This is a genomic window from Streptomyces sp. NPDC057438, assembly GCF_042802995.1.
In the GTDB taxonomy this organism is placed as follows: domain Bacteria; phylum Actinomycetota; class Actinomycetes; order Streptomycetales; family Streptomycetaceae; genus Streptomyces.
This window is the reverse complement of record NZ_JBHVDD010000016.1, coordinates 1-115,343: the sequence shown is the minus strand read 5'-3', so window position 1 is coordinate 115,343 and position 115,343 is coordinate 1. Positions and strand designations below refer to the sequence as shown.

At 71.5% G+C, this 115,343-nt stretch carries 93 protein-coding genes, 1 pseudogene and 1 riboswitch (1 of these 95 running past the window's edge); of the genes and pseudogenes, 62 read left to right on the top strand and 32 right to left on the bottom strand.

All coding sequences use genetic code 11. The annotated features are described in order from the left end of the window. The 3 genes from ACFU5F_RS12540 to ACFU5F_RS12530 form a co-directional block, all read left to right on the top strand. Positions 1 to 1,838, top strand: partial view of an IucA/IucC family protein gene (locus ACFU5F_RS12540; RefSeq protein WP_383885821.1) — the 3' portion only. The gene continues 334 nt to the left of window position 1, outside the view; only the last 1,838 of its 2,172 coding nucleotides appear in the window; the start codon falls outside the window, past its left edge; the stop codon is at positions 1,836 to 1,838. A gap of 97 nt (positions 1,839 to 1,935) precedes the next feature. Next, on the top strand, positions 1,936 to 2,676 hold the full coding sequence (locus ACFU5F_RS12535) for a GNAT family N-acetyltransferase (RefSeq protein WP_383885809.1): 741 nt from the start codon (positions 1,936 to 1,938) through the stop codon (positions 2,674 to 2,676). Between the two features lie 246 nt (positions 2,677 to 2,922). Further along, positions 2,923 to 4,935, top strand: a complete 2,013-nt coding sequence (locus ACFU5F_RS12530; RefSeq protein ID WP_383885806.1) for an ATP-dependent DNA helicase — start codon at positions 2,923 to 2,925, stop codon at positions 4,933 to 4,935. 182 nt (positions 4,936 to 5,117) lie between these two features. On the opposite strand, the gene lexA is transcribed toward ACFU5F_RS12530, so the two are convergent. Continuing rightward, positions 5,118 to 5,894 carry a transcriptional repressor LexA gene (gene lexA, locus ACFU5F_RS12525; protein WP_059081483.1) on the bottom strand — a complete coding sequence of 259 codons (777 nt, stop codon included), beginning with the start codon at positions 5,892 to 5,894 and terminating at the stop codon, positions 5,118 to 5,120. A gap of 539 nt (positions 5,895 to 6,433) precedes the next feature. Between lexA and nrdR the strand changes: the two genes are divergently transcribed. Together nrdR and ACFU5F_RS12515 are read left to right on the top strand one after the other, a co-directional pair. Beyond that, positions 6,434 to 6,997: a transcriptional regulator NrdR gene (gene nrdR, locus ACFU5F_RS12520; RefSeq protein ID WP_383885802.1), complete on the top strand. Its 564-nt coding sequence runs from the start codon at positions 6,434 to 6,436 to the stop codon at positions 6,995 to 6,997. A gap of 158 nt (positions 6,998 to 7,155) precedes the next feature. Then, entirely contained in the window at positions 7,156 to 10,053 is a 2,898-nt protein-coding gene (locus ACFU5F_RS12515; RefSeq protein ID WP_383885799.1) for a vitamin B12-dependent ribonucleotide reductase, read from the top strand. Between the two features lie 96 nt (positions 10,054 to 10,149). On the opposite strand, the gene ACFU5F_RS12510 is transcribed toward ACFU5F_RS12515, so the two are convergent. Beyond that, positions 10,150 to 10,683, bottom strand: a complete 534-nt coding sequence (locus ACFU5F_RS12510) for a TerD family protein (RefSeq protein ID WP_383885796.1) — start codon at positions 10,681 to 10,683, stop codon at positions 10,150 to 10,152. A gap of 154 nt (positions 10,684 to 10,837) precedes the next feature. Here ACFU5F_RS12510 and ACFU5F_RS12505 point away from each other — a divergent pair, with 154 nt between their 5' ends. After that, positions 10,838 to 11,443, top strand: coding sequence for a YdbC family protein (locus tag ACFU5F_RS12505; RefSeq protein ID WP_383885793.1), 606 nt, complete (start codon positions 10,838 to 10,840; stop codon positions 11,441 to 11,443). A 124-nt stretch (positions 11,444 to 11,567) separates the two neighbouring features. Further along, positions 11,568 to 12,227 carry a histidine phosphatase family protein gene (locus ACFU5F_RS12500; RefSeq protein ID WP_383885790.1) on the top strand — a complete coding sequence of 220 codons (660 nt, stop codon included), beginning with the start codon at positions 11,568 to 11,570 and terminating at the stop codon, positions 12,225 to 12,227. Between the two features lie 95 nt (positions 12,228 to 12,322). Here ACFU5F_RS12500 and ACFU5F_RS12495 read toward each other — a convergent pair whose 3' ends face one another. Continuing rightward, on the bottom strand, positions 12,323 to 12,859 hold the full coding sequence (locus ACFU5F_RS12495) for a DUF4240 domain-containing protein (RefSeq protein ID WP_319369603.1): 537 nt from the start codon (positions 12,857 to 12,859) through the stop codon (positions 12,323 to 12,325). A 45-nt stretch (positions 12,860 to 12,904) separates the two neighbouring features. Further along, positions 12,905 to 14,146: an IS110 family transposase gene (locus tag ACFU5F_RS12490; protein ID WP_383885787.1), complete on the bottom strand. Its 1,242-nt coding sequence runs from the start codon at positions 14,144 to 14,146 to the stop codon at positions 12,905 to 12,907. Positions 14,147 to 14,755: 609 nt separating this feature from the next. On the opposite strand from ACFU5F_RS12490, the gene ACFU5F_RS12485 reads away from it, so the two are divergent. Next, on the top strand, positions 14,756 to 15,658 hold the full coding sequence (locus ACFU5F_RS12485) for an ADP-ribosylglycohydrolase family protein (RefSeq protein WP_383885785.1): 903 nt from the start codon (positions 14,756 to 14,758) through the stop codon (positions 15,656 to 15,658). Between the two features lie 255 nt (positions 15,659 to 15,913). Next, a complete protein-coding gene (locus tag ACFU5F_RS12480) occupies positions 15,914 to 17,563 on the top strand; it encodes a DUF4153 domain-containing protein (RefSeq protein WP_383885782.1) in 1,650 nt (549 codons plus the stop codon). An 88-nt stretch (positions 17,564 to 17,651) separates the two neighbouring features. Here the strand turns inward: ACFU5F_RS12480 and ACFU5F_RS12475 are convergent, their stop codons facing one another. Further along, the gene (locus ACFU5F_RS12475; RefSeq protein ID WP_383885779.1) at positions 17,652 to 19,199 is read right to left on the bottom strand and encodes an MFS transporter; all 1,548 of its coding nucleotides are present in this window, start codon (positions 19,197 to 19,199) and stop codon (positions 17,652 to 17,654) included. A 171-nt stretch (positions 19,200 to 19,370) separates the two neighbouring features. On the opposite strand from ACFU5F_RS12475, the gene ACFU5F_RS12470 reads away from it, so the two are divergent. The 3 genes from ACFU5F_RS12470 (at position 19,371) to ACFU5F_RS12460 (ending at position 21,446) form a co-directional block, all read left to right on the top strand. After that, on the top strand, positions 19,371 to 19,994 hold the full coding sequence (locus ACFU5F_RS12470; RefSeq protein ID WP_383885777.1) for a TetR/AcrR family transcriptional regulator: 624 nt from the start codon (positions 19,371 to 19,373) through the stop codon (positions 19,992 to 19,994). 82 nt (positions 19,995 to 20,076) lie between these two features. Beyond that, on the top strand, positions 20,077 to 20,778 hold the full coding sequence (locus ACFU5F_RS12465; RefSeq protein WP_383885775.1) for a ribonuclease HII: 702 nt from the start codon (positions 20,077 to 20,079) through the stop codon (positions 20,776 to 20,778). Positions 20,779 to 20,846: 68 nt separating this feature from the next. Then, positions 20,847 to 21,446 carry a hypothetical protein gene (locus tag ACFU5F_RS12460; RefSeq protein ID WP_383885773.1) on the top strand — a complete coding sequence of 200 codons (600 nt, stop codon included), beginning with the start codon at positions 20,847 to 20,849 and terminating at the stop codon, positions 21,444 to 21,446. Between the two features lie 411 nt (positions 21,447 to 21,857). Here ACFU5F_RS12460 and ACFU5F_RS12455 read toward each other — a convergent pair whose 3' ends face one another. Continuing rightward, the gene (locus tag ACFU5F_RS12455) at positions 21,858 to 22,484 is read right to left on the bottom strand and encodes a hypothetical protein (RefSeq protein WP_383885770.1); all 627 of its coding nucleotides are present in this window, start codon (positions 22,482 to 22,484) and stop codon (positions 21,858 to 21,860) included. A 256-nt stretch (positions 22,485 to 22,740) separates the two neighbouring features. After that, positions 22,741 to 24,921 (bottom strand): RecQ family ATP-dependent DNA helicase, encoded by a 2,181-nt coding sequence (locus ACFU5F_RS12450; protein WP_383885767.1) that lies wholly within the window; start codon positions 24,919 to 24,921, stop codon positions 22,741 to 22,743. A gap of 132 nt (positions 24,922 to 25,053) precedes the next feature. Between ACFU5F_RS12450 and ACFU5F_RS12445 the strand changes: the two genes are divergently transcribed. The 7 genes from ACFU5F_RS12445 (at position 25,054) to ACFU5F_RS12415 (ending at position 37,129) form a co-directional block, all read left to right on the top strand. Then, positions 25,054 to 26,595 (top strand): DUF4192 domain-containing protein, encoded by a 1,542-nt coding sequence (locus ACFU5F_RS12445; RefSeq protein WP_383885764.1) that lies wholly within the window; start codon positions 25,054 to 25,056, stop codon positions 26,593 to 26,595. A 571-nt stretch (positions 26,596 to 27,166) separates the two neighbouring features. Continuing rightward, positions 27,167 to 29,413, top strand: coding sequence for a glycogen debranching N-terminal domain-containing protein (locus tag ACFU5F_RS12440; protein WP_383885761.1), 2,247 nt, complete (start codon positions 27,167 to 27,169; stop codon positions 29,411 to 29,413). 151 nt (positions 29,414 to 29,564) lie between these two features. After that, positions 29,565 to 30,323: an NUDIX domain-containing protein gene (locus tag ACFU5F_RS12435; protein ID WP_383885758.1), complete on the top strand. Its 759-nt coding sequence runs from the start codon at positions 29,565 to 29,567 to the stop codon at positions 30,321 to 30,323. A 197-nt stretch (positions 30,324 to 30,520) separates the two neighbouring features. Beyond that, the gene (locus ACFU5F_RS12430) at positions 30,521 to 32,662 is read left to right on the top strand and encodes an ATP-binding cassette domain-containing protein (protein ID WP_383885755.1); all 2,142 of its coding nucleotides are present in this window, start codon (positions 30,521 to 30,523) and stop codon (positions 32,660 to 32,662) included. A 185-nt stretch (positions 32,663 to 32,847) separates the two neighbouring features. After that, positions 32,848 to 33,735: a FadR/GntR family transcriptional regulator gene (locus tag ACFU5F_RS12425; RefSeq protein WP_383885752.1), complete on the top strand. Its 888-nt coding sequence runs from the start codon at positions 32,848 to 32,850 to the stop codon at positions 33,733 to 33,735. 884 nt (positions 33,736 to 34,619) lie between these two features. After that, entirely contained in the window at positions 34,620 to 36,170 is a 1,551-nt protein-coding gene (locus tag ACFU5F_RS12420; protein ID WP_383885750.1) for an RNA polymerase sigma factor, read from the top strand. Positions 36,171 to 36,313: 143 nt separating this feature from the next. After that, complete coding sequence (locus ACFU5F_RS12415) at positions 36,314 to 37,129, top strand: S1 family peptidase (RefSeq protein WP_383885747.1); 816 nt, start codon at positions 36,314 to 36,316, stop codon at positions 37,127 to 37,129. A 126-nt stretch (positions 37,130 to 37,255) separates the two neighbouring features. Here the strand turns inward: ACFU5F_RS12415 and ACFU5F_RS12410 are convergent, their stop codons facing one another. Next, positions 37,256 to 37,486: a hypothetical protein gene (locus ACFU5F_RS12410; RefSeq protein ID WP_184900160.1), complete on the bottom strand. Its 231-nt coding sequence runs from the start codon at positions 37,484 to 37,486 to the stop codon at positions 37,256 to 37,258. 469 nt (positions 37,487 to 37,955) lie between these two features. Here ACFU5F_RS12410 and ACFU5F_RS12405 point away from each other — a divergent pair, with 469 nt between their 5' ends. The 3 genes from ACFU5F_RS12405 to ACFU5F_RS12395 all read left to right on the top strand — a co-directional run bounded on the left by ACFU5F_RS12405 (position 37,956) and on the right by ACFU5F_RS12395 (position 42,422). After that, the gene (locus tag ACFU5F_RS12405; RefSeq protein ID WP_383885744.1) at positions 37,956 to 40,076 is read left to right on the top strand and encodes a type IIA DNA topoisomerase subunit B; all 2,121 of its coding nucleotides are present in this window, start codon (positions 37,956 to 37,958) and stop codon (positions 40,074 to 40,076) included. A 217-nt stretch (positions 40,077 to 40,293) separates the two neighbouring features. Further along, on the top strand, positions 40,294 to 40,833 hold the full coding sequence (locus ACFU5F_RS12400; protein ID WP_383885741.1) for a DUF485 domain-containing protein: 540 nt from the start codon (positions 40,294 to 40,296) through the stop codon (positions 40,831 to 40,833). Beyond that, a complete protein-coding gene (locus ACFU5F_RS12395) occupies positions 40,830 to 42,422 on the top strand; it encodes a cation acetate symporter (protein ID WP_383885739.1) in 1,593 nt (530 codons plus the stop codon). The genes ACFU5F_RS12400 and ACFU5F_RS12395 overlap by 4 nt, the downstream gene beginning before the upstream one ends. A gap of 63 nt (positions 42,423 to 42,485) precedes the next feature. Here the strand turns inward: ACFU5F_RS12395 and ACFU5F_RS12390 are convergent, their stop codons facing one another. From ACFU5F_RS12390 to ACFU5F_RS12370, 5 genes are all read right to left on the bottom strand, one after another. Then, positions 42,486 to 43,166, bottom strand: a complete 681-nt coding sequence (locus ACFU5F_RS12390) for a response regulator (protein WP_383885736.1) — start codon at positions 43,164 to 43,166, stop codon at positions 42,486 to 42,488. Continuing rightward, a complete protein-coding gene (locus ACFU5F_RS12385) occupies positions 43,163 to 44,947 on the bottom strand; it encodes an ATP-binding protein (RefSeq protein WP_383885734.1) in 1,785 nt (594 codons plus the stop codon). Before ACFU5F_RS12385 ends, ACFU5F_RS12390 begins: the two co-directional genes overlap by 4 nt. A gap of 120 nt (positions 44,948 to 45,067) precedes the next feature. Beyond that, positions 45,068 to 46,006, bottom strand: coding sequence for a sucrase ferredoxin (locus ACFU5F_RS12380; RefSeq protein ID WP_383885732.1), 939 nt, complete (start codon positions 46,004 to 46,006; stop codon positions 45,068 to 45,070). A gap of 189 nt (positions 46,007 to 46,195) precedes the next feature. After that, a complete protein-coding gene (locus ACFU5F_RS12375) occupies positions 46,196 to 46,432 on the bottom strand; it encodes a hypothetical protein (protein ID WP_037724008.1) in 237 nt (78 codons plus the stop codon). 158 nt (positions 46,433 to 46,590) lie between these two features. Further along, positions 46,591 to 47,148, bottom strand: a complete 558-nt coding sequence (locus ACFU5F_RS12370) for a DUF6082 family protein (protein ID WP_383885728.1) — start codon at positions 47,146 to 47,148, stop codon at positions 46,591 to 46,593. Between the two features lie 741 nt (positions 47,149 to 47,889). On the opposite strand from ACFU5F_RS12370, the gene ACFU5F_RS12365 reads away from it, so the two are divergent. After that, positions 47,890 to 49,080: a CobW family GTP-binding protein gene (locus ACFU5F_RS12365; protein ID WP_383885818.1), complete on the top strand. Its 1,191-nt coding sequence runs from the start codon at positions 47,890 to 47,892 to the stop codon at positions 49,078 to 49,080. A gap of 10 nt (positions 49,081 to 49,090) precedes the next feature. On the opposite strand, the gene ACFU5F_RS12360 is transcribed toward ACFU5F_RS12365, so the two are convergent. Then, on the bottom strand, positions 49,091 to 51,547 hold the full coding sequence (locus tag ACFU5F_RS12360) for a DNA topoisomerase (ATP-hydrolyzing) subunit A (protein ID WP_383885725.1): 2,457 nt from the start codon (positions 51,545 to 51,547) through the stop codon (positions 49,091 to 49,093). A gap of 382 nt (positions 51,548 to 51,929) precedes the next feature. Between ACFU5F_RS12360 and ACFU5F_RS12355 the strand changes: the two genes are divergently transcribed. From ACFU5F_RS12355 to ACFU5F_RS12340, 4 genes are all read left to right on the top strand, one after another. Further along, positions 51,930 to 53,306 carry a M16 family metallopeptidase gene (locus ACFU5F_RS12355; RefSeq protein WP_383885722.1) on the top strand — a complete coding sequence of 459 codons (1,377 nt, stop codon included), beginning with the start codon at positions 51,930 to 51,932 and terminating at the stop codon, positions 53,304 to 53,306. Further along, on the top strand, positions 53,303 to 54,691 hold the full coding sequence (locus ACFU5F_RS12350) for a M16 family metallopeptidase (RefSeq protein WP_383885719.1): 1,389 nt from the start codon (positions 53,303 to 53,305) through the stop codon (positions 54,689 to 54,691). Before ACFU5F_RS12355 ends, ACFU5F_RS12350 begins: the two co-directional genes overlap by 4 nt. Before the next feature lie 202 nt (positions 54,692 to 54,893). Next, positions 54,894 to 55,063: riboswitch (cyclic di-AMP (ydaO/yuaA leader) on the top strand. 13 nt (positions 55,064 to 55,076) lie between these two features. Next, the gene (locus ACFU5F_RS12345) at positions 55,077 to 55,865 is read left to right on the top strand and encodes a M23 family metallopeptidase (RefSeq protein WP_383885716.1); all 789 of its coding nucleotides are present in this window, start codon (positions 55,077 to 55,079) and stop codon (positions 55,863 to 55,865) included. Between the two features lie 202 nt (positions 55,866 to 56,067). Then, positions 56,068 to 56,772, top strand: a complete 705-nt coding sequence (locus tag ACFU5F_RS12340) for a GntR family transcriptional regulator (protein WP_383885713.1) — start codon at positions 56,068 to 56,070, stop codon at positions 56,770 to 56,772. Positions 56,773 to 56,949: 177 nt separating this feature from the next. Here ACFU5F_RS12340 and ACFU5F_RS12335 read toward each other — a convergent pair whose 3' ends face one another. Next, a complete protein-coding gene (locus ACFU5F_RS12335) occupies positions 56,950 to 57,231 on the bottom strand; it encodes an HPr family phosphocarrier protein (RefSeq protein WP_019061039.1) in 282 nt (93 codons plus the stop codon). Positions 57,232 to 57,422: 191 nt separating this feature from the next. Here ACFU5F_RS12335 and ACFU5F_RS12330 point away from each other — a divergent pair, with 191 nt between their 5' ends. The 4 genes from ACFU5F_RS12330 to ACFU5F_RS12315 all read left to right on the top strand — a co-directional run bounded on the left by ACFU5F_RS12330 (position 57,423) and on the right by ACFU5F_RS12315 (position 62,972). Then, on the top strand, positions 57,423 to 60,323 hold the full coding sequence (locus ACFU5F_RS12330) for a GNAT family N-acetyltransferase (protein WP_383885711.1): 2,901 nt from the start codon (positions 57,423 to 57,425) through the stop codon (positions 60,321 to 60,323). A gap of 140 nt (positions 60,324 to 60,463) precedes the next feature. Continuing rightward, positions 60,464 to 61,051 (top strand): DUF5998 family protein, encoded by a 588-nt coding sequence (locus tag ACFU5F_RS12325; RefSeq protein ID WP_013000227.1) that lies wholly within the window; start codon positions 60,464 to 60,466, stop codon positions 61,049 to 61,051. Continuing rightward, complete coding sequence (locus ACFU5F_RS12320) at positions 61,051 to 62,238, top strand: alkaline phosphatase family protein (protein ID WP_383885709.1); 1,188 nt, start codon at positions 61,051 to 61,053, stop codon at positions 62,236 to 62,238. Before ACFU5F_RS12325 ends, ACFU5F_RS12320 begins: the two co-directional genes overlap by 1 nt. Positions 62,239 to 62,324: 86 nt before the next feature. Then, complete coding sequence (locus ACFU5F_RS12315; protein WP_383885707.1) at positions 62,325 to 62,972, top strand: thymidine kinase; 648 nt, start codon at positions 62,325 to 62,327, stop codon at positions 62,970 to 62,972. Positions 62,973 to 63,031: 59 nt separating this feature from the next. Here ACFU5F_RS12315 and ACFU5F_RS12310 read toward each other — a convergent pair whose 3' ends face one another. Next, positions 63,032 to 63,826, bottom strand: coding sequence for a VOC family protein (locus ACFU5F_RS12310; protein WP_383885705.1), 795 nt, complete (start codon positions 63,824 to 63,826; stop codon positions 63,032 to 63,034). A gap of 320 nt (positions 63,827 to 64,146) precedes the next feature. Here ACFU5F_RS12310 and ACFU5F_RS12305 point away from each other — a divergent pair, with 320 nt between their 5' ends. Next, positions 64,147 to 64,974 (top strand): sulfurtransferase, encoded by an 828-nt coding sequence (locus ACFU5F_RS12305; RefSeq protein WP_383885703.1) that lies wholly within the window; start codon positions 64,147 to 64,149, stop codon positions 64,972 to 64,974. A gap of 197 nt (positions 64,975 to 65,171) precedes the next feature. Here ACFU5F_RS12305 and sepH read toward each other — a convergent pair whose 3' ends face one another. The 3 genes from sepH to ACFU5F_RS12290 form a co-directional block, all read right to left on the bottom strand. Beyond that, entirely contained in the window at positions 65,172 to 66,206 is a 1,035-nt protein-coding gene (gene sepH, locus ACFU5F_RS12300) for a septation protein SepH (protein WP_383885701.1), read from the bottom strand. A gap of 417 nt (positions 66,207 to 66,623) precedes the next feature. Further along, entirely contained in the window at positions 66,624 to 67,943 is a 1,320-nt protein-coding gene (locus tag ACFU5F_RS12295) for a D-arabinono-1,4-lactone oxidase (protein WP_383885698.1), read from the bottom strand. After that, on the bottom strand, positions 67,903 to 69,144 hold the full coding sequence (locus ACFU5F_RS12290) for an MFS transporter (RefSeq protein ID WP_383885695.1): 1,242 nt from the start codon (positions 69,142 to 69,144) through the stop codon (positions 67,903 to 67,905). Before ACFU5F_RS12290 ends, ACFU5F_RS12295 begins: the two co-directional genes overlap by 41 nt. A 149-nt stretch (positions 69,145 to 69,293) precedes the next feature. On the opposite strand from ACFU5F_RS12290, the gene ACFU5F_RS12285 reads away from it, so the two are divergent. Both ACFU5F_RS12285 and ACFU5F_RS12280 read left to right on the top strand, forming a co-directional pair. Continuing rightward, positions 69,294 to 70,424 carry a ferrochelatase gene (locus ACFU5F_RS12285; protein WP_383885692.1) on the top strand — a complete coding sequence of 377 codons (1,131 nt, stop codon included), beginning with the start codon at positions 69,294 to 69,296 and terminating at the stop codon, positions 70,422 to 70,424. Continuing rightward, a complete protein-coding gene (locus ACFU5F_RS12280; RefSeq protein ID WP_383885690.1) occupies positions 70,421 to 71,251 on the top strand; it encodes an inositol monophosphatase family protein in 831 nt (276 codons plus the stop codon). Before ACFU5F_RS12285 ends, ACFU5F_RS12280 begins: the two co-directional genes overlap by 4 nt. 93 nt (positions 71,252 to 71,344) lie before the next feature. Here ACFU5F_RS12280 and ACFU5F_RS12275 read toward each other — a convergent pair whose 3' ends face one another. Beyond that, positions 71,345 to 71,509 carry a hypothetical protein gene (locus tag ACFU5F_RS12275; protein WP_005481595.1) on the bottom strand — a complete coding sequence of 55 codons (165 nt, stop codon included), beginning with the start codon at positions 71,507 to 71,509 and terminating at the stop codon, positions 71,345 to 71,347. 415 nt (positions 71,510 to 71,924) lie between these two features. Between ACFU5F_RS12275 and ACFU5F_RS12270 the strand changes: the two genes are divergently transcribed. From ACFU5F_RS12270 to ACFU5F_RS12255, 4 genes are all read left to right on the top strand, one after another. Next, a complete protein-coding gene (locus tag ACFU5F_RS12270) occupies positions 71,925 to 72,578 on the top strand; it encodes a response regulator transcription factor (RefSeq protein WP_013000218.1) in 654 nt (217 codons plus the stop codon). Between the two features lie 6 nt (positions 72,579 to 72,584). Next, entirely contained in the window at positions 72,585 to 73,850 is a 1,266-nt protein-coding gene (locus tag ACFU5F_RS12265) for a sensor histidine kinase (protein ID WP_383885686.1), read from the top strand. Between the two features lie 404 nt (positions 73,851 to 74,254). Then, complete coding sequence (locus tag ACFU5F_RS12260) at positions 74,255 to 74,551, top strand: DUF4193 domain-containing protein (protein ID WP_005481602.1); 297 nt, start codon at positions 74,255 to 74,257, stop codon at positions 74,549 to 74,551. A gap of 13 nt (positions 74,552 to 74,564) precedes the next feature. Continuing rightward, on the top strand, positions 74,565 to 75,515 hold the full coding sequence (locus tag ACFU5F_RS12255) for a hypothetical protein (RefSeq protein WP_383885683.1): 951 nt from the start codon (positions 74,565 to 74,567) through the stop codon (positions 75,513 to 75,515). Between the two features lie 134 nt (positions 75,516 to 75,649). Here the strand turns inward: ACFU5F_RS12255 and ACFU5F_RS12250 are convergent, their stop codons facing one another. Further along, positions 75,650 to 76,111 carry a DUF3093 domain-containing protein gene (locus ACFU5F_RS12250; RefSeq protein WP_383885681.1) on the bottom strand — a complete coding sequence of 154 codons (462 nt, stop codon included), beginning with the start codon at positions 76,109 to 76,111 and terminating at the stop codon, positions 75,650 to 75,652. Positions 76,112 to 76,224: 113 nt separating this feature from the next. Between ACFU5F_RS12250 and ACFU5F_RS12245 the strand changes: the two genes are divergently transcribed. From ACFU5F_RS12245 to ACFU5F_RS12215, 7 genes are all read left to right on the top strand, one after another. Continuing rightward, the gene (locus ACFU5F_RS12245; RefSeq protein WP_383885678.1) at positions 76,225 to 76,809 is read left to right on the top strand and encodes a PaaI family thioesterase; all 585 of its coding nucleotides are present in this window, start codon (positions 76,225 to 76,227) and stop codon (positions 76,807 to 76,809) included. Then, positions 76,806 to 77,339 (top strand): dUTP diphosphatase, encoded by a 534-nt coding sequence (gene dut, locus ACFU5F_RS12240; protein WP_383885677.1) that lies wholly within the window; start codon positions 76,806 to 76,808, stop codon positions 77,337 to 77,339. Before ACFU5F_RS12245 ends, dut begins: the two co-directional genes overlap by 4 nt. A gap of 1 nt (position 77,340) precedes the next feature. Next, positions 77,341 to 78,120 (top strand): DUF3710 domain-containing protein, encoded by a 780-nt coding sequence (locus ACFU5F_RS12235; RefSeq protein WP_383885674.1) that lies wholly within the window; start codon positions 77,341 to 77,343, stop codon positions 78,118 to 78,120. Positions 78,121 to 78,332: 212 nt separating this feature from the next. Next, a complete protein-coding gene (locus ACFU5F_RS12230) occupies positions 78,333 to 80,975 on the top strand; it encodes an ATP-binding protein (protein WP_383885671.1) in 2,643 nt (880 codons plus the stop codon). Beyond that, complete coding sequence (locus ACFU5F_RS12225) at positions 80,972 to 81,655, top strand: response regulator (RefSeq protein ID WP_383885669.1); 684 nt, start codon at positions 80,972 to 80,974, stop codon at positions 81,653 to 81,655. Before ACFU5F_RS12230 ends, ACFU5F_RS12225 begins: the two co-directional genes overlap by 4 nt. A gap of 43 nt (positions 81,656 to 81,698) precedes the next feature. Next, positions 81,699 to 82,097, top strand: coding sequence for an OB-fold nucleic acid binding domain-containing protein (locus ACFU5F_RS12220; protein ID WP_383885667.1), 399 nt, complete (start codon positions 81,699 to 81,701; stop codon positions 82,095 to 82,097). 3 nt (positions 82,098 to 82,100) lie between these two features. Continuing rightward, positions 82,101 to 82,856 carry a DUF3159 domain-containing protein gene (locus tag ACFU5F_RS12215; RefSeq protein ID WP_383885666.1) on the top strand — a complete coding sequence of 252 codons (756 nt, stop codon included), beginning with the start codon at positions 82,101 to 82,103 and terminating at the stop codon, positions 82,854 to 82,856. A gap of 193 nt (positions 82,857 to 83,049) precedes the next feature. Here ACFU5F_RS12215 and ACFU5F_RS12210 read toward each other — a convergent pair whose 3' ends face one another. Beyond that, on the bottom strand, positions 83,050 to 83,727 hold the full coding sequence (locus ACFU5F_RS12210) for a TrkA family potassium uptake protein (RefSeq protein WP_037700769.1): 678 nt from the start codon (positions 83,725 to 83,727) through the stop codon (positions 83,050 to 83,052). Further along, positions 83,727 to 84,398 carry a TrkA family potassium uptake protein gene (locus ACFU5F_RS12205; protein ID WP_013000206.1) on the bottom strand — a complete coding sequence of 224 codons (672 nt, stop codon included), beginning with the start codon at positions 84,396 to 84,398 and terminating at the stop codon, positions 83,727 to 83,729. Before ACFU5F_RS12205 ends, ACFU5F_RS12210 begins: the two co-directional genes overlap by 1 nt. Before the next feature lie 492 nt (positions 84,399 to 84,890). On the opposite strand from ACFU5F_RS12205, the gene ACFU5F_RS12200 reads away from it, so the two are divergent. The 3 genes and pseudogenes from ACFU5F_RS12200 to ACFU5F_RS12190 form a co-directional block, all read left to right on the top strand. Beyond that, positions 84,891 to 86,984: an APC family permease gene (locus tag ACFU5F_RS12200; protein ID WP_383885661.1), complete on the top strand. Its 2,094-nt coding sequence runs from the start codon at positions 84,891 to 84,893 to the stop codon at positions 86,982 to 86,984. Positions 86,985 to 87,093: 109 nt separating this feature from the next. Then, positions 87,094 to 88,422 carry a class I SAM-dependent RNA methyltransferase gene (locus ACFU5F_RS12195; RefSeq protein ID WP_383885658.1) on the top strand — a complete coding sequence of 443 codons (1,329 nt, stop codon included), beginning with the start codon at positions 87,094 to 87,096 and terminating at the stop codon, positions 88,420 to 88,422. Between the two features lie 171 nt (positions 88,423 to 88,593). Further along, a pseudogene (locus tag ACFU5F_RS12190) lies at positions 88,594 to 89,210 on the top strand (ISAzo13 family transposase); the annotation flags it as partial. A gap of 387 nt (positions 89,211 to 89,597) precedes the next feature. Here the strand turns inward: ACFU5F_RS12190 and ACFU5F_RS12185 are convergent. From ACFU5F_RS12185 to ACFU5F_RS12160, 6 genes are all read right to left on the bottom strand, one after another. Beyond that, complete coding sequence (locus ACFU5F_RS12185) at positions 89,598 to 90,806, bottom strand: amidohydrolase family protein (protein WP_383885656.1); 1,209 nt, start codon at positions 90,804 to 90,806, stop codon at positions 89,598 to 89,600. Positions 90,807 to 90,944: 138 nt separating this feature from the next. Then, positions 90,945 to 91,766: an SDR family NAD(P)-dependent oxidoreductase gene (locus ACFU5F_RS12180; protein ID WP_383885653.1), complete on the bottom strand. Its 822-nt coding sequence runs from the start codon at positions 91,764 to 91,766 to the stop codon at positions 90,945 to 90,947. 60 nt (positions 91,767 to 91,826) lie between these two features. Further along, a complete protein-coding gene (locus ACFU5F_RS12175; protein ID WP_383885650.1) occupies positions 91,827 to 93,503 on the bottom strand; it encodes an FAD-dependent monooxygenase in 1,677 nt (558 codons plus the stop codon). 21 nt (positions 93,504 to 93,524) lie between these two features. Next, positions 93,525 to 94,502, bottom strand: a complete 978-nt coding sequence (locus ACFU5F_RS12170) for a zinc-binding alcohol dehydrogenase family protein (RefSeq protein WP_383885647.1) — start codon at positions 94,500 to 94,502, stop codon at positions 93,525 to 93,527. Between the two features lie 65 nt (positions 94,503 to 94,567). Further along, positions 94,568 to 95,488, bottom strand: a complete 921-nt coding sequence (locus tag ACFU5F_RS12165) for a zinc-binding dehydrogenase (protein ID WP_383885645.1) — start codon at positions 95,486 to 95,488, stop codon at positions 94,568 to 94,570. A 185-nt stretch (positions 95,489 to 95,673) separates the two neighbouring features. Further along, positions 95,674 to 97,212 (bottom strand): DHA2 family efflux MFS transporter permease subunit, encoded by a 1,539-nt coding sequence (locus ACFU5F_RS12160; RefSeq protein ID WP_383885643.1) that lies wholly within the window; start codon positions 97,210 to 97,212, stop codon positions 95,674 to 95,676. Between the two features lie 247 nt (positions 97,213 to 97,459). Between ACFU5F_RS12160 and ACFU5F_RS12155 the strand changes: the two genes are divergently transcribed. From ACFU5F_RS12155 to ACFU5F_RS12125, 7 genes are all read left to right on the top strand, one after another. Beyond that, entirely contained in the window at positions 97,460 to 97,921 is a 462-nt protein-coding gene (locus ACFU5F_RS12155) for a MarR family winged helix-turn-helix transcriptional regulator (RefSeq protein ID WP_383885641.1), read from the top strand. Positions 97,922 to 97,966: 45 nt separating this feature from the next. Further along, positions 97,967 to 98,995 (top strand): LLM class flavin-dependent oxidoreductase, encoded by a 1,029-nt coding sequence (locus ACFU5F_RS12150; protein ID WP_383885638.1) that lies wholly within the window; start codon positions 97,967 to 97,969, stop codon positions 98,993 to 98,995. A gap of 165 nt (positions 98,996 to 99,160) precedes the next feature. After that, a complete protein-coding gene (locus tag ACFU5F_RS12145) occupies positions 99,161 to 102,397 on the top strand; it encodes a BTAD domain-containing putative transcriptional regulator (protein WP_383885636.1) in 3,237 nt (1,078 codons plus the stop codon). 220 nt (positions 102,398 to 102,617) lie between these two features. Continuing rightward, entirely contained in the window at positions 102,618 to 103,442 is an 825-nt protein-coding gene (locus ACFU5F_RS12140) for a BTAD domain-containing putative transcriptional regulator (RefSeq protein WP_383885634.1), read from the top strand. Positions 103,443 to 103,558: 116 nt separating this feature from the next. Next, positions 103,559 to 104,044, top strand: coding sequence for a nuclear transport factor 2 family protein (locus ACFU5F_RS12135; RefSeq protein ID WP_383885632.1), 486 nt, complete (start codon positions 103,559 to 103,561; stop codon positions 104,042 to 104,044). After that, positions 104,041 to 105,129 carry an alkene reductase gene (locus ACFU5F_RS12130; RefSeq protein ID WP_383885630.1) on the top strand — a complete coding sequence of 363 codons (1,089 nt, stop codon included), beginning with the start codon at positions 104,041 to 104,043 and terminating at the stop codon, positions 105,127 to 105,129. The genes ACFU5F_RS12135 and ACFU5F_RS12130 overlap by 4 nt, the downstream gene beginning before the upstream one ends. A gap of 80 nt (positions 105,130 to 105,209) precedes the next feature. Continuing rightward, positions 105,210 to 105,512: an antibiotic biosynthesis monooxygenase family protein gene (locus tag ACFU5F_RS12125; RefSeq protein ID WP_383885627.1), complete on the top strand. Its 303-nt coding sequence runs from the start codon at positions 105,210 to 105,212 to the stop codon at positions 105,510 to 105,512. Positions 105,513 to 105,578: 66 nt separating this feature from the next. Here the strand turns inward: ACFU5F_RS12125 and ACFU5F_RS12120 are convergent, their stop codons facing one another. Further along, positions 105,579 to 106,295, bottom strand: coding sequence for an SDR family NAD(P)-dependent oxidoreductase (locus ACFU5F_RS12120; RefSeq protein ID WP_383885624.1), 717 nt, complete (start codon positions 106,293 to 106,295; stop codon positions 105,579 to 105,581). A gap of 205 nt (positions 106,296 to 106,500) precedes the next feature. Next, entirely contained in the window at positions 106,501 to 107,406 is a 906-nt protein-coding gene (locus ACFU5F_RS12115) for an MBL fold metallo-hydrolase (protein ID WP_383885622.1), read from the bottom strand. A gap of 130 nt (positions 107,407 to 107,536) precedes the next feature. Between ACFU5F_RS12115 and ACFU5F_RS12110 the strand changes: the two genes are divergently transcribed. The 7 genes from ACFU5F_RS12110 (at position 107,537) to ACFU5F_RS12080 (ending at position 114,013) form a co-directional block, all read left to right on the top strand. Then, complete coding sequence (locus ACFU5F_RS12110) at positions 107,537 to 108,349, top strand: BTAD domain-containing putative transcriptional regulator (RefSeq protein WP_383885619.1); 813 nt, start codon at positions 107,537 to 107,539, stop codon at positions 108,347 to 108,349. Between the two features lie 12 nt (positions 108,350 to 108,361). Next, a complete protein-coding gene (locus ACFU5F_RS12105) occupies positions 108,362 to 109,489 on the top strand; it encodes a phosphotransferase family protein (protein ID WP_383885617.1) in 1,128 nt (375 codons plus the stop codon). Between the two features lie 26 nt (positions 109,490 to 109,515). Further along, on the top strand, positions 109,516 to 110,034 hold the full coding sequence (locus tag ACFU5F_RS12100) for a flavin reductase family protein (protein ID WP_383885616.1): 519 nt from the start codon (positions 109,516 to 109,518) through the stop codon (positions 110,032 to 110,034). 67 nt (positions 110,035 to 110,101) lie between these two features. Then, positions 110,102 to 111,166, top strand: coding sequence for an LLM class flavin-dependent oxidoreductase (locus ACFU5F_RS12095; RefSeq protein ID WP_383885614.1), 1,065 nt, complete (start codon positions 110,102 to 110,104; stop codon positions 111,164 to 111,166). Positions 111,167 to 111,179: 13 nt separating this feature from the next. Continuing rightward, complete coding sequence (locus ACFU5F_RS12090; protein ID WP_383885611.1) at positions 111,180 to 112,139, top strand: amino acid ABC transporter permease; 960 nt, start codon at positions 111,180 to 111,182, stop codon at positions 112,137 to 112,139. Next, on the top strand, positions 112,136 to 112,885 hold the full coding sequence (locus ACFU5F_RS12085; protein ID WP_383885609.1) for an amino acid ABC transporter ATP-binding protein: 750 nt from the start codon (positions 112,136 to 112,138) through the stop codon (positions 112,883 to 112,885). The genes ACFU5F_RS12090 and ACFU5F_RS12085 overlap by 4 nt, the downstream gene beginning before the upstream one ends. A gap of 162 nt (positions 112,886 to 113,047) precedes the next feature. Beyond that, the gene (locus tag ACFU5F_RS12080; RefSeq protein WP_383885607.1) at positions 113,048 to 114,013 is read left to right on the top strand and encodes an ABC transporter substrate-binding protein; all 966 of its coding nucleotides are present in this window, start codon (positions 113,048 to 113,050) and stop codon (positions 114,011 to 114,013) included. A gap of 213 nt (positions 114,014 to 114,226) precedes the next feature. Here the strand turns inward: ACFU5F_RS12080 and ACFU5F_RS12075 are convergent, their stop codons facing one another. Continuing rightward, entirely contained in the window at positions 114,227 to 115,270 is a 1,044-nt protein-coding gene (locus ACFU5F_RS12075) for a ketoacyl-ACP synthase III family protein (protein WP_383885604.1), read from the bottom strand. Positions 115,271 to 115,343: the final 73 nt, after the last annotated feature.

Below are 115,343 nucleotides of genomic sequence, written 5' to 3'. Positions count from 1 at the left end.
CGACGCTCCTCGCCCCGGTGCGCTACTGGTCCCTCACCGGCTGGCACCGCTTCGGCCCGCCGTACCTCACCGGTACTCCCGAGAACACACCTCCTCTCGACGCGGCCGAAGTGGCGGCCCTGCTGGTGGGCGGGACGACCACACGAGGTCCACGCGGGACGGACACCGATGAGCGCCGGCCCACCGCAGCGCACGCCCACATCGATCAGTTCGATCAGTTCGATCAGTTCGATCAGTTCGATCAGTTCGATCAGTTCAATCGGTTCGATCGGTTCGACCCGTGCGATCTCGTCGGACAGGTCGTCGACTCCGCCCGTCGCGTCGCCATGTTCATCGCCGAGCGTCGGGCCGCGCCCGCCGACGGTCCGGACCGGTTCCGCGCTGCCGAGCAGGCACTCGTCCTCGGTCACCCCCTGCACCCGGCCCCCAAAAACCGGGACGGCCTCTCGGAAGTCGAAGCGCGGCTCTACTCACCGGAGTCACGTGGCTCCTTTCCTCTGAACTGGCTGGCGATCGCCCCCTCCGTCCTGGCGTTCGACTCGGCATGGACCGAGCGCGGTCGTGTCGTCCCCGCCGAACAGCTGACTGCCCGGCTGGCCGGTCCGGGGCTTCCGCTGCCGGAGGGCTATGGCGCCCTGCCCGTGCACCCCTGGCAACTCCGCGAGGTCCGGCGTCGCCCGGCCGTCGCCGCGCTGTTCGACGCCGGCCTGATCCGGGACCTGGGTCCGCACGGCGACCCGTGGCACCCCACCTCCTCCGTTCGCACCGTTCACCGGACCGACACCCCCGCGATGCTGAAGCTCTCGCTGGGCCTGCGCATCACCAACTCCCGTCGCGAGAACCTCCGCAAGGAACTCCACCGCGGTGTCGAGGTCCACCGCCTCCTCCGCTCCGGCCTGACCGCGCAGTGGCATGCGGCCCACCCCCGGTTCGACATCGTCCGCGACCCGGCCTGGCTGGGGGTCACCACACCCGAGGGCGGCCCCCTGCCAGGTCTGGACGTCATGGTCCGGCACAACCCCTTCGGCGCGGCGGACGACGTGTCCTGCGTCGCGGGACTCGTCTCACCGAGGCCGTACGCCGCGGCCGAGCGGCGAACGGATCACCGCGCAGCCCACCGCGGCGAGCGGCAGGAGGGTCCGGGCGGTCATCAGCCGCAGCACGGCGACAGCGCCCTCCTGCCGGCCGACGACGCCCTTGCTGATGCGGACCTCCTCATGCGGTCGCGACTCACCGATGTCATCACCCGTCTGACCGGACGGACGGGCCGTCCCCGAGACACCGTCGCCGTCGAGTGGTTCCTGCGCTATCTGGAACAGGTCGTGCGGCCCGTGCTGTGGCTGGACAGCGAGGCCGGGATCGCCCTCGAAGCGCACCAGCAGAACACGCTCGTCCTCCTGGATTCCGACGGCTGGCCCATCGGTGGCCGGTACCGCGACAACCAGGGCTACTACTTCCGTGAGTCCCGCCGCGCGGATCTCGCAGCCCGACTGCCAGGCATCGGCGAGCACAGCGACACGTTCGTCTCCGACGAGGTCGCCGACGAACGGTTCGCCTACTACCTCGGTATCAACAACGTGCTCGGTCTGATCGGGGCGTTCGGCTCGCAGCGCCTCGGGGACGAGCGACTCCTGCTTGCCGCCTTCCGCCGCTTCCTCACGCACATGGCCACCGGCCCCGCCCGGCTGAACACCACCCTGCCGGCCCGGCTGCTCGACTCACCTGTCCTGCGCTGCAAGGCCAACCTCCTGACCCGTCTCCACGGCCTCGACGAACTCGTCGGTCCTGTCGACACCCAGTCCGTCTACGTCACGATCGCCAACCCCCTCCATCGCTGACCGGCCCGGCCGCTGTGCGGCCCGCTCGTCCGCGTCGATTCGCCCCCTTCAGTCCCGAGGAACATGACCCACCCGATCTCCTGAGAGGAACGTCGCCGTGGTTCCCACCGACGCGAGCACCGACACCGGCCCCGCCTCGACCCCGACGTGCAATGAGGACACGCTGGAACTGCGCCTGACCGACGACTTCCTCGCACTGCTGTCCGAGGACGGCCTCCCGCGCGTCGGTGAGACCGAGGCGGACCAGGAGAGCCCTCCGGCCAACGGCGAACTGCTCGACCACCTCGCCGACTGGGGGCCGGTCGTCACCCCGGCAGGCACCCTGAGCCTGGTCCCGGTCCGCCTCGAACGGGAGCTACCGCTGATCTCCCGCTGGATGAACGACTCGACCGTGGCCTCCTACTGGAAGCTCGCCGGATCCGAGGACGTGACCGCGGACCACCTCCGGACCCAGCTCGGTGGGGACGGCCGCAGCATGCCCTGCCTAGGGGTACTGGACGGCACCCCGATGAGCTACTGGGAGATCTACCGGGCCGACCTCGACCCCATCGCCCGCCACTATCCCGCCCGTCCGCACGACACCGGAATCCACCTCCTCATCGGCCCGGTGGCCGACCGGGGGCGCGGTCTCGGTGCCATCCTGCTCCGCGCCGTCGCCGATCTCATCCTCGACAGAAGACCTTCCTGTGCCCGCGTCGTGGCGGAACCCGACCTGCGCAACTTTCCCTCCGTCTCCGCTTTCCTGAGCGCGGGCTTCCGGTTCTCCGCAGAGGTCGACCTGCCCGACAAGCGGGCCGCCCTCATGATCAGAGACCGCCTGCTGCGCGATCTGATGTAGCTCCGACGCGTATCCGATGCCTATGCGACCTGGACCCTTCGTGGTCCGTCGTGGATCCGTGCGGCGCCGTCATTGTTGGTACACCGCTCGCGCCGCTCCGGTTCCCGATCACGCCGACGCGATGTCCGGCCCCTTGGAATCCGCCCGTCTCGACGAAGAGAAAACGGTCTTGATCCCGCCCCTCACGCCCCGTGACTCCGCCTTGATAACCCGTTTGTCAGTGGTGACCCGTAGGGTGGTCGCGCTATGACGAAGCCCTCACTCCACGAACTCCTGCACGCCGCCGTCGCCGCTGTCGGCGGTATGGAGCGCCCCGGCCAGGTGACCATGGCCGAAGCCGTCGCGGAGGCGATCGACGACGGCTCCCATCTGCTGGTCCAGGCGGGCACCGGCACCGGAAAGTCGCTCGGCTATCTGGTGCCCGCGCTGGCACAGGGGGAGCGCGTCGTCGTCGCGACGGCGACTCTGGCCCTGCAGCGCCAACTCGTGGAGCGGGACCTGCCGAGAACGGTCGACGCGCTGCACCCGCTGCTGCGCCGCCGCCCCGAGTTCGCCATGCTCAAGGGCCGGTCGAACTACCTGTGCCTGCACCGCCTGCACGAAGGCGTGCCGCAGGACGAGGAGGAGGGTCTCTTCGACCAGTTCGAGGCGGCCGCGCCCTCCAGCAAGCTGGGCCAGGACCTGTTGCGGCTGCGGGACTGGTCGCAGGAGACCGAGACCGGCGATCGGGACGACCTCACCCCAGGAGTCTCCGACCGGGCGTGGTCGCAGATCTCCGTGTCGTCCCGGGAGTGCCTGGGCGCAACGAAGTGCGCGTACGGTGCCGAGTGTTTCGCCGAGATGGCCCGGGAGCGGGCCAAGCTCGCCGAAGTGGTCGTCACCAATCACGCACTGCTCGCGATCGACGCCATCGAGGGCGCGCCGGTACTCCCGCAGCACGAGGTGCTGATCGTGGACGAGGCACACGAACTCGTGTCACGCGTGACCGGTGTGGCGACCGGCGAGCTCACCCCGGGCCAGGTCAACCGCGCGGTGAAGCGGGCGGCGAAGCTGGTGAACGAGAAGGCCGCCGACCAGCTCCAGACCGCTGCCGAGGGCTTCGAGCGGGTCATGGAGCTGGCTCTGCCGGGCCGTCTGGAGGAGATCCCCGAGGATCTGGCCTACGTCCTCATGGCGCTGCGGGACGCCGCCCGCACGGTGATCTCGGCGATCGGCAGCACGCGCGACAAGTCCGTCCAGGACGAGGACGCCGTGCGCAAGCAGGCGCTGGCGGCCGTGGAGAGCGTGCACGACGTGGCGGAGCGGATCAGCAACGGCTCCGAGTGGGACGTCGTCTGGTACGAGCGCCATGACCGGTTCGGCGCGTCCCTGCGTGTCGCCCCGATGTCCGTGTCGGGGCTCCTGCGGGAGAAGCTCTTCGCGGACCGGTCGGTCACCCTGACCTCGGCCACGCTCAAACTGGGCGGCGACTTCAACGGCGTGGGCGCGTCCCTGGGCCTGGCACCGGAGGGCACCGAGGGGGACGACCTTCCGCAGTGGAAGGGCGTGGACGTCGGATCGCCGTTCGACTACCCGAGGCAGGGCATCCTCTACGTCGCCAAGCATCTGTCGCGGCCCGCGCGGGACGGCGACCGTGCGGACATGCTGGACGAACTGACGGAACTGATCCAGGCGGCCGGCGGCCGGACCCTCGGTCTGTTCTCGTCGATGCGGGCCGCCCAGCTGGCCGCGGAGGAACTGCGGGTCCGGATTCCGGAGTACCCGATCCTGCTCCAGGGCGAGGAGACGCTCGGCGAGCTGATCAAGGGCTTCGCGGCCGACCCGAAGACCTGTCTCTTCGGCACACTGTCGCTCTGGCAGGGCGTGGACGTGCCCGGTCCCAGCTGTCAGCTGGTCGTCATGGACAAGATCCCGTTCCCGCGTCCCGACGACCCCTTGATGAGCGCCCGGCAGAAGGCCGTCGAGGAGGCGGGCGGCAACGGCTTCATGGCCGTCGCCGCCACCCACGCGGCCCTGCTGATGGCGCAGGGCGCCGGCCGCCTCGTACGGGCGCAGGGAGACCGAGGTGTGGTCGCCGTACTGGATCAGAGGCTCGCGACCGCGCGGTACGGCAGCTATCTGAAGGCGTCCCTGCCCGACTTCTGGTACACGACCGACCGTAACCAGGTCCGCAGGTCGCTCGCCGCGATCGACAGCGCGGCGAAGGACAGGGACGTGGACGAAGAAGAGGGAGCGGAAGCCGAGACGGCGGAGGCGTGACCAACGGCCGACGGCCTGTCCCGAACCATCGGGACAGGCCGCCGGCCGCTTCGCGCACGGTGTCAGGCCCGCAGGAGTTTCTCGGCGGGTCCTGGACAGCCCAGGACCCCGGAACCGGCGCAGTGGATTCCGGGGCCCGGATCAGGGGCGGGGACGGGCACGGGCCGTCCGCCGCAGAGGGGTCAGACGCGGCGCAGGACGGCCACCACCTTGCCGAGGATGGTCGCGTCGTCACCCGGGATGGGCTCGTAGGCGGCGTTGTGCGGGAGCAGCCAGACGTGGCCGTCCTCGCGCTTGAAGCGCTTGACCGTGGCCTCGCCGTCCAGCATGGCGGCCACGATGTCGCCGTTCTCGGCGACGGGCTGACGGCGGACCGTCACCCAGTCCCCGTCACAGATGGCGGCCTCGATCATGGAGTCGCCCACGACCTTGAGGACGAAGAGCTCGCCGTCACCCACCAGCTGGCGGGGGAGCGGGAACACGTCCTCGACGGACTCCTCGGCGAGGATCGGGCCACCGGCGGCGATCCGGCCCACGAGCGGCACGTACGAAGCGGCCGGCTTGCCCGCGGTGTCCGTCGGCTGGGCCGAGGACTGGTCGGAACCGCGGACCTCGTAAGCGCGCGGGCGGTGCGGGTCGCGGCGCAGGAAGCCCTTGCGCTCCAGCGCCATCAGCTGGTGCGCCACGGAGGACGTGCTGGACAGGCCTACCGCCTGGCCGATCTCGCGCATCGACGGCGGATATCCACGCCGCTGCACCGAGTCCCTGATCACCTCGATGACCCGGCGCTGCCGATCGGTGAGCCCGGAGCTGTCCGCCCTGATGCCTGGAGGTCGGCCGGGCAGGGCTCGCTTGGGCCCTTCATGGTTCGTGGATTCGTTCATCGCATGCACCGGCTCGAGTCGGCTCTGGGAGCGGTCCTGGGCAGTGATGGTGGCACTGTCAGCGGTGGTGGTCACGTCGGCCCCTCTCGATGGTCTCCCGTGCAGCACAACGGTAGTTGCTTTCGAAAGGTTGCGCCAAACACACGTTCGAGTGAAAAACCGTGGATTACCGGACGTGGCCATCTGTCTGGGTGTAGGGCCTGCGGCTCTGGCGGACAAAAGCGCTGATTGCTGTACTCTTCACCGCCGGGACGACGGGCCTTGTGGGCCGCTGTCGCCGCGTGGCCCAGTCTGCCACCCGGTGCTCCACCGGCCGAGTACCGACCCCTTTTTCCGTGCCGCACCTCCGCGGCCCCCGTCCGCTCCGCGACGGTGTGGCTGCGCTCCGCGACGGTACGTCCGTCCGGCACCCGTCCCTCTGTGGGCGACACGCGCGCCGTAGGTGGATTTACGTGCCTAGCCCTACATGTAGTGCTTGGATTGCTGTAACAGCCCAGAAGTTGTGGTCCCCCGGGTCCTAGGGCTCTTGGTCATCCCCTATGCTGGGTCTGCTTCCGCGGGGCCCAAGAGGTCTGTGGGGGCTATCGAGTCGTGCTGTGAGGAGGGTTGGAGTTATGCACTGTCCCTTCTGCAGGCACCCCGACAGCCGTGTCGTCGACAGTCGTACGACGGACGACGGCACGTCGATCCGCAGGCGCCGCCAGTGTCCCGACTGTTCCCGTCGTTTCACGACGGTGGAGACGTGTTCGCTGATGGTGGTCAAGCGGTCCGGCGTGACCGAGCCCTTCAGTCGCACGAAGGTCATCAACGGTGTCCGCAAGGCATGCCAGGGACGGCCCGTCACCGAGGACGCGCTCGCCCAGCTCGGCCAGCGGGTCGAGGAGGCGGTGCGCGCGACCGGGAGTGCCGAACTGACCACCCACGACGTGGGGCTGGCCATACTCGGCCCGTTGCAGGAGCTGGACCTCGTCGCCTACCTGCGGTTCGCCTCGGTCTACCGGGCGTTCGACTCGCTGGAGGACTTCGAGGCCGCCATCGGGGAACTCAGGAACCAGCAGCACAGGCACCCCGGCGCGGACGACGAGGACGTCGAAGGCGCGGCCGAGGAGTGCCCGAAGACCGACCGCGGGTCCGGAGGGACTGCGCAGGTCCCCGTGCCCGCCCACGCCGCCGACTGACGGCGGGCCGCACCGCCGGACCGAGGAGTCCGGACGATCGGCGGCGATCCAGGCCTGTCGTGAGCGGCTTTCCAGCCGGGTCGCGACACAAGACAGAACACCGTGTCACGGGAACAACGCGACACTTCAGGGCGTTTTCGCCCGTACAGGGAGGCGGCATGACAGAGACGGCGAGCGGTCCGGCACGGAGTTCCCGCGCCAAGGGCACCAAGGCGAACAGGGGCCTGCGTATCGAGCGCATCCACACCACCCCCGGCGTGCACCCGTACGACGAGGTGGTCTGGGAGCGCCGTGACGTCGTCATGACCAACTGGCGCGACGGCTCGATCAACTTCGAGCAGCGTGGCGTCGAGTTCCCCGACTTCTGGTCGGTGAACGCGGTCAACATCGTCACCAGCAAGTACTTCCGCGGCGCCGTGGGCACCGCTCAGCGTGAGACCGGCCTCAAGCAGCTGATCGACCGCATCGTGAAGACGTACACGAAGGCCGGTGAGGACAACAAGTACTTCGCCTCGCCCGCCGACGCCGAGATCTTCGAGCACGAACTGGCGTACGCCCTCCTGCACCAGGTCTTCAGCTTCAACAGCCCCGTCTGGTTCAACGTGGGCACCCCGCAGCCCCAGCAGGTCTCCGCCTGCTTCATCCTGTCCGTCGACGACTCCATGGAGTCGATCCTCGACTGGTACAAGGAAGAGGGCATGATCTTCAAGGGCGGCTCCGGTGCCGGCCTGAACCTGTCCCGCATCCGCTCCTCCAAGGAGCTGCTCTCCTCCGGCGGCAACGCCTCGGGCCCGGTCTCCTTCATGCGGGGTGCTGACGCCTCCGCCGGAACGATCAAGTCGGGCGGTGCCACCCGCCGCGCCGCCAAGATGGTCGTCCTGGACGTGGACCACCCGGACGTCGAGGACTTCATCGCCACCAAGGTGAAGGAAGAGGAGAAGATCCGCGCCCTGCGCGACGCGGGCTTCGACATGGACCTGGGCGGCGACGACATCACGTCCGTCCAGTACCAGAACGCCAACAACTCGGTCCGCGTGAACGACGAGTTCATGACGGCCGTGGAGAACGGCACCGAGTTCGGTCTGCGCGCCCGGATGACCGGTGAGGTCATCGAGAAGGTCGACGCCAAGGCGCTGTTCCGCAAGCTGGCCGAGGCCGCGTGGGCGTGTGCCGACCCGGGCATCCAGTACGACGGTGTGATCAACAACTGGCACACCTGCCCCGAGTCCGGCCGCATCACCGCGTCCAACCCGTGCAGCGAGTACATGCACCTGGACAACACGTCCTGCAACCTCGCCTCGCTGAACCTGATGAAGTTCCTCAAGGACGACGGCCTCGGCCGCCAGTCCTTCGAGGTCGAGCGCTTCGCCAAGGTGGTCGAGCTCGTCATCACCGCGATGGACATCTCCATCTGCTTCGCCGACTTCCCCACCCAGAAGATCGGCGAGAACACCCGCGCCTTCCGTCAGCTCGGCATCGGCTACGCCAACCTCGGCGCCCTGCTGATGGCGACGGGGCACGCGTACGACTCCGACGGCGGCCGCTCCCTCGCCGGTGCCATCACCTCCCTGATGACCGGCACCGCGTACAAGCGTTCCGCGGAACTCGCCGCGGTCGTCGGCCCGTACGACGGCTACGCCCGCAACGCCGACGCCCACAACCGCGTCATGAAGCAGCACTCCGACGCCAACGGCACGGCCGTCCGCATGGACGACCTGGACACCCCGGTGTGGGCCGCCGCCACCGAGGCCTGGCAGGACGTGCTGCGTCTCGGCGAGAAGAACGGCTTCCGCAACTCGCAGGCCTCCGTGCTCGCCCCCACCGGCACCATCGGCCTCGCGATGTCCTGCGACACCACCGGTGTCGAGCCGGACCTCGCGCTGGTCAAGTTCAAGAAGCTGGTAGGCGGCGGCTCGATGCAGATCGTCAACGGGACGGTCCCGCAGGCCCTGCGCCGCCTGGGCTACCAGGAGGAGCAGATCGAGGCGATCGTCGCCCACATCGCCGACCACGGCAATGTGATCGACGCCCCCGGCCTCAAGCAGGAGCACTACGAGGTCTTCGACTGCGCCATGGGCGAGCGCGCCATCTCCCCGATGGGTCACGTCCGCATGATGGCCGCGATCCAGCCGTGGATCTCCGGCGCCATCTCCAAGACGGTCAACATGCCGGAGACGGCGACCGTCGAGGAGGTCGAGGAGATCTACTTCGAGGCCTGGAAGCTCGGCGTCAAGGCGCTCGCGATCTACCGCGACAACTGCAAGGTCGGTCAGCCGCTCTCCGCCAAGACCAAGGAGACGGAGAAGGCGGAGATCACCGAGAAGGCCGAGGAGACGATCCGGGCCACGGTCGAGAAGATCGTCGAGTACCGCCCGGTCCGCAAGCGCCTTCCGAAGGGCCGCCCCGGCATCACCACGTCCTTCACCGTCGGCGGCGCCGAGGGTTACATGATCGCCAACTCCTACCCGGACGACGGCCTGGGCGAGGTCTTCCTGAAGATGTCCAAGCAGGGCTCGACCCTCGCGGGCATGATGGACGCCTTCTCGATCGCCGTCTCGGTGGGTCTGCAGTACGGCGTACCGCTGGAGACGTACGTCTCGAAGTTCACGAACATGCGCTTCGAGCCGGCCGGTATGACGGACGACCCGGACGTGCGGATGGCGGCGTCGATCGTCGACTACATCTTCCGCCGCCTGGCGCTGGACTTCCTGCCCTTCGAGACGCGCTCCGCGCTCGGCATCCACTCCGCCGAGGAGCGTCAGCGTCACCTGGAGACCGGTTCGTACGAGCCGATCCTCGACGACGTGGAGGTGGACGTCGAGGGCCTGTCCCAGTCGGCGCCGCGGCAGTCCCTGAAGGCCGTCTCCGCTCCGAAGGCCGACGAGGAGGGCGCCAAGCCCGCCCCGAAGCAGGCCCACACCAGCGCCGAGCTGGTGGAGATGCAGCTGGGCATCCAGGCCGACGCCCCGCTGTGCTTCTCCTGCGGTACGAAGATGCAGCGAGCCGGCTCCTGCTACATCTGCGAGGGCTGCGGCTCGACGAGCGGCTGCAGCTGATCTGAGTGCCTCCGGGCGCGAACCGGCACGTCAGGGCGGTGGAGCCGAAGTCCGGCTCCACCGCCCTCGGCGTGCTCGCGTCCCTGGGGGCGTGGGTCAGGCCCGGGGCGGACGGCCCATGACGCGGGCGAAGGTCGCCGGGTCCTCGTCGTATCCGGTGATACCCGGATGGAAGGTCCACTCGCCGGACGTGTCGCGGACGAATGCGGCGACGGTCGCCGCGGTGGAGCCGAGGACGGTGCCGAAGTCGTCCTCCGCGAGGACCGTGTAACCCTCGCGGATGCGCAGGCCGGGGTTCTGGACACCGGCGAAGGTCTTCGTGCCGGATCCCTGCTGTATGGCGACACCGATGACGACCCGCCCGTAGCGGCCGTCGAGGCGGTTCAGTTCCACCGTCATCATCTCGTCCCAGCCGAAGCCCTGACCGTTCTTGCTGTCGCGGTTCAGGGTGATGGTGCCGTCGGGCGAGCGGCTGTCGAAGTGGACGACGTAGGCGGGATCGCCGCTCGGATCGGCCGCGGGATAGGTCGCCGCGACGATGTCGAGGTCCGTCGGCGGCTGTCCGGTGGGGCTCGGATCCCACTTCAGCGACACCTCGACCTTGCGGATGCCCTTGTTGAGGCCGTTCAACAGAACTCTCCTCCCCGTCCTTCTGTGCGTGCGGGCCGAACTGCCTGGCGGTCCAGGCCAGTTGTCCATCCTTGCACGCGCGTCGGGGCGCTCGCCCGGGTGCAACCGGCCGGAGAGTGACCGCCGCCACGTTCCGTGGCCTTACCATGGCGCGGTGCTGGTCAAGTGGATTCGCTGCACCGTGGTGGACCGCCGTGGGTTCGAGCGGGGGCAGCGAAAGTGGGCGGGGCTTCCGGGGGAGCCGGGTTTCCGGGGACAGGGTGGGGGTTGGAGCCGGGCTCGGCCCGGCGTGGCGCACATCTTCTCCTTCTGGGAGAGCCGCGCCTTCTACGACTCCTTCATGGCACGCTCCCACGACCGGCTCGCCGCGTCACAGTCCGGCACGTTCAAGGACGCGCAGGTCAAACTCTTCGACCACCGCTTCGACGTGAAGACCGGTTTCGAGCCCCGCTTCACCGACGCCGATCTGGTGCGGGTGGCGCACTGCCGTGTCCACGAGGAGCGCGCCGAGCATTTCGCGCTGATGCAGGAGAAGGTCTGGAACCCGGCGATGGCCGGCTCTCCGGGGATGCTGCGTGGGCTGTTCGGTGAGGCGCCGGGGCACGAGTTCGTGATCCTCTCCATGTGGCAGTCGGCCGCCGAGCACGGCAAGTACCGCGCCGAACGTATCGAGCGCCTCGCCCTGCGGGCCCAGCTGGAGGCCGACGTCGCGGCCCTGGCGGGCGACATCGTGGAACTGGAGCCGAGCTGGACGGTCTGACATCCGAACTCGCGTCGGTGCGGATAGCAAACCTGTGCGATCCATGGGTGGGACCTGTGTGACCTACGCCGTATGGCACCCGGAGAAGTGCTCGATCCGCCCTCGTCCCCTTTAGGGTCTTGGCATGGCACGACCACGGCGCATCATCCTTGTCCGACACGGCGAATCAACGGGCAATGTTGATGACACCGTGTACGAGCGCGAGCCCGACCATGCTCTCGCGCTCACCGATCTGGGCTGGCAGCAGGCGGAGGAGACGGGAAAGCGCATCCGCGACGTCCTCGGCCGCGAGCGCGTCAGCGTCTATGTCTCCCCCTACCGCCGCACCCACGAGACGTTCCAGGCGTTCCATCTGAACCCCGAACAGGTGCGGGTGCGCGAGGAGCCCCGGCTGCGCGAACAGGACTGGGGCAACTGGCAGGACCCCGACGAGGTCCGGCTCCAGAAGGCGTACCGGGACGCGTACGGACACTTTTTCTACCGCTTCGCGCAGGGCGAGTCCGGCGCCGACGTGTACGACCGGGTCGGCGGCTTCCTGGAGAGTCTGTTCCGCAGTTTCGAGGATCCCGACCACCCGCCGAACGTCCTGCTGGTCACCCACGGGCTCGCCATGCGGCTGTTCTGCATGCGCTGGTTCCACTGGACGGTGGCGGAGTTCGAGTCGCTGTCGAATCCCGGGAACGCGGAGATGAGGATGCTCGTTCTCGGAGAGGACGGCAAGTACACGCTCGACCGGCCGTTCGACCGCTGGCGGAACCCGGAATCGTACGGGGCCACCGGATAGACACCTCATGGTGCTAACTCGTCAAGGCGCTGGCTGCGGTGTTCGAACAGCGATTGCCCGTAGAGCTTCCCGATGGGTCCGGCTCCGGCTGTGACCTACTGCAGGTAGAGGGCAGCTAGACGCGGCAGGCGGCGAGTCATCTCGTCTGAGTCGTCGAAGTTGAAGGCCCAGGCAGGGTCCAGCTGCGGGTAGCGGATGGTGGGTGAGTCCGCGGGAAGCTGATCGCCGGTCGCCATGATGTGTGCGTTCCAGGCGATGCCCAGCATGTCCTCACCCTCCAGGTCGATGCCGTCGGCCGCAGAGGCTTGAACGATGGGCAGTTCCGCGAGGGCATCCGGGTCAGCGACTGCGCGCTCGAAGACCTCGCGGCCTTGGGCGATCAGCCAGCCGCGGAAGTAGTCGAAGCCGTCGTCAGAGCACCCGCCGTTGGCGGTGTAAGCAGCGGCCCACAGAGGATTGGTGTAGGACTCAGCCATCAGGTCCCACAGCACCTGTTCAGCGGCGACGATCTCCTCGACTGGCCGGTCGGCCAGCAGCGAGGTCGCTTCGCGAGCGACCGCTTCGCTTTCGTGTGGGGCGATCGCCCGGTCGCGGGCCGCCGCGATGAGCTCCCAGAACTGCTGCTTGTTCATGGTGGCAGAGCTTGCCACCTCGTACTGACAGAGGGGTTCTTGACGTCACGCCGCTGCCTTCTCCGCCTCCAAGCTCGGCGTCGGAAAGGCGACCAACTCATCGAAGAGTGTGTGCTCCTGGAGGCAGCGATAGAGCTGGCCGAGCATCCGGTTGAAGAGGTTGCGCAGGGCGGCCGCGTGCCAGTCTCCATGGACGTCGCGTCGGCGCCGGTAGTGGGCCCTGGCCCCGGGTGATCCGTTAGGAGCCGCGAAGGCCCACAGGTAGCCCGCATGGTTGAGCCGGTCGTTCTTCACCCTCCGCCGGATGATGCTCGATTTCTTGCCGGAGGCCCTGGTGATCGGCGAGGCGCCGGCATAAGCCTTCAGGCCGCGGGCGTCGGCGAAACGGCTTCGGTCGTCGCCGATCTCGGCCAGCACCCGGGCGCCGAGCTGGACGCCGAGGCCGGGGAAGCTGAGGATGACCTCGGCGTCCGGGTGCTGGGGGAAAGCCTCCTCCACCGCCTTCGCGAGGTCGTCAGCGGCCGTGCAGGCGGCTTCCAGCTGGATCAGGAGGGCGAGCGTCTGCTTGCCGAGCGCGTCCTCGACCAGCGGCGGCTGGTGGGCCCACTCAGCGCGGAAGACCTCGCGGATCCGGTCGGCCTCGGCCTCGATACCGCGTTTGCGGCCGGCTCGCTTGAGCGCGGCCCGGATCTGCGTGCGGCTCAGTCGCGCGGCCTGGGAGGGCGTGGGGGCGAGTCTGAGCAGTTCTCGTGCTTCGGGACGGCAGAGGCCGTTCTGCCAGGTGGCGAAGGCGTCCAGGGCGGACGGGTAGTACTCGCGCAGCAGAGACCGGAGCTGGTTGGAGTTCTGCTGCCGGTTCCAGGTGGCGTCCTGCTGAGCTCGTGCGAGGACCGCGATGGCGCGGGCCAGGTCGCTGTCTTGTGGCAGGGGCCGGTGGGCGTGCATGTCGGTGCGGAGGATGTTCGCCAGGACCAGGGCGTCGCCTGGATCGGACTTCTTGCGGGAGACGGAGTGGCGGTCGCGGTAGCGGGCGGCGGCCATCGGGTTGATCGCGAAGACCTGGCGCTGGCCGGTCCGCAGCACGGCGACCAGCAGGCCGCGGGAGGTCTCGATCGCGATCGGGATGGGGGCGTCCTCCGTGTCGCCGTACTCGGCGAGCAGATCTAACAGCAGCTGGTAGCCGACAGCGTCGTCGGTGATGCGGCGCTTGGCGATCAGCTCGCCGGTGTCGTCGACCAGAGCGACGTCGTGGTGGCGTTCGGCCCAGTCGATTCCGCAGTAGATCAAGTTGTTCCCTCCCCATGGCGCGAGTGTTTGCGCTGGTCACGAGCGCATGCGGGCCACGCAGCGACCTAATTCCAGGACTTAGCCACCGGGGCTGGTCCGACACCTCATCAGCCGTGTTCGTGGCACCAGCTCACCCCACGGGCCTCGGTCTACTCGGGAGCTCGAACCGGCTCGGGTGTATCAAGAGGTCACCGTGCGGAGGGCTCGCACCACCAACTCCAACGAGTGATCAAGCCGACGGTTGTTGACGGGGTGGGGGCGATCGCCGCCACTCTGGTAGGAGGCGTCGAGGCCAGGCCCTTTATGGGCGTCCGATCGACCCTCGCGAGCCCGTCAACTTCCGCCTCGGTGGTGGCGGCCGCGAGGACGTCGAGCGCCGCCGTTCTCTGGGTAGGTCTCGCATGGACCAAGTCGCGTGAAGACATCCGCTCGACGCCCACGCGACCGCCACCACCACAAGCACAGGCCCGTGCACCGGTCTATCCGGAGGCTTTCATCAGCCGGAGTGGCAACAGATGTCACGGTCCTCGTGCTCGAACAGACCCAGCAGAACCACCTGGGTGGTGGGGGGTGCTGGATCCGTCAGCAACGAATTAGAGTGGCAGGGCGATGACCGCTGACTCCTCTTCCGACGGCCGCCTGGAGCGTGCCCTGTCCAGCCTGCGCGGACTTGCGGTGGGGGACGCGCTGGGCTCGCAGTACTTCGTGCCGGTGAACTATCCGCTGCTCAAGCGCCGTGAGGTCCCGTCCGGCCCCTGGCAGTGGACCGACGACACCGAGATGGCCTGCTCCGTGGTGGCCGTGCTGGCCGCACACCGCCGGATCGACCAGGACCGGCTGGCCCACTCCTTCGCCGTGCACCACGACTTCGACCGGGGCTACGGGCCCGCGGTCAACCGCCTGCTGCGCCTGGTGCGGGAAGGCGGCGACTGGCGTGAACTGGCCTCCGCTCTCTTCAACGGCCAGGGCTCCTGGGGCAACGGCGCGGCCATGCGGATCGCCCCCCTGGGCGCCTGGTACGCGGACGACCCCGAGCAGGCCACCCACCAGGCGGAGATCTCGGCCTACCCCACGCACCAGCACCGCGAGGCCGTCGTCGGCGCCATGGCCGTGGCCGCTGCCGCCGCCCTCGCGGCCGACCCGGCCGGACCGCCGAGCGCGGGCGCATTGCTCGACGGCGTCATCGCGCTCGTCCCGAAGAGCGCGGTCGGCGCGGGGCTGCGCCGGGCCCGGGACATGCTCGACTACGCCGACGCGGACACCGTGGCCGCCGTACTGGGCTGTGGGCGGCGTACGACCGCGCACGACACCGTGCCGTTCGCGCTCTGGTCGGCGGCACGCGCCCTCGGTGACTACGAGCTGGGTTTCTGGACGACGGCCCAGGTGGGCGGCGATGTCGACACGACCTGCGCCATCGTCGGCGGAGTGGTCGCCTCCGGGAAGGCAGGGACGCCCCCCGAGGCCTGGGTGGAGCAGACCGAGGCGTTCCCGGACTGGCTGCGGGTGGGGTAGCCGGCCTCATGAGGCCCGTGCTGTCCGGGCCTCATCGGTCGGTTCGGGACCCATCGGTCTCAACCGCCCCGACTGTCACAGGAGTGCCACAGTGCATTCCTCGGTCGGTCATGGCCGCGCCCTTGCGACATAGCCTGTCCGCCACGCCGCCTGTTGATCATGACAGGACGCGGCGACGAGGTACCGGCCGCGCGGCTGCTGCCGTAGCCATGCGCTGCGTACGGGCGCGACGGGGCCGGTCGGGGGAGGGGGCCCATGTCCGAGACACCGTCCGTACCAGCCGCGCCGGAGCCCGAAGGCCCGGCGTCCAGGGCGCGCGCCGCGAGCGGGGAGAGCCGCTCCGCGCCGACGGGCACCGCAGCCGCCGCACCGGAGGACAGGACGGGCAGGCCCGCGCGGATCCAGCTGCCTGAACCGCCGCAGGTGCCCAAGGCCCTCGACGTCAGGCCCGGGGAACCCGCGCCCGTCCGCACCACGACCCTGTGGGCCGCCCTGGCCACCGGCGTCCTCAGCATGCTGCTGCTGGGCGAGGGTCTGGCGGTGAACATACTCGTCGTCGCCGTGCCCGCCACGATCGCCGTGTACGCCGCCGGACGGCGAGCGGGCCGGCGGCCCCGGCCGTGGGCGCTCGTCTGGGGCGCGGCCGGGGCCGCCCTGCTGACCGTGCCCGCGCTGCGCGCCGCCGAATGGCCGTCGTTCCTCGCCGTCGTCACCGCGCTCGCGGTGGGCTCGATCGCCCTGCACGGGGGCCGTACCTGGCCCGCGGTCCTGCTCGGCCCGATCGGCGTGTTCACCTCGCTGGTCACCGGCCCTGCCTGGGGCTGGCGGGGGCTGCGCGAGCGGGTGGGAGGCGACCGCGGCCGTCTGGCACCCCTGTTCCGGGCGGTCGTCGTGGCCGTGGTCCTGCTGTTCGTCTTCGGCGCCCTGTTCGCCGGGGCCGACGCGGCCTTCGCGGATCTGCTCGGCGCCCTGGTGCCCGACGTCACGGTGTCCGACGGGCCCTGGCGGGTCCTGCTCCTCGCGCTGGGCCTGTTCGGGACTCTCGCGGCGGCCCGTACGGCGGCGGCGCCGACCCGCTGGGACCGCGTGCAGGTGCCCGCGGGACGCGCGCGCGGGCGCGCCGAATGGGCGCTGCCGCTGATCGGGCTCATCGCGCTCTTCGCCGTCTTCAACGCCGTCCAGCTCGCCGTGCTCTTCGGCGGCTACGACGCCGTCCTGAAGGAGACCGGTCAGACGTACGCCGAGTACGCGCGCCAGGGATTCTGGCAGCTGCTCATGGCCACGCTGCTCACCCTGCTGGTCATCGTGATCGCCCTGCGCTGGGCGCCCCGCACTCGTCCGGGTGACCGCAGGCTCGTGCACGGTGTGCTGGGAACCCTGTGCGCGCTGGCGCTCGTTGTCGTGGCGTCCGCGGTGCGACGTATGGACATGTATGTGGACGCCTATGGGCTCACTCGGCTGAGGATCTCGGTGCTGACCATGGAGATCTTCCTCGGTCTGGTGATCGTGCTCATCATGGCCGCGGGTGTGTGGGGCGCCCGCTGGCTGCCGCGCGCCGTCGCGGCCTGCGCGGCCGCCGCGGTGCTCGCGTTCGGGCTCGTGTCGCCCGACGCGCTCATCGCGGAGCGCAACGTCGAACGGTACGAGACGACCGGGCGCTTCGACCTCCCCTACGCCAGAGGGCTGTCCGCCGACGCGGTGCCCGCCCTGGACCGGCTGGCGGAGCCCATGAGGTCGTGCGCGCTGTGGGACATCAAGGAGGAGCTGGAAGAGCGGCGGCACCTTCCCTGGTACGCCACGAGCTGGGGCGAGGCCGAGGCCAGGCGTGTCCTTCAGGAGCGCCCGCCGGTGCCGGGGGCGAGCGGTCCGGCGTGTGGTGAGCCGGAGCCGGAGCTGTATCGCTGACAAGGCCGGGCTCGGGAGCGCCCGGCCGGGCCACGCCCCCTGTCGTCGGCCTGCGGGGGCGAGGTCCGGTCGTTCACGCGGCCGCCGGTCAGCCTCCGGCGGGTCCGGCAGTGCCGGAGAGGGCTTCCAGGTCGCTCTTGCGGACCCTGATCACGAGGGTGGCGGTGGCCAGGGCCAGGACGGCCATCGCGACAGCCGGGACGAACGCTGTCGAGATGCCCTGTGCGAGCACTTCGTGCCCCCAGGGCGCGGGCAGCTGCTGGGTCCTGGCGAACTCGGCCTTCTGCTCGGCGGTGGCCTGTGTCATGAAGAGCTGCACCTGCTTGTCCGCCTCGTCACGGCTGGCCGTACCGAAGACCGTGGTGAGGATGGACAGACCGAGCGAACCGCCCACCTGCTGGGTGACGTTGAGCAGGCCGGAGGCCGCGCCCGCCTCGTGCGGGGCGACCCCGGAGACCGCGGTCAGGGTGAGCGTCACGAAGTTCAGTCCCATGCCGAAGCCGAACATCACCATCGGTCCGAGCACCCCGCCGAGGTACGAGCTGTCGGGGCTGATCAGGGTCTGCCAGCTCAGACCGAGAACGACCATCGTCGAACCGACCACCATGAACGGCTTGGGCCCGAGGACGGGCAGGAACCGCTGGGACAGTCCTGCGCCCGTGACGATCGCGACGGTCACCGGCAGGAAGGCCAGGCCGGCCTCGATCGGCGTGTACCGCAGCACGTTCTGCACGAACAGCACGATGAAGAAGAACATTCCGAACATCGCGGCCGCGAGGCTCAGCATGATCACGTAGGTGCCCGAGCGATTGCGGTCGGTGAACATCTTCAGCGGGGTGATCGGTTCCTTGGCGCGCCGCTCGATGAGGCCGAACACCAGCAGCAGGACCGCGGCCGCCGTGAAGGACCCGATGGTCAGGCCGTCGCGCCAGCCTTCCTCCGCCGCGCGGATGAACCCGTAGACCAGCGAGGCCATACCGGCCGTGGAGGTGAGCGCCCCCGCGACGTCGAACCGTCCCGGGTGCCGCTCGGACTCGCTGATGTACATCGGCGCGAGGACGGCGATCAGCACGCCGATGGGCACGTTGACGAACAGCACCCATCGCCAGTCGAGCCACTCGGTGAGCATGCCGCCCGCGAGCAGGCCGATGGCCCCGCCACCGGCGGAGACGGCGGCGAAGACGCCGAACGCCCTGTTCCGCTCGGGCCCTTCGGGGAACGTCGTGGTGATGAGCGCCAGCGCGGTCGGTGACGCGATCGCCCCGCCGACGCCCTGGAGGGCGCGCGCCGCCAGCAGCTGCCAGGGCTCCTGGGCGAGTCCGCCGAGCAGCGAGGCGAGCGTGAAGACGAGGATTCCGGTCATGAACACACGGCGACGGCCGAGGATGTCACCGGCCCGGCCGCCGAGGAGCAGCAGACCACCGAAGGTCAGCGTGTAGGCGCTGACCACCCATGTCAGGTCGGTGGTGCTGAACTTGAGCGCGTCTTGAATGTGCGGGAGGGCGATGTTCACAATCGTCGCGTCGAGTACCACCATGAGTTGGCAGGCCGCGATGACGGCGAGCGCGATGCCGGGATGCCCCTCCCGGCGGGCGGCTCCCGGCTTCTGATCCTGAATCAACGGAGAGGTCGTCACTATGGGTCCCCCACAAGTGCCTTAGTGAACGCTTGCGTTCACTGACGCATCCACGGTAGTGAGTCCCCCTTAGTGAACGCAAGCGTTCATTGAAGTCGCCGTCGTGGAAGGTGCCGCTCCACCGTTTCCGCTCCCCGCACCCCACCCCCTCGGCTCAACGGAGAAACACAGATGGTCACTTCGCGTTGGACGGCCGCTCCCGCTCGGACGGCCTCCCCGCGTCGGCGCGGCGCCGTACTGGAGCGCGCGATCCTCGATGCCGCGCTCGAACAGCTCAGTACCGTCGGCTGGAGCGGCCTCACGATGGAGGGGGTGGCCGCGGGCGCCCAGACGGGCAAGGCGGCGGTCTACCGGCGCTGGCCCTCCAAGGAGGACCTCGTGGCCGACGCGCTCCAGGCCGGGCTGCCCCGCTTCGAGGAGTCGCCGGACCTCGGGAGCGTGCGCGAGGATCTGCTGGAGCTGTGCCGTCAGGCGCGCGCGGCCATGTTCTCCCGGCCCGGGTTCGCGCTGCGCTCGGTGATTCACGAATGCGACACCCTTCAGGCCGAACGCTTCCATGACGTCATCATCGGAGGCGTCGTGGAGCCGATGGTCAGGTTGCTGAGGGAGGTCGTCGAGCGGGGAATCCGGCGTGGTGAGGTGCGTCCCGATGCGGCCAACAGCTACGTCTTCGACGCGATCCCCGCCATGATGATGTACCGCTCGAAGATGTGCGGCAGCGAATGGAGTGAGCGAGACATCGAGGAGCTGATCGACCAGTTGATGGTGCCGCTGCTGCGGCGAGGGGGTGCTTGAGCGGGGTCGCCGGGAAGGGGGAGACGGCCCCGGGAAACCTGGGTGTCGAGGAGGGGTGCGGGCGGCGTAGGCTAAGGGCGCCATGCCGTACGAACCACCTACCCACACCGTCGAGCGCTCTCTGCGCGCCACGACCGGAGCGAAGATCGTCGCCGGTGTCGACGAGGTGGGGCGCGGAGCGTGGGCCGGCCCCGTCACCGTCTGCGCGGCGGTCACCGGACTGCGCCGACCGCCCGAGGGCCTCACCGACTCCAAGCTCCTGACGATCAAGCGGCGCGAGTCGCTCTCCGAGGAACTGCTGAAGTGGGTGACGTCGCACGCTCTCGGTCACGCCTCTCCGGAGGAGATCGACGACCTGGGCATGACGGCTGCCCTGCGGCTGGCGGCGGTTCGGGCACTGGAGGCCCTTCCCGTCCGGCCCGATGCGGTCATCCTGGACGGCAAGCACGACTACCTGGGCGCTCCCTGGCGGGTCCGCACGGTGATCAAGGGCGACCAGTCCTGCGTCGCCGTTGCGGCCGCCTCGGTGATCGCCAAGGTTCAGCGCGACAAAATGATGGCCGAACTGGGTGTCGACCATGCAGACTTCGGTTTCGCGGCCAACGCCGGGTATCCGTCGCCTGTCCACAAGGCCGCGCTGGCGGAGCGGGGCCCCACCCCGTACCACCGGTTGTCGTGGGCGTATCTTGATGCGCTGCCCCAGTGGCGGCACCTCAAGAAGGCCCGCTACTGGGCGGACGGAAACGTTCCGGAGATCGAGGGCCAGCTCGGCTTCGATTTCTGACAGATCCGTTCGCACTCATGTGCCACCCGCCGACGCGAGTCGCACCGGCGTTTGATAAAAATCAGCTCATGCCTCTCCTTCCCGAGGAGCCTCAGATTCACGAGAGTGCCCAGGGCCCGCGTGCCACTCCGGCCAGCGGCCGGGTCGCACCGACCCCCCGTCCCGTACCCGGTCCCCGTCCCGCGGCTCCGCCGCGTCCCGGTCGTCCGGGTCCTGCCCGGCCGGTGCCGGCCCAGCGTGCGGCGCATGCCGCGCCCAGGCCCGGACCGTCCGCCCCTGCCGCCACCCCGCAGATCCAGCTGATCCCGGCCTCGGCCGAGGGGGCGCTGGACGCCGCCGAAGAAGCCGTCGACCTGCTGTTGGATTCGGGCCGTGCTCCCGGCGACGTGCTGGTGATCACCACCGGCGAGCCGCACCCGTGGGCCGCCCACGAGCTCTCCTTCGGCGAGGCCGCCTACTGGGCGCAGCACGACGCCGGCGACGATGTCTTCTACGCCGATGCCTCGGCCGCCGAGCGGGCCGCGTCGCGTCCCGTGGTCGTGGTCGCCGTCAACGGCGGGACCGATGCCGTCGCCGCGCTGCCCAAGGCCCTCGGCCGGGCCCGGACCCTGTTGATCGTGTGCGGCGACCCGCAGACGATCAACTCGGTACTGGGCGCCGGAGTCTGAGCGACTGCGGAACCTGCCCCGGTCGGCCCTCAGGGGTCGCCGGGGAGCCGTTTCGCGCCCGGACGACAGCCCGGGTCCCGCGACGGCCACACCCCGTGACGGGGCGCTTCGGCGTGCCTGCGGGGTGTTTCGGCGTGTCCGGGGACGCCTCGCGCGAGATCCCGTAGGGCGGAGGTTGCGTCGTCATCCTTGGTCGGTGCGGTGCGGTGCGGTGCGGTGCGGTGCGTGCGGTGGCGCCGTCCGGCCTGGTGGGCGGACCGACCCTGGTGCCGTCCGGCCCGGGGTCGGTGGACGGCACCCCTATGAGGGTGCGAAGGGCGATGGCCGGGGATCTTGCCCCCATTCCGCAGGCTCCAGCCTGGGCGTGGTCGGCCCGCCCTCCGTCCCGTCCGTGGCCGAAGCCTCAGCCGCTCACCGTGCCGCGACCCGGCGGAGTACCTCCGAGGCGACGCCGCCTGTGCGTGGCATGGGCGGGGGTGCCATGGCCGTGGCGAAGGGCTCGGCCGGCGAGTCCGCGTGGGGACGGCGACCGCCCCGGCCCTCACCGAGAACCTGCCAGCCGTCACGTGTCAGCGTGATGTACGCACCACAGCGCAGCCCGTGCAGCGTGCATGCGTCCCGCAGGCCCCACATCCACGCCCCGTCCTCCTCCGTCCAACGCGCGTCACCGTCACGGCAGTAGAGCAGCACGGCCGTCCGTACCGGGGTCCGTCGGCGCAGGTCGTGCGGAATCACCCGTCTCAGCTGGGCGAGGAGCGCGTTGCGGAACATCCAGCCGTCGGCCGGCGCCGGACGCCGGATGAACGAGGCGCTCGCCCGCAACCGCTCGTCCGGATCCAGGACGGCGATGACCGCCGTCGCTGGCCGGGGTTGATGTCGCGCGTGCAGCCCGTTGACGACCTCCCGGGGATTACGCAGCAGCGGAATCCCGGCGGCGGCCCATTCCGCGGGCTCGAGCATCCGGTTGGCGGAAGCGGCGGACAGGTCGGCAGACGTCGACACGGAGGCCGCCGAGGACGGAGCGAATCCGAAGGTCACGATCCTCCCTTCGGCTACGCGCCCACTCTGCGGGCGAGGGTCGGACTTGGGGGAGCGCACGCCGCGGCAGAAGCCCTACCGATTCACGGTGAGGCCGTGCGGGGAGCGGACTCCAATTCTTCCTGGCGAACTTGGTTGCGGCAACGAGCAATTGGGGCCACTGGCAGTTTTGTGGTGATTCACTGCTTATATCCCTGCACAGAGGACTCGACCGCACCGCTCGGGCAGCACGACCTGCCGCCGGGCGCCCCGTCGGTCACGCCCGGACGGCCAGAACGAGGGGCAACACCCCCTGTGCACCCGCGCGCCGGAGCACGCGCGCGGCGACCGCGAGTGTCCAGCCGGTCTCCGTGGCGTCGTCGATCAGGAGCACCGGCCCGCCCGCCTCCTGAAGGGCGGCGGCCAGCTCGGGCGGCACGGTCAGCGCCCCGTCGAGCGCCTTGAGCCGTTGCGCGCTGTTGCTACGGGTGACCTGGGAGACCGCGCCGGTGTACGCCACCGACCCCAGCAGCGGCAGACGGCCGACCTCGGCGATCCGGGCGCCCAGGGAAGCGATCAACTGAGGCCGGGAACGGGAGGCCATGGTCACGACACCCACGGGACGGGGTGGCGCGTCGCTCTGCCCGGAGGCCCAACCGCCGGGGCCCTTCGCCCAGTCGGCCAGCACGGCGACCACGGCCTTGGTCACATCGTCCGGTACCGGCCCGTCAGGGGACTGGGGAGCGAGCATCGGCCGCAGTCGGTTGCCCCAGCCGATGTCCGACAGCCGCCCGAGCGCCCGCCCGGGAGCCGCCTGCTCACCGGCCGGAATGCGCCCCTTCAGATTGACCCCCACGGCAGGCAGCCCCGTCGGCCACATCTTGCGGGGCTCGACCTCGACACCCGCGCGCCCCAGCTCGCCGCGCGCCGCGTCCAGGGCTGCTGGGGAGACGGAGTCCGTGAACCTGGGCTTGGTGCAGGTGTCACACCGGCCGCACGGGACGGCTTCCTCGTCGTCCAACTGCCTTCGCAGGAACTCCATGCGGCAACCCGGCGTCGCCACGTAGTCACGCATGGCCTGCTGCTCGGCGGTGCGCTGCTTGGCGACCCAGGCATAGCGCTCGGTGTCGTACACCCAGGGGGCGCCGGTGGAGATCCAGCCGCCCTGGACGCGGCGGACCGCACCGTCCACGTCCAGGACTTTCAGCATGGTCTCCAGTCGGGAGCGGCGCAGCTCGACCAAGGGTTCGAGGGCGGGGAGCGAGAGCGGTCGCCCCGCGTGGGCGAGGACGTCCAGGGTGCGGCGCACCTGCTCCTCCGGAGGAAAGGCGACCGAGGCGAAGTACTCCCAGATCGCCTGGTCCTCCTTGCCGGGCAGCAGCAGCACCTCCGCGTGCTCCACGCCGCGGCCGGCGCGGCCCACCTGTTGGTAGTACGCGATGGGGGAGGACGGCGAGCCCAGGTGGACCACGAAGCCCAGGTCGGGCTTGTCGAAACCCATACCCAGCGCGGAGGTGGCGACCAGGGCCTTGACCCGGTTGGCGAGCAGGTCCTCCTCGGCCTGCTGCCGGTCCGCGTTCTCCGTCTTGCCCGTGTACGAGGTCACCGTGTGCCCGCACTGGCGGAGGAAGGCGGTGACCTCCTCGGCGGCGGCCACGGTGAGTGTGTAGATGATCCCGGAGCCCGGCAGCTCGTCCAGGTGGTCGGCGAGCCAGGCCATGCGGTGGGCGGCGTCGGGCAGTTCGAGCACCGCGAGGCTCAGGCTCTCGCGGTCCAGGGGCCCCCGCAGCACCAGTGCGTCGGTGCCGCCGCCGGTGCCCAGCTGTTCGGCCACATCGGCGGTCACCCGTGCGTTGGCCGTCGCGGTGGTGGCGAGCACCGGGACACCGGACGGGAGGTCGGCCAGCATGGTCCGCAGCCGGCGGTAGTCGGGGCGGAAGTCGTGACCCCAGTCCGAGATGCAGTGCGCCTCGTCCACCACGAGGAGACCGGTCGCGGCCGCCAGCTCGGGCAGCACCTGGTCACGGAAGTCCGGGTTGTTGAGCCGCTCGGGGCTGACCAGGAGCACGTCGACGGTGCCGGCGGTGACCTCCTGGCGGATCGTGTCCCACTCCTCCGTGTTCGAGGAGTTGATGGTCCGTGCCCGGATCCCGGCGCGGGCGGCCGCCTCCACCTGGTTGCGCATCAGCGCGAGGAGGGGCGAGACGATGACGGTGGGGCCCGCGCCCCGCTCGCGCAGCAGCGCGGTCGCGACGAAATACACCGCGGATTTGCCCCAGCCCGTGCGCTGCACCACCAGGGCTCTGCGCTTGTCCGCGACCAGAGCCTCGATGGCGTGCCACTGGTCCTCGCGCAGCCTCGCGGCGCCCGCAGGGGCGCCGACGAGACGGGCGAGCACGGCATCGGCGGTCGTGCGCAGATCTTGGCGGTCGGTAGTGGGCCGGTCTTCGTCGCTCATGGCCCCATGCAACCCGATGCCTCGGACATCGCGCGAACGAGCGGGTCGAACTGTGGACGCTTCTGACGTGATCATGCTCGGACTTATCCACAGGCCGAAGCGGAACTTCAAGATCCGCGAGATGGTCGCCGCATGACGAATCACAGCGAAGCGGCCGGGACCTCCGGCAACAGTGACATCAGCGGGCAGAACGGGTGCGGCGGAGGTCGCGAGTCCTCCGTCCGTCCGGGCCACGGCGCGGCCGCCGGAGCCTGCGGGGAACAGCAGGTGACCCTCCGCACCCCCGCCGAACTCGCCGATGCCCTGCCCTACCTGTTGGGATACCGCCCCGAGGACAGCATCGTCCTCGTCGCACTGCACGACCGGGACACGCGTGGCCGGTTCGGCGGCCGAGCCCGGCTGGGCATCCCGGCGCAGACGGACGACTGGCCGTCCGTCGCCCAACAGCTGGCCCATGGGCTGGTCACCGGCAGTGAGCGCCGGGGAGCCAAGCCGGAGAGCATGGTCGCCTTCCTCTGCCAGGACCCCGCGAGCGGTGAATCACCACGTGATGTCATGGAACGCCTGCGGCCCCTCGCCCAACTGCTCCGCAGGGCCTGTGGCAGCTTGGACGTGCCGGTGGTCGAGGCCCTGTGCATCTCCGACGGCCGCTTCTGGTCCTACTGCTGCCCGGGCAACGGATGCTGCGCGTCCGGCGGCGAGCCGATGGGCCTCCCGGGCACCTCGGTACTGGCTGCCGCCGCGACCTACGCCGGCCTCCAGGTCCGCGGCTCGCTGAAGGAACTGCGGGCCAGGCTCCTGCCGTGGGAGACCGCCGCCGCGCTCCAGCAGGAGGCCGCTCTCGACTCCGCGCAGTCCGCCCTCATCCCCAGGATTCTGGACGTGGACAGCCGGGCGGAAGTGGCAGAGGAGACCCTCGCGGTGGCACGGCGCGTCATCGGGCGCCTGGCGGACGCCCAGCCCGGCACCGCCGCGCTGGACGCGGACCTGCGCGACGACGAGCTCGTCGGGCACGACGACGCGGCCACCCTGATCCTCGGACTCCAGGACCGCGCCACCCGCGATCGCGCCGCCGAATGGATGGAAGGCCACGAAGCGGGCCCCGCGCTGCGGCTCTGGCGCGCCCTCGCCCGCCGCTGTGTCGGCCCCTACGGCGAGCATGCCGCCGCCCCGCTCACGCTCGTCGGCTGGGTCGCGTGGTCCTCCGGCGACGAACTGGAGGCCCGCGAAGCGCTGGCCATGGCCTTGGCCGCCGACCCGGACTACCTTTTCGCCCGTCTGCTCCACCAGGCATGCAACGAAGGGCTGGACCCCGAGTCCATTCGCCGCTGCCTACGAGCGGAGCGCAGGGGACGCGATCTCGCGGCGACCGCCGAGGGCGTGGGGAGCGGCAGCCGGACGAGTTCCCCCGCCCTGTCGCCCGACGCGCCGCCGGCCTCGGACCTGCCCTGCGTCGTGACCGGCCCGCGCCGCCGACGCAGGCCTCGGTCGGAAGGAGGTGTCGAGGACCGCGCCGTCCGGCGATCGCCCGGCGCCGCGCCCGCCCGCCGCACACGCTCCGCCGACGGCAGCCCACCGGTCGGCCGGAAGCCGGGGCGTACGGCGAACGGGGCGAGCGGTCGGGCGCGGATGCGTCGCGGCGCCGGAGGACAGTCCAAGGAGAGCGGGTCGTGAGCGTGCGGATCCGGTCGCGGCTTCCCCTTCCGGACCCGTACTGGATGTGGGCGCGCCTGAGCATGACGCCGGCCTACAGCGTGGCGCTCGCCCGCAGGAACTGTGCGAGCCGAGCCCGCGGAGCCGGCGTGAACGCCTCGCCCCCGCTCCTGCAGCAGCTGGTCACGCTTTTCCGTCTTGCAGTGGCCAGGGCTGTGCCGTTCCGGCTACGGGTCCGCGCTGGACCACAGTCCCAGAGCGGCGGGCGCCCCCTGTCCCACAGGAATGAAGCGACGTGCGCGTGGGCCGCGTGTCGCCCTCGCGTCGCCCCACGGCTGCGCGCGGAACCACGGCCGCCCAGTTCCACAGCTCGTCGCTTCCCTGCTGCCGTGGACCCGGCGTTGCGGCGGCCCGGTTCGGGAGGCATCCCCGGGCATGGGCGTGACCCGGAGCGCGACCGCTCCGTTCACCTGTGTGGCGGTACCGATGGCCTGGTTCCGTCACCCCGTCACCCCGTCACCCCGTCCCTCTCCGGCTCCCCACCTGGTGCCGAGCGCACCCCACGCGCGCCGAAGACAGAAGAAGCCGCCCCATGTCTCTCTCCTCGTTGCCCGACGCCCCGGATGACGTTCCGACCTTCCGCGCGCCTGTCCAGCCCTCACCCCGCACCCGTGGGGACGACGGCGACGGCACTTCCCGCCCGGACGTCCGCACCCCGGCCGCCCGCGGTCCGGCCGCCCGCAGCCCAGCGGCCCGCACCGCAGGCTCACGGTCGGTGGGCCCGAAAGGCCCCGGGTCTCTCGCGTCCGGCATCGTGAGGCCTTCGGGACCCGCGCGTCCAGGTGCGGCGAGCGCTGCGGCCTCCCAGGAGCCCGCCCCCGCCTCGGGCCCCAGGGAGCTGCCCCCGGCCCACACCGCGCTGATCTGCGTCGCCCTGCCGGGCCTCGCGATCTCGACGGAGCAGGGCCAGCTGAACGGCAGGGGGCTGGAGGGTCTCTACCGCGCGGGACGGCGCATGCTCTCCCGTTGCCAGGTGCGGGTGGCCGGACGCGAACCCCTCGCCGTGCAGGCCCGGATGATGACCGCCGACCGAGCCCGGTTCATGGCGACGCTGCGTCTGTCCGCAGACGCTGGACCGGATCCGGACGTCACGGTCGAGCGCATCCGGTACGCGGACGGCACCGAGCGGATCACCCTGCACAACACCACTCGCCGGCCACTGTGCCTGCCCGTCGAGGTGTCCTTGGGCACGGACCTCGCGGAGCTGGGAGCCGTGGCCTCCGGCGGCGCGGGCCCGGAACTACCCGCCACCGTCCATGGCTCCGGCCTCCGCTGGTCGTGCGCGAACGGACACTCCACGGTGTCCGCCCACCCGCCGCCCGCTGATGCCCTGGCGTCCGCGGGACTGTTGCGCTGGGAGCTGCAACTCCCGCCCGGGGGCAGCCGGAGCGTGGAACTTCGGGTGCGACCTGACGGCACAGGACCCATCAGACCGGTGGGGCGAGGCGCCACCAGCCCCCTCGCCCAGGCCCGCGTCGCGGGAGACGATCCGGTGGCGCAGCCGCTGCTGCACACCTGCCTGGAGGATCTGGAGGCGCTGCTGCTGCGCGACCCGAGGAACCCGGCCGACACCCACCTCGCGGCTGGCGCGCCCTGGCGCTGCGGACTGTCTCCGGCCGACGCGCTCGTCGCGGCCCGGATGACGCTGCCGCTCGGCACGCGCCTCGCGGCAGGCACCTTGCGCACCCTGGCCCGCACCCAACTCGCGGGCAGGGACGCCCGGTCCGGCATGATTCCGGGACCCCGGCGGGACGCGGGCCCGTATCTGCCACCGGGATGCACGGGGACCGAGGCGACCCTGCTGTTCCCCGTGCTCCTGGCGGAGGCCCGGCGATGGGGGCTTCCCGCGCAGGAGACGGAGGCATTGCTGCCCGCCGCGGAGCGCTGCCTGCGATGGCTGCTGGACGCGGTCGGAAGGGGTGTCTACCTGTCCGATCCACACCCCGGCGGACCGTTGCGCTGCGAGACCCAGGCCCAGGCCCACCGGGCCGCGCTGCTGGGCGCCGATCTCCTCGACGCGCACGGTCGGCCGCTCGGCGCCGAGCTGCGGGACTGGGCGAGAGAGCTGCGGAGCCGGTTCGGGGCGGACTTCTGGGTGGAGGACCGGGGCGGCGGCAGACCCGCTGCCGCCCGTACCCCGGACGGGCGCCTGGTGCCGCACCTGGGTGCCGGCGCCGCCCATCTTCTCGACACCGGGCTGCTCGGCGGGGGAGAGCAGGCTCCGGGACTCCTCGACAAGGTGCGGACCGAGCAGCTCGCCCGACTGCTCGGAGGGCCCGCGATGGACTCGGGGTGGGGGCTGCGGAGCCTGGGTGCGAAGGAGACCGCGTACAACCCCTTCGGTCATCGCAGCGGTGCCGTGCGTGTGCAGGAGACGGCGATCGCGGTCGCGGGACTGGCGGCCGCCGGATACGAGAAGGAGGCGAGCGCCCTGCTGAGGGGTGTGCTGGCGGCTTCGGTGAGCTTCGGCCATCGGCTGCCGGAGATGTACGCGGGGGAGCAGCGGACCGCGGCCGGCGCCCCGCTGCCGCACCCGGCCGCCTGCAGACCGGCCGCGACGGCGGCTGCCGCCGGTGTGCTGCTGCTCACCACTCTCGTCGGGATCCGCCCCGACGCCCCCGCGGGGACGGTGACCCTGCGGCCGGTGCGCAGTGCGCCGCTGGGGGAGATCGGTATGACGGGGCTGCGTGTCGCGGGCGTCCCCTTCGCCGTACGCGTCAGCAGGCTGGGGCTCGCGATGGTGGAGGAGGCGGCCGACGGACTGCAGTTGGGAGTGTGACCTCGCGCGACACGGGACGGGACCACGGGCGGCGTTGGCCTTCCGAGCCCCGAGGGTGGCCTGTGGGCAAGGTGGCGAACCCAAGTGGATCAAGTGGGGAAGCGACCGCGAAGGGAGTGTTTATCGTCAGGCAGACGACTATGATCGCGGCATGCCCTACGACCCGTCGGACTACCCGCCCTTCGCTGTCACCGTGGACCTGGTCGTGCTGACCGTCCGTCGCCACGCGCTCTGCGCGCTGACGGTACGGCGGGGCGAACAGCCTTTCCAGGGGCGGTGGGCGCTGCCCGGCGGCTTCGTGCGGCCGGACGAGGACCTGTCCCAGGCCGCCGCCCGGGAGCTGGCCGAGGAAACGGGCCTGACCGCCCATGAACCGTCCGAGCCCGCTCAGGACAACGGCGCGCACCTGGAACAGCTGGCGACCTACGGTGACCCGAAGCGCGACCCGCGGATGAGGGTCGTCAGCGTCGCCCATCTCGCCCTCGCCCCCGACCTGCCGGCGCCCCGGCCGGGCGGGGACGCCAACAGCGCACGCTGGGCGCCCGTCGAGGAGTTGCTGGATCAGGGCGGCTACGGGCGGGACGGTGAGCCGGTGGCGCCGTTGGCCTTCGACCACGCGCAGATCCTGGCGGACGGGGTGGAGCGCGCCCGTTCCAAGATCGAGTACTCGTCGCTGGCCACCGCCTTCTGCCCGCCGGAGTTCACGGTGGGCGAGTTGCGGCGCGTCTACGAGGCGGTCTGGGGTGTGGCGCTGGACCCGCGCAACTTCCATCGCAAGGTGACGGGCACGCCGGGATTCCTGGTGCCCACCGGCGGTACCACCACGCGGCAGGGGGGACGCCCCGCCCAGCTCTTCCGTGCCGGTGGCGCGACCCTCCTCAATCCGCCGATGCTGCGTCCCGAGGTCTGACCCGGCGGAGAGCGGGCGTCCGCCGCCGGGTGCGGCGGCCTCGCCCGTGGGTGGCCGTGTCGCGGGGCATGCCGGGAGGGCGAGCCGGAATCCGGGCTCGCGAGCCGTGCGTGGCTCGCCCGGTGGCTGCGAGGTTGTCCGCGAAGTGCGCCGCAAGGTACCCGGAAAAACGGACATATCGCGCTATCTTGCCTAGGGTGATCCAGGCCATCGGATTGACCAGCAATCCCCGCAAGGAGTTCCCGCCCGCCGTCGACGATGTGTCCTTCGAGGCGCACTCCGGCCGTGTCACCGCACTCCTCGGGGCTCCCGGTGCGGGCAAGTCGACGGTGCTGAGACTCGCCCTCGAACTGCAACACGGCCGTGGGGTGGCCTACTTCAGAGGTCGCCCCCTGCATCGCATCGCCCACCCCACCCGCGAAGTGGGCGTCCTCCTCGGCGACGTGCCCGGCCACCCCGCCCGCACGGTCCGGGGTCATCTGCGCATGCTGTGCGCGGCCGCGGGGCTGCCCGGACGGCGGGCCGACGAAGTGCTGGAGGTCGTGGGGCTGGTCAGCCTCCGCGAGGCGCGGCTGAACACGCTCTCGCGGGGGATGGACCGCCGGCTCGGCCTGGCCTGCGCCCTGCTGACCGACCCGCACACCCTCGTGCTGGACGACCCCGCCGACGGGCTGGCGGTCCGCGAGGGCCGATGGCTGCACGGCATCATGCGGGCCCATGCCGACCAGGGCGGCACGGTCCTGTTCGCGACCGGTGATCCGAAGGAGGCGGCGCGAACCGCCGATCGGGTCCTCACCCTCGAACGGGGCAGACTCGTCGCCGACCAGGAGGTCGCGGACTTCTCCCGCACCCGGCTCCGGCCCAGGGTCGCCGTCCGTACCCCGTACGCCGCCCGGCTCGAAGTGCTGCTCACCAAGGAGGCCCGGACCGCGCGACGTTCCGTGGAGATCGTCCGGGAGGGCGGCAACCGGCTGTCGGTGTACGGCAGTACGTGTGCCGAGATCGGCGAGACCGTGTTCCGGCACGGCATCCTCGTCCATCAACTCGCGGACGAGATCGGGGACATGGGGCCCGCTCCGTCGCCGCTCCCGCTGCCCTCCCCGCCTCTCCTGCCCTCACCCTCACCCTCGTCGGCGGCGGCGCTGTCGTCTGTGTCCTCGTCGGTCGCCGGCGAAGGCGTGGGGGTGGCCGAGGAGGCGCAGGATCAGGCCCGGGAGGCTCCAGGGTCGGCGGAGGGGGTTCGGGGGGCCGCCGACGAACTCCGCGGACACGAGATCAGCTGCGCCTCCGTCGCGCCCGCCGACGGCCCGCCGGCCGCATCGGTCGAGCCGTCGGCTCGTGGTGACGGGACGGACGAGGCACCGGAGGTCAGCCCGGCGCCTCCCGTCGCCCTCCGATCCGGTACGCCCTCCGAGCCGGACACCGATCCCGAATCCCGTGATCATTTCGGTTCGCATCATGATCCCGAACCTCGTGATCACCTCGGGTTCCGCCAGGATCACGGCCCGAGCGACGCGTCCGCCGCCGTATCGCTGCCGCCACTGCCGCCGCCCATCACCGTGCGTCCGGCGCCGAGCCCGCTGCGGCCGCTGCGCTACGAGCTGCGGCGGGCGGGCGGGGTCGGCACCGCGTACTTCACCGTCGCGGCCGTACTCGTCACCTCCGCCCTCATGGCGGTGATCCTGGCCGGGATCGGGCACACCCCGCAGCCACGGCTGCTGGCGGCGTGGCCGCGGGAGCTGCCGCTGCCGCCCGCCGCCATCGGGGCGGGGCTGCTCGGGGCCATCGCCTTCGGCGACGAGTTCCGCCACCCCGCCCTGGCCGCGGACCGCGGCACCGTCCCCCGTCGACTGGGGCTGCTCCTCGCGAAGCTCCTCGTCGCGGCGGCCACCGCGCTGCTGCTGGCCGTCCTCACCGTGGGCTGCGACCTCGAAGTGCTCTATCTCGTCTACGGACCGGAACTCGTCTCGGTTCCCTCCGGCTGGTTCCCGCTCGGCGCGAGCTGGCTCGGCCTCGTCGTGGGGTGTGCCTGGGCCGGGGTGCTCGCGGCAGGTGTCTTCCGGTCCACGTCGGCCGGTCTCGCGGCCGTGGTCGCCGTGCCCCTCGTCGTCGTACCCCTGGTGCAGAAGGCACTGGAGGGGGCGACCGTGCGGAGCGCGATCGGGTTCCCGGTGCGGCTGCGTGAACTCCTCCTGGTGCAGTGGCCGTTCGGGGGAGAGCGCTACCTGGAGGCCGTGGCGCGGGCGGTCTCACAACCCGTGGGCGGGGCGCTGCTGTTGTCGCTGACGGCACTGCTGGGGGCCTATGTGTTCACCAACCTCCGCGGCCGGGTCAGGTGATGATCGTCCCCATCCTTTCGCGCTCACTGTCCGTGCCCTTCCGTTGGCGCAATGCGCACAACTCCTCGTAGAACGCCCATTTCTTTCCGATAAGGCGTCAATTGCGACGGGGTGAGCGATCACCCTTTCGTGTGCTTTTCACCAAAGACCTCAAGGGAGTTGGAAACGCAGCCGACAAAGGATGCGTGAGTACCCTTGCGCACACCATGATGACCGCCGCCCGCTCCGCCGACTCCGGCCTCGCAGGACCGGGCGAACTCGACCGCTACCCGTACGCCGAGCCCGCGAGCGTCGACCGCGTGGGCCTCCCTGCCTGGGACGGCGCGGACCCCGAGCTGGGCCGCGTCGGCCGCCGCGCCGCCGGGAGCCGCGGACGCGGACTGCACGGCCAACTCGTCCAGCAGCTCGGCCAGATGATCGTCTCCGGCGACCTGGGGGCGGACCGTCCCCTCGTGCCCGAGGAGATCGGCCAGCGCTTCGAGGTCTCCCGCACCGTCGTCCGTGAATCCCTGCGTGTCCTGGAGGCCAAGGGCCTCGTCAGCGCGCGCCCGAACGTCGGCACGCGCGTCCGGCCGGTCAGCGACTGGAACCTGCTCGACCCCGACATCATCGAATGGCGGGCCTTCGGTCCGCAGCGCGACAACCAGCGGCGTGAACTCAACGAACTGCGGTGGACGATCGAACCGCTGGCGGCCCGCCTCGCCGCCGGTCACGGTCGCGACGACGTGCAGCAGCGCCTCGCCGACATGGTCGAGCTCATGGGCCACGCCATGGCGCAGGGCGACCCGCTGACCTTCTCGCGCGCGGACGCCGAGTTCCACTCGCTGCTCATCCAGCTCGCGGGCAACCGGATGCTGGAGCACCTCTCCGGGATCGTCTCCTCGGCCCTGCAGGTCTCCGGGGGCCCGGCCAACGGTTGTGACCGGCCGACCGAGTCGACCCTCACGCACCACGCCCGGATCGTCGACGCCCTCGCGGCGGGCGACGGAGGGGCCGCTGAGGCGGCCATGCGGCAGCTGCTGACCGTCCACCCCGAGGTGGAGCGTGTGGTGCCGGCGCCGCGCGAGCACTGAGGGCGGCGCGAGCGGGACGGGGCCGGCGCGGCCGGGGCACCGGCCCTTCCGCGGCGTAGCTCGGCCGGCGGACCCGTGCCGCCGGGCCCCAGCGAATCCTCCCAGGGGTTCGGCGGGGCCCGGCGGCACGACGAACGCAGGACGCCTCCAGGTTCGCGCCACGCCGGGGGCTGCCCCGAACCGGCTGCGTCCATCGCGCCGGACCAGTCGCTCGACGAATCGCTCGAACGAATCGCCCGCTGATCTGCTCGCTGAACCGCCCGACGAACCGCCTGGCGGATCGCCGGACAACCGCCGACCGAATCGCTGGACCGGTCACCCCGACGGGGTCGACAGCGGCCAGGAGATCGAGGAGAGTGGCGGGGCGTGGAGTGCGACGGGATCGACAGGATCGGTGGGCGTGCCGAGGCCCGGGGAGCGCGCGGAACCGCGGTGAGGTGCGGACCGGCGAGGTGCCGGGACCGGTGAGCCGGGAACCCGGCGAGCCCTCCGGGACGGCCGACCCTCCCGGTGGCCGTGGCCGCTCAGGCGAGGGCATCGGATCCCCGCGAGGGCGGTGCTCCGCATTGCGGAGTTCGTTCGGGATTCGTTCGGGTACGAGTCCTAGCAGAACCGGTTGTGGTCTCGATCGATCGCCTCTGGCAGTGTCTGACCGCTTTTGCGCGCTTACGGGGTGTGACTCGGGCCACGCAGATTGGGCGTAACGCTCGTGGGAACAACGCGATGACCTAAGAGGCGACAGCCTCGGAGGGAATACGGACGCCGTTCACGGCGCTGTGCATCTTCCCGGCCCCCGCCCGCACCGTCGGCCCACTCCCAAGCCGGTGGTCGGCTCCAGTCCGCAGTGGACGGAGCCGGAAGCCGTTTTCCAACGTTCCGAGAGGTTGTTCGTGTCGGCCAGCACATCCCGTACGCTCCCGCCGGAGATCGCCGAGTCCGTCTCTGTCATGGCTCTCATTGAGCGGGGAAAGGCCGAGGGGCAGATCGCCGGCGACGATGTGCGTCGGGCCTTCGAAGCTGACCAGATTCCGGCCACTCAGTGGAAGAACGTACTGCGCAGCCTCAACCAGATCCTCGAGGAAGAGGGTGTGACGCTGATGGTCAGTGCCGCGGAGCCCAAGCGCACCCGAAAGAGCGTCGCAGCGAAGAGTCCGGCCAAGCGCACCGCCACCAAGACGGTCGCGGCGAAGACGGTGACCACCAAGAAGGCCACTGCCGCAGCCGCCCCCGCGGAGCCCACGGCCGACCCTGTCGGCGAGGACGTCGCCCCCGCCAAGAAGGCCGCCGCCAAGAAGGCGGTCGCCAAGAAGGCGGCCCCCGCCAAGAAGACCGTCGCCGCCAAGAAGACGGCGGCGAAGAAGACCACCGCCAAGAAGGACGACGCCGAGCTCGCCGAGGAAGAGGTCCTCGAGGAGGCGCCCGGCGGCAAGCCCGGCGACGAGCCCGAGGGCACCGAGAACGCCGGTTTCGTGCTGTCCGACGAGGACGAGGACGACGCGCCCGCCCAGCAGGTCGCCGCCGCCGGTGCCACCGCCGACCCGGTCAAGGACTACCTCAAGCAGATCGGCAAGGTCCCGCTGCTCAACGCCGAGCAGGAGGTCGAGCTCGCCAAGCGCATCGAGGCCGGTCTGTTCGCCGAGGACAAGCTGGCCAACGCCGACAAGCTCGCCCCCAAGCTCAAGCGCGAGCTGGAGATCATCGCCGAGGACGGCCGCCGCGCCAAGAACCACCTCCTGGAGGCCAACCTCCGTCTGGTGGTCTCCCTGGCCAAGCGCTACACCGGTCGCGGCATGCTCTTCCTGGACCTCATCCAGGAGGGGAACCTCGGTCTGATCCGCGCGGTCGAGAAGTTCGACTACACCAAGGGCTACAAGTTCTCCACGTACGCCACCTGGTGGATCCGTCAGGCGATCACCCGTGCCATGGCCGACCAGGCCCGCACCATCCGTATCCCGGTGCACATGGTCGAGGTCATCAACAAGCTCGCGCGCGTCCAGCGCCAGATGCTCCAGGACCTGGGCCGCGAGCCCACTCCGGAGGAGCTGGCCAAGGAACTCGACATGACCCCCGAGAAGGTCATCGAGGTCCAGAAGTACGGCCGCGAGCCCATCTCCCTGCACACCCCGCTGGGTGAGGACGGCGACAGCGAGTTCGGCGACCTCATCGAGGACTCCGAGGCCGTCGTCCCGGCCGACGCGGTCAGCTTCACGCTCCTGCAGGAGCAGCTGCACTCCGTCCTCGACACGCTCTCCGAGCGCGAGGCGGGCGTAGTCTCCATGCGGTTCGGTCTCACCGACGGTCAGCCGAAGACCCTCGACGAGATCGGCAAGGTGTACGGCGTCACGCGCGAGCGCATCCGCCAGATCGAGTCCAAGACGATGTCGAAGCTGCGGCACCCCTCCCGCTCGCAGGTGCTGCGCGACTACCTCGACTAGACGGCACGGCATCCGCCGCCCGTCGGTCCCGAAGGCCCGGTTCCCGTCGAAGGAGCCGGGCCTTCGGCGTGTGTGCGGCTGCGGAAGCCGATCTCGTGGATCACTCTGGGTGTGCCATCCCTGTCCCGGAGTGAGGAGCGCGCATGCGTCGATCGTTCGCCCGACTGCTGGCCGTCGCGGCCACCACGGCCGTCATACCGCTGGCGGCACCGCCGTCGGCGACGGCCGGGGTCGTCATCGGTGGCCATCCGGTCGAGATCTCCCAGGCGCCCTGGACGGTGGCGCTGGCCAGTCGTGACCGGTTCGGAGGTACGCGGGCAGGGCAGTTCTGCGGCGGTGTCGTGATCGGCCGCTCGACCGTCCTGACGGCCGCCCACTGCCTCAGCGAGAGCGTGCTGGGAGGCCCTCCGGAGAAGGTCGGCGACCTGAGGGTCATCGCGGGCCGCGCCGAGCTGCAGTCCGCCGAGGGCCAGGAGATCGCGGTGAGCGGCGCCTGGGTCGATCCGGCGTACGACCCCTATACGAACGCCGGGGACTTCGCGGTGGTGACGCTGGCCTCACCTGTGCCCGAGACCTCGGTCATCGGGCTGGCGGAGGCCGGTGACCCGGCGTACGGGCCCGGCACGCCGGCGGCGGTCTTCGGCTGGGGGGACACCACAGGCGCCGGGGACTACGGCCGGAGCCTGCGGGCCGCGCCGGTGCGGGTGCTGGCCGACGAGGTCTGCGAGAGGGCCTACCCGGGCAGCGCGGACGGACGGTACCTGTCCGGTCCCATGGTGTGCGCCGGGGAGCAGGACGGTGGCCGGGACGCCTGTCAGGGGGACAGCGGAGGGCCGCTGGTCGCCCAGGGGAAGCTGATCGGCCTCGTGTCCTGGGGGAGCGGCTGCGGACTCGCCGGGAACCCTGGTGTCTACACCAGGGGCTCGTACATCGCCCGGGTGCTCACGGGAAGCCGCTGAGAGGCGGCTCACGGCCTCGCGGCGGGCAGGTGCGGAATGAGAGCGGGCGGCCACCCCGTGGGTACGGGAGTGGCCGCCCGGTCACCGGCCTCGAGCCGGTGGCGGCTCGTCGTCAGGTGCGAAGCGTCAGCGCTCGTCCTCTTCTGCGGTCGCGGGAACGGCCGTGAGCCGCTCCGTCTCGTCCTGTATCTCCGCGGCGATCTTCTTGAGCTCCGGCTCGAACTTGCGGCCGTGGTGGGCGCAGAACAGCAGCTCTCCACCGCTCAGCAGGACGACGCGCAGGTAGGCCTGGGCGCCGCAGCGGTCGCATCGGTCAGCGGCCGTCAGCGGGGTCGCGGGGGTCAGAACAGTAGTCACGTCGCCTCTTCTCTAGCTCGACGAGCTGTCGTACCAGGGTCAACATCCAACCAGGCCGAAAACGTTCCCGCTCGCGGCTTTAACTCGAAAAAATCTTTCCGGGCCGGCTGTCTGCTGCCGGTTGGCGGCGAATGAGCCGTAGTGCGTGTCTTCGTGTCGTACGGGCTTCGCGCTGTCTGTCGGTGGTTCTGGTGGTCGATCCATCGGTTGTACGGTCCTCCCGGCTGGGTTGCCGGTTGTTCAAGAGGACGTGCCCGGAGCCTAAATGGTTCATGCCCCGAAGGGAACGTGATATGTACTTCACCCCATCGAGGGATCGAACGCGTATGCGAGTCTGGACTACCCTGAGTTTCGCCACGAGGGTGGCGTTACAGCGGCTCTACCAGGGCTCGGTACCCTCGAACCGGCAACAGAGCCCGGCCCCTTACCCAAAAGGGCCTCACCTGAAATTCAGCGAGGAGCGAACCGCGTGACCGCCGATACGTCCGTGCCGTCCACAGCGCTGCTGACCGGAGCAGACCGGGACGGTTCCAACTACACCGCGCGGCACCTGCTCGTCCTCGAGGGGCTCGAGGCCGTGCGGAAGCGCCCCGGCATGTACATCGGCTCGACCGACAGTCGAGGCCTGATGCACTGCCTGTGGGAGATCATCGACAACTCCGTGGACGAGGCCCTCGGGGGCTACTGCGACCACATCGAGGTGATCCTCCACGACGACGCCTCGGTCGAGGTGCGGGACAACGGCCGGGGCATCCCGGTCGACGTCGAGCCCAAGACCGGCCTGTCCGGTGTCGAGGTCGTGATGACCAAGCTGCACGCCGGCGGCAAGTTCGGCGGCGGCTCGTACGCCGCCTCCGGCGGTCTGCACGGCGTGGGCGCCTCCGTGGTGAACGCGCTCTCCGCCCGACTGGACGTCGAGGTGGACCGCAGCGGCAGCACCCACGCCATCAGCTTCCGGCGCGGCGTGCCCGGCGCCTTCGCGGGCGGCGGACCGGACGCCAAGTTCGAGACCGGCGGTCTGCGCAAGGGCAAGCGGATCCCCAAGACGCGCACCGGCACGCGCGTGCGCTACTGGGCCGACCGCCAGATCTTCCTCAAGGACGCCAAGCTCTCGCTGGAGCACCTCCACCAGCGCGCCCGGCAGACCGCCTTCCTCGTTCCCGGACTGACGATCGTCGTCCGGGACGAGTTCGGCCTCGGCGAGGGCGGCAGCAAGGGCGAGGAGTCGTTCCGCTTCGACGGCGGCATCAGCGAGTTCTGTGAGTACCTGGCGTCCGACAAGCCCGTCTGCGACATCCTCCGCTTCTCGGGACAGGGCACGTTCAGGGAGACCGTGCCGGTTCTCGACGAGCACGGCCAGATGACCCCCACCCAGGTCACCCGTGAACTCGGCGTCGACGTCGCCATGCGCTGGGGCACCGGCTACGACACGACCCTCAAGTCGTTCGTGAACATCATCGCCACCCCCAAGGGCGGCACCCACGTCGCGGGCTTCGAGCAGGCCGTGGCCTCCACCATGAACGAGGTGCTGCGCGCCAAGAAGATGCTGCGGGTAGCCGAGGACGACATCGTCAAGGACGACGCCCTCGAAGGCCTCACGGCCGTCGTCACCGTGCGTCTTGCCGAACCTCAGTTCGAAGGTCAGACCAAGGAGGTCCTCGGCACCTCCGCGGCCCGCCGCATCGTCGCGCAGGTGATCGCCAAGGAGCTCAAGGCGTTCCTGACCTCGGCCAAGCGTGACGCCGCCGCGCAGGCGCGGGTCGTCATGGAGAAGGCGGTCGCCGCCGCGCGTACGCGCATCGCCGCACGTCAGCACAAGGACGCGCAGCGGCGGAAGACCGCGCTGGAGTCGTCGTCGCTGCCCGCCAAGCTCGCCGACTGCCGCAGCGACGACGTGGAGCGCAGCGAGTTGTTCATCGTCGAGGGCGACTCGGCGCTCGGTACGGCCAAGCTCGCCCGGAACTCCGAGTTCCAGGCGCTGCTGCCGATCCGCGGCAAGATCCTCAACGTCCAGAAGTCGTCCGTGACCGACATGCTCAAGAACGCCGAGTGCGGCGCGATCATCCAGGTCATAGGAGCAGGGTCCGGGCGTACGTTCGATATCGACGCGGCGCGCTATGGCAAGATCATCATGATGACCGACGCCGATGTGGACGGGTCGCACATCCGGTGCCTGCTGCTCACCCTCTTCCAGCGGTACATGCGGCCGATGGTCGAGGCGGGACGGGTCTTCGCGGCCGTGCCGCCACTGCACCGGATCGAGCTGGTCCAGCCGAAGAAGGGGCAGGACAAGTACGTCTACACGTACTCGGACCGCGAGCTGCGCGACCGGCTGCTGGACTTCCAGAGCAAGGGCGTCCGGTACAAGGACTCCATCCAGCGTTACAAGGGCCTCGGCGAGATGGACGCGGACCAGCTGGCGGAGACGACGATGGATCCGCGCCACCGCACGCTGCGGCGGATCAACCTGTCGGACCTGGAGGCCGCCGAGCAGGTGTTCGACCTGCTGATGGGCAACGACGTCGCGCCGCGCAAGGAGTTCATCTCCAGCTCGGCGGCCACGCTGGACCGGTCGCGCATCGACGCGTAGCCGCCGCGCCGGCTTCGGCGGAGGGCGTCCGGGCCGGTCCCGGACGCCCTCCGCCTCCTGCGGGCCGCGGGTGCTTCGGGGGTGCTTGGCCCCTTCCGGGTGCCACCGGTGGGGAGCCTTGTCCGGGGTGGGGGAGGCTGGCCGGAGTTTCACCTGATGGGGTGAAGAATCGTGCAGAGGCGTGCCGGGGGTCTTTCCGCTCTGTCCATGCTTGGGCATGCAGTCAAGTACCGGCCGTCCCCGCCGACGCGGGGGTGGTTCTGAGAGCCCGGTTGAGCAGCACGAGGGGCACGCCCTCGCCCACGAGGACGTGCGGTTCGACGATCCCTGGTACGACGCGCTGGCCTCCGGCTGGGGGGAGCTGGACGGCACGGGCGGGCCCGCCCCGGTCGTGGCCGAGGCGCGCGAGAGCCGGGGCGGGGGCGCCGCGGAGGTCTACCTGGAGGTCCAGCGGAGCGCCGCGTTCCAGGAGGTGCGCAGCCGCTACCGCAGGTTCGTGATCCCGGGCGTCGCTCTCTTCTTCAGCTGGTACGTGGCGTACGTGGTGACGGCGACCACGGCACCGGGGCTGATGGCCCGCCCGGTGGCGGGCTCGGTGAACGTGGCGATGCTGGCGGGCCTCGGGCAGTTCCTCACGACGTTCCTGTTCACCTGGGCGTACGCGCGGCACGCCAGGCTGCGCCGGGACCGGGCGGCGCTCGATCTGCGCTGGGACACCCAGGAATTGACGCGTGGCCTCCGAGGGGGCGAGCGGTGACCGCCGACCATCAGCTGCTGGCGCTGCTGCTGTTCAGCCTGTTCGTGGCGGTCACGCTGGGCATCACCACGTGGGTCAGCCGTCATCGGCACGGCTCGGCGGAGGAGTTCTACGCCGGGGGCCGGTTGTTCTCGCCCATGGAGAATGGTTTTGCCATCGCGGGCGACTACATGTCCGCCGCGTCCTTCCTCGGGATCTCGGGGCTCATCGCGCTTTTCGGCTACGACGGGCTGCTCTACTCGGTCGGCTTCCTGGTCGCCTGGCTCGTGGTGCTGTTCCTGGTGGCCGAACTGGTGCGCAACTGCGGGCGGTTCACGCTCGCCGACGTGGTCGCGGCACGGATGAGCGAGCGGCCGGTGCGGATCGCCGCGGGAACCTCCTCGGTGACCGTGTCCGTTCTGTACCTGGTGGCGCAGATGGTGGGAGCGGGAACCCTCGTCGCGCTGCTGCTGGGAGGAGAGAGCGAGGCGGCGCAGGCCTGGACGGTCATCGGGGTCGGCGCGCTGATGGTCGTCTATGTGTCGATGGGAGGGATGCGGGCCACCACCTGGATCCAGATCGTGAAGGCGGTCCTGCTCATGGGCGGGGCGGTCGCGTTGACCGTGCTCGTCCTGGTGCGCTTCCACGGCGACTTCGACCAGTTGCTGAGGACGGCCGCCGAGCGCAGCGGACACGGCGACGCGTTCCTCGCGCCCGGGCTGAAGTACGGCGGTGACTGGGTCGCGCGCTTCGACTTCATCAGCCTCGGGCTCGCGCTGGTCCTGGGCACGGCCGGCCTGCCGCACATCCTGTCGCGCTTCTACACGGTGCCCACCGCACGGGCCGCGCGCCGCTCGGTGGTCTGGTCGATCGGTCTCATCGGCGGGTTCTATCTGATGACGATCGTGCTGGGCTTCGGCGCGGCGGCCGTGGTCGGCCCGGAGGCCGTACGGAGTTCCAACGCGGCCGGCAACACGGCGGTGCCGTTGCTGGCCCTCGATCTGGGCGGTGGCACGGACTCCACCGGCGGAACGGTTCTGTTCGCGATCGTCGCCGCCATCGCCTTCGCCACGATCCTCGCGGTCGTCGCCGGCATCACCCTCGCGTCGTCGGCGTCGGTCGCCCACGATCTGTACGCGTCGCTGCGGCGCAAGCGTTCGAAGCCGCGCAGCGAGGTCGCCGTGGCGCGCATGGCCGCCGTCGCCATCGGCATGATCGCGATCGGGCTCGGGCTGCTCGCCAAGGATCTCAACGTGGCCTTCCTCGTGGGCCTCGCCTTCGCGGTCGCCGCCTCCGCCAACCTGCCCGTGCTGCTGTACTCGCTGTTCTGGCGCGGCTTCACCACACGCGGCGCGGTCTGGTCCGTGTACGGCGGACTGGTCCCCTCCCTGGTTCTCGTGCTGCTGTCGCCCGTCGTGTCGGGCAGCGCCGACGCGCTGTTCCCCAGCCTCGATTTCCAGGTCTTCCCGCTGCAGAACCCCGGCCTCGTCTCCATCCCGCTGGGCTTCCTCGCGGGCTGGCTCGGCACGGTCATGTCGGCCGAGCCGCCGGACGCGGCCAGACACGCGGAGACCGAGGTGCGGTCGCTGACAGGCGCAGGGGCGGTGTGAGCGCGGCGACGCGTCATCCTGCCGGCACGGTGGTCGTCGCGCCTTCCTGCGGCTCGCGGGTGCTCAGGGGCGGGTCGCCCACTCGTAACGGTGCTCCGGGCGGCCGGCGTCACCGTACTTGAGGGTCAGCCGGGCGCGTCCCGTGCGTTCCAGGAGCTTCAGATAGCGCTGGGCGGTCTGACGGCTCAGTCCGGTCCGCTCGGCGATCTCCTGGGCGGACAGCGGCCCCTCGGCGGTCATCAGGGCGCGGCGCACCAGCTCGGTGGTGGTGGCCGAGTGGCCCTTGGGCAGGTCCGGCTCGCCCCCTGCGGAGAGAGCGCCGAAGATCCGGTCCACCTCCGCCTGTTCGGCCTCACCGCCGCCGTCCAGGGTGCGCCGCAGCTCCGCATACGCCTCCAGCTTGGCCCGCAGCCCGGCGAACGCGAACGGTTTGACCAGGTACTGGAGCGCGCCCTGGCGCATCGCGGCCTGGACGGTCGAGACGTCGCGGGCCGCCGTCACCATGATCACGTCACTCTGGTGGCCCCGGCGCCGCATCTCCTGGACCACCATGAGCCCCGTCTCGTCCGGCAGATAGTGGTCCAGCAGGACCAGGTCGACGTGCGGCAGCGTCTCCAGGCGGTGCAGCGCCTCGGCCGCGCTGTGGGCCACACCGGCGACGTGGAAACCGGCGACCTTCTCCACGTAGGCGGCGTTGACGCGGGCGACCCTGGTGTCGTCGTCCACGATCAGGACCTCGATCATCGCGGCTCCTTGTCGGCGGCGGTGCCGGCGGCTTCGGGCTCCCGTGCGGCGCCCGGCCGCCCCTCGTGGCCGGCGCCAGGCTCGTCCTGCCCCGCCGGTCCGTCCTCGGATGCCGGAGAGGCGGGTGCCCCGGAGGCGGGTGCCGGGGCGGACACCACAGTCACGAGACCGTGCTCCGCGAGTGCGTCGGGCAGGACGACCGTGAACTGCGCGCCGCCGCCCGCCGCCTCCGTGACCCGGGCGCTGCCTCCCTGCCGCTCGGCGAGCCGGCGTACCAGGGAGAGCCCGATGCCGCGCTCGCGATGGGCGGGCGGAGTCTTGGTGGACCAGCCCTCGGTGAAGATCAACTCCCTTTTGTCCGGCGGGACTCCGGGGCCCGTGTCGCGGACCCGGAGGATCGCCGTGCGTCCCTCGGTCCGCAGTTCGACCTCCACGCGCGCGTGCGGCGTGCCCGCGACGGCGTCCAGGGCGTTGTCGACGAGGTTCCCGACGACGGTGACGAGCCCCCGCGGGTCGATCAGCCGGTCCGGCAGCATGGTGCCGTCCGCGATCGACAGGGCGACCCCACGCTCGGCGGCGACGGTCGCCTTGCCCACCAGCACCGCGGCGAGCAGGGGATCGTGGATCTTCTCGGTGACCTGTTCGGCGGTGGCCCGGTGCTCGCCGACGACCTCGCCGACGAACTCCACGGCCTCGTCGTACATCTCCAGTTCGAGCAGGCCGAGGAGGGTGTGCATCCGGTTGGCGTGCTCGTGGTCCTGGGCGCGCAGGGCGTCCGTCAGGCCGCGCGTGGAGTCCAGCTCGCGCCCCAGCTGCTCCAGCTCGGTGCGGTCGCGCAGGGTGGCGACGGCGCCCCCGTCGTCCGTGGGCATACGGTTCGCGACCAGCACGCGCTGCCCGCGTACGGTCAGCAGATCGGTGCCCGTGACCCGCCCCGCCAGCACGTCCGTCGTACGGCCGGGGCCGAGCGCGTCGTCGAGTGAGCTGCCCACCGCCTCGTCGCCTATCCCGAGCAGCCGTCGCGCCTCGTCGTTCAGAAGGCGTACGCGTCCGGCGCGGTCCAGCGCCACCACGCCCTCCCGGATGCCGTGCAGCATCGCCTCGCGCTCCGCCAGCAGCCCCGCGATATCGGAGAAGGCCAGGTCACGGGTCTGGCGGTGAACCCGCCGCGAGATCAGATACGCGGCCAGCGCCCCGACCGCCATGGCCCCGCCGGCGTATGCCAGGAGCCCGGGGATCGCGTGGAACAGGCGGTCGCGCACGCTGTCGTACTCGATGCCCACCGAGACGGCGCCCACGATCGTCCCGTCGGCGTCGCGCAGCGGCACCTTGCCGCGGGCAGAGCGTCCCAGGGTCCCCGAGTCGATCTCCATGACGTCTTTCCCGGCAAGGGCGCGGCGCGGATCGGTCGAGACGAGCCCGCCGATCTCCGCCGGGTCGGGGTGCGACCAGCGCACGCCGCGCCGGTCCAGCACGACCACGTACTCGGCCCCGCTGGCCTTCCTGATCCGCTCGGCCTCGACCTGCACGGGACCGGTCACGGACGGCCGCGTCGACACCAGGTCCCGCGCCACCTGCGGCTGGGCCGCCGTGGTCTGCGCGATCGCGAGGGCGCGGCGCATCGCCTGGTCGTCCAGCTGCTGGCTGAGCGGCGCGAGGAACAGCCCGGTCGCGAGGACCGCGACACCGGCGGCGATCGCCACCTGCATCAGCAGGACCTGCGAGAACACCCGCCGCGGCATACCGAGCCGCAGGCGGCGCGCGGGGGGAGGGGGACTCATACCCATGACCGTACGTGGACGGAGTGGGCCGGTCGTAGTGGGGTGTGGCGCGGATCTCAGTACCGGGCGCTCGTACGGGGGCCGCCGCGGGCGTCGGCGCGGGTGCTGCGCTGGGATCCGCTAGAGCGCGACGGCCGCGGGCGACAGCTCGCGTACGGCCAGGACGTCCATGCACGCCGGGGAACCCAGCGGGGAGCCGCAGCTCTCCGGGCGGGGCGGCCGGGCAGGGCCCTGGGAGACGGCCACGGTCCAGCGGCGGCCGTCGGTGTGGGCGACGGTCACGTCCCAGTGGGGTGCCGTGCCGTCCGTGCGCAGGACGGTGAGCGTGTCGGCCGCGTCCTCGCCGGTCTCGGTGCGGACCGCCAGCTCGGCCGCCTGGCCGGGCCGCTCCCAGGCGGAACCGCCACGACATCCCTCGGTGACGATACGACCGTCCCGTACGCCCTGGAGGACCTCCTTGACGTGGTGGGCCTCCGCGCGGCCGTACACATAGCCGAAGGGGAGCACGAGCAGGGTGGGGGAGAAACGGTGACCACCCAGATGGGTGACCTCCCAGGTGCCCTCGACCCCCGAGGCGGCCAGTTCGGCGGCGAGCGGTCGGCCGAGGAGGGCGCAGCAGCGGTCGCGCTTGCCGTTGGTGCAGACGAGTGCGAGCGGGTCGCCGGTGTGCGGCCGCCCCCGCAGGACCGAGGCGAAGGTGCTGTGGTCACCTCGGCCGAGGGCGGTGAAGTCGAGTCCGAGCAGCTCGCGGGGGTCGGACGTCGTGGCGGTGTGCAGCCAGACGTTTCCGGGGACGGTGTGGGCCACGTACACGCGGCGCTCGCGGACCTCGCGGCGGTCGGCGTGGCGGCCGGGGCGCCGGATGAGCGCCACGCGTACGCCGGTGCCCTCCGCCGCGGCTTCGAGGGCGCGGCCGAGCGCGGGGGCCAGGTGGCTGGAGGTGAGCGCGTTGACGCCCCAGGGGCCGGGCTGTTCCAGCAGCAGCCATGTCCTCGCCGTGGCGGCGGTCCCGGCGAGAGGCTCGCCGAGAAGTCGGGACGCGGATGTGCACGTACTCACAGAGGTGAGCCTAACCTGACTTGCGTCCGCGTGACGTCCGGACGGGCCGAAGGAGTGCCGGCGGGGGTGCTGCGGGCGTGCTGCAGGCGCCACGGGCGTGCTGCAGGGGCTGCGCGAAAGGGACGGTTGTGCGAAGGAACGGCGGCGCGAGGGGCCCGCGCTGTAGTGCAGGCGAGCCCCCGTTCAGGATCAGGCGTCGGGGATGTCCGACTTTGCCCGGATGAGAGTGTCGCGGCTGATGACCACGATCCTCTCGTAGTCAGCGCGCGAGGCGTCGGCAGGAAGCTCGGGGTCGAGTTTCTCTGTCCGGTCGGTCCCGATCACTGCGAAGTTGCCATCCTGCAGTTCGAAGATGTCTGGGCATGTCTGCCCCGCGGCACTGCCCCTCTCCCGAGGGGACGCACCGATGCGGCGCACGATTTTCAACGGGTTCGATCCTTGGGTCATGAGTAGTGACAGCGATGTTGAGCGGCCCAAACTTAGCCTTATGAGGCGGGTTGATGCGCCCGCGTCCCAGGGGTGAGGGAGTGAAGGCGGTGGCAGGGGTCGCGCTGCGCGGAGCGAGCGCCGTGGGAATGCGGGACTCATTCGGCGGGCGGCTCGCCCACGACCCACCACTCGTCCGTGTTCGCTTCCTCCAGGTCGCTGATCAGGGCGTCGACCAGCCTGCCGATGTCCGACTCCTCCGAGCCCTCCTTCAGGCTCGACCGGTGATGACGCGTGGCGGCCCAGTAGTCGCGCATCAGGGCGCTCTGAAAGATGCCGCGCAGATGTCCGTACAGCTCCGCCCGGCTGAAGACACCCACCCGGTAGCCCTGGAGGACGTGTGTGTAGAGGAGGTTGGCGAAGAGGTACTGCCGCTGCCTGTCGGTGGACAGTTCCTCCTCGTAGGCGTTCAGGACGGGCAGCAGCGTCGGGTCCGCGGCCGCCTTCATGACCAGGTCGACGTTGTGCCGCTGATAGGCGATCAGGGCGGCGTGCCGCTGGGCCTCCTGCTCCAGCCGTTCCAGCCGGTCCAGGCGTCGAAGTACGGCACGGACGCGCCGCTCCACGGCGACCGCGCCCAGTGCTCCCACCGCGAAGGCGAGGCCCGCTGCTGCGGCGGGGCCGAGTCCCCGCGCCCCAGGATTCTGTGTGGTCATGTCAACCCCCGGTTCAGGCGGCCGTCCGCCGGTCGTCGGTGCGGGGCGACGGGATGGGACCGGCGAGCGCTGGGCGGCGCTTGCCGTCTCCCAGTGTCGCCGAGGGGCAGGGGTCGGCTGGGAGGCGGAGAGGAGGCGCACGGAAGGATGTGCGGGTCGCGCGGGTCGGCGCCATGCCCAACGTGTGCCCCTCGGGCGCCGCTGACAACGGCGTACTCCACGGGGCGTCCGGCCCCACTCGTATGCTGGGGCGGCCCGCAAGGAGGGCGCGGGAGCCGGGGTGTTCCGGCGGGAGCCGGTCCATGAGCCGGCCCTGTACGGTGGCCGGCCGCGAGCCGCGGCACGCAACGGTGGGAGAGAGGGCGCGCGTTGAGCCAGTCGTCGAGCCAGGGGTCGCACACGCGACCGGAGCCGGGTCACGGTACGCGTCCTGAGTCGACAGTCGGGGCTGAACCGGGGCTCGGCCCGGTGCCTGGGCTTGGGGTCGAGCCGGGAATCGGGCTTGGGCTGGCAAGCGGGCCTGAGTCGGCACTCGGGCTTGGGTCGGCAGCCGGGCTTGGGCCGACAACCGGGTCTGAGCCGGTGCCAGGACGCGGGCCGGAGCGGAGCCGGGGACCGGTGCCGAGCCCGGGACCGGGACAAGGGGCGAGTCCGGAACCGGGACAAGGGGCGAGTCCGGAACCGGGACAAGGGGCGAGTCCGGAACCGGGACAAGGGGCGAGTCCGCAGGGGGCGCGGGGTCTGGAAGGCTCGGATGGCCCGCAGAGTCCGCCGCAGATCCCGGTCGTCGTCCTCGCCGGGTTCCTCGGCTCCGGAAAGACCACGCTGCTCAACCACCTCCTCCACCGCAGCGGCGGCAGCCGTATCGGTGCCGTCGTCAACGACTTCGGGGCGATCGAGATCGACGCGATGGCGGTGGCCGGCGCACTCGGCGACTCCACCGTGTCGCTGGGCAACGGGTGCCTGTGCTGTGCCGTCGACGTCGGTGAACTGGACGAGTACCTGGAACGGCTGGCTGCTCCCGCCGCCGGGATCGACGTCATCGTCATCGAGGCGAGCGGGCTGGCCGAGCCGCAGGAACTCGTGCGGATGGTGCTGGCCAGCGAGAACCGCCGGGTGGTGTACGGCGGGCTCGTCGAGGTCGTGGACGCGGCCGAGTTCCCGGAGACCCGGCAGCGGCACCCCGAGATCGACCGGCACCTCGCCCTCGCCGACCTGGTGGTCGTCAACAAGCTCGACCGGACCGAGGACGGGGAGCGGATCCTGTCGCTCGTCCGCTCGCTCGCCGACCGCGCCGCCGTGGTGCCCGCCACCTACGGACGCGTCGACCCCGAGTTCCTGTTCGACTGTCGGCCCTCCGAGGAGCGCCTCGGCCAGCTCTCCTTCGACGACCTGAACCGGCACGACCACGACGGGCACGACGACCACGACGGGCACGACGACCACGACGACCGGGGCGGGCACGGCGGGCATCTGCACACCGGCTACGACAGCGTCGCCTTCGTCTCCGACGTGCCGCTAGACCCCCGGCGGCTCATGGAGTTCCTGGACGGGCGGGCGGAAGGGCTCTACCGGATCAAGGGGTACGTCGACTTCGGCCCGTACGACCCGCGCAATCGCTACGGCGTGCACGCCGTGGGGCGGTTCCTGCGGTTCTACCCCGAGCCCTGGCCCGCCGCCGACAGCGGACTCGGCGCACGGGGACTCGGAGCTCCCGGAACGGGCGGCCACGGCCTCGGTGAGGACCGCCGCCTCACGCAGCTCGTGCTCATCGGCGCCGGGATCGACGCCCCCGCCCTGCGCAAGGAGTTGGAGGCGTGCCGGAGGGACGACGACGCCCCGCACGCCGACGAGCACGGCATGTGGGGCGTCCTGCGCTACGTCCAGGAGGACGAGGCCGAAGAACCCGAGGCCTCCTACGACAGCCCGTGAGGCCCCGCGCTCACACCGGCCCCGCCACCGACGCCACCGTCTTGCCCAGGGACACGCCCGAGCCGTCGCGGCGCGGGTCCATCTCCGGGAGGTCGGCCGGTGTGCCGTTCTTCTGGGCGGCGCGGGCCGGAGCGGGGCCCGCCCAGGCGATGGAGAGGCAGTCCTCGCCCTTGAGGAACCGCTGGCAGCGGACGCCGCCCGTGGCGCGGCCCTTGCGGGGGTACTGGTCGAACGGGGTGAGCTTGGCGGTGGTCTGGACGGAGTCGTCGAGAGTGCCGCGGGAGCCCGCCACCGTGAAGACGACCGCATCGACGGCCGGGTCGATGGCGGTGAAGGAGATGACCTTCGCCCCCTCGGTGAGCTTGACGCCGGCCATACCGCCGGCCGGGCGGCCCTGCGGGCGGACCTGTGAGGCCTGGTAGCGCAGCAGCTGGGCGTCGTCCGTGATGAAGACCAGGTCCTCCTCGCCCGTGCGCAGCTCGACGGCACCGACGATCCGGTCGCCCTCCTTGAGCGTGATGACCTCCAGTTCCTCCTTGTTGGACGGGTAGTCGGGGACCACGCGCTTGACGACACCCTGCTCGGTGCCGACGGCCAGGCCGGGCGACGACTCGTCGAGCGTCATCAGGCAGACGAGCGTCTCGCCGTCCTGGAGGGTGAGGAACTCCGCGAGCGGGGCCCCGCCCGAGAGGTTGGGGGCCGCCGAGGTGTCCGGCAGCTGCGGCAGATCGACCACGTTCAGGCGCAGCAGACGGCCGGTGGAGGTCACCGCGCCCACCTCGCCCCGGGCCGTGGCCGGGACCGCCGAGACGATGACGTCGTGCTTGGTGCGCTTGCCGTCCTCGTCCGCCGCGAAGGGCTCGGTGTTTGCCGTACGGGCCAGCAGACCGGTCGACGACAGCAGCACCCGGCACGGGTCGTCCGCCACCTGGAGCGGGACCGCGGCCACCTGGGTGCCCGAGGACTCCAGCAGCACCGTACGGCGCTCGGTGCCGAACTTCTTGGCCACGGCGGCCAGTTCGCCGGAGACCAGCTTGCGCAGCTCCGCGTCCGACTCCAGGATGCGGGTCAGTTCGGCGATCTCGGCGTTGAGCCGCTCCTTCTCGGACTCCAGCTCGATGCGGTCGAACCGGGTGAGACGGCGCAGCGGGGTGTCGAGGATGTACTGCGTCTGGATGTCCGACAGCGCGAAGCGCTCCATCAGGCGGTCCTTGGCCTGGGCGGAGTTGTCGCTGGAGCGGATCAGCCGGATGACCTCGTCGATGTCCAGCAGGGCGGTGAGCAGGCCCTCGACCAGGTGCAGACGGTCGCGCTTCTTGCCGCGGCGGAACTCCGAGCGGCGCCGGACGACCTCGAAGCGGTGGTCGAGGTAGACCTCCAGCAGCTCCTTCAGACCCAGGGTGAGGGGCTGGCCGTCGACCAGGGCCACGTTGTTGATGCCGAAGGACTCTTCCATCGGCGTCAGCTTGTAGAGCTGCTCCAGGACGGCCTCCGGCACGAAGCCGTTCTTGATCTCGATGACCAGGCGCAGGCCGTGCGCGCGGTCCGTGAGGTCCTTGACGTCGGCGATGCCCTGCAGCTTCTTCGCCCCGACCAGGTCCTTGATCTTGGCGATCACCTTCTCCGGGCCGACGGTGAACGGCAGTTCGGTGACGATCAGGCCCTTGCGGCGGGCCGTCACGTTGTCCACCGTCACCGTGGCGCGGATCTTGAAGGTCCCGCGGCCCGTCGCGTACGCGTCCCTGATGCCGGAGAGGCCGACGATCCGGCCGCCGGTGGGCAGGTCGGGGCCCGGGACGTGCTTCATCAGCGTGTCGAGGTCGGCGTTCGGGTACCGGATGAGGTGGCGGGCGGCCGCGATGACCTCGCCCAGGTTGTGCGGCGGCATGTTGGTGGCCATGCCGACGGCGATGCCGGACGCGCCGTTGACCAGCAGGTTGGGGAAGGCGGCGGGCAGGGCCACCGGCTCCTGCTCCTGGCCGTCGTAGTTCGGGGAGAAGTCGACCGTGTTCTCCTCGATCGACTCCGTCATCAGGCTGGTCGCGTCGGCCATCCGGCACTCGGTGTACCGCATGGCGGCCGGCGGGTCGTCGTTGCCCAGCGAGCCGAAGTTGCCGTGGCCGTCGACCAGGGGGAGCCGCATCGAGAAGGGCTGGGCGAGGCGCACCAGGGCGTCGTAGATGGAGGAGTCGCCGTGGGGGTGGAGCTTGCCCATGACCTCGCCGACGACGCGGGCGCACTTCACATAGCCGCGGTCGGGGCGCAGGCCCATCTCGTTCATCTGGTAGACGATCCGGCGGTGCACCGGCTTGAGACCGTCGCGGGCGTCGGGCAGGGCTCGGGAGTAGATGACCGAGTACGCGTACTCCAGGAAGGAGCCCTGCATCTCGTCGACGACGTCGATGTCGAGGATCCGCTCCTCGAACGCGTCGTCGGGCGGCGGGGTCTTCGTGCTGCGGCGGGCCATCGCTGCCGGCTCCTCTTTTTCTGGTCGCTCACCTACGGGGCGCTCACGTCTCCGGCTCACTCTCGGCGAGACGTGAACGGGAACTGACGCGCACCATTGTGGACTGCCGCACTGACAACCCCGACACGACCCGGCGCCGACCGCCGGGCACGGCCGCGCGGGACCGCCACGTCAACTGCGTGCGCCGACCCTAACCAGTGAGCGCGGGCCGCAACCCCGGTCTCGCTCTCGGCGTACGGCGCCCGGGAACTTCTCCGGGGGTCCGCGCGCTTGCATACAGTGGCGGGACCGGCAGGAAAGAGCGGTTTCCGCGACGATTCCACGACGGACACGACCGCGGATCCCGCGCACACAGCACAGCGATCGAAGGGACGTATCGCCCATGGGTCACACGGCCACAGCCGAGGCCGGCTCCGAAGGCCTGACAGTGAGGGAGCACCGCCTGGACAACGGCCTGCGCGTGGTGCTCTCCGAGGACCACCTGACCCCGGTCGCCGCGGTGTGCCTCTGGTACGACGTCGGTTCGCGCCACGAGGTCGCGGGCCGTACGGGCCTCGCCCACCTCTTCGAGCACCTGATGTTCCAGGGCTCGGGCCAGGTGAAGGACAACGGCCACTTCGAGCTGGTCCAGGGTGCGGGCGGTTCGCTGAACGGCACCACCAGCTGGGAGCGCACCAACTACTTCGAGACCATGCCCACCCACCAGCTGGAGCTGGCGCTGTGGCTGGAGGCCGACCGCATGGGCAGCCTGCTGCTCGCGCTCGACCAGAAGAACCTGGACAACCAGCGGGCGGTCGTCAAGAACGAGCGCCGCCAGCGGTACGACAACGTGCCCTACGGCACCGCCTTCGAGAAGATCTTCCGACTGGCGTACCCCGAGGGCCACCCCTACCGGCACACGCCGATCGGCTCGATGGACGACCTGGAGGCCGCGAGCCTGGAGGACGCCCAGCAGTTCTTCCGGACCTACTACGCGCCCAACAACGCCGTCCTGTCGATCGTCGGCGACATCGACCCGGAGCAGACCCTCGCCTGGGTGGAGAAGTACTTCGGCTCGATCCCCGCGTACGACGGCAAGCCCGCGCCCCGTGACGGCGCGCTGCCGGACGTCATGGGTGAGCAGCTGCGCGAGGTGGTCGAGGAGAACGTGCCCGCGCGCGCGTTGATGGCCGCCTACCGGCTGCCGGAGGACGGCACGCGCGCGTGCGACGCGGCCGACCTGGCGCTCACCATCCTCGGCGGCGGCGAGTCCTCCCGCCTCTACAACCGTCTCGTGCGCCGTGACCGTACGGCCGTGACGGCCGGGTTCGGCCTGTTGCGGTTGGCCGGCGCGCCCTCCATGGCGTGGATGGACGTCAAGACCTCCGGTGACGTCGAGGTGCCGGTCATCGAGGCCGCCGTCGACGAGGAGCTCGCCCGGTTCGCCGCGGAGGGCCCCACGGCGGAGGAGATGGAGCGCGCCCAGGCCCAGTTGGAGCGCGAGTGGCTGGACCGGCTCGGCACGGTCGCGGGCCGTGCCGACGAACTGTGCCGCTACGCGGTCCTGTTCGGCGACCCGAAGCTCGCCCTCACCGCCGTCGACCGGGTCCTGGAGGTGACGGCCGACGAGGTCCAGGAGGTCGCCAAGGCCCGCCTGAGGCCCGACAACCGCGCGGTGCTCGTGTACGAGCCCGTCGCCGGCGAAGAGGACGCCGAAGAGGAGGCCACCGCGACGGAGGCCGCCGAGACCACCGACGAGAACGAGGAGTCGGCGAAGTGACCGAGCTCGCGAGCATGGAGTTCCACCCGCAGCCCCAGGCCGGCGACGCCCGCCCCTGGGCGTTCCCTGCGCCCGAGCGCGGCACCCTGGCCAACGGCCTGACCGTGCTGCACTGCCACCGCCCCGGCCAGCAGGTCGTCGCCGTCGAGGTCGTCCTCGACGCGCCCCTGGACGCGGAGCCGGAGGGCCTGGACGGCGTTGCCACCATCATGACGAGGGCGTTCTCCGAGGGCACCGACAAGCACACGGCCGAGGAGTTCGCCGCCGAGCTGGAGCGCTGCGGCGCCACCCTCGACTCGCACGCCGACCACCCCGGCGTACGCCTGTCCCTCGAAGTGCCCGTGTCGCGGCTGGAGAAGGCCCTGGGGCTGCTCGCCGACGCGCTGCGGGCCCCCGCGTTCGACGACGGCGAGATCGAGCGTCTGGTGGCCAACCGGCTCGACGAGATCCCCCACGAGACCGCCAACCCGGGCCGGCGGGCCGCCAAGGAGCTCTCCCGGCAGCTGTTCCCGGCCACGTCGCGCATGTCGCGGCCCCGCCAGGGCACCGAGGAGACCGTGGAGGGCATCGACTCCGCGGCCGTACGCGCCTTCTACGAGCGGCACGTGCGTCCCGCGACGGCCACCGCCGTGGTCGTCGGCGATCTCACCGGGGTCGACCTCGCCACCCTGCTCGGCGACACGCTGGGCGCCTGGACCGGCTCCCCGGCCAAGCCGAGCGCCGTACCGGCGGTGAGTGCCGACGACACCGGACGCGTGATCATCGTGGACCGCCCCGGCTCCGTGCAGACCCAGTTGCTCATCGGCCGGGTGGGCGCCGACCGGCACGACCGTGTGTGGCCGGCCCAGGTGCTCGGCACCTACTGCCTCGGCGGCACCCTCACCTCCCGTCTGGACCGCGTCCTGCGGGAGGAGAAGGGCTACACCTACGGGGTGCGCGCGTTCGGCCAGGTGCTGCGCTCCGCCCCCGACGGATCGGGTACGGCGATGCTGGCCATCAGCGGCTCCGTCGACACGCCCAACACCGGTCCGGCGCTGGACGACCTGTGGACGGTGCTGCGCACCCTGGCCGCCGAGGGGCTGACCGACGCCGAGCGTGATGTCGCCGTGCAGAACCTCGTGGGGGTCGCTCCCCTCAAGTTCGAGACGGCCGCGGCCGTGGCGGGCACGCTGGCCGACCAGGTCGAGCAGTACCTGCCGGACGACTACCAGTCGACGCTGTACCGCCAACTCGCCGCCACGGGCACGGTGGAGGCCACCGCGGCCGTTGTGAACGCCTTCCCGGTGGACCGCCTCGTCACCGTCCTCGTCGGGGACGCCGCGCAGATCGAGGAGCCGGTCAGGGCCCTCGGAATCGGCGAAGTCACCGTCGTACCGGCTGAGTAGGAAACGGACAGAACGACACGCACCAGTGAGGCCCTGGTGACGGAAGAGTCACCAGGGCCCACGTTTGTCCGTTTGATGGCGGAGGTTGTGTGTCTGACCTGTGGCGTAGTTAACAAATCCTGTGATCCGTTTGTTATTTCGAAGACGGCCCACTTAGCGTCGGTCCGGCTGTTCGTCAGATGTTCGCCGCAGCCGCGGCACCGGACAGTCATCGCCGAGTCCCGAGGTGCGAGCCTGGGGAGCCGGGGACCCACCGAAGTCCCTGGGGTGAATCGGGTGCCCTTCGCGAGCGACGCGAAACGGGGGGCAGCCGTAGGAGACCTTCCTGCTCCGAACCCGTCAGCTAACCCGGTAGGCGAGAAGGAAGGAAAGGACCAGCCACTTCATGGCGTTCACCCGCGCCCCTGGGAAGCACCGCCGCCCCGGCCGTGTGCAGCGCACGACCACGAGGAACGTGGGCGTCGCCGCTCTCACCACCACCGGTGTCATCGGCACCCTGGCCGGCCCCGCGCTCGCCGCGGAGGAGCCCGCCGTCGAGCAGACCGGCCTGAACCAGGTCATCGTCCTCGGTGACACGGTCGCCGACCAGGTCGACGCACAGGCCGCCGCCCAGCAGCAGGCCGCCGAGGTGGCCGAGGTCAAGAAGAAGGCGCAGGAGGAGGCCCGCAAGGCCGCCGCCGAGAAGGCCGAGCAGGAACGTGCCGTCGCCAAGGAGCGCGAGGAGATCAAGGCCCGCGCCGCCCGCGCGGCCGAGCGCGAGCGCCTCAACACCTACGTCTCGCCCATCAGCGGCTCCTACATCTCCACCGGCTACAAGGCCGGCGGCGCCGTCTGGTCCTCCGGCAGCCACACCGGCGTCGACTTCCACGCCGCCACCGGCACGGCCGTCCTGGCGGTCGGCTCCGGCACCGTCGTGGAGGCGGGCTGGGGCGGCGCGTACGGCAACAACATCGTCATCCGCATGACCGACGGCACGTACACCCAGTACGGCCACCTGTCGTCCATCGGCGTCTCCGTCGGCCAGACGGTCACCCCCGGCCAGCAGATCGGCCTCTCCGGGGCGACCGGCAACGTCACGGGCGCGCATCTGCACTTCGAGGCCCGCACGACGGCCGAGTACGGCTCGGACATCGACCCCGCCGCGTACCTGCGGTCGCACGGTGTGAACGTCTGACACCCGGCTCCACGCCTCCGACGAAGGCCCCGGCTCACGAGCCGGGGCTTTTCGCGTTGCGCGAACCTGTTGCGCGCACCTTCTGTCCAAAAAATATCCCTGGATTCCGGTCCGCCATCGGAAATTCCGTCCCGCTGCAATAGAGTCGCTGGAAGACACGTCAATCATCGACGTTTCACGGGGATTAAGGCGGAGGTCGGTCATGCGTATTCCGGCGCATTCGGTTTGCACGGCGATCCGGGACGACATCGTCGCGGGTGTCTACGAGCGCGGCGGCCGTCTCACCGAGGAACTGCTCGCCCGTCGGTACGGCGTCAGCCGGGTCCCCGTGCGTGAGGCGCTGCGCACGCTGGAGGCCGAGGGCTTCGTGGTGACCCGCCGCCACGCGGGCGCGTGCGTCGCCGAGCCGACCGAGCAGGAGGCCGCCGACCTGCTGGAGATGCGCATGCTGCTGGAGCCGCTGGGCGCCGCCCGGGCCGCCCAGCGGCGCACGGAGGCGCACCTCAAGGTGCTGCGCGGCCTCGTCAGGCTGGGCCAGGAGCGGGCCAGGAGGGGCACCAGCGAGGATCTGCGCTCCCTGGGCGGCTGGTTCCACGAGACGCTCGCACAGGCGTCCGGCAGCCCCGCCCTGACCTCGACACTCGCCCAGTTGCGGCACAAGATCGCCTGGATGTACGCGGTCGAGGCACCCGCCGACCCGGTGGAGTCCTGGGCGGAGCACGGCGGCATCGTGGACGCCGTCGCGCGCGGGGACGGCGACCGGGCCCGCACGATCACGTCCCTGCACACCGAGCGGGCCGCCGCCGCGCACCGGTTCCGATTTCCGGGCGGGGCCGGCGGGGCGGACCGGCCGGACCGTGTGAGGACTTCGCAACACCCCGTAAACACACCGAGCCTGCGGCATTAACACCGGAGCCGTATACAAAGAGGCAGGAATTCCGCGGGGCATTATTTCTGCTGCCCGCGGAAAGGTGACAGAACGAAAATGTGGAGGGCCCGCCCGATAAATCGGACGAGCCCTCCACATGTGTACGGCCGGCCTTTCGGGGCCTTTTCTGTTCGGGTCGGCCGGTCACCCGGTGGTTCAGACCGTCTCGGGGAGTTCTTCCAGCCCCTCGGCCACGAGCTTCGCCAGGCGGTCGAGGGCGGCGTCCGCACCCTCGGCCTCGGAGGCGAGCACGATCTCCTCGCCGCCCTGGGCGCCGAGGCCCAGGACCGCCAGCATGGAGGCCGCGTTGACGGGGTTCCCGTCGGCCTTGGCGATCGTCACGGGGATACCGGAGGCCGTGGTGGCCCGGACGAAGATGGATGCGGGTCGGGCGTGGAGGCCCTCGGCCCAGCCGACGTTGACGCGGCGCTCAGCCATGTGATGCTGCCCTTCAGGTGTCTCGGGTGGTGCAGAGTGGTCTGGACCGGGTTGTCTAGACCAGTTTCCCATATGGCGCGCGAGGGCGGAACGGGGCCCACGGCCTGGCCACGAACCGGCTCTCGCGCTTCTGTTGTGCTTCCCCAGACTGTCCCGCGCCGTAGCCGGACGCGAGCCGTACTCTGGGGCCCATGCAGACCTCGTCGGACCGGCACGAGTACCCCGCCCACTGGGAGGCCGACGTGGTGCTGCGCGACGGCGGCACCGCACGCGTCAGGCCCATCACCGTCGATGACGCCGAGCGTCTGGTCAGCTTCTACGAGCAGGTCTCGGACGAGTCGAAGTACTACCGCTTCTTCGCGCCGTACCCTCGCCTGTCCGCCAAGGACGTCCACCGCTTCACGCACCACGACTTCGTGGACCGGGTGGGGCTCGCCGCCACGGTCGGCGGCGAGTTCATCGCCACCGTACGCTACGACCGTATCGGCGCCGACGGAATGCCCGCGTCCGCCCCCGCCGACGAGGCGGAGGTCGCCTTCCTCGTCCAGGACGCCCACCAGGGCCGAGGCGTCGCCTCCGCCCTCCTCGAACACATCGCCGCCGTCGCCCGCGAGCGCGGCATCCGACGCTTCGCCGCCGAGGTGCTCCCCGCCAACAGCAAGATGATCAAGGTGTTCACCGACGCCGGGTACCAGCAGAGGCGCAGCTTCGAGGACGGCGTCGTCCGCCTGGAGTTCGGCCTGGAGCCCACCGACCGCTCCCTCGCCGTGCAGCGCGCCCGGGAGCAGCGGGCCGAGGCCAGATCCGTCCAGCGCCTGCTCGCCCCCGGCTCGGTCGCCGTCATCGGCGCCGGGCGCACGCCGGGGGGAGTGGGCCGAGGCGTCCTCGCCAACCTCCGGGCCGCGGGTTTCACCGGGCGGCTGTTCGCGGTGAACAGGGCCCTCGGCGAGGACGAGAAGGACCTCGACGGGGTGCCCGCACACCGGACCGTCACCGACATCGAGGGTCCCGTCGACCTCGCGGTCGTCGCCGTCCCCGCCGCACACGTCCCCGAGGTCGTCGCCGAGTGCGGCGCGCACGGCGTGCAGGGGCTCGTCGTCATCTCCGCCGGGTACGCCGAGAGCGGCCCCGACGGGCGCGAGCGCCAGCGCGAACTGGTGCGCCAGGCGCGCACGTACGGCATGCGCATCATCGGACCCAACGCCTTCGGGATCATCAACACCGCCCCGGACGTACGCCTCAACGCCTCGCTCGCCCCCGAGGCGCCGCGCTCCGGGCGCATCGGCCTCTTCGCCCAGTCCGGCGCCATCGGGATCGCGCTGTTGTCCCGGCTGCACCGGCGCGGGGGCGGGGTCACCGGTGTCACGGGCGTCTCCACGTTCGTGTCGTCCGGCAACCGTGCGGACGTCTCCGGGAACGACGTCCTGCAGTACTGGTACGAGGACCCGCACACCGATGTCGTCCTCATGTACCTGGAGTCCATCGGCAACCCGCGCAAGTTCACCCGTCTCGCCCGGCGTACGGCGGCGGTCAAGCCGCTCGTGGTGGTACAGGGGGCGCGCCACGGTTCCGCGCCCCAGGGGCACGCCGTCCGCGCCACCGAGCTGCCGCACACCACCGTGTCCGCGCTGCTGCGGCAGGCCGGGGTGATCCGGGTCGACACGATCACGGAACTGGTCGACGCGGGGCTGCTGCTGGCCCGGCAGCCGCTGCCGGCCGGGCCTCGGGTGGCGATCCTCGGGAACTCCGAGTCGCTGGGGATGCTCACCTACGACGCGTGCCTCTCCGAGGGGCTGCGGCCGCTCCCGCCGCTGGACCTGACGACCGCGGCCTCGGCGCGGGACTTCCACGCGGCCCTGGCGCGGGCGCTCGCCGACGACGCGTGCGACGCGGTGGTGGTGACGGCGATACCGACGCTGGGGGAGACGTCACCGGGGGACGCGGCCCTGGCCGGGGCGCTGCGGTCGGCCGCCGCCGCGAATCCCACCAAGCCGGTGCTCGTCGTGCACGTCGAGCTGGGCGGGCTGGCCGAGGCGCTGTCGGCCGCGGCCAGCACGGCACCGCAGGCCGTCGACCGGGCGCCCGGCACCGAGGGCCCCGCCCCCCAGCGCCGCGAACGACCGACGCCCGAGACGCCGGAGACGCCGGAGACGCCGGCAACGGGAGAGGCAGGAGCGGCAGCGACCGCCGCGACCGACCCCCTCGCCGACTCCGCCGACCCCGCCGACTCCCGGCTCATCCCCGCCTACCCGGCCGCCGAGCGGGCCGTCCGCGCGCTCTCCGAGGCCGTCCACTACGCGCAGTGGCGACGGGAGGCCGCGGAGCCGGGACGGGTGCCCGCGTACGAGGACATCGACGAGAAGGGGGCCGCCGAGCGGATCGACACACTGCTGTCCACGGGCGACCGGCTCACACTCGGTGCCGAGGAGGCGGGCGCGCTGCTCGGACGGTACGGCATCCGTCTGCGCCAGGCGCGGCCCGCCCCCACCCCCGACGAGGCCGCACGGGCGGCGCAGGCCATCGGCTACCCCGTCGCGCTGAAGACGACCGCACCCCACCTGCGGCACCGGGCCGACCTGGGCGGCGTCCGGCTGGACCTGGCGGACGAGGAGCAACTGCGCCGGGCGTACACGGAGCTGACCGAGCTGTTCGGGAGCCCCGGCGAACTGCGCCCGGTCGTGCAGGGCATGGCCCCGCGCGGGGTCGACACGATCGTCCGGGCCGTGGTGGACCCCGCCGCCGGCGCCGTGCTCTCGTTCGGGCTCGCGGGGCCCGCGTCGCAACTGCTCGGCGACATGGCGCACCGCCTGATTCCGGCCACCGAGCGGGACGCTGCCGCACTGGTCCGGTCGATCAGGACGGCGCCGCTCCTCTTCGGCTGGCGCGGCTCCGCCCCCGTCGACACGGACGCGCTGGAGGAGCTGCTGCTGCGCGTCTCCCGGCTGGTCGACGACCACCCCGAGGTCGTGGCGGTCTCCCTCGAACCCGTCGTCGTCGCCCCGCACGGCCTGAGCGTCCTCGGCGCCAGTGTCCGCCTCGCCCGTCCGCCGCTGCGCGACGACCTCGGCCCGAGGACGCTGCCGGTCTACTGAGGGACGCGCGCCACAGCGCCACAGCGCAGCGGCGACGGCGCGCGGACCGCGCACGGCCGGCGCGCGTTGTTCCGTCCACGACAGAACGGAGACGACAGAGCGGTCCCGCGCAGTCAGTGCGCCACCGTAGGATGGACATCATGGCCAAGACCAGTACGACGACCCAGGGGCTGCGTGCCGCGATCGAGCGCAGCGGCTACTACCCGGCCCTCGTGGCCGAGGCGGTGGAGGCCGCTGTCGGCGGCGAGGCCATCAAGTCGTACCTGGTCCACCAGGAGACGACATTCGACGCGAACGAGGTGCGGCGGCATGTCACCGTCCTCGTCCTCACGGGCAACCGCTTCATCGTGAGCCACACCGACGAGCAGGCCGCGGACACCACCTCGCCGACCCCGTACGCCACGACCTCGACCGAGTCGGTGAAGATCGGCCGGATCTCGTCGGTCGTGCTCAGCCGCGTCGTCGCCAACCCCGAGTCGTACACGCCGGGCACCCTGCCCCGCGAGGTCGTCCTGACCATCGGCTGGGGTGCCGTCTCCCGCATCGACCTGGAGCCCGCCGCCTGCGGCGACCCCAACTGCGAGGCGGACCACGGCTACACCGGCAGTTCGACGGCGGACGACCTCAGCCTGCGGGTCAGCGAGGCCGGGGACGGCCCGGAGACCGTGCGCCAGGCTCTCGCCTTCGCGCAGTCCCTCTCCGAGGCGACCGCGGACACCGCCCGCTGATGGCGCTGCCCACCTGGGACGACCCGGAACCCCTCGCCCTCGGCTCCGCCCCCGTCCCCGAGTACGGGGCCGGCTCGCTCGCCGATCTCCTGCCCACCCTCGCGGCGGGCATGGGGGTTCCCGGTACGACCGCGTCGATACCGGAGCTGACCGCGACCGACCGGGCCTGCGTGTTCCTCGTCGACGGCCTGGGCTGGGAACAGCTGAGGGCGCACCCGGACGAGGCGCCCTACCTGACCGCGCTGCTGGCGTCCTCGCGCGGCGGCACCGGCCGGCCCCTCACCGCGGGGTACCCCGCCACCACCGCGACCTCCCTCGCCTCCGTGGGCACCGGCCTGCCGCCGGGCGCACACGGACTGCCCGGCTACACGGTCCGCGACCCGCGGACCGGGGAGCTGATGAACCAGCTCCGCTGGCAGCCGTGGACGGCACCGAGGGTGTGGCAGCCGTACCCCACGGTCTTCCAGCTCGCCGACCGGGCGGGTGTGCACACCGCCCAGGTCACCTCCCCGGCCTTCCAGAACACCCCTCTCACCCAGATCGCGCTGAGCGGCGGCACCTTTCACGGCCGCCTCTCCGGCGACGACCGCATGGACGTGGCCGCGGAGCAACTGGCCGCCGGGGACCGCGCGCTGATCTACACGTACTACTCCGAACTGGACGGCGCGGGACACCGCTTCGGCGTCGACTCGGACGCCTGGCGCGGTCAGCTCATGCACGTCGACCGGCTGGTCCAGCGCCTGGCCGAGCAACTCCCGCCGCGTACCGCGCTGTACGTCACCGCCGACCACGGCATGCTCGACATCCCGTTCGACGAGCAGCACCGCATCGACTTCGACGCGGACTGGGAGCTGCGGGCCGGGGTCGCCCTGCTGGGCGGCGAGGGCCGGGCCCGTCACGTGTACGCCGTGCCGGGGGCGGAGGCGGACGTCCTGACCTGCTGGCGCGAGGTGCTGGGCGAGCAGTTCTGGATCGCCTCGCGCGACGAGGCGATCGCGGCGGGCTGGTTCGGACCGCGGATCGACGACCGTGTGTACGCCCGCATCGGCGACGTGGTCGCCGCGGCCCACGACGACGTCCTGATCACCGCCTCCGAGCGGGAGCCCAAGGAGTCGGCGATGGTCGGCAACCACGGCTCGATGACCCCCGCGGAACAACTGGTCCCGCTCCTCGAAGTACGCTCCTGAAGCCCTGCCCGCCGCACGTCCTGTCCGCCGCCCGGCCGCGCCCGTCGCCGCCCTCGCCGTCCATGCCGAAAGGTGCTCAACTCACCATGCCCGAGCTGGTGTTCTTCTCCGGAACCATGGACTGCGGGAAGTCGACGCTGGCCCTCCAGATAGAGCACAACCGTTCGGCGCGTGGCCTCCAGGGCATGATCTTCACGCGTGACGACCGCGCGGGCGAGGGCAAACTGTCCTCACGCCTCGGCCTGGTCACCGACGCCGTGGAGGTCGAGGACGGTCAGGACCTCTACGCGTACCTCGTCGACCACCTCTCCCAGGGCCGTCGCGCGGACTACGTGATCGCCGACGAGGCCCAGTTCCTCGCCCCCGAACAGATCGACCAACTCGCCCGCGTCGTGGACGACCTGAGCCTCGACGTGTACGCCTTCGGCATCACGACCGACTTCCGCTCCAAACTCTTCCCCGGCTCCCAGCGTCTGGTGGAGCTGGCCGACCGCGTCGAGGTCCTCCAGGTGGAGGCCCTGTGCTGGTGCGGCGCCCGCGCCACCCACAACGCCCGCACCATAGGCGGTCAGATGGTCGTCGAGGGCGCCCAGGTGGTCGTCGGCGACGTCAACCAGCCCGACGACATCGGCTACGAGGTCCTCTGCCGCCGGCACCACCGCCGGCGGATGACGGCGGCCTCGGCGCACGCGGGTGCCCTCGCCCCGGACGTCCTGCCCGTCGAGACGGTCTGACGGGACTGGGCGGGCGCCACCGGGAATCACCCGATCGGGCGAGGGACGGAGCGGGCGGTTCAGCGCTCCGTGTGCACCACGGCGAACTTCGCGCCCTCCGGATCGGCCACCGTGGCCACCGGACCGTGCGGGGTGTCGTGGGTGGGTTCGAGGACGCGCCCGCCGAGTTCGATGACACGGTTGGCGGCCTCGTCGGGGTCCGCCACCTCGAAGTAGGTCAGCCAGTGGGGACCCCGGTCCCGGGGGAGCGCGTCGCCGACACCGTGGATGCCGGCGACGGAGCGGCCCTCGACGCGCAGGGTGAGGTAGTCGTCGTCGGCCGAGACCAGGGGCTCCTCCTCGTAGCCGAACGTCGTCTCGTAGAACTTGGCGACCAGCGAGCTGTCGACGGTGAGGAGCTCGTCCCACGCCGGGGTGCCGGGCACTCCGCCGATGTCCGCGCCGAGGTGCTCCGCCGCCTGCCAGACGCCGAAGACGGCCCCCGCGGGATCGGAGGCGATCACCAGCCGGCCCGCCTCGCCCGCGTCCAGCGGACCCACGCCCACGGTGCCGCCGCAGTGCCGTACGGTCTCCGCCGTCCGGTCCGCGTCGTCCGAGGCGAAGTACGGCGTCCAGGCGACGGGGAGATGGCGGTCGGGCGGGAGCTGTCCGATGCCCGCCACCTGGCGCCCGTCGAGCAGTGCCCGTACGTACGGGCCGAGCTGCTGGGGGCCGGGCTGGAACTCCCAGCCGAACAGCGCCCCGTAGAAGTCCTGGGTCGTGGCCATCCCGTGCACCATCAGACTCACCCAGCAGGGCGTGCCCGGTGGATACACGGCGCCGCTCAGGCCGGCCGACCCCCGTGCCTCGGTCATCGTCACTCTCTCCTCGGCCCCTCGCGGTGGCCGTGTCCGTCCGCCCTCCGAACGCGTGTACCGCGTCCACGCGCGATCACGCCCCGTGCCGATGCTCGCACCACCCATGGCCTCCGGACCCGCGCCGCACCGCCGCGCGACGCGCCCGTGCGCGGGGGCGCCGGACGTCCGGCACCGGTCGCCGTCCGCTGCGCCGCCGTGCGAGGTCCCTCGGCTGTACGGCATGTGTCCGATCCCGTACGCCCGGTGATCGGCACCGCCCGGCGGGCAGAGTAGCCGGACCCGGGCGACGCGGCCACCCCGTACGCGAGGATGGAGCCATGAACGCCATCATCTCCGCCTCCGATCTCGCCGGCGAGCTGGCGGGCCCCCGGCCGCCGGTCCTCCTGGACGTCCGCTGGCAGCTGGGCGGCCCGAACCTGCGTCCCGAGTACGACAGGGCCCACATCCCGGGAGCCGTCTTCGTCGACCTGGACGCCGAGCTGGCCGGCCCGGCGGGGTCCGGCGGCCGTCACCCGCTGCCCGACACCGGTGCCTTCGGCGCGGCGATGCGGGCGGCCGGCGTCAGCGCCGACCGTCCCGTCGTCGTCTACGACGGCGGGCTCAACTGGGCCGCCGCGCGCGCGTGGTGGCTGCTCGGCTGGGCGGGGCACCCCTCGGTACGGGTCCTGGACGGCGGTCTGGAGGCCTGGGAGGGCCCGCTGACGGCCGAGGTCCCCGAGCCCGCGCCCGGCACCTTCGAGCCCGCCCCCGGCGCGCTGCCGCTGCTCGACGCGGACGGCGCCGCGGAGCTGGCCCGCACCGGACTCCTCCTGGACGCCCGGGCCGCCGAGCGCTACCGCGGTGACGTGGAGCCGATCGACCCGGTCGGCGGTCACATCCCGGGCGCGGTGTCGGCCCCCACCACGGAGAACGTGGCCGAATCCGGCCGCTTCCGGTCCGCCGCCGAACTCGCCGACCGCTTCAAGGGACTCGGCGCGAGGCCCGACGCCGAGGTCGGTGTGTACTGCGGCTCCGGCGTCTCCGGCGCCCACGAGGTGCTGGCCCTGGCCGTCGCCGGCATCCCGGCGGCCCTGTACGTGGGCTCGTGGTCGGAGTGGTCCCGGGACGGGAGCCGGCCGGTCGCGACGGGCCCCGATCCCCGGTGAGCGGGAGCTGACGGAATGCCGAGGGGCCCGCGTCTGAACGACGCGGGCCCCTCACCCGTATGAATAACCGATCCTGCACCAACAAAAAACACCATCGGACAGCATCGGCGACGACGCGGGCAGGACACCGCCGAAGACACAGACGAGGAGACCGATCCGCGGGACGACCGGTTCAACTCCCCACCGTCGTAGGGCCGCTACTCCTGCTTCTTGCGCCGCGTACCGAACACGATCTCGTCCCAGCTCGGCACCGCCGCGCGCCGTCCCGGGCGGACGCCGTCCGCCTCGGCCTGCCGGTCGGTGGCTCCGATCAGCCGGTCGCGGTGGCCGTTGACCGACCGCGGCATGAGGACGTCCGCGTAGGCGGAACCGGCCGAGGCCGCGGGGGCCGCGGACTCCTCCTCCGCCACCTCCTCGACGGAAGCGGACTCCTCCTGCGGTTCCACGGAGGGCATTTCGGGCACGACCAGGTCGCCCCGGTAGCTGGGGACGGCCTCCAGGATGCTGGTCAGCGAGTCGCGCTCGCTCACCAGATCCTCGTCGGACTCGGGCGGCCCCGGCAGGGCGGGACGTTCCGCCTGGCGGTCCAGGGGGCGGTCACGGGGCAGCCGGGCGATCCTCGGCACGAACGGGAAGCTCGGCTCGGGCGTCCCGAGGTCGTCGGATTCACCGATCAGCGAACGCGCCTCGTCGTCGACGGCCTGGACGAGCCGTCTGGGCGGGTCGTACGTCCAGCTCGCCGAGTGCGGTTCACCGGCGACGCAGTACACGAGCAGCACTTCCCAGGTGCCGTCGTCCCGGCGCCAGGAGTCCCACTGGACGGTGTCCTTCTCGGCGCCGCGCAGCAGCAGCCGCTCCTGGACGGCCTCGCCGAGCTGTGGTCCGGCCGCGTTCTCACCGGGGCGGCGGACCGGGGTCTTGCGAGCCCGCTCGGCCATGAAGGCACGCTCGGCGAGCACGGGGCCCTCGAACCGGCGTACCCGGTCGACGGGGATCCCGGCGAGCTGCGCGACCTCCTCGGCCGTGGCACCCGCGCGTATCCGCGCCTGGATGTCACGGGGGCGGAGATGGCTCTCCACCTCGATCTCGATCTGGCCGAGGCGAGGCCGGTCGCCGCGCACGGCGGCACGCAGCCGCTCGTCGATCGGCAGCGTGTACTCCGTGGAATCGGCAGCCTTGAGCACCAGCCGTGTGCCGTCATTGGAGACGGCCACGACACGCAGTTCGGGCATGGGGACCTCCCGGGTGGTGCCTGCCGACGTCACGTGCGTCGCTGCTTCCGCTAGTCGAGTGTTCCGCTAGTCGAGTGTGGCCTGCCCGGGTGCAGCCTGCCACAACCTTGCCGAGTTGCCCGGCGTGTCGGGCGTGAGCCCGAGGCTGCCGTTATGGCACGGTTATCAATTCGCAACGCTAAGTGACGAACCTCATCACCCTGTGCAACGATCCCCCTCCCGGTGGTCCTCGATGGCCCCGGACACCCTGGCGGGAGTCCGGACCCAGGGCTCGCAACAGTACTCCATTCGGGCCACTTGCGTGGATCGGCACGCCGCCCGAGTTCCTCGGAGAGACGTCAATCCGCCGTGGCAACAGACCTTTTCGTGACCTCGGGAGGGACGCGCGTCACATGACGGCCGGAACCGCCCGAGCGGTCAGGCGCCGAGCACCCGGCGCAAGTAGTCGTTCTGGAACCGCCGTTCGGGGTCGAGCCGGTCACGCAGCGCGGTGAACTCGCCGAACCGGGGGTAGACCTTGGCGAAGTAGTCCGTGTCGCGGGTGTGCACCTTGCCCCAGTGCGGCCGCCCCTCGTGCGCGGTGAAGATCCGCTCGGCGGCGGTGAAGTACGCCTGGTACGGCGTGCCCTTGAACATGTGGACCGCGACGTAGGCGCTCTCCCGCCCGGAGGCGGTGGAGAGCGTGATGTCGTCGGCCGGGGCGGTGCGCACCTCGACGGGGAAGCTGACCCGCAGCCTCGAACGGTCGACCATCGCCTTGAGTTCACGCAGCGTGTCCACCAGGGCCTCGCGCGGCACGGCGAACTCCATCTCCACGAACCGCACGCGGCGCGGGGAGGTGAAGACCTTGTAGGGGATGTCGGTGTAGGTCCGCGCGGACAGGGCGCGACTGGAGATCTGCGCGATCGTCGGAATGGTGGCGGGGACCGCCTGGCCCACCCAGTTGGCCACCTGGAAGACGCCGTTGGAGAGGAACTCGTCCTCGAACCAGCTGTTCAGCTGGGGTACGGGCTTCTCGGGGCCCGCGCTGCGGTTGTTGCGCTTGGTGTTGGTGTTGCCGGTGTGCGGGAACCAGTAGAACTCGAAGTGCTCGTTCTCGGCGTGCAGTTCGTCGAACTCGGCCATCACCTTCTCGAACGGCATCGGTTCCTCGCGTGCCGTGAGCAGGAAGATCGGCTCCACGGCGAAGGTGATCGCGGTGACGATGCCGAGGGCGCCGATGCCGACCCGGGCGGCGGCGAACACGTCGGGGTTCTCGGTCGGGGAGCAGGTGAGGACCGAGCCGTCCGCGGTGACCAGTTCGAGCCCGCGGATCTGGGCGGCGATCGAGGCCGAGTCCCGGCCGGTGCCGTGCGTTCCGGTGCTGGTGGCGCCCGAGACCGTCTGTTCCATGATGTCGCCCATGTTCGTGAGCGACAGTCCCTCGCGCGCGAGGGCCATGTTGAGCCGCTTGAGCGGGGTGCCGGCGGCGACCGTGACGGTCATGGCCTCACGGTCGATCCTGCGTATGCCCGTGAGCAGTTGGGGGCGGATCAGCACCCCGTCGGTCGCGGCCGCGGCAGTGAACGAGTGGCCCGTGCCGACGGCCTTCACCCGCAGGTCGTCCTCGGCGGCCCGTCGTACGGCCGCGGAGAGTTCCTCGACCGTGGCGGGAGTGACCTCCCGCACGGGCCGGGCGGTGACGTTCCCCGCCCAGTTACGCCACGTGCCGCTCTTGCCGATCACTGTGGTGCTCATGGGGCCCTCCCCGCCTAGGAGCCGGCCTGCGCAGCCGGCGGTACCCGAGGAAACCCACCGCGACCGCGACGGCCCCGGACGCCGCCGGGACCACGTACCCCGCCTTCGCCCCGGCGGCGTCGATCACCCAGCCGGAGACCGAGGAACCGAGCGCCACCCCGACCGCGAGCCCGGTGCCCACCCAGGTCATGCCCTCGGTCAGTTGCGTGCGTGGTACGTGCTCCTCGATCAGGGACATCGTCGTGATCATCGTGGGTGCGATGGACAGTCCGGCGACGAAGAGCGCCACGGCCAGGAACGGCAAGTTTCCGACCAGTAGGAGGGGGATCATACTCACGGCCATGGCGCACACGCCCAGCAGCCACCGCCGTTCCGCCGCCCCGGCGAAGCGGAGCAGCCCGAAGACGATGCCCGCGGCGCAGGACCCGGCCGCGTAGAGGGCCAGGACGACGCTCGCGGCGGCCTTGTGGCCCCGCTCCTCGGCGAAGGCCACGGTGACCACGTCGACGGCCCCGAAGATCGCTCCGGTGGCCACGAAGGTGGCCACCAGGACCTGCAGTCCGGGCGAACGCAGCGCCGAACGGCCCTTGTCGTGCCGCTCGCGCGGGTGCGGCGCCGGTTCGGTCGCCCGCTGGGCGGTGAGCCAGAAGACGCCGGCCGCGAGGAAGCAGGCGGCGAGCAGCGGGCCCGCCTCGGGGAACCACGCGGTGGACAGCCCGATGGAGATGATCGGCCCGAAGATGAAGCAGACCTCGTCGACGACCGACTCGAAGGAGTACGCGGTGTGCAGCCGCGGGGTGTCCCGGTACAGGGCCGCCCACCGCGCCCGGGTCATCGCGCCGAGACTCGGCACGCAGCCGATGCCGGCGGAGCAGACGTACAGCACCCAGTCCGGCCAGGAGTAGTGCGCGGCGCACAGCAGCGCGGCCGACGCGGTCAGTGCGACGAGCGTCGCCGGGCGCAGCACCCGCCGCTGTCCGTACTGGTCCACCAGCCGCGAGATCTGGGGGCCGAGCACGGCGGCGGACAGTGCGATGGTCGCCGACAGCGCGCCGGCCAGGCCGTACCGTCCGGTGAGCTGGGAGATCATCGTGACCACGCCGATGCCCATCATGGACAGCGGCATCCGCCCGAGCAGACCCGCGGCGGTGAAGCCCTTGGTGCCGGGGGCGGCGAACAGGGCGGTGTAGGGGCTGGGCACGGGGTCTCCGGTCGGTCCGGTAGGCGGAGGAGAGGCGTCCGCGTAAGGCGTGACTGCAGTTGATACAGCTTACGGGTGAGGTCACCCTAAGTCATCTCGGGTGTGGGCCGGGATCCCGCCCGCCGACGCCGGGTGGCAGGATCGAAGACATGCCACACGCGCACGACGCCACCCCCTACGACGCCCTGCTCCTGCTCTCGTTCGGCGGCCCGGAGGGCCCGGACGACGTGGTCCCGTTCCTGGAGAACGTGACACGGGGGCGCGGCATCCCCAAGGAACGCCTCAAGGAAGTCGGGCAGCACTACTTCCTGTTCGGCGGGGTCAGCCCCATCAACGACCAGAACCGCGCCCTGCTGGACGCGCTCCGCAAGGACTTCGCCGAGCACGGGCTGGACCTGCCGGTCTACTGGGGCAACCGCAACTGGGCGCCCTATCTGACCGACACGCTGCGTGAGATGGTCGCCGACGGCCGCCGCCGCGTCCTGGTCCTCGCCACCAGCGCGTACGCCTCGTACTCGGGCTGTCGCCAGTACCGCGAGAACCTCGCCGACTCGCTCGCCGCCCTGGAGGCCGAGGGCCTGGAGCCGCCGAGGGTCGACAAGATCCGGCACTACTTCAACCATCCGGGCTTCCTGGAGCCCATGATCGACGGCGTCCTGCGGTCGCTCGCCGACCTCCCCGAGGACGTGCGCGACGGCGCTCACCTCGCCTTCTGCACCCACTCCATCCCGACCGCCTCGGCCGACACCTCCGGCCCGGCCGAGGACCACGGGGACGGCGGCGCCTACGTCGCCGAGCATCTGGACGTCGCGCGGCTCATCGTCGACGCCGTCCGCGAGCGGACCGGAGTGGAGCACCCCTGGCAGCTCGTCTACCAGTCCCGCTCCGGCGCCCCGCACATCCCGTGGCTGGAGCCCGACATCTGCGACCACCTGGAGGAGCGGCACGCCTCCGGGGCCCCGGCCGTCGTGATGGCGCCCATCGGGTTCGTCTCGGACCACATGGAGGTCCTGTACGACCTCGACACCGAGGCCATGGCCAAGGGCCGGGAACTGGGGCTGCCGGTCCGCCGCTCCGCCACGGTGGGCGCCGATCCGCGGTTCGCCGCCGCCGTCCGGGACCTGGTCCTGGAGCGGGCGGCGGTCGAGCGCGGCGAGGACGCGGTCACCCCGTGCGCCCTGGGCGCGCTCGGCGCGAGCCACCAGCTGTGCCCGGTCGGCTGCTGCCCGGCCCGCGCCCCCCGGCCCGCCGCCGCGGGCGCCGACAGCCCGTACGCATGAGGAGCACCGTGACCGATCAGTCAGAGCACCCCGACGGCCTGCGGGCCGAACTGCTGGAGACCGCCCTGGAGGCGGCCCGTCGCGCGGGAGCCTTCCTGCGCGACGGCCGCCCCGCCGACCTGGGCGTCGCCGCCACCAAGTCCAGCGCGGTCGACGTCGTCACCGAGATGGACATCGCCTCCGAGAAGCTGATCACCGGCCTGCTGGCCGAGCGCAGGCCGCACGACGGCGTCCTCGGCGAGGAGGGCGCCAGCGTCGAGGGCACCAGCGGTGTCCAGTGGGTGATCGACCCCATCGACGGCACCGTCAACTACCTCTACGGGCTGCCCAGTTGGGCGGTGTCCATCGCAGCCCGGGTGGACGGCGAGACGGTCGTGGGCGTGGTCCACGCCCCGGAGCGCGGCGAGACCTTCCGGGCCGTCCTCGGCGAGGGCGCGTACCTGAACGACCGCCCCGCGCGCGTGCGCCCCGCCCCGGAGCTGGGGCTGGCCCTCGTCGGCACCGGGTTCGGCTACCGCGCCGAACGGCGGGCGCGGCAGGCCGACGTGCTGCGCGAGCTGATCCCGTACGTGCGGGACATCCGGCGGGGCGGCTCGGCCGCGATCGACCTGTGCGACGTGGCCGCGGGCCGCCTGGACGCCTACTACGAGCGGGGCCTCAACCCCTGGGACTACGCGGCGGGCGACCTCATCGCCCGGGAGGCGGGCGCCCTGACCGGCGGCCGCCCCTGCGAGCCCCTCTCGCCCGAGCTGACCGTCGCCGCCCCGCCCGGCCTCTTCGAGGCCCTCCAGACCCGCCTGGAGGACTTCGGCGCCTGGCACGACTGACCCGGACGAAAAAAGCAGCGGGCCCCCGCCCTGGATCCGGCGGGGGCCCGCTGTGGTGCGCGTGGGCCGGTCGGTGGGTCGGAAACCGGACGCCTAGGCGCCGACCTCCACGCCGTGGTCGGCGGCAAGGCGGCGCAGGTCGTCGAGCTCGCCCTGCTCCACCTCGGCGAGGAAGTCGTCGCCCTCGTCGCGAGCCCTGGTCAGGTCGGACTCGGTCGTCCTTATGCGCTGCAGAAGTCCTGCGGTGAATGCGTCCATGCTGCGCCCCCTCGTCCTGGGTCGTGGGTCGATGGCACGGGGGTGTGCCGTTCGGAGGGGCGATCACGTCTCCTGTGGATGCCCAGCGCTGCCCTGGCCGGGCGGCGACGGTGCCGGACACCCACGCCCGCTCCTGCGGAAAGCGGATTGCCGCGCACCGCATGGTGGTGCGGCACAAGCGGAGCGTGATCGCGGGGTGTAAAGCCGTCCTCCCCCCGGTCTCCCGGACGGAAACCTCGACCGCACGAAAAAATCCCGCGTTCCCCGCCGTGCGCCCACGGCCTTCCCGCCGGAGGGCCGCCTTACAGCCGACTTACGGCTGAAAAAGGCAGGATGGAGGTCACACACCCACGCACACCCCGCCCGTGTGCGCCTTCGGCGCGCTACGCGGGTGGACACAGGAAGGACAAGCGACGTGCGCGTACTCGTCGTCGAGGACGAGCAGCTGCTCGCCGATGCGGTGGCCACCGGACTGCGCCGGGAGGCCATGGCCGTCGACGTCGTGTACGACGGTGCGGCCGCCCTGGAACGCATCGGCGTCAACGACTACGACGTGGTCGTCCTCGACCGCGACCTCCCCCTCGTCCACGGCGACGACGTCTGCCGCAGACTCGTCGAGCTGGGCCTGCCCACGCGCGTGCTGATGCTGACCGCGTCCGGCGACGTCAGCGACCGCGTCGAGGGCCTGGAGATCGGCGCCGACGACTACCTCCCCAAGCCGTTCGCCTTCAGCGAGCTGATCGCGCGCGTACGGGCCCTCGGCCGGCGGACGAGCGTGCCGCTGCCGCCGGTCCTGGAGCGAGCCGGGATCAAGCTGGACCCCAACCGCCGCGAGGTCTTCCGCGACGGCAAGGAGGTCCAGCTCGCGCCGAAGGAGTTCGCGGTCCTGGAGGTGCTGATGCGCAGCGAGGGCGCCGTCGTCTCGGCGGAACAGCTCCTGGAGAAGGCCTGGGACGAGAACACCGACCCGTTCACCAACGTCGTACGGGTGACCGTCATGACGCTGCGCCGCAAGCTCGGCGAGCCCCCGGTCATCGTCACCGTGCCCGGCTCCGGCTACCGGATCTGATCCGCCGTGGCCCCCACCCCCACCCCGGCGCCGCCCCAGGCGCCCCCGAAGCCCACCTGGGACCCCCGGAGGGCGCAGAACCCGCTGCCCTGGCTGCGCCCGACCATCCGGATACGGCTCACGCTGCTGTACGGCGGCATGTTCCTGATCGCCGGGATCCTGCTGCTGTCGATCATCTATCTGCTCGCCGCCCAGGCCGTGAGCACCGGCAACACCCCGGTGTTCAAGATCGAGGGCGGCGACAACATCAGCGTCTCCAGCGCCCTGTGTCCCGCGGTCGACGCCAACACGGCCCCGACCAACCTCAAGCTCGACGACTTCAACGCGGCGATCTCCGCCTGCATCGACGACCAGCGGCAGAGGGCCCTGGACACCCTGCTCAGCCGTTCCCTGCTGGCCCTGCTCGGGCTTGCGGTGATCGCGTTCGCCTTCGGGTACGCGATGGCGGGCCGGGTGCTCGCGCCGCTCGGCCGGATCACCCGCACCGCGCGTGCGGTGGCCGGCTCGGACCTGTCGCGCCGCATCGAGCTGGACGGCCCGGACGACGAGCTGAAGGAGTTGGCGGACACCTTCGACGACATGCTGGAGCGGCTCCAGCGGGCCTTCACGGCCCAGCAGCGGTTCGTCGGCAACGCCTCGCACGAGCTGAGAACACCGCTGGCGATCAACCGCACGCTGCTGGAGGTGCATCTCTCCGATCCGGGCGCGCCGGCCGAGCTGCAGCAGCTGGGCAGGACGCTGCTGGCCACCAACGAGCGCAGTGAGCAGCTCGTCGAGGGCCTGCTGCTGCTCGCCCGCAGCGACAACCAGATCGTCGAGCGCAAGCCCGTGGACCTCGCCGAGGTCGCCTCCCAGGCCATCGACCAGGTGCGCTCCGAGGCGGACGCCAAGAAGGTGGAGATCCGCGGGGAGTGGGCCCCCGCGGTGGTCCAGGGCAATGGCGTGCTGCTGGAGCGGATCGCCCTGAACCTCGTCCAGAACGCCGTCCGGTACAACATGCCGGAGGGCGGCTGGGTGGAGGTCACCACGGAGCTGCAGCACGGGCAGGCGGTCCTGGTGGTCACGAACACCGGGCCCGTGGTCCCGGCGTACGAGATCGACAATCTTTTCGAGCCGTTCCGGCGGCTGCGTACGGAGCGCACGGGCAGTGACAAGGGCGTGGGCCTCGGCCTGTCGATCGTCCGGTCCGTGGCTCGCGCGCACGGCGGCCATATCGCCGCCCGGCCACGTGAGGGAGGCGGACTCGTGATGCGCGTGACCCTGCCCGTCTGAGAAAATGACCCCGGTTTCCTGGCCGTGTTCGCTTTGCGCGGAATTTCCGGGGTACCTGATCGATTCGGTCGTGCACGACCGATGTGTGATCGATCACAGGGGCGAATTCTCAGCCATCCACCGAGCGTGATCATGTGGCCGTCGGAAAGCCGGGATAATCCGGGTTTTCGGGGGTTGGGATCACGGGAAGTACATGCTGAAGCGCCTTTGATATGCAGCCTCAGGACCGTGTACGGTCCCGTTCGCCATCCAAGCCGATCACTCTTGAGGGGTCCGGTTGGGTGTCGATTGAGTAACAGACCTTGATGTGAGGCAAAATCTCCGCCTCAGGTCGGGCACAAGTCCGGCCTCTCACGCGTTACGTGCGCTGGAGACACCGCAGACACCCAGAGGGGGAGAGCGACATGGCAACGGATTACGACACCCCACGCAAGACCGACGACGACGTCGACTCGGACAGCCTGGAAGAACTCAAGGCTCGCCGGAACGACAAGTCGACGTCCGCCGTGGATGTAGACGAGTTCGAGGCCGCGGAAGGCCTGGAACTGCCCGGGGCCGACCTCTCGAACGAGGAGCTGGCCGTCCGGGTGCTGCCCAAGCAGCAGGACGAGTTCACCTGCATGAGCTGCTTCCTGGTGCACCACCGCAGCCAGCTGGCCCGCGAGAAGAACGGTCAGCCGATCTGCCGCGACTGCGACTGAGGCAGGGTCGGCCGTGACTGGCTCGACCCCTCCTTGGAAGCGCCGCTCCCGCAAGGGGGCGGACCCGGGGCCCGATGACGGCCCCGACGGCGTGCGTGAAGACGAGCGGGGCTCCTCCGACCAGGGAGCGGCCTCGCTCGAACGTGCGCCCGACATGGCGTCGGGGGGCGCCTTGGACGAGCAGGGGCGCCTGCCCGTACCGGTGGACGCTCCGGCGCCGGTCGCCACCCGGCGCGCGGCCGTCGTCCGCGCAGGACTCAAACAGGGCCTGAAGGTCGGGGCCCGCAAGAGCGGTGACCGGGCCAGAGCGGGGCTCGCGTACATCACCGACCGGATCATCGAGATCGCCCCGCGGATTCCCGTACGCGATCTCGCGGCCCTGCGTGCCCAGTTCCCGGGGCTGGGGCCCGAGCAGATCGCCGACAAGCTCGTCGCGGGGGCCGCCGGCGCGACCTCCACGGTGGGTGCCGGTGTCGGGGCCGCCGCGATGCTGCCGGCGCCGCCCGCCATGCCCGCGGAGCTGGCCGCCGAGATCACCGGGGTCGCCGCGATCGAGCTGAAGCTCATCGCCGAACTGCACGAGGTGTACGGGGCGCGGCCGCCGGGGAATCTGCGGCAGCGCAGCACCGCCTATCTGAACTCCTGGTCCTCGGAGCGCGGCATCGACGTGACCAGACCCTCCACGATCAACTCCGCGCTCGGCGGACAGATGAAGCGGCAGCTGCGGCAGCAGATCATGAAGCGGATGGTGCGGAACCTGCCGAACCTGATGCCGTTCCTGGTCGGCGCGGCCGTCGGGGCGGTCATGAACCACCGGGACACCAGACGCCTCGCGGAGCGGATCCGCAAGGACCTGCGGCGCACACAGGTGCCCTGGGAGGCACTGCCGGAGCTCCCGCCGCTGGAGAAGCCGGCCGACCCCCTGACGGTGGGGGAGCTGCCGAAGGAACTCGGCGGGGGCTGAGCGGGTGCGGGCGGGCACCGCCGGGACCGTGCCGTCGTGGCCCCGCCCAGCGAGGGCGGCCGTACTTCCGGCGGCGGCCGTCTCCCGGCGGTAGGAGTTCGGCGAGAAAGCGCCCCGCCGGAGCCCGCGGCGCGTTACGCGGTCGCCCTCGCCGCCTCCAGGGCGGCCACCAGACGCTCCGGTTCCCGCGTCGACAGGTACACGTACGGGGTCGGGTCGGCCGGGTCGGTGACCGGGACGCGCAGGGCGGTGGGAATGTAGGCGCGCAGGAGCATGAACGCGTGGGGGTTGGCCTTGTACGTGCGCCAGGCCTGGGCCTCCTCGCGGTCCAGGATCTCCGGCTCGCCCAGGGCGCTCACCGGGATCTTCGCCTCGCCCGCGATCAGGGAACCGCCGACGACGCGGATGCGGACCGAGCCGTAGGAGCTGGCGACGACCGCCGCGACCGCCGTGCCGCCGGCGAGCCCGCCCAGGAGGGGGAGGGTGCCGAAGGGCAGCAGGATGAGGGCCATCGAGACGCCGACCAGGAAGCACACGAGCCACCAGGTGCGGGGCGCGGTGAGGCGTTCTTCGTACGGCGGGGCGGGGAGCTGCATGGCGTCTAGCTTGGCACGGGCGCCCTCGGGCCCGGGAATGAGGGGCTTGCGAGGGGAAACCCTGCCCGCAGGGACGGTGGCCGGAGGCTGACGGGCGGGTAAGGTCTGCGCCTGTGAGAGGTACTTCCGCGGCCCTGCGACCCCCGGCGGACGCCAAGGCGCCCGTACGGCATCCCGATGCGCCCGCCCCCGGCGAGCCGCTCGGCGCGCACTACGGGCAGTGTTTCGGCTGTGGCGGTGAGCAGCCCCACGGGCTGCACCTGGAGGCGACGGCCGGTGAGGGCGTCACCCTCACCGCCGAGTTCACGGTGCGGCCCGCGCACCAGGGGGCGCCCGGCCTCGCGCACGGCGGGGTCCTGGCCACCGCCCTGGACGAGACCCTCGGCTCCCTCACCTGGCTGCTGCGCACCATCGCGGTGACCGGGCGGCTGGAGACGGACTTCCTGCGGCCCGTCCCCGTCGGCACCGTGCTGCATCTGCGGGCCGAGGCGACGGCGGTGGCGGGACGGAAGATCTTCGCGACGGCGGAAGGGCGCATCGGCGGCCCCGACGGTCCCCTGGCCGTCCGCGCCGACGCGCTGTTCGTCGAGGTCAAGGTCGACCACTTCATCGACCACGGGCGCAGCGAGGAGATCCAGGCGGCCATGAACGACCCGGACCAGGTCCGGCGGGCCCGCGCCTTCGAGGTGAACCCGTGAGCGACGGCCGTACCCCTCTGGACGTCCTGATCCGGCGCGTCGACCCCGAGGTGCCGTTGCCGGAGTACGCGCAGCCCGGTGATGCGGGAGCCGATCTGCGCACCACGCAGAGCCGGGAGTTGAAGCCCGGCGAACGGGCCGTACTGCCCACGGGAGTCTCCATCGCGCTCCCGGAGGGGTACGCGGCCTTCGTACACCCACGGTCCGGCCTCGCCGCCCGCTGCGGCGTCGCCCTGGTGAATGCCCCGGGGACGGTTGATGCCGGGTACCGTGGGGAGATCAAGGTGATCGTGGTGAATCTCGACCCGCATGAAGCCGTGCGGTTCGAGCGCTTCGACCGGATTGCCCAACTGGTCGTCCAGCAGGTCGAGAAGGTGCGCTTCCAGGAGGTGGCGGAGCTTCCCGACTCGGCGCGGGCCGAGGGGGGCTTCGGGTCCACCGGCGGTCATGCCGCCGTGGGCGGCACAACAAGCGGCACAACGGGTGGGAATCGATACGCTTCGGTCGTATCCGACCGGGAAGGACAGTGACGTGTTCGGACGTCGCAAGAAGAAGGGTTCCGCCGAGGACGCGGCGGACGCGGCGAGCGAGGCCGAGCAGGTCGACGGCGTCGCTGGGGACGTCGACACCGAGGCGGACGAGGTCGAGCGGGAGCGTGTGCGGCTCGAACCGGAGCCCCGCCCCGACGGGCCGTGGGACAGCACCGAGGTGCGCGAGCCCGGCGAGGGCCGGGTGGACCTCGGCGGCATCTTCGTGCCCGGAGTCGACGGCATGGAGCTGAGGGTCGAGGTCGCGGGTGACGCGATCGTCGCGGCGACCGTCGTGCTGCGCGACAGCGCGGTCCAGCTGCAGGCCTTCGCCGCGCCCAAGCGCGAGGGCATCTGGGGCGAGGTCCGCGAGGAGATCGCCTCCGGCATCACCCAGCAGGGCGGTGTCATCGACGAGGTCGAGGGCCCCCTCGGCTGGGAGCTGCGCGCCCAGGTTCCGGTCCAGCTGCCGGACGGCACCGGCGGCTTCCAGGTCGTGCGGTTCGTCGGTGTGGACGGGCCCCGCTGGTTCCTGCGCGGAGTCATCTCCGGCCGGGGCGCGGTGGAGCCGCAGACCGCCGGGCTGCTGGAACAGATCTTCCGGGACACGGTCGTCGTCCGCGGCGAGGGCCCCATGGCCCCGCGCGACCCGATCGTCCTGAAGCTGCCGAACGACGCGCAGATGGTCCCCGAGGGGGTCCAGCAGGACGAGCAGGGCGGTTCCCGCTTCTCCGGGGGCATGGGCCAGCTGCAGCGCGGACCGGAGATCACCGAGGTGCGCTGAGCCTTCGCCGCCCGCAAGACGGCCCACAGGCCGTGAAGGGGCCGTACTCCCTGGTGGAGTACGGCCCCTTCACCGTGCGCGGGCCGTCCGTCCGGGGCGCGTCAGGGTTGCGTCAAAGAGCGGCTCCGGCGCGTCTTCCGCCCTCTTTGCCGTGATTATTGGCCGTAGGGTCGACGCTGCGTAGGCGGCGGTCACGGGAAGACAATGGGGACATGGGACGCGGAAAGCTCCGGATCTACCTCGGCGCGGCACCGGGCGTCGGCAAGACGTACGCGATGCTGTCCGAGGCGCACCGCCGGATCGAACGCGGCACCGACTGCGTGGTGGCCTTCGTCGAGCACCACGGCCGCCCGCGTACCGAGGTGATGCTGCACGGTCTCGAACAGATCCCGCGCCGGGAGCTGGCGCACCGGGACGCGGTCTTCACCGAGATGGACGTGGACGCCGTCCTCGCCCGGCGACCGCGCGTGGCCCTGGTGGACGAGCTGGCCCACACCAACGTGCCCGGCTCCCGCAACGACCGGCGCTGGCAGGACGTCCAGGAACTGCTCGCGGCCGGCATCGACGTCGTGTCGACCGTCAACATCCAGCACCTGGAGTCCCTCGGTGACGTCGTCGAGTCGATCACGGGCGTCCGGCAGCGCGAGACCGTGCCGGACGAGGTGGTCCGGCGGGCCGACCAGATAGAGCTGGTCGACATGTCGCCGCAGGCGCTGCGGCGGCGGATGGCGCACGGCAACGTCTACCAGCCCGACAAGGTCGACGCCGCCCTGTCGAACTACTTCCGCCCCGGGAACCTGACCGCGCTGCGGGAGCTGGCGCTGCTGTGGGTGGCGGACCGGGTCGACGAGTACCTGAACGCCTACCGCAGCGAGCACCAGGTGTCGCGGATCTGGGGATCGCGCGAGCGGATCGTGGTCGGGCTGACCGGCGGCCCCGAGGGGCGGACCCTGATCCGGCGGGCCGCACGGCTCGCCGAGAAGGGCGCGGGCGGCGAGGTGATGGCCGTCTACATCGCCCGCAGCGACGGGCTGACCTCTGCCTCGCCCAAGGAACTCGCCGCCCAGCGCACCCTCGTCGAGGACCTCGGCGGCACCTTCCACCACGTCGTCGGCGACGACGTCCCCGCGGCGCTGCTGGCCTTCGCGCGCGGGGTCAACGCCACCCAGATCGTGCTCGGCGTCTCGCGGCGCAAGAGCTGGCAGTACGTGCTCGGACCGGGCGTCGGCGCGACCGTCGCCCGGAACTCCGGACCCGACCTGGACGTCCACCTCATCACCCACGACGAGGCGGGCAAGGGGCGCGGGCTGCCCGTCGCCCGGGGCGCCCGGCTGGGCCGGGGCCGGATGATCTGGGGCTGGTTGGTGGGGACGGCCGGACCGCTGCTGCTCGCGCTGGTGCTGGCCGGTTCCGCGACCGACCTGGGGCTCACCAACGACATGCTGCTCTTTCTGACGCTGACGGTCGCCGCGGCCCTGCTGGGCGGTCTGCTGCCCGCCCTGGCCGCCGCCGTGCTGGGGTCGCTGCTGCTCAACTGGTTCTTCACGCCGCCCGTCCACACGCTGACGGTCGACGACCCCACGAACATCGTCGCCATCGTGGTCTTCATAGGGGTCGCGGTGGCGGTGGCGTCCGTGGTGGACCTCGCGGCCCGGCGTACCCACCAGGCGGCCCGGCTGCGCGCCGAGTCGGAGATCCTCTCCTTCCTGGCGGGCAGTGTGCTGCGCGGCGAGACCAGCCTGGAGGCGCTGCTCGCAAGGGTCCGGGAGACCTTCGGGATGGAGTCGGTGGCGCTGCTGGAGCGCGGGAGCGACGTGGAGCCGTGGACCTGCGCGGGCAGCGTGGGGCCCGGGCGGGTGGAGCGCCCCGAGGCCGCCGACGTGGACATGCCGGTCGGCGACCACATGGCGCTCGCCCTCTCCGGGCGCGTCCTGCCCGCCGAGGACCGCCGGGTGCTGGCCGCGTTCGCCGCGCAGGCCGCCGTCGTCCTGGACCGGCGGCGCCTGCAGCAGGAGGCCGGCCAGGCCAGGGAACTCGCCGAGGGCAACCGCATCCGCACCGCGCTGCTCGCCGCCGTCAGCCACGATCTGCGCACCCCGCTGGCCGGGATCAAGGCCGCCGTCTCGTCCCTGCGCTCCGACGACGTGGCCTGGTCGCGGGAGGACGAGGCCGAGCTGCTCGCGGGCATCGAGGAGGGCGCCGACCGGCTCGACCATCTCGTGGGCAACCTCCTCGACATGTCCCGCCTGCAGACCGGCACCGTCAGCACGCTGATCCGTGAGATCGACCTCGACGAGGTGGTGCCGATGGCCCTGGGCGGGGTTCCCGAGGGCAGCGTCGGACTGGAGATCCCCGAGAGCCTGCCCATGGTCGCCGTGGACCCCGGGCTGCTGGAGCGGGCGGTCGCCAACATCGTCGAGAACGCCGTCAAGTACAGCCCGCCCGGCACGCCCGCCCAGGTCTCCGCCAGCGCCCTCGGCGGCCGCGTGGAGGTCCGGGTCACCGACCGGGGCCCCGGCGTCCCCGACGAGGCCAAGGACCGCATCTTCGCCCCCTTCCAGCGCCACGGGGACGCTCCGCGCGGGGCCGGCGTGGGCCTGGGCCTGGCGGTCGCCCGCGGCTTCGCCGAGGCGATGGGCGGCACCCTGGACGCCGAGGACACGCCGGGCGGGGGATTGACCATGGTCCTCACGGTGCGGGCCGTGGAGAAGGGTCCCGGGCCCGATACGCCCCCGTCGTCGGGCACCGGCCCGGCCGTGGACACGTCTACGTGGGCAGACGCCGTCCCGTCGGGGGGCACGGCCGCCGACGCACCGGTCGGCACGGCCGCATCGGCAGAGAGGCGGGGCAGATGACCCGGGTGCTCGTGGTCGACGACGAGCCGCAGATCGTGCGGGCGCTCGTGATCAACCTCAAGGCACGCTCGTACGAGGTGGACGCGGCCCACGACGGGGCGACCGCCCTCGCACTCGCCGCCGCGCGCCACCCCGACGTCGTGATCCTCGACCTCGGGCTGCCCGACATGGACGGCGTCGAGGTGATCGACGGGCTGCGGGGCTGGACCCGGGTGCCGATCATCGTGCTCTCCGCCCGCCACACCTCCGACGAGAAGGTCGAGGCCCTGGACGCCGGCGCCGACGACTACGTCACCAAACCCTTCGGCATGGACGAACTGCTCGCCCGGCTGCGCGCCGCCGTCCGGCGCGCCGAGCCCGTCGGGGGAGAGGAGGGCGACGTGATCGTGGAGACCGACGACTTCATCGTGGACCTGGCCGCGAAGAAGGTGAACCGGGACGGCAGGGACGTCCGGCTGACCCCCACCGAGTGGCACCTCCTGGAGGTACTGGTCCGCAACACCGGGCGCCTGGTCAGCCAGAAGCAGCTGCTCCAGGAGGTCTGGGGGCCGTCGTACGGGACGGAGACCAACTACCTCCGGGTCTACATGGCCCAGCTCCGGCGCAAGCTGGAGGGCGATCCGTCGCGGCCGAGGCACTTCATCACCGAGGCGGGGATGGGTTACCGCTTCGAGAAGTAGCCGGGGGTACGGCTTCGTCTGCGGGCCCCGGTACGCTTTTGTCATGAGTGCTGTTCCTCGTTCCGAGAAGCCGGCGGGCCGGTTCCGGCGCATGCTCGACCGGCTCTCCTCGTCGCAGACGGACCTGGAGTCGGAGGAGCTGCGCGAGGACGCGGACACCGCGGGCTGCACCCGCATATGTGACTGTCACGACCGACAGGTAGTGACGGTTACTGGTACCTTGCGCACGGTCACGCTGCGCCCCCGGGCCGGTGTCCCCGCCCTGGAGGCCGAGCTGTTCGACGGATCCGCCGCGCTGGACGTGGTGTGGCTGGGCAGGCGCTCCATCGTCGGGATAGAGCCGGGCCGCAGGCTGATCGCATCCGGCCGGGTCTCGATGAGCCGGGGCCGCAGAGTGCTGTTCAACCCGAAGTACGAACTCAGACCCCTCGGACGGGAGTAGCCGGTGACGTCGCTCGACAAGCCGACGGAAGACGCCCAGCGCGGCGTCCACGCACAGGGCGGACAGGACGGCTCGCAGGACTCCAGGGCGGTGACGGAGGCCGCGCTGTTCGAGGCGTTCGGTGGCGTGCGCGGCATGGTCGAGACCGTGCTCCCGGGCCTGCTCTTCGTCTCCATCTTCACGATCAACAAGAACCTGCACTTCGCGGCCCTCGCGGCCCTCGGCGTCTCCGTCCTGCTGGTCGTGGTGCGGCTCGTCATGAAGGACACCGTCAAGCACGCCTTCAGCGGTGTCTTCGGGGTCGCCTTCGGCGTGGTCTTCGCGATGATGACCGGCAACGCCAAGGACTTCTACCTGCCGGGCATGCTGTACACGCTGGGCCTCGGGCTCGCCTACATCATCACCACCCTGGCCGGGGTGCCGCTGATCGGCCTGATGCTCGGCCCGGTCTTCAAGGAGAACCTGTCCTGGCGGACGCGGAACCCCGGCCGCAAGAAGGCGTACGCCAAGGCGAGTTACGCGTGGGGGGCGATTCTGCTCGCCAAGTGCGCCATCCTCTTCCCGCTCTACTGGTGGGCCGACACCACCCAGTTGGGCTGGGTGCTCATCGCCCTGAAGATCCCGCCGTTCCTGCTCGCGGTCTGGCTGACCTGGATCTTCCTCGCGAAGGCTCCGGCGCCCATCGACGTGTTCGCGGAGATGGAGGCGGAGGAGCGCGCGGCGGAGGAGCGGAAGGCCGCCGCGCGGGCGGGCGACTAGGCACCCGGCGGTGGTGCGGGCCTCGCGGGGGCTGCGCCCCGGCCGCCTGCTCTCGGCCTGAACGGCCTCGTCCTCGAACGCCGAACGGGCTGAGGGTGCCTGGACCGGGCTGAACAGGGCGCAGGGACCGAAGGCGACGAAGACTTGGGGCGCCCGGAAATCTCCGGGCGCCCCGAGCTCGTATCGGACCCTGCTAGCTCGTCGCGTCCTCGCGGCGGACCGACAGCAGGTCCTCCAGCTGCTCCTCGCGGGCCTGGGCGGCCACGAACAGCAGTTCGTCACCCGCCTCCAGGGAGTCGTCCGGGGTGGGGGTGAGGACCCGGGTGCCCCGGATGATCGTGACCAGGGAGGTGTCCTCCGGCCACTCGACCTCGCCCACCTGCGTGCCGGCCAGCGCCGACTCGGGCGGCAGGGTCAGCTCGACCAGGTTCGCGTCGCCGTGGCTGAAGCGCAGGAGCCGGACCAGGTCACCGACGCTGACCGCCTCCTCGACCAGGGCCGACATCAGCCGCGGGGTCGACACGGCCACGTCCACGCCCCAGGACTCGTTGAACAGCCACTCGTTCTTGGGGTTGTTGACGCGGGCGACGACGCGCGGGACGCCGTACTCCGTCTTCGCCAGCAGCGAGACGACCAGGTTGACCTTGTCGTCGCCGGTCGCGGCGATGACGACGTTGCAGCGCTGGAGCGCCGCCTCGTCCAGGGAGGTGATCTCGCAGGCGTCGGCCAGCAGCCACTCCGCCTGGGGGACGCGCTCGACCGAGATCGCGGTCGGCGCCTTGTCGACGAGAAGGACCTCGTGACCGTTCTCCAGCAGTTCGCCCGCGATCGAGCGGCCGACCGCTCCGGCTCCGGCAATGGCGACCCTCATCAGTGACCGCCCTCCTCGTCGGGGCCCTCGGCGAAGGACGCCTCGACCTTCTCCACGTCGTCCGTCCGCATCATCACGTGCACGAGGTCGCCCTCCTGCAGCACCGTCTGGGAGGTCGGCAGAACCGCCTCGCCCAGGCGGGTGAGGAAGGCGACGCGGACGCCGGTCTCCTCCTGCATCTTGCTGATCTTGTGGCCCACCCAGGCCGACGAGGCGTGCACCTCGGCGAGCTGGACACCGCCGGTGGGGTCGCGCCACAGCGGCTCGGCCCCGGACGGCAGCAGCCGGCGGAGCATCTGGTCGGCGGTCCAGCGGACCGTGGCGACCGTCGGGATGCCCAGGCGCTGGTAGACCTCGGCGCGGCGGGGGTCGTAGATCCGCGCCGCCACGTTCTCGATGCCGAACATCTCGCGGGCGACGCGGGCGGCGATGATGTTCGAGTTGTCGCCGCTGGAGACGGCGGCGAACGCGCCCGCCTCCTCGATGCCCGCCTCGCGCAGGGTGTCGCGGTCGAAGCCGACCCCGGTGACGCGCCGGCCGCCGAAACCGGAGCCCAGACGACGGAAGGCCGTGGGGTCCTGGTCGATCACGGCGACCGTGTGCCCCTGTTGCTCCAGGGTCTGGGCGAGGGTGGAACCCACTCGCCCGCAGCCCATGATGACGATGTGCACGACCGTCCTTCCGGTGTCAATAGCTACTGTTCAGCCGAAACGTCGAAAACAGGGTCTCAGACCGTCGCCCAAGCTACACACGTGCGGTCCACCGGGGGCACCCCCGTGCAGACTCCGGTCACATCGTGGGACGACGCCGGCTGATCCGGCGGGCGCTGATCCCCGTCAGGACGCCGAGACCGAGTAGGGAGGCGAGAGCGCCGATCAGCTCCGCGGCCGCGGCCTGCATGGGATCTCCAGAGGGTGAGGTGGACGAGCACGTCACGGTGTTCGTCGTGGACACGGAGCACCACCGGCGGTCGGCAGCGCCTCCCGCAGGGCTGTGTGTCTGCACGGGATTCGTCATATGGACGTGAGGACGCCGTCCATGAGACCGGAGGATGCGTGACGTGACGCACTTCGCAGTCGTCCCGGGACGGATTTCACTCCGGGGCCCGCCGGGATTTCACCCGGATGTGCCCAGAACCAGCCGGGGCGCTTACGATCCTCTGCGTGTCCAAACTGACCGACGTGCCCAAACGGATCCTGATCGGGCGCGCCCTGCGCAGCGACCGGCTGGGCGAAACGCTCCTGCCGAAGCGCATCGCACTCCCCGTCTTCGCCTCCGACCCGCTCTCGTCCGTGGCGTACGCACCCGGAGAGGTGCTGCTGGTCCTCTCCATCGCGGGCGTGTCGGCCTATCACTTCAGCCCCTGGATCGCGGTCGCGGTCGTCGTGCTGATGTTCACCGTCGTGGCGTCCTACCGGCAGAACGTGCACGCGTACCCGAGCGGCGGCGGCGACTACGAGGTGGCGAACACCAACCTCGGCCCCAAGGCCGGCCTCACCGTCGCCAGCGCGCTCCTCGTCGACTACGTCCTCACCGTCGCCGTGTCGATCTCCTCGGGCGTGGAGAACCTCGGTTCGGCCATCCCCTTCTTCGTCGAGCACAAGGTGCTGTGCGCGATCGGCATCATCGTGCTGCTCACGCTGATGAACCTGCGCGGGGTGAAGGAGTCCGGGAAGCTTTTCGCCATCCCCACCTATGTCTTCGTCGTCGGTGTCTTCCTGATGATCGCCTGGGGCGCGTTCCGCGGGCTGGTCCTCGACGAGACCATGCGGGCGCCGACCGCCGACCTGGCGATCAAACCCGAACACCAGGGCCTCGCCGGCTTCGCGCTCGTCTTCCTGCTGCTGCGCGCGTTCTCCTCCGGCTGTGCCGCCCTCACCGGGGTCGAGGCCATCTCCAACGGTGTCCCCGCCTTCCGCAAGCCCAAGTCGAAGAACGCGGCCACCACGCTCGCCGCGATGGGCCTGCTCGCCGTCACCATGTTCTGCGGCATCATCGGCCTCGCCATGGCCACGAACGTGCGGATGGCGGAGAACCCGGCGAAGGACCTCTTCCGTGACGGCACCCCCGTCGGCGACTCCTACGTCCAGAACCCGGTGATCTCCCAGGTCGCCGCCGCCGTCTTCGGGGACGGCACGTTCCTCTTCGTGGTGCTCGCCGCCGCCACCGCCCTCGTGCTGTTCCTGGCCGCCAACACCGCCTACAACGGCTTCCCGCTGCTCGGCTCGATCCTCGCCCAGGACCGCTACCTCCCGCGTCAGCTGCACACCCGCGGCGACCGCCTCGCCTTCTCCAACGGCATCGTGCTCCTCGCGGGCGCCGCCGTGCTCCTGGTGTGGATCTACGGGGCCGACTCCACGCGCCTGATCCAGCTGTACATCGTGGGTGTGTTCGTCTCCTTCACGCTCAGCCAGACCGGCATGGTCCGGCACTGGAACCGCCATCTGCGTACCGAGAAGGACCCGGCCAAGCGGCGCCACATGGTCCGCTCGCGCGCGATCAACTCCTTCGGCGCGTTCTTCACCGGGCTGGTCCTGATCGTCGTCCTGGGCACCAAGTTCACGCACGGCGCCTGGGTGGCCCTGCTCGGCATGGTGATCTTCTACGCGACGATGACGGCGATCCGTAAGCACTACGACCGGGTCGCCGCGGAGATCGCCGCACCGGACGGCCCGAGCGACGACGTCGTCCGGCCGTCGAGGGTCCACTCCGTGGTGCTGATCTCCCGGATCCACCGCCCCACCCTGCGTGCTCTCGCCTACGCCAAGCTGATGCGCTCGCACGCCCTGGAAGCGCTCAGCGTCAACGTCGATCCGGCCGAGACCAAGGCGCTCCAGGAGGAGTGGACGCGGCGCGGCATCGACGTACCGCTGAAGGTCCTCGACTCGCCCTACCGTGAGGTCACCCGGCCGGTCATCGAGTACGTCAAGGGGCTGCGCAAGGAGTCGCCGCGCGACGCCGTGTCGGTGATCATCCCCGAGTACGTGGTCGGTCACTGGTACGAGCACCTGCTGCACAACCAGAGCGCGCTCCGGCTCAAGGGCCGGCTGCTGTTCACGCCCGGTGTCATGGTCACCTCCGTGCCCTACCAGCTGGAGTCCTCCGAGGTCGCCAAGCGGCGGGCGCGCAAGCGGCAGGAGTGGAGCGCGCCGGGTTCGGTACGGCGTGGACCGGCGCACGAGCGGCCCAAGGAGCCGTCGGCCAAGGCGTCGAGCAAGTCCTCGTCCTCGGGCAAGGGGCCGGGGGGCGGCAGCTGACGGGCGCCCGGCCCGGCGTTCGTGGTCGGCGGCCGGACGGCACCCACGTAGACTGGTGGGCTGTTGTCCGGCCGTCGTCGCGTTCCCCATCTTCTGGAGTCACCCCACCATGCAGGCAGAACCGAAGAAATCGCTGGTGGGAGAGGAGTACGAGGTCGAGGTCGGCCCCGTCGCCCACGGTGGCCACTGCATCGCGCGTACGTCCGAGGGCCAGGTCCTCTTCGTACGGCACGCGCTCCCCGGCGAGCGGGTCGTGGCGCGCGTGACCGACGGCGAGGAGGGTGCGCGTTTCCTGCGGGCGGACGCGGTCTCGGTCCTCACGGCCTCCAAGGACCGGGTCGAGGCCCCCTGCCCCTACGCCGGCCCCGGCCGCTGCGGCGGCTGCGACTGGCAGCACGCCAAGCCGGGTGCCCAGCGGCGCTTCAAGGGCGAGGTCATCGCCGAGCAGCTGCAGCGGCTCGCGGGCCTCACGCCCGAGGAGGCCGGCTGGGACGGCACGGTCATGCCGGCCGAGGGCGACAAGGTCCCGGCGGGCGAGGTCCCGGCCTGGCGCACGCGCGTGCAGTACGCGGTGGACGCCGACGGCCGGGCCGGACTGCGCAAGCACCGCTCGCACGAGGTCGAACCGATCGACCACTGCATGATCGCCGCGCCGGGCGTCTCCGAGCTGGGTATCGAGAAGCGCGACTGGGCGGGCATGGCCTCCATCGACGCGATCGCCGCCACCGGCTCGCAGGACCGCCAGGTGATCCTCGAACCCCGGCCGGGTGCGCGGCTGCCGCTGGTGGAGCTCGACAAGCCGGTGTCGGTGATGCGGGTCGAGGAGAAGGACGGGGGCGTGCACCGCGTGCACGGCCGCCCCTTCGTCCGCGAGCGCGCCGACGACCGCACGTACCGGGTCGGCAGCGGTGGTTTCTGGCAGGTCCACCCCAAGGCCGCGGACACTCTCGTCAAGGCCGTCATGCAGGGCCTGCTGCCGCGCAAGGGCGACATGGCGCTGGACCTCTACTGCGGGGTCGGCCTGTTCGCGGGCGCCCTCGCCGACCGCGTGGGCGACAAGGGCGCCGTCCTCGGTATCGAGTCCGGCAAACGCGCGGTCGAGGACGCGCGGCACAACCTCGCCGGCTTCGACCGGGTCCGCATCGAACAGGGCAAGGTCGAGGCGGTGCTGCCGCGCACCGGCATCGAAGAGGTCGATCTCATCGTCCTGGACCCGCCGCGCGCGGGCGCGGGCAAGAAGACCGTCCAGCAGATGGCGTCGCTGGGTGCGCGCCGCATCGCGTACGTGGCCTGCGACCCGGCGGCGCTGGCGCGGGATCTGGGGTACTTCAGGGAGGGCGGGTACCGGGCGCGGACGCTGCGGGCGTTCGATCTGTTTCCGATGACTCATCATGTGGAGTGCGTCGCGATCCTTGAGCCGGTGGCCAAGGGATCCTGAACTGCGGCTTCGGCATGAGCGGGTCGGATGAGCAACGGGCCCTGCTGTCAGCGAAGTTCGGGGCGATTCTGCCGCACCTCGATGAGCGGCAGCGTTGCCTGCCGATAGGGGCGGAGGCCAGGCCCTCGGCCACGGCGGGATCAGGGCAGTCGCCCGTGCCGCCGGTGTCAGGGAGCCCACAAGAACAGCGGCCGTGAATGGGAGCCGAGAGGCGAACCGGTGCGGGTCGACACCCACGACTTCCCCGACCGCGAGCTGGGCAGAGCGGTGCCCTACGGCCGACGTCGCCGCGAACACCGGCCTGGTCAATGTGGGCAACCGACCACGACACCGCCGCGTTCGCCGTCAGGTCGATCCGGCGCTGGTGGAACGGTGCCGGGCGGGCCGCCTGTCCGACGGCCGGCCGACTGCCGACCACCGTCGATGCGGGCGGCTCCGACGGGTATCGCACCCGCACGCGGAAGACCGAACTCGCCCGGTTCGCCGCGGAGGCCGGCCTGGCGGTCACCGTCTGCCACCTGCCTCCCGGTACTGCAACGTGGGACCGGATCGAGCACCGGCTGTTCTCCCACATCACGATGGACTGGCGGGGAAGGCCCCTGAACAGCCACGAAGTCATCGTCGAGAGCATCGCGGCGACCACCACCAGAACCGGACTGACCGTGCATGCCGAACTCGACACCAACCCGTACCCCACCGGCATCCAGGTCAGCGATGACGAGATCGCCGCCCTGCCGATCGCCCGGCACCGCTTCCGCGGCGACTGGAACTACACCCTCCGCCCCCAGCATCCGATGGACACGGCGAGGACCGACAGCACGTCAGACCAGGCCCCGGCGGGCAGACCGCCCCGCCTCACGCGGCTGGAGTTGCCACAGGCGTCGGCGGCCGTCGCGTGCGTCTGTTCGTCAGCCCCGTGATACGACTCGTGGCGCTCCGGATGCCGAGCGCACGGGCGTACGGGACGGGGACGGGCCGGGGTCCGGGGGGAGTCCCATGAGACGGGCGGCGGCCGACCTGGCGTCGTGGGTGAAGAGGGTGCAGGCCAGCCGGAGGGCCAGGAGTTCCCGGGACGGGGCAGGCGATGTCCTGGGCGTCAGTCGTTCGGGTTCACCATGCATGAGGCAAGCGTCGCCGGGGGCGGTGGAGAGGCGACGGAGTGCGGCTCCAGGCCCTCACTGCACCGACTCGTCGGGGCAGGGCGGCCGGGACGGGGAGCGGACCTCCCGCCCCCTCACGACGACGAGGCGAAGGTCCCGCAGGGCCGTGACGTCGTGCAGCGGGTCGCCCTCGACCGCGATGAGGTCGGCGCGCAGGCCGGGTGCGATCCGGCCGGTCAGGGTCTCGACGCGCAGGGCGCGGGCGGCGCGGGACGTAGCGGCCTCCAGGATCTCCGCGGGTGGCAGACCGAGCCGGGCCATGCCGATCAGACCCTCGACGTAGGCGTGGTGGGGCGCGCCGTCGGTGCCCGCGTCGGTGCCCGCGACGATGGGGACGCCCTGCCGGTACAGCGTCGGCAGGGCGGGCAGCGGGCCGGGGGCGAGCCGGTCCCAGCGCTCGGTGAAGCGCACGCTGATGGTCGGACACACGTGGACACCGCCTGCGGCGAGCCGACGTACGAGGCCGTGATCCGGGACGATCGCGCCGGACTCGTCGAGGAAGCTGCAGTGCTCGATGGTGTGCACCCCGGCTCTCAAGGACGCCGCTATCCCCGGCGTGCCGTGCGCGTGCGCGGCGACGGGGACACCCGACCGCGTCGCCTCATCGACGACAGCCGCGAGCTCCCGCTCCGTGAACTGCCCCTGGGACGAGGCCGATCCCCGCGTCAGCGCCCCGCCGGTGGCCATGATCTTGATGAGATCGACACCGGCCCCGGTCTGTTCCCGTACCGCCTGCCGCAGCGCCTGTTCACCGACGTGGGCTCCGCCCATGAACCAGCAGTGCCCGTCCGGTACGGTCAGCGGCGCTCCCGACACGACCAGTGCCGGCCCGGTGGCGAGGCCCGAGCGGATCGCGTCGCGCACGCGTACCCCAAGGCCCCCGGGCGCGCCGAGGTCCCGGGCGGTGGTCACGCCCGCGGACAGCAACTCGCCGGCGTTGCGCAGCATGAGCGCGTACAACTCATCCGAGGAGGCTGCCCGCATCCGGGCCATGGCGCCGGGCGCGCCGTCCAGCGCCAGATGGACGTGGCTGTCGATGAGCCCGGGCAGCAGCGTGAGCGGCCCGAGTTCCACATGCTCACTCCGTCGGCGCAGCTGCCACGGGACGTCCTGGGCGGGCCCCGCCCATCGGACCAGCTCCCCGTCCACGAGCACTCCGCCGTACCGGATGCATCTGCCCCGATCGCCGGTGATCAGCCGGTCCGCCGTGTAGTACCTGATCATGGATACTCGTCTCTGCCGGGGGCGCGCACCGGCAACCGGAGACCGCGCCCAGGATTTCGGGGGCGGGCGCTCCTGGCTTGGGACGCTCATGGACCGGGGCGGGACCGCGTTCCCTCCCCCCACCCCGGCCGACCGCCGTCAGTAGTTGCCCAGACCACCGCACACGTTCAGGGCCTGAGCCGTGATGGAGGCGGCGAGATCGTCGGCGAGGTAGCCGACCAGGCCCGCGACCTCCTCGGGGGTCGAGTAGCGGCCGAGGGGGATCTTCGCCTGGAACTTCGTCAGCACCTCGTCCTCCGTGGTGCCCCAGTGCGCCGCGTAGCCCTGGCGTACCCGGGCCGCCATCGGCGTCTCCACATAGCCGGGGCAGACGGCGTTCACGGTGATGCCGGATTGGGCGAGCTCCTTGCCGAGCGCCTTCGTGAAACCGATGACGCCGTGCTTCGACGCCGAGTACGGGGCGGCCAGTTCGACGCCCTGCTTGCCGCCGGTGGAGGCGATGTTGATGATGCGGCCGTGGCCGCGCTCCAGCATGCCGCCGCGCGACAGCACCTCGCGGGTGATACGGAAGACGCTGTTGAGGTTGGTCTCGATGACCGCCTCCCACAGCTCGTCGGGAAGTTCGGCGGTCACCCCGCCACCGCCGCGCCCCGCGTTGTTGACGAGGACGTGGAGGGGCCCGAAGCGGTCCACCGCGGAGCGGACCAGGCGCTGCACGTCCGACTTCGACGTGACGTCGGCGGCGATGCCGTCGGCCTCGAAGCCGCGGCCGCGCAGCTTGTCCACGACGGTGGCGACCGTCTCGCCGTCCCGGCCGCACAGGAACACCGCGTGCCCCCGCTCCGCGAGCAGTTCGGCGACAGCGAAGCCGATGCCGCTCGTGCCACCGGTGACCAGAGCCACCCGCCGCTGTCCGGCCTGCGCGTTCTCCTGCTGAGCGGTTGCTTCTGCCACGGCCATGCTGGGTCCTTTCGCCTTGACGTTCAGGGAGGTTCGGTGCGGTGCGCCCGCGTGGGTGGTTCAGTGCGCGGGCCGGTACAGCACCTGCCGCAGGGCGCGCTCGATCTCGGCCGCCGGGTCCGGATGTGTCCCCGTGCACCGCCACGCCACGAACCGGTCGGGCCGCACCAGGGTGGCCCCGTCGGCACCGATGCCGTAGGCGGCGGAGAACGCCCCGTCCGTATCGAGCAGTTCGGTGCCGGGACCGACCCGGTGCACGTGGATGGCGACGCCGAGCGCGTCGGCCGAGGCGGCGGCGCCCTCGGCCCACGCCGCGCCGTCCGGCCCGGTGAGCAGCACGAACGCGTGACCGAAGAGGGCGGTCGTCGAGGTGGTGGAGCCGTCCGACCGAGTGAGAGGGACGTACGGGGCGTGGGAACCGGGCCGGCCGGTGGGCCGGGCGGGGTTCTCGAACAGTTCGCCGTCGTCGTCGGGTTCGAGGAGCACGGCCCCCTTCGGGAAGCGGTAGCCGAACGCGACGACCGGCGGCGGCAATGCCACGGCCAGCGACTCGTCCGCGAGCTCGGGCGAGATACGGTCCACGAGGTTCGTGAACTGCTGCTCCACCAACTCCTCGGCGTACGGGCGGCGTTCGGCGTCGTGGCTGTCGAGCAGTGCCTCGCCCGCCGTGCCCCGCAGCACGGCCGCGAGCTTCCAGCCCAGGTACAGTCCGTCCAGATAGGCTGTGTTGCCGCCCATACCGCCGGTCGGCGGCATCACGTGCGCGGCGTCGCCGACGAGCAGCACACGACCCTCGCGGAAGCGTTCGGCGACCCCGCAGGAGATCTCCGTCTCGCTGATCTCCTCGATCTTCAGCGGGGTGTCCGGGATGCCGAGGTCGGAGCGGATCTGCGCGGCGACGGTGTCCTCGTTCGTCCACCAGCCGTCCGGCAGTTCGGGCGTGAGGTTGCGGAAGTACCCGTACAGGCCGGGCACCTCGGTGTTGAACAGGACCGCGCGACCCACGTGCAGCGCGGTGAACCGGCGGCCGTCCGCGGCGCCGTCCGTGTGGGACAGCGGCTCGCTCAGATCGGCCTCGAACAGGACGCGCAGCACCTTCCCGACCGTGCCCCGGCCGCGCACCGCGATGCCGAGGGACTGCCGGATGGCGCTACGCCAGCCGTCCGCCACCACCAGGTACCGCGCCCGGATCACCCGCCGCTCGCCGGTCTCGGTGTGCTCGGTGACCGCGGTGACCCCGTCGGCGTCCTGGGTGAGCGAGATCAGCCGGGTCGAGAAGCGCAGCCGCGCGCCGAGTTCCGCCGCTCGGTCGGCGAGCACGGCCTCCACCGCGGACTGGCTCGCGGTGCCCCAGTCCTCCGGGGACACATGCCGCATGCTCAGTTGGTCGCCGCTCATCAGCGTGCGCAGCACCGGGCCCGAGAGGGTCTTCGCGACGACCATGTGGAAGTCGCTGCGGTACGCGCGGCCCCGTTCCCGCACGGTCTCGGCGGCGCCCGCAATGGCCAGCGCCTCCATCGTGTGCGGGTACTGGCCGGTGGCCTTCACCGCGGTCGACGTGCTCGGGTGGCGCTCGACCACCAGCGCGGGTACGCCGTGCAGGCCGAGGAAGACGGCCGTGCTGAGGCCGCCGGGGCCCGCTCCGGCGACGAGGACGGGCACGGTCTCGTCGGGCTCGGATCCGGGCGCGGGCATCGGTGGGCCGGCCGGATCCGGCCGCTGTGCTCTCTGTGTCATGGTGACGGGCTCCCTCGGGGCTCAGGGGACGAGGACGACACGGCCCAGCTGGGTACGGCTCTCGATGACCCGGTGGGCCTCGGCCGCCTCGGTCAGCGGCAGCGTGGTATGCACGGCGACCCGCAGACCGCCCGACGCGACCAGCCGGACCAGCTCGGCGCGCGCCTCCGCCACCCGTACCGGGTCGGCCTTCGCCCAGGCGTCGAGCGAGGAGCCCACCACGTAGGTGAGGCCGAGGAGTTCGGTCATCGCCACCTTCGCGACCTCGCCGTCGGCGCCCGCGAAGCCGTAGTAGACGAGCCGCCCGTACGGCTTGAGCAGCTTCAGGCCGTCCTTGAACACGTCGCCCTCGACGCTGTCGAGCACCACGTCGACGCCCTGGCCGCCGATGAGTTCGCGGACCTTGTCCGCCCAGTCGGCCTGCCGGTAGTCGACGACGTCGTCGGCACCGTGCGCACGGACGAAGTCCGCCTTCGCGGGCGAGCCGACCGTGCCGATGACCCGGCCCGCGCCGCGCGCCTTCGCGAGCTGGGTGACGAGATGGCCGATCGCGCCGGCCGCGGCGTGCACGAGCACCGTGTCGCCCTTGGCGACCCGGGCCGCGTCGAGGACGCTCCAGGCGGTCTGCGCGGTGGAGCCGAGCGCGGTCGCGGTGGCCGCGTCGAGGTCCTCGGGTACGACGACGAGGCGTTCGGCGTCGACGACGACCGCGTCCGCGTACGCGGCGGGCACGCCGTACGCCACGACCCGGGTGCCGGGCGCGGGGCCCTCGGTGTCCGGGCCGAGCGCCTCGACCCGGCCCACCACGTCGCCGCCCGGGCGGCCGGGCAGCGGGGAGGGGAACGGGGCGGTGCCGCCGCGCAGTTGTGTCTCGATGAAGTTGACACCGACGGCCTCGGTGCGCAGCAACAGCTGACCGGGGCCGGGGGTGGGCACGGGTACGTCCTCGACGCGCAGGACGTCGGGGGAGCCGTGCTCGTCGTAGCTGATCAGTCGCATGGGAACCTCGCGGTGCGGTGACGGGAGTGGGCTTCGCGGGTACGGCGCGCCAAGGGCGTCCGGGGTCACATGGACAGGACGACCTTGCCGTTGACCTCGCGGGAGTACAGGGCGCCGATCGCGCGCTGCGGGTCGGTCCAGGGCATCAGCAGGCCCGGTTCGGCCACCAGCTTTCCGGCGGCGACCAGGTCCAGCAGGAGAGCCAGGTCGGCCGGTACGTCGCGCCGGGTGACCTCGTCGAGCAGGAACAGGTACTCGATGCGCACGCCCGGGCGGGCGTGGCCCCAGTCGGCGGGCAGGCGCAGCTCGGCGCGGACCGTGTTGCCGAAGACGGTCGCCACGCCGCCGCGGCGCAGGAGCCGGTATCCCGTGCTGAACACCTCGCCGCCGACACTGTCGACGAGGATGTCGACGGGGGTGGTGGGCGGCTCGTCGTAGCCGGCGACGACTTCGGCGCCGAAGTCGTCGAGCCCCTTGCCGCGGGCCGGGGAACCGACCCAGGCGGTGACCTCGCTGCCGCCCGCGCGGGCCAGTTGTACGGCCACGCGGCCGACTCCGCCGCTCGCGCCGGTGACGAGGGTGCGCCTGCCCAGGAGCCAGCCGGCCTTCCGGAGCGCGTAGAGGGCGGTGAGGCCGGCAACGGGGAGGGTGGCCGCGTCGGTGTCGGTGACGCCGTCCGGGATGACCGCCAGGCGGTCGGTGCGGACCGCGGCCAGTTCCGCCCAGGCGTTGTTCGCCGCAAGGCCGGTGACGCGGGCGCCCATGGGCGGGCCGCTGCCGTCGGACGCGGGGCGCAGGACCGTGCCGACGACGTCCAGCCCCAGGGAGGAACCGATCGGACGGCGGGCCGCGAGGAGGAGATCGGCCCTGTTCAGGGCCGTCGCGTGGACCTCGACAAGTGCCTCGTCCGGGCGGGGGCGGGGGTCGATTACGGACCGCAGCTCGACGGTGAGCGGATCCACGGCGGTGGTGACCAGAGCCTTCAACGTTTTCCTCGCGGGCAGACGGGTGCGGTGGGTTCTCCCAGGTATAGGCGGCGGCGCTGGATTCCTGGTCCAGCGGCCATGGGGCGGGCCGACACGGTGCCGGGCGCCGCTGCCGGCCGGCGGGGCAGAAGGAACCGGCCCGCCCCGGGGGATGAGGGGCGGGCCGGTATCGGGGGAGGGAGTGGTCAGGCAGGGGTGGATTGCGGGAGGGCGTCGGTGTCCTCGGTGGGCTGCTTCGGGGGTGCCTCCGCGCGGAAGGAGCCGGGGAGGGCCAGGGCCGCGAGGGCCGCGATCACGGTGAAGGCGATGATGACCCAGTACGAGCCGCCGTACGCCCCCGCGGGATGCCCGCCGGACGTGCCGAGTCGCTCCTGCAGGGTGATCGCGATGGCCGCGATGCCGAGCGCGCCGCCGATCTGGTTGAAGATGAACAGCGCGCTGGTGGCCCGGGGCGCGCTGGCCTCGCCGACGGCCTTGTACATGAAGGCCATCGTGCCGGGCGCGGTCAGACCGATGCCGTACCCGGTGAGGCCGAGGGCGACGGACAGCAACGCGGAGTTCGTGTCGGAACCGATCTGCGAGAAGGCGAGCGCACCGAGTGCGGTGACGAGCATGCCGACCGTGGAGGTGAGCCGCGCGGTGACCTTGTTCGCCGTCTTGCCGGAGGTGATCGCACCGGCGGCGCCGAGGATACCGGAGGGGATCAGCAGCAGACCGGCGTGCAGGGCGCCGAACCCGCGGGACTGCTGGTAGTACAGCGGGGTCAGGAGCAGCAGGGCGTTGGCGACGGCGCCGACGAAGAACATCGTGATGACGGCCATGGTGAAGCCGCGCTTGCCGAACATACGCAGGTCGATGAGCGGCGTGACCGAGGTGCGCAGCGCGTGCACCGCGTACCCGACGAGCAGCAGCACACCGGCGACGAAGGCGACGAGCACCTTCGGGGACGACGCGTCACCGGAGTGCGCGGCCGTCGTGAAGCCGTAGACCAGCGCGGCGAAACCGGGGGAGAGCAGCGCCAGGCCGAGGACGTCCAGGCGCTCCTCGGGGCGGCCGGCGTGCTGGTCGGCGGGCAGGGTGCGCAGCGCGAGCAGCAGGGCGATCAGACCGATGGGCAGGTTGATCAGGAACATCCAGCGCCAGCTCACGGCATCCACGAGGACGCCGCCGAGGACGGGGCCGAGGATCGGGCCGAGGGTGAGGGGCAGTGAGATGAGCGCCATGGCCTTGGCGACCCGCGCGGGGCCCGCGGTCGTGGCGAGGACGCTCTGCACGACGGGGACGATCATGCCGCCACCGAGGCCCTGGAGCACCCGGAACGCGATCAGCGACTCGATGGACCAGGCGAAGCCGCTCAGGACCGAGCCGAGCACGAACAGGGAGACGGCGGCGAGCCACATCGTCCGGCCGCCGAAGCGGTCGACGGCCCAGCCCGCGAACGGTGTGGCGACGGCGACGGCGAGCAGGTAACCGGCGGTCACCCACTGCACGGTCGCGAGCGGCGAGCCGAACTCGCCGCTGAGCGTCTTCACGCCGACGTTGACGATCGTCTCGTCGAGCAGCGCCATCAGCAGCGCGAGCAGCAGGACAGCGGCCATGCGCATGAACGCCGGGTCGAGTTTGTCGTTTACCTCGGCGGCACTCTCCGCCGCCGCTGGAGCGGTCTGCGAGGGATCGGGTGTCGTATCGGGTGCCGTGGACGATTCGGGAGTTCCGCGTGTCATGCGTACCGCCTGGGGTCGATGCAGTCGGGGACGGGCGCGGAACGACACCGCGCTCAGTGCGCTCACCACACTAGAGGTAAATGCAGGCGCCTGCATCTAATTTTCGGACAGATCTCTGCTTGCCTTGCTGATGATTGGTCCACTGGGGCAGGCTGTGAGGGAAAGCGCTTGGAAAATGCATGCGTAGACATGGTTTATGCATGGAGTTAGTTATAGTGGAGGGGGAGCGAACGAAGGGGAGGCGGACATGTCGGCCGATGACCGTGGAGGGCGTCCCGGTGAGTTCGACCTGTGGCGCCGGATGACGCTGATGGTCGGTCAGCTCAATCAGTCGCTGGAGAGGATGCTCGCGAGCGAGCACCAGATCTCGCTGCCCGAGCTGATGGTGCTGATCGAGCTGCGGCACGGTCACGAGCGCGGCACCCGGGTGCAGGAGCTGTCCACCGCGGTCGGGCTCGATCAGTCGTCCATGAGCCGGCTCGTCACCCGCCTGGAGAACAAGGGCCTCACGACCCGGGTTTCCTGCGAGCACGACCGTCGCGGCGTGTACTGCATGCTGACGCCCGCGGGCGCCGAGCGCGGTGAGCAGGCCGAGGCCCGCTGCCGTGAGGAGCTGACCGGACTGCTCGACGTCGCGTCGTTCGACGACCGTTGGGCATCCCTCGTCTCCCGCTTCCGGCACACCGCGGCGGGAGCCGCCACCCCTTAAGCGCCTCACCCCCTCCTTTCGGCCCTGTCCGTGAAGGAGACCAGCGTGAAACTGTCCGTCCTGGACCAGTCCGTCGTGCCGGAGGGATCCACCCCGGCCACCGCCCTGCACAACTCCCTGAACCTGGCACGTCTCGCGGACCGGCTCGGCTACCACCGTTACTGGTTCGCCGAGCATCACGCCACGCCCTCCTTCGCGAGCCCCGCCCCGGAGATCATGGCCGCCAGGGTCGCCGCCGAGACGCACCGCATCCGGGTCGGCTCCGGCGGGGTGCTGCTGCCGCACTACAGCCCGCTGAAGGTCGCCGAGGTGTTCCGGGTCCTCGGTGCGCTCTCGCCCGGCCGGATCGACCTCGGTGTAGGCCGCGGTATCGGCGCCGGGAGCATCGAGGCGCACGCGCTCGCCCCGGGTACCTCCGGAGGTGGGGACGACGGGGACTTCCCCGGCAAGCTCGCCGAACTTCTCGCCTTCCTGCACGGCGGCTTCCCCGAGGGGCACCCGTACGGGCGCATCCAGCTCATGCCCACCGCGGGCGCGCCCGAGGTGTGGCTCCTGGTCGCCAGCCCGCAGAGCGCCGAACTGGCCGCCCGGCTCGGGCTGCCCGTGTCCATAGCGCACTTCGGCCGGCCGCAGGTCACCCGCTCCGTCGTCGAGGCGTACCGCGGCGCCTTCGACAGTCACGACGGGTCGCGGCCGCGTGTGCAGATCGGTATCGGCGTGTACTGCGGGCCCACGGAGGAGGAGGCCCGGCGGGTCTTCGCCAGTCAGCGGCTGTTCCGGCTGCGCATGGGCCGTGGGCTGCTGCTGCCGCTGCCGTCGCCGGAGGCCGCGCTCGACGGCCTGCGCGGCGAGGCGGAACCACTCGCGGACGAGGTGGCCGAGTGGCCGAGGTGTGTGGTCGGCGATCCGGACCATGTCCACAAGGAGCTCACGTCCATGACCGAGGCGCTGGAGATCGACGAGTTCATGGTGCTCTCCACGATCCACTCCCCCCGGGATCGCATGCGTTCCTACGAACTGCTCGCGCGGCGCTTCGGGCTGACCGAGGAGGGCGGCGGCGACCGCGCCGCGTGACGCGAAGGCGGACGGCCGACCGAAGAATGTCCTGAACCATATGGCACACCGGCTCGCTGAATGTGGCCTGGATCACACGACGGCGGCCCCTTGCGCAAGCACGTTCTACTGTGGCGCTGTGCACGGCTGACCGTGTACAGGGGGACCGACGGGGCAGGTGTGCGCTTGAATGGGGAACTCGCTTCGATCTACGACTTCCGGATACTCGGGCCCCTGGCGGTCCGCGCAGGGGGAAGAGAACTGACCGTCTCGTCCCCCAAACAGCGGGTGCTCCTCGCGTCCCTGCTGCTGCGGGCCGACCGGGTGGTCACATCCGACGAACTCATCCGAAGGCTCTGGGACGACCGGCCACCACGAGACACCCGCGCCGCGCTGCACGTCCACACCACCCGGCTGCGGGCACTGCTGCGCGAGTCACTGGACGTCGGCGACCCTCCGGTCATCGAGACCCACCCGGGCGGCTACCGGCTCGCGATGGATCCGGCCGCCCTCGACCTCACCCGCTACCGGAAGGCCGCCGACGAGGCCCGCCTCGCCCGCGGCCGAGGGGACACCGCCCGGGAACTGGACGCCCTGGAACGAGCACTCACCGAATGGCGCGGCGACCCCTTCGAGACCGTGCCCTCCGCGTCGCTCCAGACCGAGGCCGTACCGCAGCTCGCCGAGGAACGCCTCACGCTCGTCGAACGGCGCTTCGCGCTCGTCCTCGACCTCGGCGGCAGTGCCGACATCATCCCGCAGCTTCGCGCGCTCGCAGCCGAACACCCGGTGCGGGAACGGCTTCGCGAGTACCTGATGCGGGCTCTGCACCGCACCGGGCAGGTCGCCGCGGCGCTGGAGGAGTATCGGGACTACTACCGGATGCTCGACCGCGAACTCGGACTCCCTCCGGGGCAGGAACTCCAGGAGCTGCACCGGCAGCTGCTCGCCGAGACCGGCGAGCTCCACACCCCCCAGGCCGGACCCTCGGGCCGCCGCGCGTACGCGGTGCGTGAGGTGCACCGAACCGCCGGGGTGCAGCCCACCAACCCCAGCGCGCCATGGGTGGTGCAGCGCCAACTCCCACCCGAGGCAACCCACTTCGTCGGACGGGAGGAGCTGCTGGAGGAGGTCGTCGCCGCACTCACGCCCCGTCAGCGCGCGGCCGTGCCCCTGGTCAGCCTCGTCGGCCCACCCGGGGTCGGCAAGACCGCGCTCGCGTTGCGGGCCGCGCACCGGCTCAGTCCGGCCTACCCAGACGGACAGTGGTACATCCGCCTCCACGACGCCCGCGGCGGAGCCCGGCCCGTGCACGACATCATCGCCGAGCTGCTGCACGCCTCCGGCGCCGACGTCTCCGTCCTGCCCACCGAACGGCACCAGCTCACCGGCGTGCTCCGCAGCAGGCTCGCCGACCGGCGCGTGCTCATCGTCATCGACGACGTCAACAACAGCGAGCAGGTCCCCGACCTGCTGCCGGGTTCTCCGAGCTGCGCCGTGCTCGCCCTGCACCGCGAGTACCGGCCCGACCTCGTCGCCGTCTACGGCGCACGCAGCTTCACCCTCGACCTGTTGTCGCAGAAGGAGGGCGAACAGGTGCTCACCGCCGTTCTCGGCAGGGCCCCGGAGACCCTGTGCGCCAGGGCCGTCACCGAACTCGTCGAACTGTGCGGCCGGCTTCCGCTCGCCCTGCGCATCGCCGCCGGACACCTGGCCGGACGCCCCTGGCGCTCCGTCGAGTCCTTCGCCGAGGCGCTGCGCGAGGGCGACCCGCTGGAACTCCTCGCCCTCGGCGACAGCCCGTCGACCGCCGTACGCGCCGCGTTCAGCGTCGCCTACGAGTCGTTGCCCGCACTGTCCCGACGGTTCTTCCGACTGCTCGGCGTCGTCGGCGACATGGCCTTCACCGCCCGTACCGCCGCCCAACTCGCCGACTGCGAGACCCAGGTGGCCGACCAGCTCCTCGACAAGCTCGCGGCGGCCCAGCTCATCGAGGTCTCGTCCCAGGACACCTACCGCTTCCACAGCCTCATCGCCCTGTACGCGGCCGAGCGGAGCATCGAGGAGGACGGTCCCGCCGACCGGAGGCAGGCCCTGAACCGGCTGTGCCGCTGGTACCTGTGCCGCACGGACGAGGCCGTACGGTCCTGCTACCCGGGCTTCCTGCGGGTGTTCCGGCCCGGCCCCCACGGTCCGGACATCGAGGTCGAACCCCGCGCCGCGCAGGAGTGGCTGCGTGTCGAACAGTCCAATCTCGTCGCCCTGGTCGTCCGCGCCGCCGACGAGCACCTGGACGAGGTCTGCGTCCGGCTCGTGGACATGCTCCGCGGCTACTTCACCCTCGGCCGGCTCCAGACCGACTGGCTCACCATCGCCCAGGCCGGGTTGCGCGCCGCGCGCTCGCTCGGCGACCAACGGGTCACCGCCGTGATGCGGCTCAGCGTCGGACTCGCGCTGCAGGGTCTCAACCGGCTCCCGGACGCGGCCCGCGAACTGCGCCTCGCACACAGGGAGTTCATCCGGCTCGGCGTGCGCGACTTCGAGGCCGTCACCGTCAACGCCATCGCGATGAACCAGCTCCAGCGGCCCACCAAGCACATCGACAGCGCCGTCACCCTGCTGGAACGCGGCCTGGAGATCAGCCGGCATCTGGAGCTGCGGCATGTGGAGGCCCGCGGACTGATGTACCTGGGCATGGCCCGGCACAGCCAGGGCCGGCTGCACGCGGCCCGAACCCATTTCAGCCGCGCCGCCGCGATCCTCGACGAGGACGGCGTCCAGCGCTCCCGCCCCGAGGTGCTGGCCCGGCTCGGTGCCGTCCATGCCGACCTGCGCGAATGGGACGCGGCCATGGCCAACCTCAGCCTCGCGCTGTCGCTCAGCAAGGAGTTCAACGCCCCCCACTCGACCGTTCTCGCCTCCTACGGGCTCGCCCAGGTCTACGCCTGCAACAGCTATGTCGACCTCGCGTACCAGCATGCCGAGAGTGCCGTCGTCATCGCCCGCGACCACGGCTATGTCGCGCTGGAGGCCAACGCCCGCAACACCCTGGGCGGGCTGCACCTCATCCGGGGCAGATCCGCCGACGCCCGCGAGGAGTTCACTCGCACTCTTGCCATCGCCGAACGCATCGGCCACCCCCAGTCCGAGGCCCACGCCCTCATCGGTCTCGGGCGGCTCGAACTGGCGGGCGGCCGGCCTGCCGAGGCCTACCAGCTCGGCACGCGTGCGATCACCGTCGCCGACGGATCCGGGCTGCTCCTCCTCCGTGCCCAGGCCGAGGAGCTGTGCCGACGCACCGGCAACGCCCCCGGCCGGGAACCCCCGGAGTCCGCCGGTGAAAGGCCCGCGGACGGCAGCGGCACGGACCTGCCCGAGGTGTCCGGCAGCCTCCGCGCACTGTTTCCGGAATGCAGTGCGTGAAGGGGGCAGGAGCAGTGACAGGGGGCGCCCTTCGCCGAGGGCGCCCCCTGAGCGTTCCGGGCCGCTCTCGTCAACGCCGTGTTGCGGTTGCATGACGGCTGCGCCCCGCGGCGCCGTGCGCAAGGAGATGCCCTCCGGGCTGAAAGGCCGCGGAAAGTGAGGTGCAAGATCCAGCGGCCACGATGGTGCTGTAACCCGTCAAGCCAGCCCTGGAGGCGAGATGTACGCACGAATCCTCGGCACGCTCACCCTCTCCGACGGCCTGCGTACCGTCACCCCGCGGGCCCCGAAGCAGCGTCAGCTCCTGAGCCTGCTCCTGCTGCACGCCGGGCAGGTCGTTACCGTGGACGAATGCGTGGACGAGCTGTGGGCGGACTCGCCCCCGCACAGCGCCCATTCCACACTCCAGACGTACGTGATGCAGATACGTAAGACCCTCAGAAGCGCCGCCTCCGTCACCGGCGCCCCCGCGGAGATGTACCTGGAGACCCGTGACCGCGGCTACCTCCTCGCCGTCGGCGCCGGTCAGCTGGACCTGCACCAGTTCGAGAAACTCGTCGAGCAGGCATCCCTCGCCCGCATCGTCGGCGACCACACCCGCGAGTCGGAACTGCTGCACCGGGCGCTCGGACTGTGGCCGGGCAAGGCGCTCGCCGACGTGACCTGCGGACCGCTGCTGCGCACCCGGCTCAGCGGACTGCGCGAGACCCGGCTGGGCGCCCTCGAACAGCGCATCGACGCCGACCTGAGGATCGGCCGCCACCACCAGCTCATCGGCGAACTCCGCGTGCTCACCCGGCAGTACCCCACGTACGAGAACCTGCACGCTCAGCTGATGATCGCCCTCTCCCGGTCCGGGCGCACAGCCGACGCCCTGGAGGTTTTCGCCGGGCTCCGCCGCACCTTCAGCACCGAACTCGGTTTGGAGCCCTCGGCCCGGGTCCGGGAGCTGCACTCCGATCTGCTCAACTCCGTGCCGGTGAGGGAGTCCGTGTACCTGCCGGGGCCGGACAGCACACCCGTACCGCTGCGCACGGCCGGCTGAGTCCCAGCCCGAGGCGTACGCGTGGACCCGGACTCCACGCCTGCTCCACCGGAACCGGCGAAGGTGGCCCGGACCCCGGCGCCCGACAGGCGCCGACGAAGCACAGGAGGAAGACCGTGACACGGACCGCACCTCCGGACACCCACACCGTGTCCGACCTGGACTACGCGGCCATCACCCAGTTCTACGCCGGACACGCGCAACTGCTGGACGCAGGCCGGGCGGAGGAATGGGCCGAGCAGTTCACCGAGGACGGCACGTTCGCCCAGAACGTCAAGCCCGGCGTCAAGCGCGGCCGGGCGGACATCGCCGCCGGCATGCGCAAGGGCATCGACGCGCTCGCCGCACGCGGTCTGACCCGCCGCCACTGGTTCGGCATGGTCGCCGCCGAGCCCGTCGAGCCCGGTGTCGTGCGCACCCGCTACTACGCCGTCGTGTTCGAGACCCCGAAAGGCGGCGAACCCCGGCTGTACCTGAGTACGACCGCTGAGGACGTCCTGGAGCGCCGAGCCGGGACTTGGTTCGTCCGCAGCCGCTACATCAGTCACGACGGCGCCGAGACCGTCACCGGACGCGAAGCCGTCGCCGGAGCCGGGGCATGAGCGGCCTGTTCGACCCGATCCCGTTCGGCGGCCTCACCCTGCCGAACAGGCTCGTCATGTCCCCGATGGGCCGCGGCCGCACCACCGCCGACGGCACACCGCTGCCGGTCATGGCCGAGTACTACGCGCAGCGCGCCGCCGCCGGACTCATCATCAGCGAGGCCACCCACCCGAGCCCGGTCGCCGTCGGCCACGCCCACAGCGTCCGGCTGCACACCGCCGAACAGGCCCGCGCCTGGGCCCGGGTCGTCGACGCCGTGCACGATGCGGGCGGGCGGATGTACCTCCAGATCATGCACGCGGGCCGGGTCAGCCACCCCGACCTGCACGGCGAGACCCCCGTGGCGCCGTCCGCCGTCCGGGCCGATGGCATCGCCCGGGTCTTCGACGGCAAGCCCGCCTACCCGGTACCGCGGCCCCTGACCCGCGACGACATCGACGCCACGATCGAGGACTTCGTGCGCTGTGCCCGCACGGCCGCCGGCATCGGCTTCGACGGTGTCGAGATCCACGGCGCCAACGGCTATCTGCTGCACCAGTTCCTGTCGCCGGTGACCAATGCGCGCGAGGACGAGTACGGCGGCGACGCCGAGGGCCGCATCCGGTTCCCCGCCGAGGTCGCCCGGGCCGTCGCCGCGGAGATCGGGCCGGAACGCACCGGCATCCGGCTCTCCCCGGGTTTCCCGCTCAACGACATGTCCGAACCGGACCGGGCCGAGGTGTACCCGGTGCTGCTGGACGCGCTCGCCGCACTCGGCCTCGGCCATGTCCACTTCGTCGCGGGCAGCGATCCGGACCTCGTCCACGAGCTGAGCCGACGGTGGCCGCACACCGTCGTCATCAACGCCGGCACCGGACCGCTCGACGCCGACGGCACGCTCGCCGCCGCCGACAAGGCCCTCGCCCACGGTGCCGGCCTCCTGTCCTTCGGCCGCCAGTTCCTCGCCAACCCCGACCTGCCCGAGCGGCTGCGCACCCGCGCCCCGCTCAACGCCTGGAACCCGCGGTTCTTCTACGAGGGCGGCGGCCAGGGCTACACCGACTACCCGGTCCTCGCCGCCAGCGCGGCGGGCACCGCGAGCTGACCGGCGCCCGCCGTACGGCACCGCGCCGGCGGAACGCCCCACGACCACCTGCCCACGAGCATCCACCCGAGGAGACCACCATGGCCGTTGTGTTCGTCAACAAGCTCACCCTGATCGGCGACGCCGAGAAGTTCGAGAACCTCTACGAGGCCGTCGGAGCCTTCATGGAGACCCAGCCGGGCCTCATCCGCTACTCCCTCGTACGGTCCACCAAGGACGACTCCGTCTACTTCAACATCGCCGAGTGGGACGACGAGGAGACCTTCCGCAAGGCCCTCGCGGAGCCGGAGTTCCGCCGCCGGCTCGACGCGCTCACCGGACTCATCAAGGGCGAGCCGCACCTGAGCCTGCCGGTGCGAGAGGGCCAGGCCGCCCAGGTCTGAGCCGGACGGGACCAAGGGCCGGCACGTACGCTACGCGCCGGCCCGCGGTGTCCCGAGCGGACGCGCTCAGCGCACACCACCGTCCACGCGCAGCACCTGACCATTGACGTAACTGCTCTCCGGCGAGGCCAGGAACAGCACCGCCTGGGCCACCTCGTCGCCCGTACCGGGGCGCCCGGCCGCGAGCGACGGGGCGAGCTTCGGCCACAGCGCCTCGTTGCCGATGAGCGCCTTGCCCATGCCGGAGTCGATGTAGCCCGGCGCCACGCAGTTCACGGTCACCCCGTCCGCGGCCAGCTCCAGCGCGGCGACGGCGGTGAACGCCTCGACGGCCGCCTTCGACGCGCAGTACGCCGCGGCGCCCGGCATGGCCCGCGAACCCAGGAGGGAGGACATGGTGACAATCCGGCCGCCCGGCGTCTCACGCACGTACGGCAGGGCCGCCCGCACGGTGTGGAACACGCCGTGCAGGTTCGTGTCGACGACCTCGCTCCAGTGCTCCACGGACAGCGCGGCGACCGGGCCCGGGCGGCTCAGGCCCGCGTTCGCCACCACGATGTGCGGACCCCCGTACCGCTCGTGGACCGTGTCCATCAGCGCCGCCACCGAGTCCGGTGCGGTCACGTCCGCCTTCAGTGCGATCAGCCCGTCGCCCGGGTCGTCCGGGACCTCCCGTGCGGCCACCACGACGGTGGCGCCCGAACCGGCGAGTGCGAGCGCCACGTCCCGGCCGAGCCCCCGGGTCCCCCCGGTGACGACGGCGGTCCTGCCACGCAGTTTCATCTCTCCTCCACAACCTCGGCTTCGGGACTTCGCCGAGCATGTGCGGCACGGCTCGCGCCTCGGCGGAGGAGGACTGGAGAAGCCCCGGTGCGGGAGATCGTCCGCGGGCGGCGTCCAGCGCACCTGGAGTCCCGCTCCAGCGGGCGCCGGAACGCTCCGGGGCATGAACACCGCCGTACCGGGGCGCCCGGAGCCGTACCAGCCGTCAGGCCGGGCTGCGCAGGGGGCGGCCGCCGTTGAAGGCGACCATCTCGCGCATCGCCGGCGCCGACTCGATACGGGCGCCGGGCGCGCCGCCGCCCGCCTCGTGGTAGGCGCGGTGGAGGTTGCCGACCAGCCGCTCGCGGTCCAGCAGGGCGGCGAACGCGCCCTCGTCGGCGCGCATCGCCGATTCCAGAGGGCTCAGCCCGTCCGCGAGACCCCGCTGGGCGAGCGCCGCGACCCAGCGCAGGTAGTCCTCGGTGAACGAGAGCAGTTCGGGCCCGCCGACGGGGCCGTGCCCCCCGACGACGACCAGCGGATCGAGCTCCCGCAGCCGAGCGAGCGCCGCGAGGGACCCGGCAAGCGAACCCATCAGCACGAACGGCGCGGCCCCGGAGAACACCAGGTCGCCCGCGAACAGCACTCGCCGCTCGGGCAGCCACACCACCAGATCGTCCGAGGTGTGCGCCACACCGGGATGGATCAGGTGCGCGGTGATGCCGCCGAGACACAGGGTGGCGCCCTCGCGCAAGGTCAGCGTCGGCAGCACGGTCGGGGTGTGGCCCCACTCGACCTGCGGCCACATCGACTGCAACGCCGTGCCCTTGCGCAGCAGTTCGGCGGGACCGGCCTCATGGCTGACAAGCAGCGTGTGCGGGCCGGAGAACACATGGTTGCCGAAGGTGTGGTCGCCGTGGTGGTGGGTGCTCACCAGGATCCGGCGCGGGCCCGGCGCCAGCGAGTCCACGGCCTCCCGCAGCGCGCGTGCCCGTTTCTCGGTGGCCGCCGTGTCGACGACGAGGACGGTGTCCCCGCCCACGACGATCCCGGCGTTGTTCACACACCAGCCGGCTGGTTCCTGCACATAGGCGTGCACCCCTTCGGCCACCGTCACCACAGTCCCCGGCATGACCCCTCCACCTGTTCCGCGCAACCTCGGCTCCGTGCTCGTCCATTGGGCCGACAACCGGTGGAGCGTCGCTGGAAGGGCCACGGAAGCCGCACCTGAACCACCGCTCCAGGCGAAGAAAGGACACACGATGGAATTCGGCGTGCTCGGGGGGCTGTCCGTCGAGGACAGCGATGGCCGCCATCTGCCCACCGCGCCCAAGCAGCGCCAGCTGCTCGGACTGCTGCTGCTCCACGCGGGCGAGGTCATGCCCGCCCGAACCTGTGTGACCGAGATCTGGGGCGAGCATCCGCCGCCCAGTGCCGCCACCACCCTGCAGACGTACGTGATGCACCTGCGCCGGCTGTTGGCCCGCATGCCGTCCGTCGGCTCCCGGGAGGCGGCCCGCGACCGGCTCAGGACGACCGGGCAGGGCTATCTCATGGTCGTCGAGCCGGAGGAGCTGGATCTGCTCAGGTTCGAGCGGCTCGTCGAACAGGCGGGACGGGTCGCCGACGACGACGCCACCGTGGAGCGGCTGCTGCGCGGCGCGCTCGCCCTGTGGAATCGGCCGGTCCTCGCGGACGTGCGCACCGGACCGGTGCTCCGGTCCGCCGTCACCCACTGGGAGCGGCGCCGTCTGGAGGTCCACGAGATGTACCTCGATGTGCGGCTCCGGCTCGGACGCCCCCGCGAGGTGCTCGCCGAACTCGCCGTCCTCACCCGCCACCACCCCACCCACGAAGCCCTCCACGCCCGCTACATGACCGCGCTCCACCAGACCGGGCGGGCCGGTGACGCGCTCGACGTCGCGTCCCGGCTCACGAGCCGGCTCGCCCGCGACCTGGGCGTCGCGCCGGGACCCGTGATCGGGCGGCTGCAGGCCGCGATCCGGCGCGGGTCCGGCGTCGTCGTCCCCTTTCCGCCCGTCCCGTCGTCCGTGCCCGGCCGGCGCCGGCCGTAAGGAGTCCATCCCGTGCCCGTACCCCTGCAACGCGACCCCGACCTGACCCGCGCCGTCCTCACCCACTGGTTCGGCACCCGTTCGGCCGAGATCGGTGCGGTCGAACTCGGACCCGTCACCGTGCCGAAGGAGGCCGGGTTCTCCGGTGAGATCCTGCTGTTCGACGCCGAGTGGACCGAGGCCGGGGTGTCCCGGCGGCGACCGCTCGCGGTTCGGGTCGCCCCGACCGGACACCGGGTCTTTCCCGAGGACCTGTGGGACGACCAGGTGCGGCTGCTGAAGCTGCTCGGCGACACCGGCCTGCCCGTACCGCTGGTGCTGTGGGACGAGCCCTCCGCCGAGTACCTGGGCGCGCCGTTCCTCGTCATGGAACGCGTCGACGGGCAGGTTCCCGCCGATCTGCCCTCCTACCACCGGCAGGGCTGGCTGACCCTGCTGCCGCCCGCGGACCGGGCCGCCGTGTGGAACGGGGGAGTGGACGCGCTCGCCGCCGTCCACCGCCTCGACCCGAAGGAGGCCGGGGCCGACTTCCTCGACCGGCCCGAGTTCGGACCCACCGGCCCAGCCCAACTTCTGCGGCACTTCACGCATCACCTGGACTTCTACGGGGTCGCCGAGGACAACACGACCGCGGCTGACGCCCTCGACCGGCTGCGCGCCCAGGTGCCCGACGACGGAGGACCGGTGTCGCTGCTCTGGGGCGACGCCCGGATCGGCAACATCATCTACGCCGGGACGCGGCCCGCCGCACTGCTCGACTGGGAGATGGCCGCACTGGGGCCCGCCGAGGCCGACCTCGCCTGGTACCTGCACATGGACAGGCATCTCAGCGAGGGGATCGGGGTGCCTCGGCTCGCCGGGCTGCCCGGCCGGGCCGAGACCGTGGCCCGCTGGGAGGAGCGCGTCGGGCGCCCCGCTCGCGACCTCCCGTACTACGAGCTGTTCGCGGCGTACCGGTTCTGCGTCGTCACCGCGCGTGTGGCCCGGCTGCTCGACGAAAGCGGCATCCTGCCCCCCGGCACCGACTTCCCCCTGCACCGCAACGCGACGGCGCTGCTGGCGAAGGTGCTGGACGAGAACAGCCGCACTGCCCCCTCCAGAGGGTATGGACCCGCCCTCCAGCGTCCTTCGAAAGCCTGAGCGGGCAAGGGAGGAGCTGCACACCCATGGCGATCGATGACGAACTGTTCCGCGCGATGTTCAGCGCGCACCCGGCCGCGGTCTGTGTCGTCACCGCCGCCGGCCCCGACGGCGGGCCGAGTGGTCTGACGACCAGCGCCGTCACCTCCGTGTCGATGGACCCGCCGTTGCTGCTCGTGTGCGTGGGCACCGGGTCGCGGACCCTCGCCGCCATCCGGCACTCGGGCGGCTTCGCGGTCAACTTCCTCGCCGTGCACAACGAACGGCTCTCGGAGCGCTTCGCCGGCAAGAGCGCCCAGAAGTTCGCCGGTCTCGACTGGCGGCCGTCCGGGCGGGCCGCGCAAGCCCCCCTGTTGCCCGCGCACCATCTCAGCGCCGCCGCCGAGTGCCTCGTGCACCAGGAGATACCGGCCGGCGACCACTGCGTCTTCCTGGGCCGGATCGAAGGCGCTGTCGTGCACGGCCGCGCGCCGATGCTCTACCACGAACGCGACTACATCCATCTGCCCGCACCGGCTCTGTCCGGGACCGCGACCGCCGACTAGCCGGCCGTCGCGGGCCTCGGCCGCGCCACACGCACTGTCCGTCCAGCCATCACATCGAGGGGACCCCATGAAGTTCGGCATCAACCTCTTCCCCACCGTGGGACCTGCGGAGAAATCCGCCGGACAGCACTTCGAGGAGTCGCTCCGGCTGGCCGAACTCGCCGACGAACTGGGCTTCCACCACGTCAAGACCGTGGAGCACTACTTCCACGAGTACGGCGGCTACAGCCCGGACCCGGTGACCTTCCTCGCCGCCGCCGCGGCCCGCACCCGCCGGATCCGCCTCGTCACCGGCGCCGTGCTGCCCGTCTTCACGCACCCGCTGAAGCTCGCCGGCAAGCTCGCCATGCTCGACAACATCTCCCGGGGCCGCCTGGACGTCGGCTTCGGACGGGCGTTCCTGCCCGACGAGTTCACCGCGTTCGAGATCTCGATGGACGAGAGCCGGGCCCGCTTCGACGAGGGCGTCGAGGCGGTCCGCCGGCTCTGGGCGGAGGAGGATGTCGTCTGGGAGGGCACCTTTCACCGCTTCGGCCCGGTCACCATGCTTCCGCGTACCTGGCAGCGCCCGCATCCGCGCATCCTCGTCGCCACCGCGAAGACGCCCGCGTCCGCGGAGGCGGCGGGCCGCGCCGGGCACGGTGTGATGCTCGTTCCCTCCATCAACCCCCGCGAACAGGTGCAGAAGACGCTCGCCCTGTACCGCGACGCCGCCTCCGCCGCGGGCTTCAAGCCCACCGAGGAGGACATCCACATGAGCTACAACTGCTACCTCGCCGAGGAGGGCCAGGAGGCCCACGAGAAGGGCAGGCAGGCCTCCGAGCGGGCCAACCAGGCCCTCGCGTCCGCGGTCTCCGCGTGGCGCGAGACCCGCAGCACCGACTACCCCGGCTACGAGAAGATCGTGGAGAAGGCCGGCCGCGGCGACTTCGACCGCGCCGTCGCCGAACGCAAGGCGCTCGTCGGCACCCCCGACGAGGTACGGGCCGCGATCGACGAGATCCGCGGCTGGTTCGGCGACTTCACGATCAGCCTCCAGGTCATCTCCGGTGCCATGCCCTTCGAGGAGTCGGCCCGCACCATGCGCCTGTTCGCCGAGCACCTTCTGCCGCACTACGCGTCGAACGACTGAGGACGGACCGCCGATGGTTTCCCTGCGTACCGAGCACGGCCGCACCGGCCCGGGCGACGGCACCGGCGGCGAGGACCGTATGTCCCGCGCCCGCACGTTCCGTTCGGACGGAACCGGCGGGCCGGGCCGGAAGGCAGCGGACGGAGCCGACGCGGCGTCCGCGCGGCCCCGCCCCCGCCCGCTTCGCTGGGTGGCCGCCGCGGCGGGCCTCGTGCTGTTGGCGATGGCCCTCAACGCCCTGGTCACGAACGACGCGTTCCGCTGGGACGTCGTCGCCAAGTACCTCTCCGCGGACGCGGTGCTCGCCGGACTCGGTACCACGCTGTGGCTGACCGCGGTCGCCTTCACCGGCGGCTTCGTCCTCGGCACCGCGCTCGCCGTGATGCGGCTGTCCCGCAACCCGGTCCTCGTGACGCTGAGCTTCGGCTACACCTGGCTGTTCCGCTCGGTGCCGATGCTCGTGCAACTGCTGTTCTGGTACAACATCTCCCTGCTGTACCCCGAGTTGTCGCTCGGTATCCCGTTCGGGCCCGCGTTCACCGAGTTCTCCACCGAGCGGATGATCAGCGGCCTCACGGCCGCCGTCATCGGGCTGGTCCTCCACGAAGCCGGGCAGCTGGCCGAGATCGTCCGGGCCGGCATCCTGTCCGTCGACCGCGACCAGACCGAGGCCGCGGAGGCCCTCGGCCTCGGCGGCTGGCGGACCTTCCGCCGGATCGTGCTGCCGCAGGCCATGCCCGCGATCCTGCCGCCCGCCGGCAGTCAGATCATCGGACTACTGAAAGGCACATCCATCGTCAGTGTCATCGCCGTGCAGGACCTGCTGTACGCGACCCAGCTGATCTACAACCGCAACTACCTGGTCATCCCGCTGCTTTTGGTGGCCACGCTCTGGTACCTGCTGCTGACCACGCTGCTCAGCGTCGTCCAGCACTTCGTCGAACGCCGCTACGCCACGGGGGACCGAGGATGATCGAGGCAGTCGGTGTCCACAAGTCGTTCGGCGGGCTGACCGTGCTGGACGACGTCTCGCTCACCGTTCCCGAGTCCACCGTCACCTGTGTCATCGGCCCCTCCGGGTCGGGCAAGAGCACCCTGTTGCGGTGCGTCAACCGGCTGGAGCGCATCGACGCGGGACGCATCGTCGTCGACGGCGAACTCGTCGGCTACGAGTGGCGTGGCGACCGGCTCTACGAGCGGCCGCGCCGCGCGGTCGCCCGGCAGCGGACCCGTACCGGCATGGTCTTCCAGAACTTCCGGCTCTTCCCGCACATGACGGTCCTCGGCAACGTCACCGAGGCCCCGCGTGCCCTTCTCGGGCTGAGGCGCGCCGCGGCCGAGGAACGGGCCCGCGACCTGCTCACCCGGGTCGGCCTCGACGGGAAGGAGACCTCCCGCCCGCATCAGCTCTCCGGCGGGGAGCAGCAGCGGGCCGCGATTGCGCGGGCCCTCGCCATGGAACCGAGGGCGATGCTGTTCGACGAGCCGACGAGCGCGCTCGACCCCGAACTCACCCGGGAGGTGCTGACGGTGATCCGGGAGCTCGCCGACGGCGGGATGACGATGATTGTTGTCACGCACGAGATGAGGTTCGCCCGGGAGATCGCCGACCAGGTCGTCTTCATGGACAACGGCCGGGTGGTCGAGACGGGCCCGCCGGAGGAGGTCTTCGACGCCCCGCGCAACGACCGCACGGTCCGCTTCCTGGCCCGGAACTGACGTGGAGGTCACGTCGCCGGTGACTCACGTGGAGACCGCGCCGGCCGTGACTGACACGGAGGCCGCGCCGCCCGCAACCGACGGGAGGCCGCTCCCGGTTCCCCCCTTCTCACTGTGCCCCACCCGTCCCAGAACAGAGCCCAGCACCGTCGAGGAGACACCATGCCCCGAACCCCGGCCGCGCGCCCCACGGGCCTGCGCGGACGTCGCCCGCGCACCACTCAGGCTCTCGCCACGGCAACCCTGTTCACCCTGCTCCTCGCGGCCTGTGGCTCCGGTACGGAGGAGATCCCCGAGGACACCCGGGCCGCCGACCTGGGCCGCGAGGACGTCGTCTCGGCGGTCCACGAGGAATCCGCCATCTCCGCGGCGCTGCCCGCGAAGCTGCGCGAGTCGGGGGTGCTGCGCATCGGATCCGGCATCGGCGTGCCCCCCGTCGCGTTCAGCCCCGAGGACGGCGGCCCGCCGCGCGGCGTCGACATCGACGTCTCCGAGGCCGTGGCCCGCGTCCTGGGACTGAAGGTGGAGCGCAAGCACGTCAGCGGCGCGTCCCTCATCACCGGCCTGAACGCCGGCCGCTACGAGCTCGGCACCGCGAACCTCGCCGTGACCGAGGAGCGCAAGCAGGTGCTCGACTTCGTTCTCTACGTCACCGACGGCACCGGCTTCGCCGTGCGGGACGACAGCGAGCTGAAGAAGGTCGACGACCTCGGTCAGCTCTGCGGACTGCGCGTCGGGACCGGCACGGGGACGACGTTCGAGGCGGACCTCGAGGCGGCGAGCAAGGAATGCGCGGCCGACGACAAGGAGCCGATCGAGATCAGTACCTACCCGGACGCGGCCGCGCACTTCCTCGCGCTGCGCCAGGGCCGGGTGGACGTGCTGATGACGACGGCCAGCGTGCTGCGCTACGCGGCCACCCAGCAGTCGGACCTGCGCTACCTCAACGAGATCGAGCGCAAGAACGTCGGTCTCGCCGTCAAGAAGGGCTCCCCGCTCGCCGAACCCCTGAAGGAGGCGGTGAACCAGCTCATCGAGGACGGCACGTACGCGAAGATCCTCAAGAAGTGGCAGCTGGAACCGGCGGCCATCGAGAAATCGGTCGTCAACCCGCCGGCGCAGCCCTGACCCGGGTCACAGGGGCAAGAGGGCAAGAGGACCAGAGGACCAGAGGACCAGAGGGCAAGAGGGCAAGAGGTAGGAGGAGACAAGGGGCGGGCCGCTGCGGACAAGCGGCCCGCCCCGGCCCGTTCCACCGCCGCGCCGCCGCGCCGCCGCGCGCCGTGGTCCCGGGTGCCGCCCCGACCCGCTCGGCGAGCATGCGCCACATGCGCGGCGCGGTCACCCGGACCCCGACTCTCCCGCGCCCGTACCCGTGAACTCCACGATCGCGCAGCTCCAGGTGAAACCGGCGCCGACCCCGAACAGCAGGCCCAGTTCACCGGCGCGCGCCCGGCCGGACTCGGCGAGGAATGCGAGGCCCGCGAACTGGTCGCCGGCCCCGAGGTGACCGACCGAGCGGCCCCACCGCCAGGTGGTGCGCTCCTCCGGGATGCTCCAGCGGCGCAGGAACGTCGAGTTCAGTCGGCCGCGCCCGAAGTTCGGCAGCACGAACCAGGAGAGGTCGGCGAGCGTGCAGTTCGCCTCGGCGAGCGCCCGCTTCAGCGTTTCGTCCTGCCCGGCCGTGATCCGGGCGACGCTGTACGACCGGCCCGTGTCCTCGATGAACGCCCGCTGCAGCAGCCCCAGATCGATCGGCTGCCGGACCGCGAACGGCACCGGCGAGAACGGGTCCCGCCCCCGGTGCATCTGCTCGAGATCGGCGTCCGACACGGTCACGAGGCTGCGCAGCCGCGCGAAGCCCGTGCGCCCCCGGCCGAGGACGAGTGCGGTGCCGGCGTCCCCGTACACGGTGCCGGGGTCGCTGCGCCAGCGGTCGAAGCCGGGTTCGGCGAACACGTCGCCGGTGGTCAGCAGCCCGGCCGTACGGCCGGGCGCGCCGGTGAGATAGCCGGACGCGAGTTCCAGGGCGGCCATGCCCCCGTTGGAGAGCTGCTTGATCTCGATCGCGGGACACCGGTTGCCGAGCGCGTACCGCTGGACGTACGAGGCGGGGGCCCACAGGTCGTGCCCCTGGTGCTGCACGGTCGCGTGCAGCACCAGATCGATGTCGGTGGGATGCGTATCGGTACGCTCCAGCACCTGCCGTGCCGCTCCCACCGCGAGTTCGGGCGCGGACGCGCCCGTCGAGACCGCCACGGAGGCGATCCCGCTGCGGGTCACGGTGCGCTCGTCGCACCGCCCGTCCCGCAGCGCCTCCGTGGCGGTGGTCCTGCCCTCCAGGTGCACGGCGGCCCCGGCGATGTACAGGTCGTCGAACCTCATGTCCCGATGCCCTTTCACCGGCTGTCCAGGGGAACCCCGCGGACACCGACGGCCGCCGGTCCGGGTGGTGCCC

Bases quoted from the DNA above. Each gene is read 5' to 3' on its own strand.
- ACFU5F_RS12280 (WP_383885690.1), top strand. From the start codon at position 70,421: ATGAGGAGCACCGTGACCGATCAGTCAGAGCACCCCGACGGCCTGCGG.
- ACFU5F_RS12310 (WP_383885705.1), bottom strand. From the start codon at position 63,826: ATGACCGAGGCACGGGGGTCGGCCGGCCTGAGCGGCGCCGTGTATCCA.
- ACFU5F_RS12170 (WP_383885647.1), bottom strand. From the start codon at position 94,502: ATGCGACTGATCAGCTACGACGAGCACGGCTCCCCCGACGTCCTGCGC.
- ACFU5F_RS12120 (WP_383885624.1), bottom strand. From the start codon at position 106,295: ATGAAACTGCGTGGCAGGACCGCCGTCGTCACCGGGGGGACCCGGGGG.
- sepH (WP_383885701.1), bottom strand. From the start codon at position 66,206: ATGCCCGAACTGCGTGTCGTGGCCGTCTCCAATGACGGCACACGGCTG.
- ACFU5F_RS12160 (WP_383885643.1), bottom strand. From the start codon at position 97,212: ATGACACGCGGAACTCCCGAATCGTCCACGGCACCCGATACGACACCC.
- ACFU5F_RS12530 (WP_383885806.1), top strand. From the start codon at position 2,923: ATGACGAAGCCCTCACTCCACGAACTCCTGCACGCCGCCGTCGCCGCT.
- ACFU5F_RS12415 (WP_383885747.1), top strand. From the start codon at position 36,314: ATGCGTCGATCGTTCGCCCGACTGCTGGCCGTCGCGGCCACCACGGCC.
- ACFU5F_RS12340 (WP_383885713.1), top strand. From the start codon at position 56,068: ATGCGTATTCCGGCGCATTCGGTTTGCACGGCGATCCGGGACGACATC.
- ACFU5F_RS12085 (WP_383885609.1), top strand. From the start codon at position 112,136: ATGATCGAGGCAGTCGGTGTCCACAAGTCGTTCGGCGGGCTGACCGTG.
- ACFU5F_RS12175 (WP_383885650.1), bottom strand. From the start codon at position 93,503: ATGACACAGAGAGCACAGCGGCCGGATCCGGCCGGCCCACCGATGCCC.
- ACFU5F_RS12110 (WP_383885619.1), top strand. From the start codon at position 107,537: ATGGAATTCGGCGTGCTCGGGGGGCTGTCCGTCGAGGACAGCGATGGC.
- ACFU5F_RS12195 (WP_383885658.1), top strand. From the start codon at position 87,094: ATGCAGGCAGAACCGAAGAAATCGCTGGTGGGAGAGGAGTACGAGGTC.
- ACFU5F_RS12185 (WP_383885656.1), bottom strand. From the start codon at position 90,806: ATGATCAGGTACTACACGGCGGACCGGCTGATCACCGGCGATCGGGGC.
- ACFU5F_RS12440 (WP_383885761.1), top strand. From the start codon at position 27,167: ATGTCTCTCTCCTCGTTGCCCGACGCCCCGGATGACGTTCCGACCTTC.
- ACFU5F_RS12210 (WP_037700769.1), bottom strand. From the start codon at position 83,727: ATGAGGGTCGCCATTGCCGGAGCCGGAGCGGTCGGCCGCTCGATCGCG.
- ACFU5F_RS12230 (WP_383885671.1), top strand. From the start codon at position 78,333: ATGGGACGCGGAAAGCTCCGGATCTACCTCGGCGCGGCACCGGGCGTC.
- nrdR (WP_383885802.1), top strand. From the start codon at position 6,434: ATGCACTGTCCCTTCTGCAGGCACCCCGACAGCCGTGTCGTCGACAGT.
- ACFU5F_RS12075 (WP_383885604.1), bottom strand. From the start codon at position 115,270: ATGAGGTTCGACGACCTGTACATCGCCGGGGCCGCCGTGCACCTGGAG.
- ACFU5F_RS12225 (WP_383885669.1), top strand. From the start codon at position 80,972: ATGACCCGGGTGCTCGTGGTCGACGACGAGCCGCAGATCGTGCGGGCG.
- ACFU5F_RS12495 (WP_319369603.1), bottom strand. From the start codon at position 12,859: ATGAACAAGCAGCAGTTCTGGGAGCTCATCGCGGCGGCCCGCGACCGG.
- ACFU5F_RS12220 (WP_383885667.1), top strand. From the start codon at position 81,699: ATGAGTGCTGTTCCTCGTTCCGAGAAGCCGGCGGGCCGGTTCCGGCGC.
- ACFU5F_RS12180 (WP_383885653.1), bottom strand. From the start codon at position 91,766: ATGGCCGTGGCAGAAGCAACCGCTCAGCAGGAGAACGCGCAGGCCGGA.
- ACFU5F_RS12125 (WP_383885627.1), top strand. From the start codon at position 105,210: ATGGCCGTTGTGTTCGTCAACAAGCTCACCCTGATCGGCGACGCCGAG.
- ACFU5F_RS12320 (WP_383885709.1), top strand. From the start codon at position 61,051: ATGGCGCTGCCCACCTGGGACGACCCGGAACCCCTCGCCCTCGGCTCC.
- ACFU5F_RS12080 (WP_383885607.1), top strand. From the start codon at position 113,048: ATGCCCCGAACCCCGGCCGCGCGCCCCACGGGCCTGCGCGGACGTCGC.
- ACFU5F_RS12090 (WP_383885611.1), top strand. From the start codon at position 111,180: ATGGTTTCCCTGCGTACCGAGCACGGCCGCACCGGCCCGGGCGACGGC.
- ACFU5F_RS12260 (WP_005481602.1), top strand. From the start codon at position 74,255: ATGGCAACGGATTACGACACCCCACGCAAGACCGACGACGACGTCGAC.
- ACFU5F_RS12450 (WP_383885767.1), bottom strand. From the start codon at position 24,921: ATGAGCGACGAAGACCGGCCCACTACCGACCGCCAAGATCTGCGCACG.
- ACFU5F_RS12435 (WP_383885758.1), top strand. From the start codon at position 29,565: ATGCCCTACGACCCGTCGGACTACCCGCCCTTCGCTGTCACCGTGGAC.
- ACFU5F_RS12355 (WP_383885722.1), top strand. From the start codon at position 51,930: ATGGGTCACACGGCCACAGCCGAGGCCGGCTCCGAAGGCCTGACAGTG.
- ACFU5F_RS12460 (WP_383885773.1), top strand. From the start codon at position 20,847: ATGCCTCTCCTTCCCGAGGAGCCTCAGATTCACGAGAGTGCCCAGGGC.
- ACFU5F_RS12485 (WP_383885785.1), top strand. From the start codon at position 14,756: ATGACCGCTGACTCCTCTTCCGACGGCCGCCTGGAGCGTGCCCTGTCC.
- ACFU5F_RS12400 (WP_383885741.1), top strand. From the start codon at position 40,294: ATGCAGTCAAGTACCGGCCGTCCCCGCCGACGCGGGGGTGGTTCTGAG.
- ACFU5F_RS12500 (WP_383885790.1), top strand. From the start codon at position 11,568: ATGGCACGACCACGGCGCATCATCCTTGTCCGACACGGCGAATCAACG.
- ACFU5F_RS12305 (WP_383885703.1), top strand. From the start codon at position 64,147: ATGAACGCCATCATCTCCGCCTCCGATCTCGCCGGCGAGCTGGCGGGC.
- ACFU5F_RS12285 (WP_383885692.1), top strand. From the start codon at position 69,294: ATGCCACACGCGCACGACGCCACCCCCTACGACGCCCTGCTCCTGCTC.
- ACFU5F_RS12390 (WP_383885736.1), bottom strand. From the start codon at position 43,166: ATGATCGAGGTCCTGATCGTGGACGACGACACCAGGGTCGCCCGCGTC.
- ACFU5F_RS12275 (WP_005481595.1), bottom strand. From the start codon at position 71,509: ATGGACGCATTCACCGCAGGACTTCTGCAGCGCATAAGGACGACCGAG.
- ACFU5F_RS12470 (WP_383885777.1), top strand. From the start codon at position 19,371: ATGGTCACTTCGCGTTGGACGGCCGCTCCCGCTCGGACGGCCTCCCCG.
- ACFU5F_RS12335 (WP_019061039.1), bottom strand. From the start codon at position 57,231: ATGGCTGAGCGCCGCGTCAACGTCGGCTGGGCCGAGGGCCTCCACGCC.
- ACFU5F_RS12315 (WP_383885707.1), top strand. From the start codon at position 62,325: ATGCCCGAGCTGGTGTTCTTCTCCGGAACCATGGACTGCGGGAAGTCG.
- ACFU5F_RS12250 (WP_383885681.1), bottom strand. From the start codon at position 76,111: ATGCAGCTCCCCGCCCCGCCGTACGAAGAACGCCTCACCGCGCCCCGC.
- ACFU5F_RS12115 (WP_383885622.1), bottom strand. From the start codon at position 107,406: ATGCCGGGGACTGTGGTGACGGTGGCCGAAGGGGTGCACGCCTATGTG.
- ACFU5F_RS12295 (WP_383885698.1), bottom strand. From the start codon at position 67,943: ATGAGCACCACAGTGATCGGCAAGAGCGGCACGTGGCGTAACTGGGCG.
- ACFU5F_RS12370 (WP_383885728.1), bottom strand. From the start codon at position 47,148: ATGACCACACAGAATCCTGGGGCGCGGGGACTCGGCCCCGCCGCAGCA.
- ACFU5F_RS12130 (WP_383885630.1), top strand. From the start codon at position 104,041: ATGAGCGGCCTGTTCGACCCGATCCCGTTCGGCGGCCTCACCCTGCCG.
- ACFU5F_RS12140 (WP_383885634.1), top strand. From the start codon at position 102,618: ATGTACGCACGAATCCTCGGCACGCTCACCCTCTCCGACGGCCTGCGT.
- ACFU5F_RS12385 (WP_383885734.1), bottom strand. From the start codon at position 44,947: ATGAGTCCCCCTCCCCCCGCGCGCCGCCTGCGGCTCGGTATGCCGCGG.
- ACFU5F_RS12095 (WP_383885614.1), top strand. From the start codon at position 110,102: ATGAAGTTCGGCATCAACCTCTTCCCCACCGTGGGACCTGCGGAGAAA.
- ACFU5F_RS12100 (WP_383885616.1), top strand. From the start codon at position 109,516: ATGGCGATCGATGACGAACTGTTCCGCGCGATGTTCAGCGCGCACCCG.
- ACFU5F_RS12515 (WP_383885799.1), top strand. From the start codon at position 7,156: ATGACAGAGACGGCGAGCGGTCCGGCACGGAGTTCCCGCGCCAAGGGC.
- ACFU5F_RS12325 (WP_013000227.1), top strand. From the start codon at position 60,464: ATGGCCAAGACCAGTACGACGACCCAGGGGCTGCGTGCCGCGATCGAG.
- ACFU5F_RS12360 (WP_383885725.1), bottom strand. From the start codon at position 51,547: ATGGCCCGCCGCAGCACGAAGACCCCGCCGCCCGACGACGCGTTCGAG.
- ACFU5F_RS12155 (WP_383885641.1), top strand. From the start codon at position 97,460: ATGTCGGCCGATGACCGTGGAGGGCGTCCCGGTGAGTTCGACCTGTGG.
- ACFU5F_RS12445 (WP_383885764.1), top strand. From the start codon at position 25,054: ATGACGAATCACAGCGAAGCGGCCGGGACCTCCGGCAACAGTGACATC.
- ACFU5F_RS12345 (WP_383885716.1), top strand. From the start codon at position 55,077: ATGGCGTTCACCCGCGCCCCTGGGAAGCACCGCCGCCCCGGCCGTGTG.
- ACFU5F_RS12330 (WP_383885711.1), top strand. From the start codon at position 57,423: ATGCAGACCTCGTCGGACCGGCACGAGTACCCCGCCCACTGGGAGGCC.
- ACFU5F_RS12480 (WP_383885782.1), top strand. From the start codon at position 15,914: ATGTCCGAGACACCGTCCGTACCAGCCGCGCCGGAGCCCGAAGGCCCG.
- ACFU5F_RS12465 (WP_383885775.1), top strand. From the start codon at position 20,077: ATGCCGTACGAACCACCTACCCACACCGTCGAGCGCTCTCTGCGCGCC.